The 115,343-nt window shown below is 39.8% G+C and carries 98 protein-coding genes and 1 tRNA gene (2 of these 99 running past the window's edge); 3 read left to right on the top strand and 96 right to left on the bottom strand.

Going from position 1 to position 115,343, the window contains the following annotated elements; genetic code table 11:
- The 47 genes from BMW61_RS00955 to argH all read right to left on the bottom strand — a co-directional run.
- Positions 1-1,118 carry the 5' portion of a DNA gyrase/topoisomerase IV subunit B gene (locus BMW61_RS00955; protein WP_091819436.1) on the bottom strand. Its footprint begins 805 nt before the window's first position, so only the first 1,118 of its 1,923 coding nucleotides appear in the window; the start codon lies at positions 1,116-1,118; the stop codon falls past the left edge of the window.
- Positions 1,119-1,155: 37 nt separating this feature from the next.
- Complete coding sequence (locus tag BMW61_RS00950; RefSeq protein ID WP_022759944.1) at positions 1,156-2,025, bottom strand: DegV family protein; 870 nt, start codon at positions 2,023-2,025, stop codon at positions 1,156-1,158.
- Between the two features lie 66 nt (positions 2,026-2,091).
- Complete coding sequence (gene recG / locus BMW61_RS00945; RefSeq protein ID WP_091819435.1) at positions 2,092-4,155, bottom strand: ATP-dependent DNA helicase RecG; 2,064 nt, start codon at positions 4,153-4,155, stop codon at positions 2,092-2,094.
- Positions 4,156-4,159: 4 nt separating this feature from the next.
- Positions 4,160-5,941 (bottom strand): DAK2 domain-containing protein, encoded by a 1,782-nt coding sequence (locus tag BMW61_RS00940; RefSeq protein WP_091819627.1) that lies wholly within the window; start codon positions 5,939-5,941, stop codon positions 4,160-4,162.
- Positions 5,942-5,957: 16 nt separating this feature from the next.
- Entirely contained in the window at positions 5,958-6,320 is a 363-nt protein-coding gene (locus BMW61_RS00935) for an Asp23/Gls24 family envelope stress response protein (protein WP_022759941.1), read from the bottom strand.
- Positions 6,321-6,469: 149 nt separating this feature from the next.
- Positions 6,470-6,655, bottom strand: coding sequence for a 50S ribosomal protein L28 (gene rpmB / locus BMW61_RS00930; RefSeq protein WP_022759940.1), 186 nt, complete (start codon positions 6,653-6,655; stop codon positions 6,470-6,472).
- A gap of 146 nt (positions 6,656-6,801) precedes the next feature.
- Positions 6,802-7,335, bottom strand: coding sequence for a hypothetical protein (locus BMW61_RS00925; RefSeq protein ID WP_091819434.1), 534 nt, complete (start codon positions 7,333-7,335; stop codon positions 6,802-6,804).
- A gap of 25 nt (positions 7,336-7,360) precedes the next feature.
- Entirely contained in the window at positions 7,361-7,759 is a 399-nt protein-coding gene (locus tag BMW61_RS00920) for a GerW family sporulation protein (protein WP_026497523.1), read from the bottom strand.
- 16 nt (positions 7,760-7,775) lie between these two features.
- Positions 7,776-8,774, bottom strand: coding sequence for a DUF2953 domain-containing protein (locus tag BMW61_RS00915; RefSeq protein WP_091819433.1), 999 nt, complete (start codon positions 8,772-8,774; stop codon positions 7,776-7,778).
- Positions 8,774-9,112 carry a hypothetical protein gene (locus tag BMW61_RS00910; RefSeq protein ID WP_022759936.1) on the bottom strand — a complete coding sequence of 113 codons (339 nt, stop codon included), beginning with the start codon at positions 9,110-9,112 and terminating at the stop codon, positions 8,774-8,776. Before BMW61_RS00910 ends, BMW61_RS00915 begins: the two co-directional genes overlap by 1 nt.
- Positions 9,113-9,142: 30 nt before the next feature.
- Entirely contained in the window at positions 9,143-10,561 is a 1,419-nt protein-coding gene (locus tag BMW61_RS00905; protein WP_091819432.1) for a peptidoglycan D,D-transpeptidase FtsI family protein, read from the bottom strand.
- Positions 10,545-11,900, bottom strand: a complete 1,356-nt coding sequence (locus BMW61_RS00900; RefSeq protein WP_022759934.1) for an FtsW/RodA/SpoVE family cell cycle protein — start codon at positions 11,898-11,900, stop codon at positions 10,545-10,547. Before BMW61_RS00900 ends, BMW61_RS00905 begins: the two co-directional genes overlap by 17 nt.
- A gap of 18 nt (positions 11,901-11,918) precedes the next feature.
- Positions 11,919-14,255, bottom strand: a complete 2,337-nt coding sequence (locus tag BMW61_RS00895) for a peptidase U32 family protein (RefSeq protein WP_091819431.1) — start codon at positions 14,253-14,255, stop codon at positions 11,919-11,921.
- A 50-nt stretch (positions 14,256-14,305) separates the two neighbouring features.
- A complete protein-coding gene (gene zapA, locus BMW61_RS00890; protein ID WP_022759932.1) occupies positions 14,306-14,713 on the bottom strand; it encodes a cell division protein ZapA in 408 nt (135 codons plus the stop codon).
- A gap of 106 nt (positions 14,714-14,819) precedes the next feature.
- Positions 14,820-15,857: a Holliday junction branch migration DNA helicase RuvB gene (ruvB, locus tag BMW61_RS00885; protein ID WP_044958392.1), complete on the bottom strand. Its 1,038-nt coding sequence runs from the start codon at positions 15,855-15,857 to the stop codon at positions 14,820-14,822.
- A 16-nt stretch (positions 15,858-15,873) separates the two neighbouring features.
- A complete protein-coding gene (gene ruvA, locus BMW61_RS00880) occupies positions 15,874-16,491 on the bottom strand; it encodes a Holliday junction branch migration protein RuvA (RefSeq protein WP_091819430.1) in 618 nt (205 codons plus the stop codon).
- A 40-nt stretch (positions 16,492-16,531) separates the two neighbouring features.
- The gene (locus tag BMW61_RS00875) at positions 16,532-17,920 is read right to left on the bottom strand and encodes a GGDEF domain-containing response regulator (RefSeq protein ID WP_175475061.1); all 1,389 of its coding nucleotides are present in this window, start codon (positions 17,918-17,920) and stop codon (positions 16,532-16,534) included.
- A gap of 26 nt (positions 17,921-17,946) precedes the next feature.
- Entirely contained in the window at positions 17,947-21,723 is a 3,777-nt protein-coding gene (locus BMW61_RS00870) for a response regulator (RefSeq protein ID WP_091819428.1), read from the bottom strand.
- A gap of 108 nt (positions 21,724-21,831) precedes the next feature.
- The gene (locus tag BMW61_RS00865; RefSeq protein WP_022759927.1) at positions 21,832-22,320 is read right to left on the bottom strand and encodes a Gx transporter family protein; all 489 of its coding nucleotides are present in this window, start codon (positions 22,318-22,320) and stop codon (positions 21,832-21,834) included.
- 26 nt (positions 22,321-22,346) lie between these two features.
- Positions 22,347-22,730 (bottom strand): NusG domain II-containing protein, encoded by a 384-nt coding sequence (locus tag BMW61_RS00860; RefSeq protein WP_175475060.1) that lies wholly within the window; start codon positions 22,728-22,730, stop codon positions 22,347-22,349.
- 195 nt (positions 22,731-22,925) lie between these two features.
- Positions 22,926-23,957 carry a branched-chain amino acid aminotransferase gene (locus BMW61_RS00855; protein ID WP_022759925.1) on the bottom strand — a complete coding sequence of 344 codons (1,032 nt, stop codon included), beginning with the start codon at positions 23,955-23,957 and terminating at the stop codon, positions 22,926-22,928.
- Positions 23,958-24,150: 193 nt separating this feature from the next.
- Positions 24,151-25,563 carry an AI-2E family transporter gene (locus tag BMW61_RS00850; RefSeq protein ID WP_175475059.1) on the bottom strand — a complete coding sequence of 471 codons (1,413 nt, stop codon included), beginning with the start codon at positions 25,561-25,563 and terminating at the stop codon, positions 24,151-24,153.
- A 48-nt stretch (positions 25,564-25,611) separates the two neighbouring features.
- Positions 25,612-26,430, bottom strand: a complete 819-nt coding sequence (locus tag BMW61_RS00845; protein ID WP_022759923.1) for an Mrp/NBP35 family ATP-binding protein — start codon at positions 26,428-26,430, stop codon at positions 25,612-25,614.
- Between the two features lie 27 nt (positions 26,431-26,457).
- Complete coding sequence (locus BMW61_RS00840) at positions 26,458-27,453, bottom strand: glycosyltransferase family 2 protein (protein ID WP_022759922.1); 996 nt, start codon at positions 27,451-27,453, stop codon at positions 26,458-26,460.
- The gene (leuD, locus tag BMW61_RS00835) at positions 27,443-27,931 is read right to left on the bottom strand and encodes a 3-isopropylmalate dehydratase small subunit (protein WP_022759921.1); all 489 of its coding nucleotides are present in this window, start codon (positions 27,929-27,931) and stop codon (positions 27,443-27,445) included. Before leuD ends, BMW61_RS00840 begins: the two co-directional genes overlap by 11 nt.
- Positions 27,932-27,966: 35 nt before the next feature.
- Positions 27,967-29,232, bottom strand: coding sequence for a 3-isopropylmalate dehydratase large subunit (leuC, locus tag BMW61_RS00830; protein WP_091819425.1), 1,266 nt, complete (start codon positions 29,230-29,232; stop codon positions 27,967-27,969).
- Positions 29,233-29,316: 84 nt separating this feature from the next.
- The gene (locus BMW61_RS00825; RefSeq protein ID WP_139176154.1) at positions 29,317-31,758 is read right to left on the bottom strand and encodes a YfhO family protein; all 2,442 of its coding nucleotides are present in this window, start codon (positions 31,756-31,758) and stop codon (positions 29,317-29,319) included.
- Positions 31,759-31,805: 47 nt separating this feature from the next.
- Positions 31,806-32,834 (bottom strand): ketol-acid reductoisomerase, encoded by a 1,029-nt coding sequence (gene ilvC, locus BMW61_RS00820; protein WP_022759918.1) that lies wholly within the window; start codon positions 32,832-32,834, stop codon positions 31,806-31,808.
- A 75-nt stretch (positions 32,835-32,909) separates the two neighbouring features.
- Entirely contained in the window at positions 32,910-33,425 is a 516-nt protein-coding gene (gene ilvN, locus BMW61_RS00815; protein ID WP_022759917.1) for an acetolactate synthase small subunit, read from the bottom strand.
- Between the two features lie 188 nt (positions 33,426-33,613).
- Entirely contained in the window at positions 33,614-34,102 is a 489-nt protein-coding gene (ilvN, locus tag BMW61_RS00810; protein WP_091819423.1) for an acetolactate synthase small subunit, read from the bottom strand.
- Between the two features lie 159 nt (positions 34,103-34,261).
- Positions 34,262-35,896, bottom strand: a complete 1,635-nt coding sequence (gene ilvB, locus BMW61_RS00805) for a biosynthetic-type acetolactate synthase large subunit (protein ID WP_091819422.1) — start codon at positions 35,894-35,896, stop codon at positions 34,262-34,264.
- A 65-nt stretch (positions 35,897-35,961) separates the two neighbouring features.
- Entirely contained in the window at positions 35,962-38,499 is a 2,538-nt protein-coding gene (locus tag BMW61_RS00800; RefSeq protein WP_091819421.1) for a homocysteine S-methyltransferase family protein, read from the bottom strand.
- A gap of 41 nt (positions 38,500-38,540) precedes the next feature.
- Positions 38,541-39,641 carry an acyltransferase family protein gene (locus BMW61_RS00795; RefSeq protein ID WP_091819420.1) on the bottom strand — a complete coding sequence of 367 codons (1,101 nt, stop codon included), beginning with the start codon at positions 39,639-39,641 and terminating at the stop codon, positions 38,541-38,543.
- A 12-nt stretch (positions 39,642-39,653) separates the two neighbouring features.
- Positions 39,654-40,079 (bottom strand): ATP synthase F1 subunit epsilon, encoded by a 426-nt coding sequence (atpC, locus tag BMW61_RS00790; RefSeq protein ID WP_022759912.1) that lies wholly within the window; start codon positions 40,077-40,079, stop codon positions 39,654-39,656.
- A 19-nt stretch (positions 40,080-40,098) separates the two neighbouring features.
- On the bottom strand, positions 40,099-41,505 hold the full coding sequence (atpD, locus tag BMW61_RS00785; protein WP_278295352.1) for a F0F1 ATP synthase subunit beta: 1,407 nt from the start codon (positions 41,503-41,505) through the stop codon (positions 40,099-40,101).
- A gap of 15 nt (positions 41,506-41,520) precedes the next feature.
- Positions 41,521-42,465, bottom strand: a complete 945-nt coding sequence (gene atpG / locus BMW61_RS00780; RefSeq protein ID WP_026497537.1) for an ATP synthase F1 subunit gamma — start codon at positions 42,463-42,465, stop codon at positions 41,521-41,523.
- A gap of 11 nt (positions 42,466-42,476) precedes the next feature.
- On the bottom strand, positions 42,477-44,276 hold the full coding sequence (gene atpA, locus BMW61_RS00775; RefSeq protein WP_091819419.1) for a F0F1 ATP synthase subunit alpha: 1,800 nt from the start codon (positions 44,274-44,276) through the stop codon (positions 42,477-42,479).
- A gap of 43 nt (positions 44,277-44,319) precedes the next feature.
- Positions 44,320-44,793 carry an ATP synthase F0 subunit B gene (locus BMW61_RS00770; protein ID WP_022759908.1) on the bottom strand — a complete coding sequence of 158 codons (474 nt, stop codon included), beginning with the start codon at positions 44,791-44,793 and terminating at the stop codon, positions 44,320-44,322.
- Positions 44,794-44,834: 41 nt separating this feature from the next.
- Positions 44,835-45,056, bottom strand: coding sequence for an ATP synthase F0 subunit C (gene atpE, locus BMW61_RS00765; protein ID WP_442855837.1), 222 nt, complete (start codon positions 45,054-45,056; stop codon positions 44,835-44,837).
- A 59-nt stretch (positions 45,057-45,115) separates the two neighbouring features.
- On the bottom strand, positions 45,116-45,799 hold the full coding sequence (locus BMW61_RS00760; protein WP_442857290.1) for a F0F1 ATP synthase subunit A: 684 nt from the start codon (positions 45,797-45,799) through the stop codon (positions 45,116-45,118).
- A gap of 74 nt (positions 45,800-45,873) precedes the next feature.
- A complete protein-coding gene (locus tag BMW61_RS00755; protein WP_091819417.1) occupies positions 45,874-46,728 on the bottom strand; it encodes an HAD-IIA family hydrolase in 855 nt (284 codons plus the stop codon).
- Positions 46,729-46,804: 76 nt separating this feature from the next.
- Complete coding sequence (locus BMW61_RS00750) at positions 46,805-47,008, bottom strand: DUF6465 family protein (protein ID WP_049944826.1); 204 nt, start codon at positions 47,006-47,008, stop codon at positions 46,805-46,807.
- A 72-nt stretch (positions 47,009-47,080) separates the two neighbouring features.
- Positions 47,081-47,758, bottom strand: coding sequence for an LbetaH domain-containing protein (locus tag BMW61_RS00745; protein WP_091819416.1), 678 nt, complete (start codon positions 47,756-47,758; stop codon positions 47,081-47,083).
- A gap of 66 nt (positions 47,759-47,824) precedes the next feature.
- Entirely contained in the window at positions 47,825-49,885 is a 2,061-nt protein-coding gene (locus tag BMW61_RS00740) for a DNA topoisomerase (RefSeq protein WP_091819415.1), read from the bottom strand.
- Positions 49,878-51,257 carry an ATP-binding protein gene (locus BMW61_RS00735; protein ID WP_091819414.1) on the bottom strand — a complete coding sequence of 460 codons (1,380 nt, stop codon included), beginning with the start codon at positions 51,255-51,257 and terminating at the stop codon, positions 49,878-49,880. Before BMW61_RS00735 ends, BMW61_RS00740 begins: the two co-directional genes overlap by 8 nt.
- 40 nt (positions 51,258-51,297) lie before the next feature.
- Positions 51,298-52,383 (bottom strand): aspartate-semialdehyde dehydrogenase, encoded by a 1,086-nt coding sequence (gene asd, locus BMW61_RS00730; RefSeq protein ID WP_022759900.1) that lies wholly within the window; start codon positions 52,381-52,383, stop codon positions 51,298-51,300.
- 47 nt (positions 52,384-52,430) lie between these two features.
- Positions 52,431-53,846, bottom strand: a complete 1,416-nt coding sequence (gene argH, locus BMW61_RS00725; RefSeq protein WP_091819413.1) for an argininosuccinate lyase — start codon at positions 53,844-53,846, stop codon at positions 52,431-52,433.
- A 145-nt stretch (positions 53,847-53,991) separates the two neighbouring features.
- Between argH and BMW61_RS00720 the strand changes: the two genes are divergently transcribed.
- Positions 53,992-54,064 (top strand) — tRNA-Thr (locus BMW61_RS00720).
- Positions 54,065-54,109: 45 nt separating this feature from the next.
- Here BMW61_RS00720 and BMW61_RS00715 read toward each other — a convergent pair.
- The 15 genes from BMW61_RS00715 to BMW61_RS00645 all read right to left on the bottom strand — a co-directional run bounded on the left by BMW61_RS00715 (position 54,110) and on the right by BMW61_RS00645 (position 73,600).
- Positions 54,110-55,018: a mechanosensitive ion channel family protein gene (locus BMW61_RS00715; protein ID WP_091819412.1), complete on the bottom strand. Its 909-nt coding sequence runs from the start codon at positions 55,016-55,018 to the stop codon at positions 54,110-54,112.
- A complete protein-coding gene (glgB, locus tag BMW61_RS00710; RefSeq protein WP_022759897.1) occupies positions 55,018-57,588 on the bottom strand; it encodes a 1,4-alpha-glucan branching protein GlgB in 2,571 nt (856 codons plus the stop codon). The genes BMW61_RS00715 and glgB overlap by 1 nt, the downstream gene beginning before the upstream one ends.
- 143 nt (positions 57,589-57,731) lie before the next feature.
- Positions 57,732-58,169, bottom strand: a complete 438-nt coding sequence (gene dut, locus BMW61_RS00705) for a dUTP diphosphatase (RefSeq protein WP_091819623.1) — start codon at positions 58,167-58,169, stop codon at positions 57,732-57,734.
- A gap of 51 nt (positions 58,170-58,220) precedes the next feature.
- A complete protein-coding gene (locus tag BMW61_RS00700) occupies positions 58,221-59,528 on the bottom strand; it encodes an alpha-amylase family glycosyl hydrolase (protein ID WP_091819411.1) in 1,308 nt (435 codons plus the stop codon).
- A 4-nt stretch (positions 59,529-59,532) separates the two neighbouring features.
- Positions 59,533-60,492, bottom strand: a complete 960-nt coding sequence (locus tag BMW61_RS00695; RefSeq protein ID WP_091819410.1) for an ROK family protein — start codon at positions 60,490-60,492, stop codon at positions 59,533-59,535.
- Between the two features lie 4 nt (positions 60,493-60,496).
- On the bottom strand, positions 60,497-63,616 hold the full coding sequence (locus tag BMW61_RS00690; protein WP_091819409.1) for a bifunctional diguanylate cyclase/phosphodiesterase: 3,120 nt from the start codon (positions 63,614-63,616) through the stop codon (positions 60,497-60,499).
- A gap of 177 nt (positions 63,617-63,793) precedes the next feature.
- Positions 63,794-64,447, bottom strand: coding sequence for a fructose-6-phosphate aldolase (gene fsa, locus BMW61_RS00685; RefSeq protein WP_022759892.1), 654 nt, complete (start codon positions 64,445-64,447; stop codon positions 63,794-63,796).
- Positions 64,448-64,625: 178 nt separating this feature from the next.
- Positions 64,626-65,114, bottom strand: a complete 489-nt coding sequence (gene rnhA / locus BMW61_RS00680) for a ribonuclease HI (RefSeq protein ID WP_091819408.1) — start codon at positions 65,112-65,114, stop codon at positions 64,626-64,628.
- A 35-nt stretch (positions 65,115-65,149) separates the two neighbouring features.
- On the bottom strand, positions 65,150-66,841 hold the full coding sequence (locus BMW61_RS00675) for a MutS-related protein (protein ID WP_091819407.1): 1,692 nt from the start codon (positions 66,839-66,841) through the stop codon (positions 65,150-65,152).
- A 12-nt stretch (positions 66,842-66,853) separates the two neighbouring features.
- Positions 66,854-68,161, bottom strand: a complete 1,308-nt coding sequence (locus BMW61_RS00670; protein WP_091819406.1) for an amidohydrolase family protein — start codon at positions 68,159-68,161, stop codon at positions 66,854-66,856.
- Positions 68,162-68,328: 167 nt separating this feature from the next.
- Entirely contained in the window at positions 68,329-69,153 is an 825-nt protein-coding gene (locus tag BMW61_RS00665) for a purine-nucleoside phosphorylase (protein WP_091819405.1), read from the bottom strand.
- Between the two features lie 2 nt (positions 69,154-69,155).
- Positions 69,156-71,111: a serine hydrolase domain-containing protein gene (locus tag BMW61_RS00660; protein ID WP_091819404.1), complete on the bottom strand. Its 1,956-nt coding sequence runs from the start codon at positions 71,109-71,111 to the stop codon at positions 69,156-69,158.
- Complete coding sequence (locus BMW61_RS00655) at positions 71,092-73,014, bottom strand: heavy metal translocating P-type ATPase (protein ID WP_091819403.1); 1,923 nt, start codon at positions 73,012-73,014, stop codon at positions 71,092-71,094. The genes BMW61_RS00660 and BMW61_RS00655 overlap by 20 nt, the downstream gene beginning before the upstream one ends.
- 31 nt (positions 73,015-73,045) lie before the next feature.
- Complete coding sequence (locus BMW61_RS00650; protein WP_026497553.1) at positions 73,046-73,261, bottom strand: cation transporter; 216 nt, start codon at positions 73,259-73,261, stop codon at positions 73,046-73,048.
- 21 nt (positions 73,262-73,282) lie between these two features.
- Complete coding sequence (locus BMW61_RS00645) at positions 73,283-73,600, bottom strand: ArsR/SmtB family transcription factor (RefSeq protein ID WP_022759884.1); 318 nt, start codon at positions 73,598-73,600, stop codon at positions 73,283-73,285.
- Between the two features lie 197 nt (positions 73,601-73,797).
- Between BMW61_RS00645 and BMW61_RS00640 the strand changes: the two genes are divergently transcribed.
- Positions 73,798-74,385 (top strand): hypothetical protein, encoded by a 588-nt coding sequence (locus BMW61_RS00640; RefSeq protein ID WP_091819402.1) that lies wholly within the window; start codon positions 73,798-73,800, stop codon positions 74,383-74,385.
- 12 nt (positions 74,386-74,397) lie between these two features.
- Here BMW61_RS00640 and BMW61_RS00635 read toward each other — a convergent pair whose 3' ends face one another.
- From BMW61_RS00635 to BMW61_RS00480, 32 genes are all read right to left on the bottom strand, one after another.
- Positions 74,398-75,705 carry a hypothetical protein gene (locus tag BMW61_RS00635; RefSeq protein ID WP_091819401.1) on the bottom strand — a complete coding sequence of 436 codons (1,308 nt, stop codon included), beginning with the start codon at positions 75,703-75,705 and terminating at the stop codon, positions 74,398-74,400.
- 6 nt (positions 75,706-75,711) lie between these two features.
- The gene (locus tag BMW61_RS00630; RefSeq protein WP_091819400.1) at positions 75,712-76,392 is read right to left on the bottom strand and encodes a DUF6553 family protein; all 681 of its coding nucleotides are present in this window, start codon (positions 76,390-76,392) and stop codon (positions 75,712-75,714) included.
- A gap of 156 nt (positions 76,393-76,548) precedes the next feature.
- On the bottom strand, positions 76,549-77,187 hold the full coding sequence (locus BMW61_RS00625; protein WP_022759880.1) for a type I phosphoribosyltransferase: 639 nt from the start codon (positions 77,185-77,187) through the stop codon (positions 76,549-76,551).
- A gap of 129 nt (positions 77,188-77,316) precedes the next feature.
- Positions 77,317-77,982 (bottom strand): TVP38/TMEM64 family protein, encoded by a 666-nt coding sequence (locus BMW61_RS00620; RefSeq protein WP_139176152.1) that lies wholly within the window; start codon positions 77,980-77,982, stop codon positions 77,317-77,319.
- Between the two features lie 24 nt (positions 77,983-78,006).
- Entirely contained in the window at positions 78,007-79,341 is a 1,335-nt protein-coding gene (locus tag BMW61_RS00615) for an MATE family efflux transporter (protein ID WP_242876566.1), read from the bottom strand.
- A gap of 77 nt (positions 79,342-79,418) precedes the next feature.
- The gene (gene hemZ / locus BMW61_RS00610; RefSeq protein ID WP_091819399.1) at positions 79,419-80,954 is read right to left on the bottom strand and encodes a coproporphyrinogen dehydrogenase HemZ; all 1,536 of its coding nucleotides are present in this window, start codon (positions 80,952-80,954) and stop codon (positions 79,419-79,421) included.
- Between the two features lie 15 nt (positions 80,955-80,969).
- Entirely contained in the window at positions 80,970-81,659 is a 690-nt protein-coding gene (locus tag BMW61_RS00605) for an MBL fold metallo-hydrolase (protein WP_026497560.1), read from the bottom strand.
- Positions 81,660-81,717: 58 nt separating this feature from the next.
- The gene (locus BMW61_RS00600) at positions 81,718-83,997 is read right to left on the bottom strand and encodes a RelA/SpoT family protein (RefSeq protein ID WP_026497561.1); all 2,280 of its coding nucleotides are present in this window, start codon (positions 83,995-83,997) and stop codon (positions 81,718-81,720) included.
- Between the two features lie 22 nt (positions 83,998-84,019).
- Entirely contained in the window at positions 84,020-84,544 is a 525-nt protein-coding gene (locus tag BMW61_RS00595; RefSeq protein WP_022759876.1) for an adenine phosphoribosyltransferase, read from the bottom strand.
- A 184-nt stretch (positions 84,545-84,728) separates the two neighbouring features.
- Positions 84,729-85,805: a hypothetical protein gene (locus BMW61_RS00590; RefSeq protein WP_091819398.1), complete on the bottom strand. Its 1,077-nt coding sequence runs from the start codon at positions 85,803-85,805 to the stop codon at positions 84,729-84,731.
- Between the two features lie 18 nt (positions 85,806-85,823).
- Positions 85,824-87,320, bottom strand: coding sequence for a sensor histidine kinase (locus tag BMW61_RS00585; protein ID WP_330388391.1), 1,497 nt, complete (start codon positions 87,318-87,320; stop codon positions 85,824-85,826).
- Between the two features lie 67 nt (positions 87,321-87,387).
- Entirely contained in the window at positions 87,388-88,062 is a 675-nt protein-coding gene (locus tag BMW61_RS00580; protein ID WP_026497564.1) for a response regulator transcription factor, read from the bottom strand.
- A 56-nt stretch (positions 88,063-88,118) separates the two neighbouring features.
- Complete coding sequence (locus tag BMW61_RS00575) at positions 88,119-88,784, bottom strand: hypothetical protein (RefSeq protein ID WP_091819397.1); 666 nt, start codon at positions 88,782-88,784, stop codon at positions 88,119-88,121.
- Entirely contained in the window at positions 88,774-90,945 is a 2,172-nt protein-coding gene (gene glgX, locus BMW61_RS00570) for a glycogen debranching protein GlgX (protein WP_026497566.1), read from the bottom strand. The genes BMW61_RS00575 and glgX overlap by 11 nt, the downstream gene beginning before the upstream one ends.
- Before the next feature lie 160 nt (positions 90,946-91,105).
- A complete protein-coding gene (locus BMW61_RS00565) occupies positions 91,106-92,506 on the bottom strand; it encodes an oxaloacetate decarboxylase subunit alpha (RefSeq protein ID WP_022759870.1) in 1,401 nt (466 codons plus the stop codon).
- A 21-nt stretch (positions 92,507-92,527) separates the two neighbouring features.
- Complete coding sequence (locus BMW61_RS00560) at positions 92,528-93,679, bottom strand: sodium ion-translocating decarboxylase subunit beta (RefSeq protein WP_022759869.1); 1,152 nt, start codon at positions 93,677-93,679, stop codon at positions 92,528-92,530.
- 29 nt (positions 93,680-93,708) lie between these two features.
- Positions 93,709-94,068 carry a biotin/lipoyl-containing protein gene (locus tag BMW61_RS00555; protein WP_022759868.1) on the bottom strand — a complete coding sequence of 120 codons (360 nt, stop codon included), beginning with the start codon at positions 94,066-94,068 and terminating at the stop codon, positions 93,709-93,711.
- Between the two features lie 26 nt (positions 94,069-94,094).
- The gene (locus BMW61_RS00550; protein ID WP_022759867.1) at positions 94,095-94,931 is read right to left on the bottom strand and encodes an OadG family protein; all 837 of its coding nucleotides are present in this window, start codon (positions 94,929-94,931) and stop codon (positions 94,095-94,097) included.
- Positions 94,932-94,944: 13 nt separating this feature from the next.
- Positions 94,945-96,375 (bottom strand): acyl-CoA carboxylase subunit beta, encoded by a 1,431-nt coding sequence (locus tag BMW61_RS00545; protein ID WP_091819396.1) that lies wholly within the window; start codon positions 96,373-96,375, stop codon positions 94,945-94,947.
- Between the two features lie 165 nt (positions 96,376-96,540).
- A complete protein-coding gene (gene scpB, locus BMW61_RS00540) occupies positions 96,541-97,110 on the bottom strand; it encodes an SMC-Scp complex subunit ScpB (RefSeq protein WP_022759865.1) in 570 nt (189 codons plus the stop codon).
- A 7-nt stretch (positions 97,111-97,117) separates the two neighbouring features.
- A complete protein-coding gene (locus BMW61_RS00535) occupies positions 97,118-97,867 on the bottom strand; it encodes a segregation and condensation protein A (protein ID WP_026497567.1) in 750 nt (249 codons plus the stop codon).
- A gap of 17 nt (positions 97,868-97,884) precedes the next feature.
- On the bottom strand, positions 97,885-98,754 hold the full coding sequence (locus BMW61_RS00530; RefSeq protein ID WP_091819395.1) for a metallophosphoesterase: 870 nt from the start codon (positions 98,752-98,754) through the stop codon (positions 97,885-97,887).
- A gap of 81 nt (positions 98,755-98,835) precedes the next feature.
- Entirely contained in the window at positions 98,836-99,012 is a 177-nt protein-coding gene (gene rpsU, locus BMW61_RS00525) for a 30S ribosomal protein S21 (RefSeq protein ID WP_022755619.1), read from the bottom strand.
- 146 nt (positions 99,013-99,158) lie between these two features.
- The gene (gene alaS, locus BMW61_RS00520; RefSeq protein WP_091819394.1) at positions 99,159-101,813 is read right to left on the bottom strand and encodes an alanine--tRNA ligase; all 2,655 of its coding nucleotides are present in this window, start codon (positions 101,811-101,813) and stop codon (positions 99,159-99,161) included.
- Between the two features lie 14 nt (positions 101,814-101,827).
- Entirely contained in the window at positions 101,828-103,237 is a 1,410-nt protein-coding gene (locus BMW61_RS00515) for a glycine--tRNA ligase (RefSeq protein WP_026497570.1), read from the bottom strand.
- 60 nt (positions 103,238-103,297) lie between these two features.
- Positions 103,298-103,912 (bottom strand): hypothetical protein, encoded by a 615-nt coding sequence (locus BMW61_RS00510; protein WP_091819393.1) that lies wholly within the window; start codon positions 103,910-103,912, stop codon positions 103,298-103,300.
- 131 nt (positions 103,913-104,043) lie between these two features.
- A complete protein-coding gene (gene recO / locus BMW61_RS00505) occupies positions 104,044-104,694 on the bottom strand; it encodes a DNA repair protein RecO (RefSeq protein ID WP_091819392.1) in 651 nt (216 codons plus the stop codon).
- The gene (gene era / locus BMW61_RS22335; RefSeq protein WP_242876565.1) at positions 104,694-105,761 is read right to left on the bottom strand and encodes a GTPase Era; all 1,068 of its coding nucleotides are present in this window, start codon (positions 105,759-105,761) and stop codon (positions 104,694-104,696) included. The genes recO and era overlap by 1 nt, the downstream gene beginning before the upstream one ends.
- Complete coding sequence (locus BMW61_RS00495; protein ID WP_022759857.1) at positions 105,754-108,702, bottom strand: insulinase family protein; 2,949 nt, start codon at positions 108,700-108,702, stop codon at positions 105,754-105,756. The genes era and BMW61_RS00495 overlap by 8 nt, the downstream gene beginning before the upstream one ends.
- A 16-nt stretch (positions 108,703-108,718) precedes the next feature.
- Complete coding sequence (locus tag BMW61_RS00490; protein WP_091819391.1) at positions 108,719-110,365, bottom strand: hypothetical protein; 1,647 nt, start codon at positions 110,363-110,365, stop codon at positions 108,719-108,721.
- 118 nt (positions 110,366-110,483) lie between these two features.
- On the bottom strand, positions 110,484-111,224 hold the full coding sequence (locus tag BMW61_RS00485; protein ID WP_022759855.1) for a YebC/PmpR family DNA-binding transcriptional regulator: 741 nt from the start codon (positions 111,222-111,224) through the stop codon (positions 110,484-110,486).
- 19 nt (positions 111,225-111,243) lie between these two features.
- Positions 111,244-112,650: a hemolysin family protein gene (locus tag BMW61_RS00480; protein WP_091819390.1), complete on the bottom strand. Its 1,407-nt coding sequence runs from the start codon at positions 112,648-112,650 to the stop codon at positions 111,244-111,246.
- Between the two features lie 135 nt (positions 112,651-112,785).
- On the opposite strand from BMW61_RS00480, the gene BMW61_RS00475 reads away from it, so the two are divergent.
- Positions 112,786-113,754 carry a hypothetical protein gene (locus tag BMW61_RS00475; protein WP_091819389.1) on the top strand — a complete coding sequence of 323 codons (969 nt, stop codon included), beginning with the start codon at positions 112,786-112,788 and terminating at the stop codon, positions 113,752-113,754.
- Between the two features lie 158 nt (positions 113,755-113,912).
- Here the strand turns inward: BMW61_RS00475 and alr are convergent, their stop codons facing one another.
- Together alr and BMW61_RS00465 are read right to left on the bottom strand one after the other, a co-directional pair.
- Entirely contained in the window at positions 113,913-115,118 is a 1,206-nt protein-coding gene (alr, locus tag BMW61_RS00470) for an alanine racemase (RefSeq protein WP_022759852.1), read from the bottom strand.
- 48 nt (positions 115,119-115,166) lie between these two features.
- Positions 115,167-115,343 carry the final stretch of an NAD(P)H-hydrate dehydratase gene (locus tag BMW61_RS00465; RefSeq protein WP_091819388.1) on the bottom strand. The gene runs 1,467 nt beyond the window's last position, so only the last 177 of its 1,644 coding nucleotides appear in the window; the start codon falls outside the window, past its right edge; its stop codon occupies positions 115,167-115,169.

Genomic DNA, 115,343 nt, shown 5'->3' with positions numbered 1-115,343 from the left:
AATACTTCAATATTTCTATCAAAAAATCTTGTAACTTCATCACCGGTAATCTGCGAAACAATCTTGGCCGCATCCTGATTATCAAGCTTGGTCTTTGTCTGACCCTCAAATCTTGGGTCCGGATGCTTGATACTGACAACAGCAGTCATACCGTTTCGCACATCAGTACCGTTAAAGTTGGCATCTTTTTCTTTAAGAGAACCAATCTCTCTGGCGTATTGATTGATAATATTTGTAAACATGGTTTTAAAGCCGGTGAGGTGAGTTCCACCTTCGGCATTATAAATGTTATTACAAAAGCCAAGAATGTTTTCATGGAATTCGTTGACATACTGAAAAGCCACATCAACTGAGACTCCGTCGCTCTCTCCGCTATAGAAGATTACATCTGTAACTGCTTCCTTGGACTTATTCATATCTCTGATAAAACCGGTAATGCCTTCAGGCTCATGGAATTCTATATACTCCTCTGTGCCCGGTCTGTCATCAATATAAATAATAGTTAGATTAGGATTAAGATAAGCGGTCTCATGAAGTCTGGATTTTATATCTTCTTCTCTGAATCTGGTTTTTTCGAAAATTGTAGAATCGGGTAAAAATGATATGGTTGTACCATGTTCTCTTGTTTTACCGACAGGCTCAAGAAGTCCATCCTTAAGTTTGACAGTGGGAACGCCTCTCTCATAAGCGTCTTCATATATCTGACCATCGGTTTTAACCTGAACCTTTAGCCAGGTAGATAAAGCGTTAACAACAGAAGAACCTACACCGTGAAGTCCACCACTGGTCTTGTATGCAGCGTTATCAAACTTACCACCTGCATGGAGCATAGTCAGTACAACACGTTCTGCAGTAATTCCCTTGGCATGCATACCAACAGGGATTCCACGACCATTATCTTCTACCGTAGCACTTCCGTCAGAATTGAGTGTCACTGTTATCTGTGAGCAATATCCTGCAAGATGCTCATCCACAGCATTATCCACTATTTCGTAGACAAGATGATTGAGTCCCCTTGTTGAAACACTTCCTATATACATACCGGGTCTCATTCTAACGGCTTCGAGACCCTCCAAAACTGTAATGCTTGAAGCATCATAGTTATTATTTACTGACATAAAACTTCCCAACCTTACAAAACTTTTTTCTTACTTTTTATACATGTATTTTTCTTGATGCAGCAATTGCCAAGGCTCCTGGCCCGATATGACAGGAAACCACGAGTGATAGCGGATCCATATGCATCTCATATCCTGGGAAAGCAGCTTCAACCTCACCTTTAAATTCGTTTGCCTTTTCAAGATCATATGAGTAGGCGCCGCTTAAGTGAACATCATGCGCATCAATTCCACCAAATCTGTTCTCAAAATCCGAGAGCATGGCATTAATCATAATATTCTTACCCTGAGTTGCGGTTCTTGCTTTAGCAAACGCATCAAGTTTTTCGCCCTGGATCTGCAAAACCGGTTTGAGTTTTAACAAAGTACCAAGAGCTGCTGCGGCAGGTGTTATTCTTCCGCCCTTTTTAAGGTAGTACAATGTATCAAGCATAATATAAATACTTGACTCAAATTTAACCTCTTCGAGCTTGTCCTTTATTTCCTTGCCGTTCATTCCTTTATCTCTAAGCTCTATTGCATCGAGAACAGACTGCCTCATTGTTACTGAGATTCTCTGATTATTGACAACAAATACTTTGCCCTCATAATCATCGGATGCAAGCATAATTGCTGTCTGACATGAACTGCTCAGGCCGCTGCTGAGAGGTATATATACAATCTCATCATATTCTTTAAGCATTGCATCCCATAGCTCAAGAAGAGCGCCGGGGCTGGGCTGACTGGTTGATACATCGGCTCCATCTGCAAGCTTTTTGAAGAAATCCTCCTGAGTAAGATTAATTCCTTCTAAATACTCAACACCATCAATCATAAAAGGAGTAGGAATTACTTTTATTCCAAGTGCTTCACCATCTGCAGGCATAATTCCGCTATTTGTATCTGTTATGATTGCTACTTTTGACATGTTATCCTCCGAGAAAATATACAATATATTGTATTATTCGAACACATACTCTACTAAATTTTACTTTTATAATGCCGTAAAGTCAAATGAATTCGATATAAGCCACTGTTTTAATGGGCTGTTTTCTTCCATGATAAGATCCGGATCTTCTGAAAGCAGCCTGTCGGCAAGTGCTGCTGCTTCCCTAATAAGTGCAGCATCCTGATAAATATCAGCAACGTGAAATGACATTTCTCCGCTTTGTCTTATTCCGAATAAGTCACCCGGGCCTCTTTGTTTTAAATCCTCTTCAGCTATGACAAAACCATCGTTGGAATGATTCATTATATCAAGCCTTTGTTTAGCTTCTTCGCGACCGGAAGTATTTATAAAAATACAGTATGACTGGTCCTTTCCTCTTCCAACTCTTCCGCGAAGCTGATGTAGCTGTGCAAGGCCGAAACGTTCAGAATTTTCTATCATCATCACAGTTGCATTCGGAACATTAATGCCGACTTCAATGACAGTTGTGGATACAAGAATATCTATTTCACCTCTTGCAAACTCTTCCATAATGCTTTCTTTTTCGGACGGTTTTTGTTTGCCGTGAAGCGTACGTATTCTAATATCAGACGGCATGGAATCTCTAAGCTTTTCTGTATAATCAGATACATTTTCAAGCCCATCCGTTTCGCCCTCTTCGATCATCGGACATATTACATATGCCTGATGTCCCTTTTTGACCTGATCCGCAATAAATTTATAAGCAGTGGGTCTATACTCAGTGCCAACGACACAATTCTTAATAGGAATTCTTCCTTTTGGCATTTCATCCAGTATAGAAATATGAAGGTCTCCGTAAAGAATAATTGCAAGCGTTCTGGGAATAGGCGTTGCACTCATCGCAAGAATATGCACATTTTTTCCTTTTTCAGAGAGTCTTTCTCTTTGCTGGACGCCAAATCTATGCTGCTCATCAGTAATAACAAGAGAAAGATTATTATAATTTACCTTCTCCTGTATAAGCGCATTGGTACCGATAATCAGATTATAATCACCGTTCTCGATACCTTCCTGTGCTATCCTTTTTTCCTTTACAGAAAGTGAACCTACAAGCAGAATAGGTGTAATGGGAAGATTATACCGCTCTTTCATCTCTATGAAACCTTCATAATGTTGCCTGGCAAGAACTTCTGTAGGCGCCATAATTGCACCCTGATAGCCATTTTCGGCAGTAAAAAGAAGCGATAAAAATGCAAGAATGGTCTTTCCGGATCCAACGTCGCCCTGTATCAGTCTGTTCATAACATTTTTGCCGGTCAGATCACTTTTTATATCAGCCCATATTTCGAGCTGCTTTCCGGTAAGCTTGTAAGGAAGCCTGTCAATTAATGAATCTGACTGTACACTTGATTTATAATTATAATCATTTATTGACTGTTCCTCATATCTCTTGAGAAAACGCAGTCTGAGAATAAATTCCAGTATTTCATTAAATGCTATACGTCTTCTTGCAGTAGAAAATTCTTCCATATTTGCGGGAAAATGTATTTTCCTTACTGCCTCTGAGTAGTCCATAAGCCCCAGTTGTCTTCTTATATATGAAGGTAGCATCTCTTCCAAATACGGAGTTGAAGGAATTGCCTGCTTTACGGCTTTTATTACAAGCTGATTGGAAAGCCCTTTGACAAGCGGATATCTGGGTTGCATAGAACCCATAATTTCAAGATAGTCCTCTGTTTTGAACATTTTGGGCTGTTCCATAACAAATGAATTACCTTTTTTTTGAACAAGACCTCGGAAAACATAGTATTTTCCGGGCTTTATATTATTCCTCATAAAAGGCATATTAAAATATGTAATTTGCAAGGTGCCTGTAACATCCCCTGCTTTGAATGTAAGAATGCTTAAATTTCGGACTTTCTTAAGAGCAATATTACCTACAGCGGTAAGTCTGACTGCACTAATCTCTCCTGAAGCTAAGTCTGAAACATTTTTTATTTCTTCGCAGATATCGTAATCTCTTGGAAAATATGAAAGAAGGTCTTCTACAGTCTTTATTCCGCACTTTTCAAAAAGGGCGCTGCTTTTATCGCCAACGCCCTTTAAAGAAGATACATGTTCAATTAAGGATGGATTTTTATTTACCATCTTATTACTCCGCACTCACAATGTAATAGTAAATAGGCTGACCACCATACTGAACTTCAACATCACAGCCTGAGAATTTAGCACTGATTCTATCGCTTAGAGCAGCTGCTTCTTCTTCCTTGATGTCAGAACCATAATACAGGCTGATAAGTTCGGTAGAGTCATCTACAATCTTATCGATCATCATCGCTGTAACATCTTCAATATCAGAACCGACTCCAAGAATTCCGTTGTCGCCGATTCCCATGTAGTCACCCTGTTTGATTGTGACATCATCTATCATCGTATCGCGAACAGCATATGTAACCTCACCGGTTTTTACTGTTGAAATAGCTTCTTTCATGCCCTCTTCATTCTCTTCTACAGATGTTCCGGGCATGAAGTTGATAGCAGCAGTGATACCCTGGGGTACAGTCTTAGTGGGAATAACAACAATTTTCTTATTGTCACCCTTATCTTCCATCATAATCTTTGCCTGATTAGCGGCGAGTATTATGTTCTTATTGTTGGGTAATACAAATACAGTATCAGCATTGACTCTGGATGCAGCATCGAGAATGTCCTCTGTACTGGGGTTCATAGTCTGTCCGCCTTCGATTACATAATCAACGCCAAGACCTCTGAATATCTCTGCAAGACCGTCGCCTGCACATACTGCAACAAATCCAATATCCTTGTGCTCTGAATTAACAAACTCAGGCTCAGCTTTCTTTTCAGAAACAGGAGTCTGGTCTTTCAGCGGAATATCATCATCTCTATTATAAGTGGGAGTTGACTCAGCGGCTCCATTAATCTCAGTATCTATTTCCGCATATACTCCGTTCTGTGTCTCATGGAAAAGCTTTTCACGGTGCTCCATTCTCATGTTATCAATTTTCATGTTTGATAACTGGCCATACATAAGAGCACGCTGAATAGCAAGTCCGGGATCATTACTGTGAACATGAACTTTGCAGATTTCATCATCGGCAACCATAACAATACTATCGCCAATTGATTCCAGAAATGCCTTAAAATCTATTTCCTGCTTAACATTTAAAGGTTTACTTAAAAGGACTATAAATTCTGTACAATATCCAAATTTAATATCTACTTCGGCTGTTGCCTGAGCCTTTGATGCTACAGGTGTTGCTGCTGCTTCATCTATTGTGTAATCAATCTCTTTTCCGAGATATGCATCAAGAGCTCCCTTAAGAACCTGCATAAGACCCTGTCCGCCGGAATCAACTACGCCGGCCTGCTTAAGAACAGGAAGCATCTCAGGAGTTTTATTTAATACTTCGTCGCCGTACTTTATGATTTCTTCAAAAAAAGGCTCAAGATCTTCAGCGCCTTCCTTTGATAACTCCATAGCCTTTTCCGCAGCACCCTTTGCAACGGTAAGAATTGTTCCTTCTTTAGGCTTCATTACTGCTTTATATGCAGTCTCAACTGCTTTATCAAAAGCGGTTGCAATTATTGAAGCATCCAGTTCATCATAATCACGGACACCCTTTGTAAAACCACGAAGAAGCTGTGAAAGGATAACGCCGGAGTTACCTCTGGCTCCGCGCATAGCGCCGGAATAAATACTTTTGCAAAGGCTTCCCATATCAACATCTTCCGGAAGGTTCTTTACATCCTTTGCAGCAGACATGATAGTCATTGTCATATTTGTTCCTGTATCTCCATCAGGAACAGGGAAAACGTTAAGCTCGTTTATCCACTCTTTTTTTGCATTCAAATTACTTGCGCCTGCAAGAAACATTTTCTTTACATCAGACGCTTTAATAGTGTTAGCCAAAATTCTACCCTCCTTGACCTTAATCGATGACACGAACGCCTTCGACGAAGATGTTTATCTTCTCAATTTCAAGGCCGGTGAATTCCTCAACCTTGTACTTAACATTATCTATAAGGTTATCGGTTACAGCGGAAATGCTTACGCCATAAGCTATGATTACATGAAAATCAAGTGTAAGCTTTCTGTTGGCTCCGACAGTAACATTAATTCCTCTCTTGATGTTGTCCTTCTTCAGAAGACTGACAAGTCCCTCAGCCACATTTACATTAGCCATGCCGACAATACCAAAGCATTCATTGGCAACAGCGCCTGCGTACTGAGCAATTACTTCATTATCAATTGCAATACTTCCCATATGAGTGTTCATTGAAGTAGACTTCATACTGCACCTCCATTAAAATCGCATATAACAGATTATAAACTAATTAAGCAAAAAATAGAAGTCAAAAAGAGTTTTGCTACCAAAACCCATCTGCTAAGATAAAAAAAGGACTCACTTTCGTGAATCCTTTTAATACTCATCTGCAATAATTAAGCACGCTCAACCTTTTTGGATCTGAGACAGCTTGTGCAAACGTTCATTCTCTTAGTACCGCCGTTAACCTTAACTGCAACCTTATGTACGTTAGCATTCCAGATTCTATTGCTCTTTCTATGGGAATGGCTTACGTTGTTACCGAAATGAACGCTCTTGCCGCATACTTCACACTTAGCCACTTTGACACCTCCTTATAAGCCATATTTTAATCAAATGCATCAAGCGAATAAATAACTACATAAATATATTCGCAACATCACACATGATATCAGAAATGGTAAGCAAATGCAAGCAAAAAATAATTATTTAATTAATAATCTTTTATTTAAGCCTTCATATAAGTATCAAATTGGCGAAGAAGAATATTATATTCTTCATTGATCATATCGCAGAGCTTATGATCACCGCATAGATTATCCGGATGATATATCTTCATAAGATCACGATATCTCTTCTTTAGAGCAAGAAGCGAATTGACACCCTGGAAGAAAAATTCCGCTCTGCTATACTCATCCTCTCTCAGGTACCCCTTCTCCTGTTCGAGTTTCTTCCATTCCCGCTCCAGCTTCTTCTTGTCTGCATTGAGCTTATCAAATCCGTCCTTAAGGATCTCTATCTGCTGATCAAATAGAGCCTGATCATCCTTGAATTTTTGCTTGTCATGCTCAAACTGACTTCTTTCAGACTGAAATTTTGCGCGGAATCTTTCCATTTTTGCTTCAATTTCAGCAACTTTTGAGTCGACAGCCTTCTGCTCTGCTTCAAGTCTCTGACTTTCTTTATAAATCCAGAGTCTCATCTCAAAGAGCTCTTCCTCGGTTGCTTTGTCGATTCTTTCTTCACTAATAAACTTTTCCATACGGACCCCCCCTAAAACCGTAAAACTACTCCAGGTTCTCTTCTTCAGGAAAGGCAATATCAACCGCGCTGTCATCATCCATCATGTCATTGCCGCGATTCATGAAGCGGTCAGCTATATCGGGAACAAGATCAAGGACCTTGGTTACCGCATCCTGGTTCTTTATATTAACAAGCTTTGTCTGACCATTTTTTATAACAAGAACCGCGCTTGGAGACATTTTTGCCGCAAAACCGCCGGCCCCTGAATTCTTCTTGTCTGCATTACTTGCACCCGCACCCACTCCGAAGGATACATCCACGAGAGGGACAATTATTGTATCGCCGACCTTAGTGGCTTCACCTACTACGGTCTTGGCTCCCATAATTGTATTCATGCCATTCATTAGAGAATCTACAACGGAATTAAAATTTGAATCTCCCATAAAAAACTCTCCCCAATTAAGAATTTATAATTCGTTTAAATCTTCTATATGTCTTTTTTACATCCTTATTAAAATAAAGAATTGCAGCAGCCCAGACGATTCTGAATACTGTTATCCTTCCTTTAATATGGATATCACCCTTCAATATCTGTCTCTCAAAATCCGGCACAACATATACTTTGTTAACAAGCAGCGGATAAAGCACACCATATGCCGAAAGGATATCAGCTGTGACTGTCGGATCCTCAAGTCCGATAAGAACTTCCGCCTTAAAGCGTTTCGGAATAATCATCTTCAGGACTTTGATAAGCTGCTTTTTTGTGACTTCGAAAGCACGCTTGAAAATATCGTTGGATAACGTATTTTTGACCATGTTTATCTTATCACATATTCTAGATGTTGTATATTGGATTTTTAAAAATACATCTTGTGGTACTTTTACTATTTTTATTACAGTATCCAATATTTTTTTCAGAAAATTCAGGAATTCTTTATCCTCATTATCAAAATCATCCGCATCAAAATCATCCGTTTTTGAATTTTCATTATTACTATCCTGATCATCAAAATCCTTTTCGGAATTACCTAAGGATTGTTCTTCGGCAGATGAATCGTCGGATGCTTCTTCTTTCGTCTCCTCGTTAATTAATTCGGTATCTTCAAAACCACTTTCTTTTTCCGTCGCCAATGAGTCGTCATTGTCTGCATTCTCTTCAGATAATTTCTTTTTCGGCGGAAATACCGTGAAACATAACACCTTTACCTTGAACTCCAAATCATCGGGATAGGATATCCCTCCTCTCACTAGATGCAGGAGCCAGCTGAATCTTACATCGGCAGAGACATTTTCTTTTAACTTATCTTTTTCAGTCTGAAGATCAGTTTCTTTAACAGAAGCATCCACTTTGTATCTGATGGGTACAAAAAGAACAAGGAGTAAAATCAGAAGCAATACTCCAAGTATTATAAGCAAAACTATTCCTATTATTTTAAGAATAGTAAGAAAAAGTGACATCAGTTATTCCCCAAAAGGCTGATAAGATAGCCTTTTATATCTCCTTCCATACCCTTTTTTGAAGCTTCTTCGGAAATCTTTACAACAATATCCAAAGCTTCATTATAGCTTCCTGCGATTCCATATATAAATTCAGGATGTCTCAAATAATACTTCTGTTTAAGGAAAGCACAATGCTTTATTTCAAGCTGCCCTGTCGGAATATCAGATGCGGTAATAACATATATGAAAAGCTGTCCTGCACCATGCTTTAGCTTCCACTTTACAAGGCGAGCATCCTTAATCGAATCGCCTATATACAATTTTGAGAAAAAATTACAACATCCCCTTAATCTCAAAAAAGCCTCCCAACAATCAAAAATAACATTTTACTTTTCGTTAAAATAGCAATCAAACAATCTTTTTGCGATAGGTACAGCAAATTCTCCGCCCGATCCTGCATTTTCAACAATTATAGTGACCGCAATCTCAGGATCCTCATAAGGTGCAAAGCCGGTGAACCATGCATGCGAATCTGATGTAGAATCTTTAAATTCCGCAGAGCCTGTCTTACCCGCAGCATTATATGAAAGACCTTTTAGTTTTGATGCGGTACCTTTTTCCACAACTCCAAGCATCATTTCCTTTAAAAAATCCGATTCTTCTTCAGAAACAAGTGTTTTATAGGCTTTGGGTGAAAAGGTTTCAATCTTTTTTCCATCGGCACTGACAACACTATCGATGAGATATGGTTTCATCAGGGTACCGTTATTGGCAATGGCTGCTGTAATCAGATTCATATGAAGCGGAGTGACAAGAGTTTTACCCTGACCTATGCCAAGCTGCATAGTATCGGCATCTCCCAGGTCGTTATCGCATACTGCAGAAGATACAGAGTAATTCATATCCCAGGGAAGTTCGTTATTAAACATAAGCTTATCTAAGGTTTTCCCGAAAGCATCTCTGTTCAGCTGCAAAGAAATATTAGCAAAAGACGAATTACATGATTTGGCAAATGACAAGGGAAAATCAAGGCTTCCATGATTCTCTCCATGAAAACATCTGATAACATCATCACCTGAAGCAAATTTGCCATTACAGTTAAATTTATAATTTTTATAATCTTCGCCAATTTCGCGATAGTATTCTAAAGAGGTAACAATCTTAAAAGTTGATCCCGGAGGATAGAGCCCCTGTGTTGCCCTGTTAAGTAACTGGGTGTTACTTTTATCATTTGTAATAGAATCCCAGTCTTTTAGGATGGTTGCAGGATCAAAATCCGGTTTGGAAACAAGAGCAAGTACCTTGCCTGTTTTTACTTCTGTGACTATTATTGCACCATCTCTTGCAGAAAGAGCTTCATAGGCAGTCTGTTGCAAATCAACATCAAGAGTTGTGTATACATTATCTCCGGGAAATTTTTTGTCATTTTCCTTAGCTTCTGCTTTACTTTTTAGTGCTGCATTGGAATTGATAAGGTAATAGTTGGCAAGATCTTCTATTCCGCTCCTTCCATTTACGGAAAAGCCCACAACATGAGAAAAAGTTTTACCAAAAGGATACTCTCTCGTTTCATTTCCCTCTTCATCGGTTGATGTAATTGCGAGTGCCTGACCGTCAGCAGAGTAGATTATGCCTCTGGTATTTTGCTTTTTCAGAAGCTGCTGATGCGCATTATAACTGTTATCCATCATCTCCCTGTGATTGGTAATAGCATAAATTGATATATAGGAAATCATGGATATAAAAAGGATCACTGTAAAAACACCGATTATAATTATGGGATAAGATTTATTTTTTTCCTGCATTTATCTTCTCCCTTTTTCTTTTCAAATATTCCTGATATCTCTCATCGCTTCTTACAAGACATTCCCCCTCAATTAGAGAAAACATAATGATTGTAACCATTACTGAGGTACCGCCATAGCTTACGAGAGGAAGCGTTACTCCTGTAAGCGGAATGAATTTGGAATCTCCGCCAACAGTAAGAAATACCTGAAAAATATATGTTATTCCAAGACCTGTACATAATAGTCTGCCGAAGGAATTTTTTATTTTATATGCTTCCAGAAGTATCATGACAAAAGTTGACACACAAATCGCAAGAAGGCATGATGCAAAAATAATTCCCATTTCCTCGGCAATTGCGGCAAACATAAAATCCTCTTCAACATAAGGAATAGAGGAAGGAGTTCCTCCGTAAAGGCCAAGCCCCCATAGTCCGCCGCCGCTTATCGCAAAAAGAGACTGAGTTATCTGATATCCGGTTGAATCTATAGTGGTCCACGGATCACTCCAGGCCTGCACTCTTTGCTGAACATGCGGAAAAAGCTTGTATGCCAGAACACTTGCAACAGATCCTGCAAGAATTCCTGATATCAAATAGAAATAACTGTCGGTAGCTACAAAAAGTACACATAAATACACAACAAAAAAAATCAGTGCACTGCCAAGATCCTTAAGCAGAACAAGTATGATGACATGAACAGCGGCCAGCGCTGAAGTTATTGCAACAGTCTTAAAATCCTTATTTAAAGATAGTACGGAAGCTATAAAAAAGACGTAAATAATCTTTACGAGCTCTTGCGGCTGGAATGATAAGCCGGCAATTCTAAAGCTTATTCTGGAGCCGTTAACAACAGAACCATAAATTAAAATAATCCCCAGAATTAAAATTCCGATTGCGGCAAAGACATAGCCTCTTCTTTCCAAAAACTCCAATCTGAACAACAACTCCGGTATGACAAAGGCAAGTACCAATGATGCACTTGAGATAATGAATTGTCGTATCCCTTTCCCATAAGATATTCGCGTAATCATTATCATCCCGACCATAAGCATCATGCACATGTTGTTGATAATCAGCCTGTTTCCGTCGGGATAAACCATATGAAACATCGATATTGTGCTTGCAAGCACAAGCGCCTGTATCATCAGAAGAAAGAAATAACGTTTACTTCCGGTCTGTGCAATAATCTGAATAAAGCATGCAAACTGGGTAGCAAATAGGGATATGATCTGGAGTAAGTAAATCCAGCTTCTTCTCTTTTCACCTCTGTACATGAAAACAAGGAAGCTGAAAAACGTATATGCTCCCATGCTTCCTGCAATCACATATTTAGATATTTCTGTCAGGTATAATTCCATAAGCTGTCTGATTTTCCATTAATCCGCACTGCGTTCAAAGTGGCCTGTAGTGTAGTCGTTTGCGGATAGTATTTTTTCATATTTGTTTTTGTCCGATTCTGCAGCGAAAAACAGTCCATTATATGCATAAAGCACATCTCTTACTTCTTCCGGTTTTTCGGTTGTAAAATCAAGGCGATAAGAAACATAATATTTGGAAGCAATGCTCTTTAATTTATGTATTTTCTTAAAGAGTGAAACAGGAACACTGTTCCAAATAATATTATAACAGTGAAAGCAATCACATGTAACAGGTAGTATTCTTCCGGTTCTGTCAATTAACTTGTCATTTTCATAGTTGATAGCTTTTCCTCTGTCACCGGTACAACCTTTTAGCGTATTTTTAATGCAATTGGCAGTTAGCATCATGGGAACTCTTCCGTAAATCATAGTCCCTACGCTGATTTTTTGATCAGCGTCAATGGATATCGTTTTTTCTTCACACAAACAAGACAAAAGGTCTTCCGCTTCATGATGATTAAGCTCCAGTGGAAGATTAAATCCAGCGAACGATAAGTCCTTAAGGATTTCACAATATGAAGAAAGAGCTTCATGATTCCAGATATAGAGTCCGTAATCAGTTATTATTTCTTTCTTGAACTTGTATTCTTTAATAATACTCAGTTGTTCAAGGTTTCTGACAAGCACGCCGTCATAATCTTTGCTTTCGGCAATATCAAGAAGGCTTTTTATCTCCTTCCTGCAATCAATGAAGTTTTCATCTCTTGTAATGTAAGGAAGACTAATATAATTTCTACATTTAGGTGATAAATGCAATTCATCGTTTAAAAGGACAATTCTGCTATCTATATAGATTGCATTAACGTTTTCAGATTCTTCCGAATATCTCACAGCTTCTTCTAATTGCGCTTTTGTTAATACAGAGATCAAAAATCCTTCATTTTTCTTCGGCGTCAAAGATCCTGATTTATCCGACTTAGATTCTTTCTTCTGATATTCATTTGAATACCCTCTGAATTTGCATATTTCATCTTCAAGCAAACATACGGCATTTCTTCGCAGCTCATTTAAAGCCTTGTTTGGTATAAAGATATTATCTGTGTCTATTTCTATTTTTTTATCAACAAGTTCGAAATGAGTATTTCCAAACTTTGAGAGCTGTTTTTCTATATCGGTTGCAGACATAGGTCTTTTTTGAGCTGTCTGCACAATTTCTCCAATGGCTGTTATAGATAAATTTTCATCTATTTCTGCGCATTTTTCCAGGCATAAACTAAGTTCAGCCTCTTTCCCGGCCATTAGTTTACATTTTAGAAAAACCGGTAGTTTCTTCTCTCCGGTAAGATATTTATTTCGTATATCACCAAGAACAGCATCATCAGAGCCGTTGTAGGCAGGACTGTCAAGCGTAACCATATCGGCTCCGTTATGTTTAAAGTAATATCCTTCCCCTGTCTCTGAACGAAGATATAAAGAAGCAAGGATTCTTTTATCCTCGGAGGTAGCCTTTATCCGAATTTTACCGGGTTCAAAAAGCTTGGCAGAACTTTTCTGCTCATAATAATTATCTATAAGCTTCCTGTAAATTGAAGTAACACCAGCAGCATATTCGGGCTTTTTCATTCTTCCTTCTATCTTGAATGAATCGATGCCGGCTTCTATAAGCTCGGGAATACGATCAAACATGCACATGTCTTTAAGACTGAGTGCATAACATTCAGTATTCTTAGAAGTCCTGTAAGGAAGTCTGCAGGGCTGTGCGCAACGTCCTCTGTTACCGCTCCTCTCTCCAACCATGCTGGAGAACAGGCATGCTCCGGAGTAACAGTAACACATTGCACCATGTATAAAAGCTTCAATTTCTATGCTATGTCCGTCAGGAAATTTGCAATTATCATGTATTTGTCTGATTTCATCAAGGGAAAGCTCTCTCGCGGGTACTACTCTTGAAGCTCCAAGTTCCATAAGAAGCGATGCTCCGGCATTGCCCGTAATTGTCATCTGCGTACTGACATGCAATTCTACCCAGGGGAAAGTCTCCCTTATAATCCGGAATATACCAAGATCCTGAATTATTGCACCATCGAGGCCGGCATAAGCAAATTGTGCAAAAAAATCTATAAAAGCAGGAATTTCTTTTTCCTTTAGAAGAGTATTTACAGTGAGGTAAATCTTTTTTCCAATCAAGTGGGCATAGCGAATAGCCTTAATCACTTCTTCATCTGTGAAATTGTCTGCAAAAGCTCTTGCGCCAAAGCCCTGACCACCAAGATATACAGCATCAGCACCAGCGTTAAAGGCACCAATCATGGTCTCATAATTGCCGGCGGGAGCAAGCAATTCTACTTTATCCATAGATAAACCTTTCCTTAAGATGAAAAAGGCTGCCAATCGGCAGCCTCATATTACTTTTTCAGAGTTTTAAGCTCTGTCTCCATCTGGATGATCTTTCTTGAATCCTCTGAAATGTCAGACTGAAGATTCTTAACATTTTTCTCTGTATTTTCAAGCTTTATTTGAGTAGCAATCAGCTCATGTTTAATATCGTAAAGTTCTTTTTCCTTATCACTGAGTTGACCTTCAAGCATTTCTACCTGTTTCTTTGCTTTGAAATAGTCATCTGCGATATTGAGCTGAAGCAGAACATTCTGTGTATCCACGGGCTGTCTCTTAAAGCCGTCCATCTTGTTGTAATCAGCTATCTTATTGTTGATATAAGAAGCAACCTTCTGCAGATATTCTTCACTCTCGTATCCGCTAAGTGTAAAGACCTTACCGCCTATAATTACCTCTGTATCTGTCTTAGAAGCCATAGTTTTCCTCCCCACCTTAAAACTAAATATGTATTAAATTATATAACTTAGAAGTAAGGATTAGCAATAATATTAGATGTTATTTAATAATAAATATACCACAACATCATGTATTTGTCATCCCTGCGAGCCCAAGATGTGCATATGCAAGGTCTGTAACAACTCTTCCTCTCGGGGTTCTGTTTATAAGACCGTTTTTCAAAAGATAAGGCTCGTATACATCCTCAATAGTACCGGGGTCCTCTCCTATTGAAGCCGCCAGTGTATCAAGACCGGCAGGACCTCCGCCAAATTTTTCTATAAGTGTAAGAAGAAGTGTCCTATCGTTATGGTCAAGCCCCAGTTTATCTACATCCATCAGATCCAGAGCAGTCTTTGCAACTTCTTCTGTGATCACACCATCATATCGAACCTGGGCATAGTCACGTACTCTCTTCAGAATTCTATTGGCGATTCTAGGTGTACCGCGACTTCTTCTTGCCATTTCACGTGCACCGTCTTCCATGGTTTCAACCCCAAGGACCTTTGCCGACTGCATGATTATCTGCATTAGCTCAGGTGTCTCATAGAATTCCATTTTATAGAGCATTCCAAATCTGTCGCGAAGCGGAGCTGTAAGCATACCTGCTCTTGTAGTGGCTCCTATAAGAGTAAAATGAGGAAGATCTAGTCTTATAGACCTTGCAGTCGGTCCTTTTCCGATCATAATATCTATTTTGAAATCTTCCATTGCAGGATAAAGAACCTCTTCCACCTGCCTGTTTAGTCGGTGAATCTCATCGATGAAAAGAACATCACCCTCTTTGAGATTATTAAGGATTGCAGCAATTTCACCGGGCTTCTCAATAGCCGGACCACTGGTTACCTTGCAATGAACACCCATTTCATTTGCAATAATCTCGGCAAGAGTCGTTTTACCAAGTCCGGGAGGTCCATAGAGAAGAATGTGATCAAGACTCTGATTTCTCTTTTTGGCAGCCTCAATAGATACAACAAGATTTTCCTTAATTTTTGACTGACCAATATAATCCGCAAGCCTCTTTGGTCGAAGAGACCCCTCTATTTTTTTATCTTCATCAATTACCTCTGCATTAACGGCACCGTTTCCACGCTCTGCAGAGGTTCTTATTGTTCTTTTTTCCATACCTTTTTATATCCTCTTAAATAAGCTCTTTTAATGCAAGCTTAAGAATGCCCTCAGTATCTTCTGCAGCTGCACCGCCATCTCCAATGACTTTCCTTACAGCACGAGAAGCTTCAGACAGACCATAGCCAAGACTTACAAGTGCTTCAACTGCTTCATTCGAAGGTTCATCAGTTCCGGGAACAGATATATTCTCACCGTTTCCACCGGCTTTTCCAGATAGAATATCATCATCGGAAATTTTATCCTTTAGTTCGAGGACAAGTCGTTCCGCTGTTTTTTTACCAACTCCGGGAGCCTTGCTTATTGCTTTGGAATCACCTGAAACAATTGCAAATCTCAGATCATCCGGTGTCATTACGGATAAAATTGCCTGCCCTCCTTTGGGGCCAATGCCGCTAACACTAATAAGAAGCTTGAAAAATTCAAGCTCATCTCTTGTAAGAAATCCGTACAAATTCATGGCATCCTCACGAACACTCATATATGTATAAAGTTTTATCGGTTCTCCCTTAGAAGGAAGTCTGTCTGCAGTATAAGCAGAGATATTGACATTATAGCCAATACCTCCGACATCTATAATTGCCTGCAGATCTCTTTTTTCATCCAGTATTCCGTTAACAAAAGCAATCATTATCAAAGAGCTCCAATTTAATTATTTTTTTGGGAAATATTTATTTTTTTGAAAAATCCCCGGATCTTCTCTTTCCGTCATTTTCACAATCGGAAGAGATAATCTCTGTCTCGTAGGAGACATTTATTTTTGAAGAAAAATCAAGTTTTTGCCAGGACGTAATTAATCTTCCTATAACGCTATCTATATATTGTTCATCGATATCAGGCAAAAACAGAAAAAACTCATTTATACCGTTTTGCATCATAACGTCACTCTTTCTGAGTGAATTAGATAAAAATGTACCGAATTTCTTCATGCATTCTGTAAATTCGACTTTGGTCATATCTGATGAAACGGGCGTTGCATTAAAGAGTACTTTATATGCAGTGCCGTTATAGCTTCTGATATATAGCAGCATATATCTGTAGATGTGGCTGAATGCATCCTGGCCTATCCACAATGCACTGTTATAAGTTTCGTTTTCCTTGAGCAAATTACTGATTCTTTCTATCTCGTCTTTGGAAGCAACATCATATTCAATAACCTGTTCCATGGAATCCGAGAAAATATTGTAGCCATGCTTACCATGTTGTTTAACCTGATAAAGCGCGGTATCAGCCTTTCTGAACAGAAGGTCATAGTCTCTTCCATCATTCGGTATAAAAGATACACCTATGGATACACCGGTATTAAACGGCAGCGTATCTCCTACCAACTCATGCATTTTGACTGCAAGCTGCTGATTTATTCTATCGTTTAAAGAGCTGATACCATTCTCTCCCTTAAAGTTTTTTAGGAAGATGACAAATTCGTCGCCGCCTATTCTGCCGATGATATCCTGCTCACGAGTATTAGTCTTAATAATATCGGAAAAAGCTTTAAGGACAAGGTCTCCTTTATCATGTCCGTAAAGATCGTTAACCTTCTTGAAATTATCAATATCAAGAATCATTAACGCTCCATCTGTGTCCTTGCACACTGATAATAATTTTTCATTTACGGCAGATTTATTTAAAAATCCGGTAAGGCCGTCTATTGTAGCATCATTAATAAGTTCCTTAATTTTTGAAGTGTTTTCAAGAACATTGGAAATTCTTTTTAGCAGTACCTCTTCATTAAGAGGTTTGTGAATATAATCGACCGCACCAAGCTGGAGGGCTCTGTTCTCTGAGTTTTTATCTTCGTCGGCAGTTAAGAAAATCACGGGAGTTTCCTCTTCGTCCCTGTCCTTTTCCTGTTCGCGAAGTTTCTCATAGGTCTCAAAGCCATCCATTTCAGGCATAAGAATGTCCAGAAGAATCAGATCAGGTTTATTGTTCTTTAAATGAGAAAGAAGCTTTTTTCCTGATTTGATCGCAGTGACACGTATATTATTCTGGCTAAGAATATTACCTGCTGCGAGCAGATTGGTCATGTCATCATCGACCACAAAAACCCAACCGGCCATTTTCAACTCCTCCGAAAAAAGTACCATTAAATAATTGAACTAATTTCATCTTCAATTTTATCATACCATTCAATGATTTTTTCTGTTTTTTCATCAATTATCGATAAATTATTATCTTTTCCTGCAAATTCCAGTTCTTTGGCGAGTTCGCTGAATTCATCAGCTCCAAGAAGTTTAGTTGAACTCTTAAGCGCATGCAGCTCAATTATATAATTCTTAATATCTTTTTTCTCATAGAGTTCTTTTATTCTCTTCTTTTTTACATCTGCAGTTCGTATAAACATCTGAAGAATGGTGATATAGGCATCCTCAGAACCACATAATGAAATAGCCTCATCGATATTCAGATATGAAAGCTTTCTGAGCTTTTTCATATTATCGGAAGCATTGTCCTGATCGGCTTTTGATTCAAATATAGATTGTCCCGGTATAAACTCAATAATATCATCGTCTTCAATAATCTCATCAGATGACGGTATTTTTTCAGGTTCAGCCTCTTTTTCAGAAATAACTTCTTCATAAGACATTTTGAAATCTGGAAGATATTTACCAAGCATTTTTTCAAGAGCTGCCGGGTCGACGGGTTTTGACAGATAATCATGAAAACCTGCTGCAATATATTCTTCTCTTGCTCCGACAACAGCATTGGCAGTAAGTGCAATAACTGTGGTATCTTTCCGTAATAAATTCTCTTTCTTTAATTCTTGTAAAGTCTCAATACCATCCATTTCTGGCATCATATGATCGAGAAGGATAATATCATAATGCTTTTTTCTGACCTCACTTATACACTGGGCTCCTGATGTTGCAAAGTCGGGAGAAATCTTATTTCTTTTAAGGAGACCTTTTATAACCGCAAGGTTCATTTCGTTATCATCAACAACAAGGATATCAGCATGCTCAGCAACAAGATACTTCTCGGTAGTATCCTGCTCATCGGTAACAACAGTGGAAATATCGAAATCTCCGAGATAACCCCAATCGGTTACCTTCTGATTGAGGTCAAATGAAAATTCCGAACCTTCGCCGTATACGCTCTTAACCTCAAGATGACTGCCCATCATTTTAAGAAGACTTGTAACAATAGCAATGCCAAGCCCCGTGCCCTCAATATTTCGGTTTCTCTTTTCATCAAGTCTCTGGAAAAGAGCATTCAGTTTATCAAGATCAACATCCTTAATACCTATACCGGTATCAGTAACCTTTACTTTCAGAATAGTGTGCTCTTTATCGTAATTTTCCGCAGAAACAGACAGGGTAACAGAACCCTTCTCCGTATATTTTACGGCATTGGTAAGAATGTTCAGGATAATCTGCTTTATTCTGACGTCATCACCATACATCCCTCTCGGTATATCCGGATCAATCTCAAGCTTAAGTTCAATATCTTTATTTTTAAATCTGGGACTTATCATGTTTATGACATCATTTAAAAGTGTCCTTGTTTCATAATTAACACAGATAATCTCGAGTTTTCCTTCCTCGATCTTTGAAAAATCAAGAATACTGTTAATTAAACTAAGAAGTGTCTTAGAAGCGCTTCTTATCTTGCTTGCATAACCCTTTATCTCTGATCCCGGATTTTCTCGGAGGATCATTTCGTTCATTCCGATAATGGCATTGATAGGAGTTCGAATTTCATGTGACATCATTGCAAGGAAGTCACTCTTTGCTTTTCCTGCTGCAATCGCACTGTCAGCGGCCTCCTGCAACTGGCTGTTCATCTCCTCCTGCCACGTAAACAGTCCTCCAAGCAGCCTGTACACAGCTATCACACATATAAGTGATGACAAGAATGCAATTGTACCGTATAGTATGGTCCTTCCGTAAATGCTAAGGAAATAGAACACAATATAAACCTTAAAGCCGGAATACTCATTCTCAACTGCAAGTAAAACTTTAAGATCATTATCATAATCCTTAAATATCATTATACTTTCGCCGTTTGTCTGGGCTTTTGCATAAGGCAGCTTTGCAATATTAGTAGTTTTTCCTTCCCGCATTTGATAAGATCCGTTCGGATGATTGATAATCATGCCTCTTGTATCGGTAAGGAATGCATAGTTTTTGTCATCATAGGATTTTCCGAGGATATCTATAAGCTTATCCATGTAAAAATCTATACCAAATACCCCTAGGAATTTTCCTGTTTTGTTGTCATATACAGCCCTTGAAATTGTTACACAGTAATATCCTGTTTTGGCATCTATATAAGGACTTGAAATACATGTCTCTTGATCAGAATTAATACTATCCATGTACCACTGTCTGTCTTCAACCTTAAAATTGCTGTCGGGCTTCCAACCGTTATTCATATATACCGTAGGAGTGAATTCTTTATTAGCAATATAAGTTGCTGATATCTGCTCGTATTGCGCGGTTATTCTTTCAAGATAATCTACAGTATTATCATAATTATTAAGGATATCGGGCTTTGTTGATATATCTACACAGAACATATCAAGAATACTCTCTTGTGTAACAACCCATTCCGAAACCTGGTTGTTATATTGACCAACCATTTCACGCATGCGTGCCTTACACCATCTTGAGGTCATCCAGCTGATTGAAAGGACACTGATTAACATTGTAAGAGCCATCAGTGATATTATGAGATTTCTGAACCTGCTGCTGACTTTTGTGTATCGTTTTACACTTTGAGTATTACGTTTCTGTTTTTCTTCTTTTACAAAATTGGAATAACTGATGATTTGCTGAATGCTTTCGGAAAGCTGCTTTGTTGCATCCTGAATAGCCTCAAATCTGGCTTCATAATTTTTATCTTCATCAAAAGCCTTTGAGGTTGAATTGTTAATGATTGTATTTAACGGCGATTTTAAGTCGCCTGAAACAGCCCTAAGGAATTTATCTTTTGATTCAAGTGCATCCTGAGCTTTTTGCTCATTTTTCTTACTTACATAGTAAAGGACAAAAATAATTACAAAAAGAATAGCATTAAGAATAATCGCAGCTAAAAGCCACAAATAAGAGTCATGATATAATTCCCAGTCATTGATACATACTATAAGATACCACCCAAAATCAGTACCGGTGGCAAAAAGATTATCGTTAAAAAGCCCGTTTTTTATCCTCGAAGAAACTGTATTATCCGACGTTTTTGCATGATCAAAAACCCCGGCAAGTTCAGGATATGTATCCTGGAGCTTAAAACCTACATCGTCCTTATTGCTGCAACCTGCAATAACACCATCTCCTGAAACCATTACTGCGGTATTATTGTTTGCAATCGCAATCTGTTCGATTTCTTTCTGGATTTTATTTAAAGAACAATCTATGGCAATTACGGTTCCATCTTCCAAAGTCTCTTTTGAAACCGTATAACAAATTTGGCCTGTTACAACATCAACATAGGGATCGCTTACATAAACCTTTTTATCATTGTTAACGGCACCCAGATACCAAATTCTGTCATTGGCATTGTAACCATCTGTTTCATCAAGATCCGGAATAATTTCATAGTCTTTTCCCGCAATGTATACATTAAAATCAACGCCGTCAGAATCTTTGAAAATCGCATCTTTTTTTGTATAAATGTAGGTTTCCAAAGCATCTTTATCATTTAATATAGGCAAAACTTCAATGGCTATTTCTGATGCATGATTTTTTGCGGTATTTATACCTTTATCAAGCTCTGCAACAATACTCTCCAGCTGATAAGCACCGGAATTTCTTGTTTCTTCAGCTGTCATATTAAATACAAGAAAAGTATTTATCAGGGTAACGAATATCAGAGCTATTAATACAATTATAATTATTCCGGCTGTACTTTTACTTTTCCTCACCGAAAAACCCTCATAAGTTAACCTAAAAATTAATAGATTACATCATAATTACACAAATAAATTATAAGTGTTTTTAGGTAAGCACATTATAAAGTTTTCTTAAAACGTTCATAAAATCTTGCTGTATTTAAGCATATAACCGGCTATTAAACCATTTAAAAAGCCGCACAGAGCACCTGAGATCAAAAGAAGCGGTAAATAGTAGATTATTCCGGAGGTTTTAACCACAAATGCAGCAATAAGAAGCTGACCAATGTTATGCGCAACACCGCCGCAAATACTTACTCCTCTCACATCGAAAATATCTGTCTTCTTAACAACACACATGACAATAAAGCTAATCACAGCTCCTGCAATAGAAAAAAGTATGCCAAACATATTTCCGAACAAGAAACCAGTAAGCACAATCCTTAACAGGTTTACAACTGCCCCTTCCTTATTCCCATAACTGTAGATCAAATATACGATTGCCATATTTGGAAGTCCAAGCTTCATCCCGGGAACACCTCCGAAAAACGGAATTAAACTCTCTATATATGATAAAATCATCGCGTAGGCCAAAAGAAGCCCAAGCAGTGCAAGCTTTTTTGTTTTCATAACAATCCTTCAGGCATTTAATCAGATTATTTCGACATACTGTCGAGTTCACCCTTTTCTTCACTACCCTTTATAGTAACAACAACTCTGTGCGGCAGACATATTATCGACTCCCCGATCTTTGAAATTCCCCCCTGCTTAATACACAGTTTATCAGGGCAATCAGCCTCATTTACATAACAAACTCCATCCTTGACAACAACCTTATTTTTACCACCATCAAACCCGATAACTTCCAACTCATTATCAACATCAAGGGCCAATTCCTTTACCACTTCCCCATCAACCGAAACCACCACAAGCTCGCCATTCCTCGAATTAACCCTATTAAACAACATAATCAAAAGCGCAAATCCAATCACACCGCCTAATAACACATAACTTTTTACTTTCTTATTATTTTCATTCATAATCATTGCCCAACTTATAATGTAATTAACAAAAAACGCCCTATCTCCTCAAGGAAACAGGGACATAAAATAATTATATAGAAAGTTTACATAATAGAAAAGGCCGAACGCTGCAGATTGATTGGATAAGGCGGATATATGTGATACTTATATATTCGTCGAATCTAACCAATAGGCAGTGTTCGACCTTATTTATTATTTTATAACATGAACCCAGCCTTCAGGAGCTTCGATTTCGCCCATCTGGATTCCGGTGAGAGTATCGTAGAGCTTCTGGATAACGGGACCCATCTTCTCCATGCCGGACTCGAAGCAAATCTCATTGCCATGATCGTTGATCTTACCTACGGGACTGATTACCGCAGCGGTTCCGCAAAGCCCCATCTCCTTGAAGTTGTGTACCTCGTCAAGACGTACAGGACGCTCATCTACTGTAAGTCCAAGATAATCCTTAGCTACCTGAACAATTGATCTTCTTGTGATTGAAGGAAGAATTGAATCGGTAAAGGACTTTGGAACAACAAGATTACCGTTTTCATCTACAAACAGGATATTTGCTCCACCTGTCTCTTCAATGTAAGTTCTGTTCTGAGCATCAAGATAAACGTTCTCAGCGAAGCCTTCATCATGAGCGGTTACAATTGCATGAAGACTCATCGCATAGTTGAGACCTGCCTTGATGTTACCTGTGCCATGCGGTGCGGCTCTGTCAAAATCACTGATTTTTACTACGATTGGCTTAGCGCCACCCTTGAAGTAAGGACCTACTGGTGTAACAAAAATTCTGAACTGATACTCATCAGCAGGCTTAACACCTATTACATTGCCTGTTGCAAACATTACAGGTCTGATATAGAGAGTAGCTCCGCTTCCGAAAGGAGGAACCCAATCTTCGTTAGCCTTAACAACTTCCTCGACAGCTTTTATGAATCTGTCCTCAGGAAATGCAGGCATTTCAAGTCTTTGAGCTGAATCAACCATTCTCTTTGCGTTGAGATCCGGTCTGAAACAAACGATATGACCATCCTCTGTTGTATAAGCCTTAAGTCCCTCGAATACCTCCTGTGCATAATGAAGCACTCCGGCATCCTCACTCAGAACAATCTTAGAATCTGTTGTAATGGCGCCGTCATCCCATTTACCATCTTTAAAATTTGACACATAGCGGTAATCCGTTACGTGATAATTAAATCCAATACTTGACCAGTCTAAATTCTTTTTCCCCATAATAACTATGCTCCTTTGATATTTTATAGATCAGTTCAGGGATGAAAATATCTCTAAGCCGATTAGTTTTAACGCTTTAACGCGCCAATGTTTAAAGAATATTATAGTTACATAAAATCAAGTGTCAAGGCGCAAATTTAAGCATTAATAATTTAAGGTATACATTACAAAATTAATGTTTCATTAATTTTGCTCAATCTTTCTCATCATCTTTCTCTGAATCATCAGAAATACTGAGAGGTGACGGCGGAGTAGGTACAACATTTTCTATGTTTTTCTTTGCTTTCTTGTAAAACTTGAATATTCTCCTCCAGGTTGATGCCTCATTATGAACATAATATTTTGTATTATCAGCATCTTCGAGAGTCACAATACCTTCATCGTCCATATAAGCGGTATCTATATATGTTGAAGTGTCTCTCGGCAATTTCTTTTCCCGAAGTCTCTTTAATGTAATATGACTGAAAAGTGCATAAATACATGCAAAAACAGGAACACCTATAAGCCATCCTATAGGCCCCCATATGCCGCCAAAAAACATAATGGCAAAAATAACCCAAAAGCTCGATAAGCCTGTTGAATTGCCAAGAATTAAAGGCCCGATGATATTACCGTCTATCTGCTGAAGCACAACAATTGTTATAAGGAATGCCAATGCCTTTATTGGATTGATCATGATAAGCAGGATAAGTCCAAAGCCTCCGCCTATATACGGGCCAAAGAAGGGAATCAGGTTAGTAAGTCCCACACAGAAAGCAAGAACTATCGGATATGGAACCTTTAATAACTTGATAACGATAAAGCAAATTATTCCGACAATAAGCGAATCTACAATTTTACCCATGATGAATCCGGTAAAGGTATGATGCGCATATCTAAAGGCGCCAATAACTTCATTTGCAAACTCTTTTTTTAGATATGCATAGCAAAGCTTTTTGCCCTGTCCGATAAATACTTCTTTGGAATTAAGCACATAAACAGCAACGACAATTCCTACAATCAGATACAAAAAGATCTGAACTATGTTCATCATACTTTTGGATATTGTAGAAATCATTGTAGAAAGATTAGGGACAAAGTTATCTCTGAAAAGCTTTGTCAGATTGGTGGAGTATTCCTGCAAAAGTGAATCCACCACTCTCCTGACGGAAGGATTATCATTGAGATATTTATCCATAAATCTTTGAAAATTTGAAGCATAGAAAGGGAAATTGCGAATAATGTCCCTTATGCTTCTAATAAGTTGAGGAATAAGAACCATCAGCATTGCATAAAGAATTAAAAAGAAGAACGCCATCGTTATTGTAACGCTGATTTTTCTTACTTTCTTTTTTCTTTTAAAATACTGAGGTTTTTTGAGATCAATCCCCTTAAGATTATAAAGCGGATAAATCCATCTGTGTTCAATGGTATTTAGAATAGGCGTAAGAATATAGCCTATAACACATCCTAAGATAATTGGCGTGAGAATGGAAAGAAGCCGGTTTATGCTTTTAGTGAGTGCCTTCCCGTTAAAAAGTACATAGTAGATCAGCATAATGATCAGTGCACAAATAACTACGCATGCCATTATACTAAGCTGTTTCTTCCCCGGTTTCCATTTCATAAGGTCCATCCCCCAACGATAAACTTAAAACGTCATTTTAATAATATATTATAGATTTTCAAGCTTATATACAAGACTGTCCATAAAGTCTGCATCATATTCTTCTATCTTACCTGCGTCACATTTTGTGGCAAATTCAGGATCAAGCGGAATTCTTGCAAGAACGTCAAGTCCGTTTGCTGCAGCGTAAGAATCAATCTTACTTTCGCCAAATACATAAATAGGCTTATTGCAGTGAGGGCAATTCATATAGCTCATATTTTCAATAAGGCCGATGACAGGTACATTCATCATTTTAGCCATATTTACAGCCTTCTCAACTATCATGGAAACAAGTTCCTGAGGAGTTGAGACAACAAGTATTCCATCGATGGGAAGTGACTGGAAAACAGTGAGCGGAACATCACCGGTTCCGGGCGGCATATCTACAAACATGTAGTCCACATCTCCCCAGCAGGCTTCACCCCAGAACTGTTTAACAACACCTGCTATAACAGGGCCTCTCCAGATAACGGGATCTGTATCATTTTCCATCAAAAGATTGATTGATACCATTTTTATTCCGTTTTCGGATTCAGACGGAATCATATTGCCATCATCATCTGCGTATCTGATCTGTGAAGCGCCAAACATTTTGGGAATCGAGGGACCTGTAATATCAGCATCAAGAATTGCTGTTTTATATCCTTTCTTATTCATGGCACAAGCAGAAAGTCCGGTAACAAGGCTTTTTCCAACACCGCCCTTACCACTTACTACTCCGATTACTTTTTTTACAGTTGAACCTTTTGCAAGGTCTACGCGAAAGCTCTGCTCACTCTCCTTTTTAAAATCCGCAGGAGTCTTCTTTTTCTTTTCTTCTGACATTACTAAAACCTCAAATCTATATATTTTTTATCTAATTATTTTAACATCCGTAAGATTAACCTTATCTTCTTTATCACCAAGATATTCACTTATTATGTATCTTGGCCTATTTTTTGTCTCAAGATAAATCTTACCAACATATTCTCCTATCACACCAAGTGAAATCATTGTGAGACCGCCGATAGCCCAAATTGATAAAACAGTTGTGGTCCACCCCGGTATCGTATTTCCTGAAAAATGTCGCACAAGAGAATAAATAAGTATAATTATACTTACAGAAAATATTAATACGCCTAGACCGGATATAATCCTTATTGGCTTAACACTAAGTGATGTTATCCCCTCGAATGCAAATGAAAGCATCTTCATCAGCGGATATTTACTTTCTCCCGCAAATCTCTCAGATCTCTCATAATAGACAATATCCGTCTTAAGTCCGACCATAGGTACAATTCCGCGAAGGAACAGATTTACCTCAGTGAATTCGGAAAGCATCTCCAGCGCAGTACTGCTCATAAGTCTGAAATCAGCATGATTATAAACGATATCAGCACCCAAATTATTCATGAGCTTGTAATAGCTTTGGGCTGTACCCCTTTTAAAAGCTGTATCAGTCTGTCTGCTGCTTCTTACGCCAAAAACAATCTCAGCTCCCTGCTTATATTTTTCAATCATCTCATCAATGGCACCAATATCATCCTGAAGATCGGCATCCATTGAAATTGAAATATCGCAGACATTTCTGACCGTCATAAGGCCGGCAAGAAGTGCATTCTGATGGCCTCTGTTTCTTGAAAGCTTTACCCCCTGGAAAAGTTCATTTTTTTTATGTAATTCATCTATAATTTTCCAGGTATTATCTTTTGAACCGTCATCAACAAAAACCACTCTGCTATTAGCTGATATGGTTTTACTTTCTATAAGACTGTTCAGTTTTTCCTCAAGCCTCCTGGAGGTTTCCGGTAATACCTCCTGCTCATTGTAGCAGGGGATTACCATGAATAATCTGATATCATTTTGCATTGATATAATTTACCAGTCCTTCGCTGTCGATTATTTTTTGCATAAAAGGAGGGAATGCCTGTCCCTGATAGGTCTTACCTGTTGTCTCGTCGGTAATTACACCCGTATCAAAATTGATACTTACGATATCGCCGGCTTCGATTTCATCGGCTGCCTCTTTGCATTCAACAATGGGAAGACCGATATTGATGCTGTTTCTATAAAAAATCCTGGCAAAGGTTTCTGCTATAACACAGGAAACACCGGCAGCCTTTATTGCAATGGGTGCATGCTCTCTTGAAGAGCCGCAACCAAAGTTCTTATTGGCAACAATGATGTCGCCTTTTTTTACATTCTGAATAAATGTCTTATCAATATCTTCCATACAATGAGCAGCAAGCTCTGCATGGTCGGTAGTATTTAGATATCTTGCAGGGATGATTACATCCGTATCAACATTATCCCCGAACTTAAATACGTTTCCTCTTGCTTCTTTCATAGTCATTTTCCTTTCAAAGTCTGATTATGCCCCATTTACAGTTCTGTGGGCGATGAAAGCTTGCCTGTTACCGCACTTGCAGCAGCAACCGCAGGTGAAGCAAGATAAATCTCAGAATCCGTAGCTCCCATTCTGCCGACAAAATTTCTGTTGGTTGTTGATACACATCTCTCACCTGAAGCAAGAATTCCCATGTATCCGCCAAGGCAAGGTCCGCAGGTAGGTGTTGAAACTACTGCTCCGGCTTCAATAAAGATTTTTAGAAGTCCCTCTTCCATAGCCTGCATATAAATAGCCTGAGTTGCGGGAATTATGATGCATCTGATTCCATCAGCTACTTTTCTTCCCTTAAGAATTTTCGCAGCCATTCTGATATCATCTATACGTCCATTTGTGCAGGAACCAATCACTACCTGATCGATCTTTATATCAGCAATATCATCAAAAGTGTGTGTATTTTCAGGTAAATGCGGGAATGCAACTGTTGACTTAAGAGTAGATAAATCAATAGTGTACTCCACATCATATTCAGCATCCTCATCAGCTTCAAAAGTTTTAAATTCTTTTCCGGGAGCATGCTCCTTAAGATACTCTATAGTTTTCTCATCTACCGGGAATATTCCGTTCTTACCTCCTGCTTCGATGGCCATGTTAGCAATAGTAAAACGATCATCCATAGAAAGCGCTTTAACACCTTCTCCGGTAAACTCCATTGATTTATAAAGTGCTCCGTCCACACCGATCATACCGATAATATGAAGTATTACATCTTTACCGCTTACATATTCAGGGAGCTCTCCGATAAGATTAAACTTAATAGCTGAAGGAACCTTAAACCATGCCTTACCCGTAGCCATACCGGCAGCCATATCGGTAGAACCAACGCCTGTACTGAAAGCACCAAGCGCGCCATATGTACATGTGTGTGAGTCGGCACCGATTATCAGATCGCCGGGAACCGTGAGTCCTTTTTCCGGCAAAAGTGCATGCTCGATACCCATCTGACCAACCTCAAAATAATTGGTGATGGAATTTCTTTTTGCAAATTCTCTTACACATTTGCAGTTTTCAGCGGATTTAATATCCTTATTGGGAACAAAATGATCGGGAACAAGTGCAATCTTGTCCTTATCAAAGACAGAATTCGTCTTGAATTTTTCCATTTCCTTAATTGCTACGGGGCTGGTAATATCATTACCTAAAACCAGATCAAGATCAGCTTCGATCAGCTGTCCGGGTTTAACTTCAGAAAGTCCCGCATGTGCTGCCAGAATCTTCTGGCTCATAGTCATTGAAGCCATGTACTTTTACTCCTCACCTTTCCAAAAAACTCAGATAAAATCTCATAAAACCGCTACAAATCATCTTGAATAAAGATACCATATTTAGCGGTTTTTGTAAAAACGACAAAACATAATGTATGCCGCAAATAACACTAACCCAATTACACTTAAAACAAGTCCGGGTATGAATCCTGCCGGTAAATACTGAGCTCTAATGAGATGGACACCGGCCGGAACTTTAATAGCAATCATCCCGTAGTCAGCATTTATTATCTCAGCGCTTTTATCTTCTATTTTCAATTTTAATCCCTTCATATTGGGAACCGAGAAAAACATTATCTTATCGGAACTCAAATTTGAGGTCATTGCATAGAAGCCTCTTGTATTCGTATCAAACTTCTGACATGCGCTCTGCCTTCGATCATCACAGTTTTTCTCGAAAACCTCGATTGGCATTACCTCTTTATAATATGACTCGGGCAGTTCATTTATAATTCCGTCATATTTTAAAGCTTCTTTATCCGGAAGAATCAGGGCTACACTGAGAAGTCTGTCCTTAATCTCAATATCTTCAATGCTTTCCCAAACTGACTCCTTGATGTAGTAATCATAGGTAAAGCCCATCGGAATATAGTTCATATTTCGATATACATCTATTCCGTTTTGTGAACTTGTAAACATAAAGCCCGGTATGCCATTACCGCTTTTAAACATTGCATCATCGTTTATAAGCGAATTTTCAAGATAATACTTATTGGACAATATAGCTCTTATACCAAGACAAAATTCAGGTATTCTTGTTTCGACTGTTCTTTCGATATCAAGCGTACCTTTCAGAAAATCAAAGGTTTGGGCCGGAATTGTACTGATAAAACTATGAAGTGATCCATATCCCCAGTACATATCATAATTTGTTGCAGTGTTATCGGTTTCAGTCCTGAAATAATCCTCTTCATCGTCCAATGTAGGACTGGAATTAAGCATCTGCTTTTCCCACTGCTCTTTTCCGAAATCTGTAATAAGTCCGCTGCCGTTCTTAAGCACTATATGCAAAGATACAACAGAAGAAATCGCAGTCATTATAAGCAAGATCTCAAGCCGCATGATCGGACGCTTTAATTCTATGGTTTTCCCAAAAGGATTAGGTATTTTCCTTATACATTTGGGAACCAGGAAAATCGATACAATGAGCATCAGCAAAATTATGGAAGTTCCGATGACATCTCTCCAGAATATCTTATCGTTTTCGATAAGCGCCATATATTTTATCTTATGATAATCATTGTAAGACGGAAGAATCGAAATGCCGAGAACCAGTAAAAATAATCCACAGGTTATCAGGCATCCTTTTTTCAGTTCCTTTGATGCGCCTCTCTCAACCACCTTTGCAGTCATAAGTGACATAATGAGAATAGGCATATAAAACCATCTCGCATAATAGTTCTCGTTTAAAAGAGAAAATAATGCATTCAGTCCCGGAATAAGCGCAAATATCAGACAGACAAGAATTAGTCTTTTATAAACGCTCTTTTTCTTCATGTAAAAATATGCTATTACCCCAGAAAGACCAAAAAGCGGCAAAAATACAGCAAGTGAAGCATTTTTTACGCTGGCTGTATAAAAAACGGTTCCTTTCCCAATGATGTCAGGAATCATCACCATGCTCTTTAAAATATCCCAGAGCATATTCATACTCTCATATGAAACAAGGTCGTAGCCAAGAAGTATATTTGAAATTCTGCTGTTTCCGCTGACACCAAGAACTGCCTGCAGTACATAGAATGCAGGAATAAGAACGCCAAGAAGTCCGCCTAAAAGAGCACGCATAAACATTCTTAAAACAGTTCTGATATTATTCCCGGGAATATAGCATATTACAAAATACAGTATCAGAAATAAGACTTCACCGAAAAAGAAATAGTAATTTATCACAGCCATAAGAGATGTCATTAGTACAAAGAAAATAAACTTCTTTCCTGCCGGTCTGAAAAACCAAAGATCTTTATGGTGATCCAGCTCCATAAGCCTGTCAAAACTCAGAAGAAATAACGGAAAAAAAGCCACCGCATCAGTAAAATGGTTAAAGACAATGTTACAGGCATTAAAACCGGAAAATGCATACAAAAGAGCACCTATAAATGCGGAATCATCGCGAATTACTTTGCGTCTGATATATACATAAGCAGTAACCGCGCAAACACTATATTTTAGTGCCATAAGATATGGCATCATATATGGAATAAACTTTTCGGGAAAAGGAATCGTTAGCCAGAAAAATGGACTCCCTAGAAGATAAAAAGAAAAACTACCTACAAGAGAGCTTCCGAAATCCACATTCCACAAATAAAACAAATTACCGCTTCGAATTGCTCTGTGTGCCACAGTGTAAAACGGGATTTGCTGTACATTGTAGTCTCCGTAATAGAAAAACGGCATGCCTCTTTCAATAAAAAAAGGCAAAACCGCTACCATATACATGATAAATGAAAGAAAGTAAATCTGAACCAGTCTGACTTTTAAAGGCTTTTCCCTATAATATTCCATAATCACCTAAAATGAGCTGCCGCATCAGCGGCAGCTCTCCTTAAATCTTAGTTATTGATGAGCTTGTCGCTCTCATTGTTCCAGCTGTAAAGCTTTCTGATCTCAGCACCAACCTGCTCTGCGGGATGCTCTGCAGCAAGCTTTCTCATAGCCTGGAAGTGAACCTGTCCGCCTGCGTCACTCATATCAAGAAGGAATTCTTTTGCGAAAGTACCATCCTGAATATCTGAAAGGATCTTCTTCATAGCCTTCTTAGTATCCTCTGTAACAATCTTGGGACCTGTTACATAATCACCATACTCAGCTGTATTTGAAATTGAATATCTCATTCCTGCAAAACCTGACTGATAGATAAGGTCTACGATGAGCTTCATCTCATGTACACACTCGAAGTAAGCATTTCTCGGATCATAGCCGGCTTCAACAAGTGTTTCGAAACCAGCCTGCATAAGTGCGCAAACACCGCCGCAAAGAACTGCCTGCTCACCAAAGAGGTCTGTCTCAGTCTCTGTTCTGAATGTTGTTTCAAGAATACCAGCTCTTGCTCCGCCGATTCCTGCACCATAAGCAAGTGCCTTATCAAGTGCCTTACCTGTAGCATCCTGATATACAGCTACAAGACAAGGTGTACCCTTTCCAGCCTGATACTCACTTCTTACTGTATGGCCGGGAGCCTTGGGTGCGATCATTGTAACATCGACATCCTTCGGAGGCTGGATAAGACCAAAATGAATATTGAAACCATGAGCAAACATCAGCATATTGCCTGCTTCAAGATTGGGCTCGATGTCTTCCTTATACATCTTAGCCTGCTTCTCATCGTTGATAAGAATCATAATCACGTCAGCCTTCTTAGCAGCTTCTGCTGTTGTGTAAACTTCAAGTCCCTGTGCCTCAGCCTTAGCCTTGCTCTTAGAACCCTCATAAAGACCAACGATGACCTTGCATCCGGACTCCTTAAGGTTAAGTGCATGAGCGTGTCCCTGGGAACCATAACCTATAATGGCAATTGTCTTGCCCTCTAAAAGTGAAAGATTACAATCTTCCTGATAGAAAATACGTGCATCCTGTGACATGTTTCTTACCTCCGTAAAAAATTAATTTTTATATACCAACGAAAACAGCTTATAAGCATTTTTCGAAGTTAACTGTTACATATTCTGTAATTCCTCGATAGAAATAACCTTATCAACACCTCTTCCGAGACCGGCAATTCCTGTTCTTGCAAGCTCGAGAATTTCTTTTCCCTCAAGCATCTTAAGAAGTGCATCAACCTTGGATTGGTTACCGGTTATCTCAATGATGAGCGATTCGGGAGTCACATCGATAATATTTGCTCTGAAAATATTAACTATCGAAATAAGACTATCTCGCTCCTTCTCATCAGCTCTAACCTTTATAAGAGCAAGTTCTCTGTATACACTCTCTTCAGGTTCGAGTTCATGAATATCCCTGACATCGATCAGTTTGCTTAACTGTTTCTCAATCTGATCAAGGATCACATCATCTCCGGATGTTACAATTGTTATTCTGGTATAATTGGGATCTGCTGTAGTTCCGGCCGTTATACTCTCGATATTGTATCCTCTTCTTGCAAAAAGACCTGAGATTCTTGTAAGAACGCCGGATGTATTATCTACCAGCAATTGAAAAACTTTTCTCTTCATGTCCCTCCGAAAAAACTGATAATCAGATTTTGGGTGCATTTATTTTCTTGTTTGCACCTTTAACAATGGATTATATGCGCTTTTATGCACAAAGTCAACGAAATACTTTACAAAATTAAAACTTTAAAGGACTAAATTATTGATTTATTTTAACAAATACTTTATTGATGTTTTTTAATCTAATCCCCTTACTTCTCACCCTCACTGCATTTTGTGAGAGCAACTGTTCCTGTTCGAGCAATTTCAACAATAGAAACTGTTCTAAGCATTTCTATAAAAACTTCTACTCGCTCAGGAGTATCACAAATCTGTATAATCATCATGTTTTTGCTCATATCGACAATCTGCGCTTTCATGATGTCACAGTTTTCCATGATATCTCTTCTGTTTTCGCGATTGTAACGAACCTTGACGAGGGTGAGCTCGCGGCAGATGCTCATGCTTTCCTTAAAAGTCTTAACCTTTATTACATCAAGCTTTTTATTGAGCTGTTTCTCAATCTGCTCAATTGTCCTTTCATCACCGCTTGATACAATTGTCATGCATGAGACATCCTTTGAATTAGTTTCACCCACAACAAGCGAGTCAATATTAAAATTTCTTCGTGAGAAAAGGCCCGCAACTTTACTGAGCACACCGGCATGATTCTCAACTAAAACTGAATAAATTCTTTTCATAGTTCCTCCGATAGTACGCGCGAAAAATTATATTTTTCAATGTTCGCCTCGTTACGCTTCGCGTATAATCGGCGAAATTGAAATATATAATTTCTCACGCTGTATATTGAAAAAAATATCAAATTAAAACATTTTATTCAAAGTCAAATTGCCCAAGGATTACTTTGCAAGGTCCATGGGATCGACGACTACTTCGCAGAGGACGCATTCGTCATTTTTGACGAGCTCATCGATAAGGACTTTGGCTTCGGCTTGTGATGATGCGCGAAGGTATTTCATATCGTAAGCTTCAGCAATTTTATCCAGCTTTGGTGTGTTGTGAAGTTCGACCATATTGTAGCGGTCATCGTAGCTGTAATGCTGATACTCACGAACCATGCCAAGATAGCCATTGTTGAAGACAATTATTCCTACATTCATTCCGTACTGGCGCAGGGTTGAGAGTTCCATCATAGACATTTGGAAGGCTCCATCACCCATAACGGCTACAACTTTCTTGCCTTTAGCTGCATACTTTGCACCGAATGCAGCGGGAATTGAATAGCCCATCGTACCCATTCCGCCCGAAGTAAGAAATCTTCCTTCTCTGACCAGGTGCCACCTGCAGGACCATATCTGATTTTGTCCAACGTCAGCAATATAAATAGCATCTGAAGGAAGCTTCCTTGAAAGATTTTGCAGGAACGGCATAGGATCAACGAATTTTGTTGTATCAATAACAGGTCTCTTCTCAATCATTTCCTGCTTGTATTTTTTGAGTGTATTAATCCACTCAGTTCTCTCATGTATCAGATCCTCTTTGTCTTCAAATTCATTGATTCTCTTGAAAATATGTTTGATATCACCTACAAGCGGAATTGTAGGTCCGACATTTTTACCGATTTCAGCAGGATCCACATCTATATGAATAAGTACTTTATTTTCTGTGATAAGATCAGGCCTGTTTACAGCTCTGTCTGCAACTCTTGCACCAACCATTAAAAGAAGATCCGACTCATTTAGAGCTCTGTTGGCACAAGGTCTTCCGTTATTTCCGACCATTCCGAAATAATAAGGATCTTCGGAAGCCATGACGCCTATTCCCATCATGGTTGATACTACTGGTATGCAGTTGTCCTTAACAAACTTTCTGATTTCAGAAACTGCTCCTGAAAGGTGCACACCGCCTCCAACACAGATAATCGGACGCTTTGCCTGTGCCACCTCTTTAACAACCTTTTTAATCTGGGCAGCATTACCCTCAACGGTTGGCTTATAAGTTCTCATATTGACCTTTTCGGGATATGAGAATTTATTGATTGTAGCCTGCTGTATATCAATCGGTATATCAATAAGTACCGGGCCTTTTCTTCCTGTATTGGCTATATGGAAAGCCTCTTTAAATATCCTGGGTATATCATTTACATCACGGATAAGGTAGCTGTATTTGACGAAAGATTCTGCAGCACCTGTAATATCAGCTTCCTGGAAAACATCACTACCTATAAGTTCGGAATTGACCTGTCCTGTAATGCACACAAGAGGAATACTGTCAGCATATGCAGTAGCGATACCGGTAATTAGATTTGTAGCACCGGGACCGCTGGTAACAGCACAGACGCCCACCTTTCCGCTGATTCTTGCATATCCACTAGCACAGTGTGCTGAATTCTGTTCGGTTCTTATTAGGATTTGTTTTATGTTTGTTTCTCCGAGCGCATCATAAAAAGGAGCAATTGCAACGCCCGAATATCCAAAAACAACATCAACTTTTTCTTCCAATAAACATTTTACTATGGCTTGCGCACCGTTCATAAAATATTGCCTCCATGAATATATTTAATAACAAATACTGATAAACGTCAAAATGTAATAAGCGTTTACTTCTTTTCGGCTTCGCTGAGTATATTCTTAACCACTTTGACTGCACTGGCAGCATCGGAGGAATAACCGTCAGCTCCTATTTCCCAAGCGTAATCCTCTGTAACCACTGCCCCGCCTATGATTATCTTTGCTTTACAATTTTTCTCACCGGCAAGCTTAACAACATTCTTCATTTCCTGCATGGTTGTTGTCATTAGAGCAGAAAGCGCAATAATACCTGCTTTTTCAGTAATTGCAGTATCCACTATCTTTTCGCTTGGAACGTCCTTTCCAAGATCGATAACATTAAAACCATGATTCTTAAGCATCAGAGCAACAAGATTTTTTCCGATATCGTGGATATCACCATGCACGGTTGCAATAACTATTGTTTCCTTAGCCTTTGAATCTTCGCCCTCTGCTTCTTTAAGAAGAGGTTCCAGAACGCCTATGCTAAGCTTCATAGCTTCCGCACTGGCAATCAGCTGTGGAAGGAAGTATTTTCCTTTATCGAAAAGCTCACCAACTTCATTTATTGCAGGCATAAGAACTTCGTTTAATAGTTCTTTGGGATTACAGCCTGCATTTACAGCTTCCTTGGTGTCCTTTTCTATTGTCCTCTTACTGCCCTTCATAACATCATTTTTAATGAGTTTTTTAAATGATGTTACAGGATCATCTGCGCTTTCATTATTGTTTGATCCGGCATTTGTTGCAGATGCAGAATCCTTACCGGTACTCTGCGCTGCAGCTGTCTGCACAGCCTGTCCCTTCGGAACACAGGTCACGGCAACATTCATTCCGTCGTAGCGATTCATCCTCTCAATATAGCGAATATCTGCTTCTTCCTTATGTCTTAACAGATCGGAAGCAAAAGCGCTGTTTACAAGAAGTTCCTGTGAAGGGTTGCAAATAGCCATTGTAAGGCCATTAGCTATAGCCATAGTTAAAAATGCAGTATTTATGAAAGCTCTCTGCGGAAGGCCGAAGGAAATATTTGAAAGGCCGCATATTGTTGCGAGATTTCTTTCTTTACAGTAGCTTATGGTAGCAAGTGTCTCAAGAGCTGCATTTGGATTGGCTCCGATAGTTGCTACAAGTCCGTCAACAACAATATCTTCCTTAGATAAGCCAGCATTATAGGCTTTATCACAAAGCGCCTCAATAAATTCATGCTTTTCTTCCAAATCTTTCGGAAGACCTTTAGGGCCTACCGGAAGTGCTATAAACATTGCTCCGTATTTTTTAGCAAGAGGTAAAAATCTTTCAGCTTTATCTTTTTCCAAAGATATAGAATTTATAAGAGCTCTGCCTGGATACTTCCTGAGTGCCATCTCCATAGTGGCTTCATCGCTGGTATCAATGCAAAGAGGAAGTGATGTAAGCGGAATAATCTCTTCAAGAACATCACTCATCATCTGCTTCTCATCTATACCGCTCATGCCCACATTAACATCAAGGATTGAAGCACCATCTTCTTCCTGCTGTGAGACAAAATCACAGACCATATTGAGATTTCCTTCGCGAAGTTCGGCCTGCAGTTTCTTTTTACCTGTCGGATTAATTCTCTCACCGACGATCATGAAAGGATCATCCATGCCGAAAGCTATGGATGAACGTTCACTTGTAAGATATCTCACACCGGCAGTTTTTCTGATAACCTTATCTGAGAGTTCATAATTATGGTATTTCTCATGAATACCTTTGATATATTCGGGGCTAGTTCCACAGCATCCACCAATAATAGTTGCTCCGGCTTTTATTAGCTTTTCCATTTCAGGCACAAATACGCTGCATTCCATATCATATTCAGTAGTGCCATCTTCTGTTACGACCGGAAGTCCTGCATTGGGCTTTGCTATTATCGGAATTGTCGTAACCGATGCCATATCTGCAATAAGCTCAACCATATTATCGGGGCCTGTACCGCAATTTGCTCCAACAGCAGCGGCGCCAAGTGATTCCATTACTATTGCAGCAGTTTTGGCATCTGTACCAAAGAGAGTTCTTCCATCACCCTCAAAGGTAAGCGTAACCATAACCGCAATATCCGATACTTCCTTTGCGGCTATAAGGGCAGCTCTGCATTCCTGAAGGCTCATCATGGTTTCCACAACAAGAACATCTATTCCGGCCTTGCAAAGAATTGTTATCTGTTCCTTATAAACTTCAATTAGTTCTTCAAAATCGAGATCGCCCATGGGTTTAAGCTGGCGACCGGTCATGGTTATATCGCCTGCAATAAGCGCTTTCCCCTCGGCACTTTCTTTTGCAAGTTCTACAAGCCTTGTATTAATTTCTTCAATTCTGTCTTCAAGGCCAAAATTTTTAAGCTTTATTCTGTTGCCGGTAAATGTCGGTGCGTAAATAATATCGCTTCCGGCTTCAACATAGCTTTTTTGCAATTTTTTTATAACTTCGGGATTTTCGAGAATCCATTCCTCGGTACATGCTCCTGCAGGAAGTCCTTCCTTCATGAGATTCGTTCCTGTAGCTCCGTCAAGGAATGCAATCTTTTTATTTTGAATAAATGAAATAAATTCGTCTCTTTTCATACTTACTCCGCATTTTTACTTGTGCTTTGCGCACATAGATGTTATTTTCTCAAATTATTATTGTTTTTAGTAGTGATTAATTTAACCACATAAAAACAGTACGAGATTAATATTGTAATGGTTATTACTATTATAGGCCTTAAAGTCATAAATACCAGACTACCGTAGAAATCAGGATTTATCCTGTCTACACACCAGCCCAAAAAAGAAATCACCATAACATGGAAAAAATATATATTAGCTGAGAGATTTTTACCGATAAAAGAAAGTTGTTTCGATAATATACTTTGCTTCTCCGTTATTAATTCCGCATCCTCATTATCGCTGTCTCCGAATAATAAAAGGCCAACAACAATCAAAAGAGACCCAAAGTATACTTCTGTCTGGCCCCACTTTTTATATTCAAAGAAAGTAAAAAACACACCGGTAATAACAAGAAGCATTCCGAGCGTATGCGGCCTTTTAATAAGAGATGCAGCTTTATCCTCATGCATCCAATATCCGAGTAATGTGAAGGGAACACCTACAAAAAGCCAATTCCTTATCACATACCAAACCGATACACTGATTCCGAACGGTCTGATCGGATAATATATCTTCAAAAGTTCACCGAAAAACAGTAATCCTAAAAGTAAAATCGAAATCGGTTTTGCCCCCTTTTTTAAAATCGGCGCAAAAATAAAAACAAGCAGATATACATATATAAGAGCAAATAAATACCATAAATGGTCAAAAGCATAGGTGAAGTCATAGATAAATTTGCCTGAGTTAAAAAGTAATAATCTTGAAAATTCAAACAGGTTAAATTTCTCGTTGACCCACTCCTTTATTCCGTAATTTACAGTAATGGCATAAAGAAAAGAATAAACTGTATAAATGAGCCATATCTTTAAAGTAACTATGGAGGTCTTCTTTAATTTTCGTGCCATATTTTTGCGAATACCACCGGTACTATCATCATCTTTAAGAAGGTAATACCCGGAAATAGCAAAAAACATTGGCACGCCAAAACGAGCCAATGCTTCAAATAAGTCTCCGGCAACGCCGGGGAACTTACAGTGTATAAGAATTACAAAAATACAAGCTGCAGCTTTTATATTGTCAAATGTATAATTTTCTGCATTTCTGTCAGCTTTATACAAATCGTATCTCCTTTAATCAATTCCGTAATCAGAAGAATGCTTCAGTCTGCTGAGAGCTCTTGCCATAGCGGCCTGGGCAGTGTAATACTCTTTGATAGAGTTTTTCTGTCGCATCTCTTCCTCTGCTCTCTCAAGAGCCCTTTGAGCTCTTACTCTGTCGATATCCTCCGGCTTTTCTACAGTATCGACAAGAACAATAACTCTGTTATTTGCAATCTGCGCAGAACCAACGCCTACTATTGCCTCAATCTTATCCCCGATTGCATCCCTGATGGTCATCTTACCGTTATATATGGCCAAAACAAGTTCCTCATGTTCAGGTAAAATGGCATATTCTCCATCTATGCAGGGAAGAATAATTTCGCTGGCTCTGTCATCAAAAAATATTCCGTTTATTGACATGACCTGTAAACGAAAGGTCTTTCTATCAGCTTTCAAATCAAATCATTCCTCCGGTTTATTCGGCACTGTTACCTTCAAGCGTCTTTGCTTTGGCAATTACTTCATCAATTGTGCCCACATTGAAGAATGCAACCTCTGGATACTGGTCCATCTTTCCTTCAATAATCATCTTGAAGCCTTTAATGGTCTCTTTAAGAGGAACATAAACACCCTTTACACCGGTGAAAGTCTCGGCAACATGGAAAGGCTGTGATAAAAATCGCTGGATCTTACGTGCACGATAAACAGTGAGCTTATCCTCTTCTCCAAGCTCATCCATACCGAGAATTGCGATAATATCCTGAAGTTCCTTATATTTCTGAAGCATCTCCTGAACTTTGGTAGCAACCATATAGTGTTCTTTTCCGACAACATCCTCTTCAAGGATACGGCTGCTGGATTCAAGCGGATCTACGGCGGGATAAATACCCTGTTCAACAATCTTTCTTGATAAAACTGTTGTTGCATCAAGATGCGCAAAGGTAGTTGCGGGAGCAGGATCCGTCAAGTCATCAGCAGGAACATAGACAGCCTGAACTGAAGTAACGGAACCGCTTTTAGTGGATGCGATTCTCTCCTGCAATTGTCCAAGGTCAGTTGCTAGCGTGGGCTGATAGCCAACCGCTGAAGGCATACGGCCGAGAAGTGAAGAAACCTCTGATCCCGCCTGGACAAATCTGAAAATATTATCTATGAAAAGAAGAACGTCCTGTCTTTCTCTGTCTCTGAAATATTCAGCCATTGTAAGTCCTGTCTCGGCAACACGCATACGTGCTCCCGGAGGCTCGTTCATCTGTCCGAAAACAAGTGCCGTTTTTTCAATAACACCGGACTCCTTCATTTCAGTCCAAAGGTCGTTACCCTCACGGGAACGCTCTCCTACACCTGTAAATATGGAATATCCTCCATGCTCGGTGGCAATGTTCTGGATAAGTTCCTGAATAAGAACTGTTTTTCCTACACCGGCACCTCCGAAAAGACCGATTTTACCGCCCTTTGCGTATGGTGCAAGAAGATCTATTACCTTGATACCTGTTTCAAGTATTTCTGCTACAGGGCTCATATCCTCAAGCTTTGGAGGCTCTCTGTGAATTGACCAGTGTTTTTCACTTTCAAGAGTAGGACCGCCGTCAATTGTATCGCCAAGAACATTGAATAATCTTCCAAGGTTCTTTCTTCCGACAGGAACACTGATGGAACCACCTGTCTGATATACAGGCATGTCTTTTGCAAGCCCCTCACTGGCAGTAAGCATGATGCACCTTACAACATTATCACCGATGTGCTGTGCAACCTCCATGACACCCTTTTTATCACCGACCTTAACTTTAAGAGCATCACTTATGTACGGAAGACTTCCGTTTTCAAATAATACATCCACTACAGGTCCCATAACCTGCAGGATTTTTCCTTCACTACTCACTAATCTGTCCTCTTATTATCTTGAAGATTGTTTTCTTAGTTTAGCTTCTTTAGCTGCTTTGGCTCTCTTTAACGCTTTGGCACCACTTGCAACTTCCGTTATTTCCTGAGTTATCGCAGCCTGTCGCTGCCTGTTGTACTGCTTTGTCAGTTCTCCTATCATGGAAGTAGCATTTTTATTTGCATTATCCATTGCCATCATTCTGGCGTTTTGCTCCGAACAAAAAGTTTCAACCAAAGCACCATAAATAAATCCGTTTATAAAGTTTGGAACAATATTATCAATAATAGCTTTCGGACTCGGATCGAAAATGAATTCCTCATTGTAGGCATCGATAATTCTGTAGCGATTGCGGGCGTTTTCGATGATATCCAACGGAAGAATTTTTTCAAGTTTAACCTCACTGGTTATAGAATTCTTCATTGAAGTAAAAACTACGTATACCTCATCAATAGTGCCATTTGCATAATCATCAAGAATTATGGATGTAATATCCCTGGATCTGTCCATATTGGGATTTTGCGCAGTATATCGGAAATTCTCCTCTATCTTAAGACCAAGACTTGTAAAATAATGCCTTCCAAACTCACCAACAACATATAGTTTATAGTTCAAAAGCTTATTGTTATTTCTTATATGCTCCTCTGCCGCTTTAACAACATTGTGGTTAAAAGCACCTGCAAGACCTTTATCGGAGGTAAGCACCAGATACCCTTTAGCTCTTGCTTCAAAGGGAATATCATCTGTGGTCTTTAAGAAAATATCCTCAACATCATCCGGAATATGCCTTGAAACTCTCGCTATCATAGCCTGCAGCGCATAGAAATAAGGCTCTGTATCCGTAAGCTGTTTCTTTGCTTTTCTCAGCTTATTTGAGGATATCATATACATCGCATTTGTAATTTTCATTGTGTCGCGAATACTACCGATTCTATCGCGAATTTCTTTTATGTTTGCCACTGAAAATCACCTTAATCAAGAGTAAATTTCTTTCTCTTCTTTTTAAGTTCTTCTTTTAATATCTCGTTGTTTTGCTTTTCAAATTCATCAGCTGCTTCAAGTATTTCCTTCTTCGTAAGATCAGAAAGATCCTGAGACTTATCGATATCCTCGATAATGTCCTTTCTGTTTTCTTCGAAGTATTTCAAAAGCTTATCTTTATATTCTCTTACCTGATTAACCGGAACAAAATCCATCTTTTTGCCATTTGCGCATACAAGAAGGATTACCTGTTCATGCATTGAATACGGTCTTCCGAGGGGCTGTTTTAACAGCTCCATCAGTACGCTTCCATGTCTGAGCTGATCCTTTGTAGTCTCATCAAGATCCGAAGCAAACTGCGTAAATACAGCCATCTCTCTGTACTGAGCAAGGTCAATACGTATACTACCCGCAGCCTTCTTCATAGCTTTGGTCTGCGCAGCACTACCTACACGGGAAACGGAAAGTCCGACATTTACCGCAGGTCTCATGCCCTCGAAGAATAGATCCGATTCAAGGAAAATCTGACCATCAGTGATGGATATAACGTTTGTAGGAATATAAGCAGAAACATCGCCTGCCTGTGTTTCTATAATCGGAAGTGCTGTAATCGAGCCGCCGCCAAGTTCGCTGGAAAGCTTGCTCGATCTCTCAAGAAGTCTTGAATGAAGATAGAATACATCTCCGGGATAGGCTTCTCGTCCGGGGGATCTTTCAAGAAGCAGTGACAACGCTCTGTAAGCTACCGCATGCTTAGACAGGTCATCATATACGATAAGTACATCCTTACCCATAAGCATGAAATACTCTGCCATAGCAGTTCCGGCATAAGGAGCAATATACTGAAGCGGTGCACTGTCTGCAGCCGTTGAAGCTACAATAATTGAATACTCCATTGCACCTGCTTCTTTTAATGTGTTTATCAGCTTAGCAATGGTACTTGCCTTCTGTCCGATAGCAACGTAAACGCAGATTACATCCTTTCCTTTCTGATTGAGGATTGCATCCATAGCAATAGATGTCTTACCGGTTTGTCTGTCACCAATAATAAGCTCACGCTGTCCTCTTCCGATGGGGAACATAGTATCAATTGAAAGGATTCCGGTTTCCATAGGTTCATTAACAGAACGTCTCTCAACAATACCGGGAGCAGGTTCTTCGACAGGCCTGTAAACTTCTGTCTTTATCTCTTCTCCGCCATCGATAGGATTGCCCAGAGCATCGATAACTCTTCCTATAAAGGCCTCGCCTACGGGAATACCTGCCTGCTTATAGGTTCTGACACATCTGCTTCCCTGACGGATTCCTTCGTCTCCTCCAAACAGAATAACTCCGATATGGTCATCTCTTATATCCTGAACCATACCCTTGGTTCCATCCTCAAAGCGGACAATTTCTCCGTAAAAAGCATGATCAATGCCAACAACATTGGCAATACCATCTCCAACCCAGATGGTTCTACCGACTTCTTTTCCTTCTGCCTTAAGATCAAAACTGTTAACCCTGTCTCTTATAATTGAAACAAGGTTCTCAGCACTGGTATTCTGGCGTTTTTTTGTTAGCTCTATAAGTTCTTTGAGCTGTCTTGTACGACCTTCGTCACTCCAGTCATACTCAAAATTCCCATAATTAACGATAAATCCACCGTTAACCTTTGGATCATGAATTATCTCAAGCTCAAGATCAGGTCTGTTAAACTTTTTTGCAAGAGCCTTCTTTATCTGCTCCGCCTGATGATCCAAGGGCGGAACTGAAGAATAACGAAGCCTTGCTTTGTTTTCATTTATCATATAAATGATCCTCTTCTATTAATTATTTAATGAACGAGGTATATTATTCGCTTTTCTCAATAGCCTCAAAAATAAATTTGTTGTAAAGCTCTTTATCTGACTCTTCGTCATGCTTGGAAACAGCAATCTTATTTGCTGCATGAACAACCAGATCGGTCAGCTCTGATACATAAGCATCTTTCTCGCGCTGTGCTTCGATCTGAGCGTTGTGCTTAGCCTCAACTATAATCTGTTCAGCCTTTGCTTTGGCATCATTAATAATGCGATCATACTCATCATATCCATCTTTCTTGGACTGTGCGACAAGCTCCTCGCATTCTTTGCCGGCTTCCTGAAGCTTTTTGGCATAGCTTTCCTTAAGCTCTTCTGCCTCTTGTTCCATTTTTGATGCGGAATCCTTTGCATGTTCAATTTCTTCTCGTCTTTTCTGCAAAACAGCATCAACTCTTTTAAATAAAAATAATCTGAATATTATATATAGGAGTAATAAATTTACCACCGTATAAACAATACCCATTATGCTGATATTTAACACTGCTTAATATCCTCCCAAAACAATCAGGCAAACTTAATCATGATAGCTACTACGAAGCCATAAATAGCAGTAGCCTCTGCAAGCGCACATCCAAGGATTAAAAGTTTCATGATCTTACCATCTGCCTCGGGCTGACGAGCAACCGCATCAACTGCCTTTGCTGTTGCTATACCGATACCGATACCTGCTCCAATTCCCGTAAATGCTGCAATAGCTGCGCCAAGTGCTGTTAAATCCATAATCATAACCTCCGTTTTTTATTTTTCTTTTAAATGCATTTTATCCATTAAAAGATATAATTTCTTTATTCAATAGCCTCTTTGATATATAGAGACGAAAGGAAAACAAATACATATGCCTGAATAAGTCCGTCAAAGATATCAAAATAAATACTGAAAGCTGCAGGCACAATTATCGGAACTGCCATCTTAAGAAGCTCCATAATAACGGTTGCTCCGATAATATTTCCGAAAAGTCGCATACATAATGACAACGGTTTAATCGCAATCTCAAGAATATTTATTGGAGTTATCAGCCACAAAGGAGCTGTAAATGATTTAAGCCATCCCCTTACACCTTTGTGGTGTATTCCGGCTCCTTCGACCAGTACTATACTCATTAGCGCCAGTGCCATGGTTACATTCAAATCCATTGTCGCGGGAGTCAGCCCAAATAGTCCGACCAGGTTGGATGCTCCTATAAAAACCAGAACCACCGCCATATAATCTCTGTATGCGATGCCCTCTTCACCAAGCATTCCTCCGGTTATACCACGAAGGCCGTCAACTATAGCCTCAGCAACAAGCTGCTTCGTACTAATATTATGAACCTTCATACCACTGGTAAGCCATAGAAGGAATAAAGTCAGAACTGCCATCACTCCCCACGTGACAACTACAGACTTATTGATATCAAAAAAGCCGTTCATAAAGTCAAAGTGAATCATCACCTTGTCCTCTAGTAACAGCTCATTTAAAAGTCCACCAATATCCATAAATAATCTCCAAAAAACAATTTAGCAAATTTCATACACAATTATTATTATACTTCCAGGCAGCATTTTTAACAATGAGAAAAAAGTATATCCGCAAGTTCTGCTACATTATCAATCACGTAATCAGGCTTTTTATCCATATCGGCTATTTCTGCTTCATTACATTCACCCGAAAGCACACAAACCGAAACAGAACCGGCATTTTGAGCAACGGCAATATCGGTATAAAGTCTGTCTCCAACGCAGCAGATTTTTGCATTGTCAATATTTGTCATAGCAGAAATGATATCTACCATATTACGGTTTGGTTTCCCAATATATGTAGGTTCAGAGCCACTGGAAGCTGTGAGCAGTGCACATATACTTCCGCAGTCAGGAAGTACCTCTCCGGCAGGCATAGGACATACCCAATCAGGATTCGCAGCTATAAATTCAGATCCTTTTCGCAAAAAATGAACTGCCAGATCCAGATCTCTATATACGAGTTCAGTATCAAAGCCGACACACACCACAGGAGAAACATCTCCATAATCGGAGCTGTCGTAATCCGTGGCATTAAAAACATTTAATCCGGCATTTTTAAGTTCATTGTAAAATGTACGGGTTCCTACAACATAGATATCTCTGTTGCCGTAATTTTTTTTAAGGTACTCTGCCGTAGCCATACCCGAAGTATAAACATTTTCCATCTCACAGGGAAAACCAAGTTTTTTCAGACGATCTACATAATCTATTCCGGCGCGTGATGAATTATTTGTAAGATATATATATTTCTTCCCAAGCTTTTCAAGCGTAAGAATAAAGTCAATCGCTCCATCAAACACTTCATCACCAAGGTATAAAGTTCCGTCCATATCAAGAAGAAACAATTGACAATTGCATAATTTTTCAAAGTCTTGTTCTAATGATAGTTCTTTGTTCATAAGTTCTTATTCCTTTTTGTACCAAGCAGCATACAAAAAGCCCCAGGTTAAACCTGAGGCCTTTGCTACCATAAAATTAAAGATCGATGCTACCTGTCATCTTGTTATTTACTACATAATAAGCCTTATTTTCTTCAGGCTTAACGTAAAGCTCAAGATTCTTAGCACCCTTCACACCATATTCTGCCTCATATGCAGCCTTAGCTCTCTCGATAAGATCCTCTGAAGAGATACTCTTGTCAGCATACTGAAGCTCGATCTTAGTCTTAATCTGTGCCATTTTCATTTCCCTCCTCGCAAAAATTTATCATAAACTTTCTTGATTATAATACCGTAAACGGTTTGTAGTCAATTATTCGTTAGTCTTTAATACAACATTATCCTTATCTTTATAGATATGTTTTGCGGGAACACAACCACGAACGGAAGAAAGAGGATAAATATTACTTTCTCTTCCTACTACTGTGCCGGGATTAAGAATACTTCCGCAGCCGACCTCAACATTATCACCAAGCATTGCTCCTACCTTTTTAAGACCGGTCTCCACCGTATCATCCTTACCGTTCTTGATTACAACCAGCTTCTTATCGGATTTAACATTTGATGTTATTGAGCCTGCACCCATATGCGATTTATATCCAAGTATAGAATCGCCAACGTAGTTATAATGAGGAACCTGAACCTTGTTGAAAAGGATTACATTTTTTAGTTCTGTGGAATTACCTACTACAGCTCCTTTCCCTACAATGGCGTTTCCTCTTATGAAAGCACCGGGACGAATCTCAGCCTCCTCGTCAATAATGCAGGGGCCTGCAATATAGACATTATCGGATAAAAACTTTGCGTTTTTTGCAACCCATACATTATCTCCTCTTTTTTCAAATTTCTCTGAAGGAAGTGTACTTCCAAGTTCGATAATAAAATCTTTTATCTTCGGAAGTACCTCCCAAGGGTATGTGACATTCTTAAATATGTCTGCCGCTATAGTCTCGTTTAAATCATATAAGTTTTCGATTGAGTATTCTTTCATTTTTTCCTTTCCTTCCCCTCATCCGGCACTTCGTGCCACCTTCCCCCCTAGGGGAAGGCTTATTATTTATATCTTTTTACTTGTATTTTTCTTTTTCTGTACCTTTTTATAGTACTGTGCTGAGTTCACAAAGAATTGCTGCATATGCGATCTCATATCGTTTTCTTTGACGTAGTTAGTGCGTCTTGTTATGAAATCTGAAAGCTTCTTCATGTATTCATCTTCTGATATCTCACCCTGCTCGACCTGTGTGAGCCCCTTCTCCCAGCTTGCTGTAAGTGAGGGATTGAGCATAGGCTTCATTGATACATAAACCGTATCATATATCATCTCACCCATTTGAGTTGGTGTGATTATCTGAGTCTTTTTATTAAGTTCAAGATACTTATTCTTAACAAGCTTTTCAAGAATTCCGGCTCTTGTAGCACTTGTTCCGATTCCTGATCCCTTTATCTGGGATCTAAGTTCCTCATCTTCAATAAACTGACCGGCATTTTCCATCGTAAGAATAAGCGTACCTGAATTATATCTCTTGGGCGGCGTGGTTTCCCCCTCTTTTATTGATGCCTGTTTTAGTTCAAGCGTATCACCTTTTTTCAGCTTGGAAAGAGCTTCGAAAAGTCCCTCATCCGCTGCAGAATCCTCAGCATCGTTATCAGTCTTATCCTCTGATTCCTTCTCATCCTTCTTCTTGAAAAATGAGTAATCCATAACATGTAAATAACCTTTGGATGCAAGTAATTTGAAACCTGCAAAAAAGGTTTCAGTATAGTTTTCGCTTGTATCTACCGCAAGCTCAAGCTTTATCTTCGAGTACTGGGCAGCGGGATAAAATACAGCAAGAAACCTTCTGACAATTATCTCATAGACCTTTGCCGCAGTGGAACTAAGTGAACTTATTGCTGAAAGTCCCTGCCCTGTAGGAATGATGGCATAGTGATCGGTAATAGCCTTATCATTAACATACCTTGTTTTTGCAATGCCCTTATAGGATTCATGTTGGAGAATTGCTTTAGCAAAAATTGCGGCAGGTTCATAAGAAGTAAGACCTCTTATATTCTTATCAATTTCCTTAGCTATAGCAGTGCTCAAAACTCTGGCATCCGTTCTGGGATAAGTTGTAAGTTTTTTCTCATAAAGCTCTTGCGCTATTGCAAGGGTCTGATTAGGATCAATCTTGAAAAACTTTGAACAGTCATTTTGCAGCTCGGCAAGGTTATATAAAAGAGGAGCGTTCTTAGTTTCCTTCTTCTTTTCCATTTTGGTGAGCTTTGCATTCACCGGAAGCTGCCCAAGGGATTCAATCAGAGCCTTAGCGCCCTTTTCTTCCTTAAAGCCTTTTTCGCTGTAGAGATCAAAGGATCCGTTATATTTACTTTTCTCAGTAACTCTCCATTCTGCGGATATAACCTTATCATCAACAGAAAAGTCACCAATAACTCTGTAAAACGGTGTTTTTACAAAGTTTCTTATCTCACGCTCTCTGTCAACAACAATCCCTAGTACGCAGGTCATAACACGTCCTACGGCAACAACACATTTATCAAGTCCGAGGAATTGTCTTATGGAATAACCGTATCTGAGAGTTAACGCCCTGGAGAAATTGATTCCCATGAGGTAATCCTCTTTTGCACGAAGATAGGCAGCAGCACCTATGTTGTCATATTCGCTGTCATCCTTTGCTTCTCGTATCCCTCTAAGAATTTCTTCTTCAGTCTGTGAATCGATCCAGACACGTTTTTTGATCTTTCCTGTAACATGAGCTTCCTGATCAACCAGTCTGTAGATATATTCACCCTCACGTCCGGAGTCGGTACATATATATATTTTATCCACATCCTCTCGGTTTAGCAGTCCCTTGACTATATTAAACTGCTTCGCACTCTGTGGAATAATTTCGTACTTAAATTGAGACGGAATAAATGGAATAGTATTGAGAGACCACTTAGCCATTTTCTCATCATACACCTCAGGATAACTCATCGTCACCAGGTGTCCTACACACCAGGTGACGATGGCTTCTTCGGATTCCATATATCCGTCTTTATTAGAAAAATTATATTTTAGAGCAGCGCCGAAAGCCCTTGCAACACTGGGCTTTTCGGCAATAAAAACGCTTTTAGTCATTCATCATTTCTTCCAATCCAATAAGTTTGATGGAAGGCTCTTCTTTTGCAAGGTTGACCAGACCTTCATCAAAACCAACAGCTGAGAACAAATAATAGTAATCAGGATTAAGCCTTGCTCTCTTGCAGCAGCTTCGTATATCGTCTATCGAAGAAGCATCCATCTTAGAATCCCATTTGCAGATTCCAACAAGTGTATCACCTGATTCACTTTGAGCTACGATATCAAGCGAATCAATCTTGCCAACCCATTCACCCTCATCTTCAATCTCAAAGGGAAGCTTATGATACTCTGAGAGTTTACAAACATACTCTCTGCATATGAGTTTATAAGCTGTAGAAACGAACTCTCCTAAACCGGGAGCTATGTATGTATCATAAAAATCTTCTGCATTTAATCCAACTATTTCACTTAAATGAGAATAAAAGAATCTGTAGAAAAAGTGTGGAAGCGGATCGCAAATTCTATATACACCCTTCTGCACATTCTCATGCCCCGTAGTTGCAAAGGAATATACCTTTTCAACCATGCCAAGCTCAATAAGACTCTTTAAATATACCATTATCTTAGCTCTGGAAAATCCCGTTGCATGATGTATATCATTAAGCTTATTCTTGCCATTGGCCAGTCCGTAAAGAATAGTATTATATACAGCAGTTTCACGAAGGTTTTCTTCAAGCTGATTTATTGTTGCTTTAAGTAGCACACTATTTTTAACATCAAGAAATTTCTCGCATACATTCTCTTTAAAGGTCTTATTTTGGTCAAAGTATTGCCATAGTTGACCCTTTCCTCCGAAAATAGCATACGTGGAAATGATATCCTGATTAGTCATATTAGGCATTCTCTTTTTCATTTCCTGGAAGGAATAGGGTTTTATCTTGAGGAAGCCTGAAATATTGGCAGCCTGAGCACCGATTTTATTAACCATTGAATTCTCAATCCATGCGGCATTGGATCCCAAAAGAACAATCATCATCTGGGGATGTCCTTCTCCGTAGACAATCGTACTTATCTCTTCAATGAAATCAGGAGATGCTTTTATGATGTCCTCAAAGCGGTCAATAATAAGAACAAAAGGCTTTTCCCTATCATTAGCCATCTTTTTAGCCACTTCAAATATTTCCTTGTAAGATGGATACTCAGAAATGTCATATCCCTTATTGCGTATACGCTGACCTATTATGTTCTGCTGAAGTCTCTCTGAAGCAGGAGCTGCGCAATAATAGATGGCGTCTTTGTCCTTCGCAAACTCTGTGATAACAGTTTCACTGCCTGTACTAACATGTCCATAAACAATAACTATCTGATTGGCCCCACTGTTGTAATAACCATTTAGTTCCTGCAATTCCAGACTCTTTGTTTTTTCCATACAATTTTCCTTATCTTAGATAGACGACTATAATGTTAAGTTACTTCTTGCTGATGTATCCAAGTGCCTTAAGGAGTTCTGCACACTCTACAGCGCCGCCAGCAGCTCCTCTAAGTGTATTATGTGAAAGGCCGACGAACTTCCAGTCGTAAACTGTATCCTCGCGGAGTCTGCCGATGCTTACACCCATGCCACCCTCGTAATTTACATCAAGAGCTATCTGGGGACGATTATCCTCCTCAAGATACTGGATAAACTGCTTAGGTGCACTGGGAAGACCAAGCTCCTGAGGCTTACCCTTAAAATTCACAAGACAATTAATAAGTTCATCTTTTGTAGCTTTCTTCTTAAATTTTACAAAAGCTGCGGCCGTATGTCCATACAAAACTGGAACTCTTATACACTGACATGTAATAATCGGGCTTTCTGCAGGAACAATCACGCCATTTTCAATCTTACCCCAAATTCTTAAAGGCTCTTTTTCGCTCTTTTCTTCCTCGCCTGAGATAAACGGAATGATATTGCCCTCCATTTCAGGCCACTCCTTGAAATTCTTACCTGCACCCGAAATTGCCTGATATGTTGTAGCAACTACTTCGTAGGGCTCAAAATCTCTCCATGCTGAAAGTGCGGGAGCATAACTCTGAATGGAGCAATTGGGTTTTACAGCGATAAATCCCTTTGTTGTACCGAGTCTCTTCTTCTGGAACTCAATAACATCTGCATGACCGGGGTTAACCTCCGGAATAATCATAGGAACATCGGGAGTCCATCTGTGAGCACTGTTATTTGAAACTACCGGAGTCTCAGTCTTTGCGTACTCTTCCTCAATAGCTTTTATCTCATCTTTGGACATATTAACTGCAGAAAGGACAAAATCAACATCCTTTGTTACTTCCTGAACATTTGTAACATCCTTAATTACAAGCTTTTTAACAGCCTCAGGCATGGGAACTTCCATCTTCCATCTGTCGCCTACGGACTCTTCATAGGTTTTTCCGGCACTTCTGGGGCTTGCTGCTACAACAGCAACCTCAAACCAAGGGTGATTATCAAGGATTGTAATAAACCTCTGACCAACCATACCTGTTGCACCAAGAACTGCTACTTTCAATTTCTCGCTCATTTTTTCACTCTCCTCTTATAAATAAATAAAAAAATAACTAACAACTATTAGGCGTCAAGAGTTTCAAAGCTCTTAACTTTGGTCCAGTATGCATTAAGTCTCTTATCGTTTCTTGCAATTGACTTCTTCATAACTTCCGGACCGGGAGCACCGGCAGTAAGTCTTTTTTCAACACAGGTCTTAAGACTGATTGCTTCATAGACATCTTCATCAAATTCCATTGCAAAGCCTTTAAGTTCTTCTATCTTAAGATCTGAGATTCCGCAATTTTTATCAATACAATGTAAAACTATTCTTCCTATAATACCATGTGCATCCCTAAAAGGTACACCCTTATTTACAAGATAATCGGCAGCATCGGTCGCATCGGTAAATCCTCTTATTGCACTCTTTTCCATCTGCTCTTTATTGAATTTCATGGTTCTAAGCATATCCGTAAAAAGAATCAGGCAGCTCTTTGTGGTATCTATAGCATCGAAGCTTACTTCCTTATCCTCCTGCATGTCCTTATCGTATGCAAGTGGAATGCCTTTCATGGTAACAAGAAGCGAATTTAATGCTCCATATACTCTTCCGGTTTTGCCTCTTACAAGCTCTGCAATATCAGGATTTTTTTTCTGTGGCATGATGCTGCTTCCTGTTGAATAAGCATCATCTATAGTAACAAAACCATACTCATTTGAGTTCCAGATAATAACTTCCTCTGAAAATCTGGAAAGATGCATCATTATCATAGAAAGCGCAGATAAAAACTCAATCAGATAATCTCTGTCCGACACGGAATCCATACTGTTATTGGTAGGTCCTGTAAACTTTAAAAGCTCCGCGGTAAACTCTCTGTCTAAAGGATAAGTTGTTCCTGCAAGAGCGCCGCTTCCCAAAGGACAGAAATTCAGCCTCGTAAAAACATCCATAAGGCGCTGTGAGTCACGATAAAACATCTCAAAATATGCTCCTAGATGATGGGCCAGTGTAACCGGCTGCGCTTTTTGAAGGTGTGTAAATCCGGGCATATAGGTATGAAGATTATCCTTCATGATTCCATTAAGAGTATCCAGCATGTCATAAATGACATTGGCGGTATTTCTTACTTCTTCTCTTATATACAATCTCATATCAAGAGCGACCTGATCGTTTCTTGATCTTCCGGTATGCATTTTCTTTCCTGCGTCACCGATTCTGTCTATAAGATTTGCCTCAAGAAAGCTGTGTATATCTTCATATTTGTCGGTAATGTCGAGTTTTCCGGCTTCTACATCCGCAAAAATAGCATCGAGACCGTTAACTATTTGATCACGTTCTTCATCTGATATGATTCCCTGCTTAGCAAGCATCGTTACATGTGCTTTACTTCCCTGAATATCCTGCTTTATAAGGCGTTTGTCAAAATAGATCGATGCATTAAACTTCCATGCCAGTTCATTTATTTCGCCTTCAAATCTTCCTCCCCAAAGCTGAGCCATAAATTTCTCCTTTTATACATGTATACAATCGCAATTTTCTCTTTACCATATCACAGTAATAAAGTGAAAACAAGATGTAAAAATCTCTTGTCAAATAATGCATGCACCTTTATAATCATATTTGTGCTTCTGATAGCACAAAGTTGCTGGAATAGCGCAGTCGGTAGCGCAACTGATTCGTAATCAGTAGGTCGAGGGTTCAAGTCCCTTTTCCAGCTCTTTATTCAGAAAGAGAATCGGCATAGGCCGGTTCTCTTTTTCATTTATCTCATATGTACATCCATTTGAGGGAAAGGTATCTCTACCCCCTCTTTATCAAATGCTTTTTTTATAGCCTCGTTCATAGACCATTTAGCCTTCAGATAATCTGTAGGCTTCACCCAACCTCTTATACGAAGGTTTACACTGCTGTCAGCGAGTTCATCCACAAATACATTCTTTTCTAGTTTATCCGAAATAAACTCATTGGCATCCATTGTTCGCATAGCAACAGCCCTTGCTTTGTCAATGTCCGCGTTGTAAGAGATTCCAACCATAGTATCAAGAATACGCATTGTGTTACCGTTATTATTGGTTATGGTAGATGAAGCCAGGGTCTTATTTGGCATCACAACACGTCTGTAATCAGCTGTAAGCATCCTTGTGTTTATAAGTGATATCTCTGTAACACTGCCCTCAATTCCTGTTCCGCCGACAACGATGTAATCACCGACTCTGAAAGGTTTTGCCAGCAGAATAAGAATTCCACTTGCAAAATCAGACAAAGTGCCCTGAATAGCAAGACCTATAGCAACGCCGGCCGAACCAAGCAGAGCAACAAGGCTTGCTGTATCCATGCCGAAATAGGATGCCAGTGAAAACAAAAGGACTATATCAAGGGATACCTTTACTACCTTGGCAAGAAATTTTGCGGTAGCGTCCTCTATCTTTGTCTTTCTCAAGGATTTATCAACAACATTTGATAACGCCTTAATCAGCTCCCACATGATTATGAGAATTATAATTGCAATAACAGCCTTCACCAAAAGGGCGAAAGCTTTATCCGGGAGTTCTTTAAAATATTTTTCAATAACTCCCGGTTTTAAGTTTTCGTTTCCTGTTACCTCAGCTATGGTTTCAATAGCATTTTCAGCAGTTGCAGTTGCAAGTAATATTGGTAACTTAAAGTTCATTATTTATTGTCATCCTTCTTATTAGTCTTAGTATTTGAAGTCTTTGTACCTGAAGTTTTTCGTGTTGTCTTCTTCGCAGGTGCTTTCTTTACGGCAGACTTCGAAGCCGCAGTTTTCTGTCCCTTTGCTGCAGTTTTGGGAGTTGCTGTCTTTTTAGCAGCAGTTTTCTTTCCGCCTGAAATTGATTTAAGCGCTGCTTCCGAAACTATGCTTGAAATACGCTCTTCTTCAATTTGTTCATATTTCTTTTCGATAGCCTCCTCCTGAGCTGCAAGTTCCTTTTCATAGCGCTCATGAAGTTCTTTAAGAAGCTCAGCCTCTTCCTTCTCCTGACGGTTTTTGAGCTCCCTTAAGGTCTTTTCGCGCTCTTGCATCTTATTATTTGCTTCTTCCTCACGGATCTTTCTAATCTTCTTCTCCTGTGTTGTATAAGGAGTATAAGAGAAAATCGCAAGTGAAGACGATGCAACCTTAACCGGAATGGAATAAGGTCTTCCGTCTGCTTCGCTAAAGTCTGCTTCTATTCTGCCGGGATTAACCATGCCGCTACCGCCGTAGCAGGTATCATCGGAATTAAATATCTCATAATATTTGCCATCAGCAGGAACACCGACCTCAAAGGTTCTGTCGACACCTGCCATATTAACAACTATTATGAGCATATCCTTGTCGGATTCGCCCTTTCTCATAAAGGACATCATGCATTCCTCAGCAGCCATACTGTTTATCCACTCAAAGCCGCTGTCATTCGTATCGATCTGATATAATGCCGGTCTGCTATAATAAATCTCATTTAGCGAATGGATCATGTTCTCAAGGAAAACAGCATTATCAATGCTAAGTTCATTGGGATCCATATATATCATCTTCTTACCGGGATGTGTCATAAGGTAAGATATTGCAAGACGAACTCCCGCCATTTTCTGAGCTGTATCACCAGGCATCAGATCATAAAGACCTTCAAGACCTTTTCCAATCTCTTCATGAGTAAACGCAAGTACAAATCTCTCTGTATAGCAATAAACAAGGGAGAATGTAAGCTCGTTATGATTTCCGGATCTGAATAAAGGATCATTCTGAATATAATCAAGGAAATCCTTTGTCCATCCGTTATTCCACTTGTAATCAAATCCAAGTCCGCCATCATCAAGCTCACCGGTAACTCTCGGCCAACATGATGTCTCTTTCGTAAGCGTGAGTAATCCCGGATATGCCTGCTTTAATACAGCATTAAAATTGCAGAGGAAGTCCTTAGCCTCAAGATTTTCATTGCCACCATACATATTCGGAATCCACTGACCGGGCTTTCTGTCATAGTCGAGATACAGAATCTTTGCTATATCAGCTACTCTTAGTCCGTCCAAATGGAATGTTGAAACCCAGAATAGTGCACTTGAAAGAAGGAAATTGGTAACCTGTTTTCTTCCGAAATCAAAAATCAGATCGCCTGTTCTTGGATGCACACCCATTCTCGGATCCGGATATTCATACAATGCCTGACCGTCAAATGAATTAAGTCCGCACTGAAGCTTCGGGAAAAATGTAGTAACAAAATCCATAATTACCCTGATGCCCGCTTCATGCATTATATTAACGAATTTCTTAAAGCCTACGGGATCACCGTACTTATTCTGAATAGCGAAAAATCCGGTAATATGGAATGGGTGCCCCTGAATATGTTCCATGACTGGCTTAAGCTCTATCGTATTAAAGCCATGATCCTGAACATATGAAAGAATCTCTTTTGCAAGTTCTTCATAATCCGGAATATGATTTTTATGTTTAGCAGCAAAGCTCTCGAGAGAAAGCTCACAGATTGAAAGAGGATCTGAGTCTCTGTTGAATTTTGTTCTGTTTTTGATAAATGCTGAGTCGTTCCATTTAATATCGCCAAGGGAAGTTATCTTGGAAACCTGGCTCTCCTTATCCTTGAAAGCATATCCGTAGGGATCGGGTCTTTTAAAGATAACTCCGCCTTTTGTTTTAACTTCAAACTGATAGCCGTCACCTTCTGCTGCACCCGGAATGAATATCTCAAATACACCGTCATGATCAACCCTTCGCATCTGATTTACTCTTCCGTCCCAGTCATTAAAATCACCGATGACACTTACTCTTGCAGCATCCGGAGCCCATACAGCAAAAGCACACCCCTTTACGCCATCTATTTCCATTAGATGCGCGCCGAATTTTTCATAGATATTGTAATGCATACCGCTATTGAACTTTATGAAGTCCTCACGGTCCATACGTCCGTCAAAATTATAGGCGTCATATATTTCCTTAATGTCACCATTTTCGAGCTTTATGCGATATTTGTATTTGAAGCCTTCTTTATAAGGAACAAGCGCAGCATAAAAACCTGCTTCATCAGCAAGCTCCATCTTGTATTTCTTGGTTCCGGTACTCGGAACAACTTCAATTTCTTCAGCCATAGGGTAAAAAGTCTGAATAAGAAGATTGGAACCAACCTTGTGTGCACCAAGAATACGATGCGGATCATCGCCATCGGAATAGATAATCTCTTCGATTTCAGGCCAGTTCATAAGTTTATAAAGCTTATTATTCATAAAAGTCCTCCATATATGATGATTTTCTGAAAATAAACTGATAATCGTTATAAAATTCCATCAAATTATTATAGCACGTTTATAATATGTTTCACATAAAAAAGAAGAAGGTATCACGATAAAATGATACCTTCTTCATAAAATCATTTCTTCCCAGTAGATCCAAATCCACCTGCGCCTCTCTCAGAATCAGCTAGTGATTCTGCTTCTTCGAACTCTACCGAAAGATACGGCTGAATGATAATCTGGGCTATTCTTTCAGCAGGAGTAATAGTTCTTTCCGTATCAGAATCATTGTGTACCGCAACGATAATCTCACCACGGTAATCGGAATCGACAACTCCGACACAATTCGCAGGGCGAAGCCCCTCTTTTGTCGCTATACCGCTTCTTGCGTAAATCCCCCCGAAGTATCCGTCCGGAATCTCCATAGCAAGCCCTGTTCCGATTTTAGCTGTTGTGTGAGGTGCTATCTTTGTATCCTCACTTACATTTGCATAAAGATCATAGCCTGCAGCAGCAAGGCTCCCCCTTGTCGGCATAGTTGCCGTGTCACTTAATTTCTTGATTTTTACCAGCATTTTCTCCTCCTTATGACCCCTCATCCGCCCTTCCCCCCAAGGGGAAGGCTTTCAAAATGGTCTTAATATATAAGCCGTGTACCCCGGAAGTTCCAATCCGCCTCCGAAGTCGATTTCCTCCCCCGAAATCATGTCACGCGCTCTTCCTGCTCTGAAATTGCAGTCTATATGTACGGAATTTTCATCCGCATTGACAGCTATCATAACCCTGTCATCTTCAAATTCACGTTCTATTATACAGTATTTATTCTGTAATACGAGCTGTTTCATGTCGCCATACTGCAAAGCTTTACTCTCGCCTTTTGCTTTATAAAGCTTTGCAATTACGTCAGTAAGTTCATTCCACTGAGGCTTATCAAAGGAGGCTCGAAGTGCCGGGTCTCCCTCGGATTTATGAGCTTTTGCTCCCCATTCCGATCCATAATAGACGGTAGGAATGCCCGGCATTCCAAACATCATCGCATATATAAGCGGAAGATGTTTTTCATTTGTAAGTGTACTTGCTATTCGGCTGACATCATGGTTATCAACGAAGGATAAAAGGTGCTCTCCTCTGTACAGACACCAGTTTTCCGGTCCAAACTGTCTTAATAAAGAATGAACAATCTCGAACATGTTGAGTGAATTAAAGCTGGAATAAAGCCCTTTGTAACACTCATAGTTGGTTGCCGAGTGACAAAGCTCAGGTCCCATTACTTTATGGTAATCACCGCCGATCATCTCTCCGACAAGATAAAAATCTTCCTTTTGTGAAAGAACATGATTTCTGAGCCTTTTAATAAAATTCTGCTCAAGACAATATGCAACATCAAGCCTGAGTCCATCTATATCGTAGTCTTTTATCCAGCTTGTTACTGCATCAAGAAGGTAATTAACAACATCCTCATTCCATAAATTTAATTTTACAAGATCATAATTACCTTCCCAGCCCTCATACCAGAGTCCGTCATTGTAGGCATCATTCCCGTCAAAATTTATGTGAAACCAGTCTTTATAAGAGCTGTCCCACTTCTTTTGAAGAACATCTTCAAAGCCAAAGAACCCTCTTCCTACATGATTAAAAACTCCATCCAGGACAACTTTTATGCCTTCTTTATGGAGAGCCTTACTAACTTTTTTAAAATCATCATTTGTTCCGAGTCTAACATCAATCTTTTTATAGTCTCTCGTATTGTAGCCATGTGTATCAGACTCGAAAATCGGATTAAAAAGTACCGCACCCACTCCGAGTTTTTTCAGGTGCGGTATCCAATCTATAACCTTAAGAATTCTATGCTCTAATTTACCATCATTTTCAAAAGGTGCTCCGCAAAATCCAAGCGGATATATTTGATAGAAACCTTTTTCGTAAGCCCACATAATCTCAGTTATCCTCTATCATAGCAAGAGCACCATAGATATTGGAATCATCTCCAAGTGCTGCTTTTTTAAGTTCAACAGTGCTTCTGATTGAAGGCATGCAGTAGCGATCTACCTCAGCCAGGATTTTTTCCATAAAGAAGTCACCAACTGCTTCCATAACACCGCCGCCATAAACAACTATGTCAGGGCTTATAGTGTTAATCATATTGCCGGTAGCTACAGCAAGATAATGGCATGCTCTGTCAACCGCCTCAAGTGTAACCGGATCCTTGGCAGCAATTGCTTTCTTTAAGTTTTTACTCTTAAACACACCATTCTCAATGGTCTCTGAGAGCATATTCTTACGTCCTCTTGCAGTTTGCTGCATGATATAAGCGCTCATGCCCTTTTTACTTGAAAAGGCCTCAAGGCATCCTCTCTGTCCACAACCACAAAGAGGACCTTCGGGATCAAGAATCATATGACCATATTCCGCAGCTTTATATTTATTTCCCGTAAACATCTTCCCATCAAGAATAAGCCCGCCGCCCATACCGGTTCCTACGAAGAATCCGACTACATTCTTATAGCCCTTCGCAACACCATATTTCCATTCACCGAGAACACCGACATTTACATCATTGCCGATAAAAAACGGAATATCAAACTTCTTCTCTATTGAGGATTTGATGTCATAATTTGTCCAGGGAAGATTGGGCGAAGTAAGAATTATACCGGAGCCCTGATCAATAACACCGGGAGCGCCAGCTGCAATGGCATTAAAATCCTTCTTCTTAATATCGGAATCCTTAATCATGTCTTCAACTACGCTAATGATCATTTTCTCAACATTAGCTGCATCGTCACCGGCTTCCTTGGTCTTTTTCTTAAGTCGATAAACAATCTCCTTCCTCTCATTGAAAATAGCTCCAAGAATCTTTGTTCCACCGATATCAAGACAGATATTATACTTACCAGACATCTCACTACCTCCGTTTATCGTACTTCCCATAGTTGTTTTTGCCGTTTTCCTTCACAAAGTAAAGTGCATTATCTGCGTTTCTATATAAATCATTATACGCTTTTCCGTCTTCAGGGTATACAGCATATCCAACAGACATCGTATATTTTACTTTTTCACCGTTATAATCAACTGTCTTTTCCGCTTCTGAGAAGGCTTTCAGCGCTGCATCAACCTCTTTGTCAGTATGATTTCTTATTATAACAAGGAATTCATCACCACCGATTCGCGAAGGATACACATCGCTGCCAAGGTCGTTCTGCATACGGTTTGCAGCATCCTGAAGTACCTTATCGCCACAATGATGACCATACTTATCATTTATCTGCTTGAAGAAATCAAGATCAAGCAATATCATAGCCAGACTCTTTGTCTCCGGGTCAGAGATAAACGCTTCATAAACCTTACCGATGGTCATACGATTGAACAGACCTGTCAAAGTATCTCTCTCAGCAAGGTTGCGTATAGTTTCATTTGTTCTCTTAAACTGATCAATATCATATTTAAGAATATAAATATGCACACCATCATCCTGCCTGTTTCTTCTGATCTGATAACATGCATTCTGATACCTGGGTTTTTCACTTGAACCGGTCTTTTCAAGATATACTATTCGTCCTGAGGTATTTCCGTTTTCATATTCTTTCAGAAGTCTGTCTCTGTTATAAAACTCGTACATCTTTTCATGTTCTTCGGGTTCAGCTTGTGAAAATACCATGCTCCTTGTAACTTCTCCAAAAGGAAGCTGTATATAGCCCGTCTCCCCAAAATCAGAAATAAGACCGGTCTGTCCAAGATGCATATATACCGTCTTATCTTCGGTAAGATTAGCTTCAAGGTAAAAGGTGTTCCTGATAAACTGTTCAAATGAACCATATCCAAGTGTCTCCGTAAAAGCATCACTTGCAAGCAAAAGGAATGTCGGATCGCTTGGCATGTCATAATATTCAGAACCACTCTGACTTATATCAGGAAGCTTTCTCATGCGCTCAGCGTCAAGCGTTCTTGAGCACATGATAAACATTCTGTTTCCTTCCGAGACAATTGGAATAAGCAGATACATAAGCCAGTCATATTCGCCGTCTATATCCTTTGTCCTGAAATAATCCGTTATATGATTTGTCCCGTATTCACTGATCCTCTCATCAAGGCTGTTCAGATTATAAAATTCTATAAAATCCGTTCTGTCCTCATTATAAATTGCTTCATCCGCAAATTTCTTTATTGCATCAGAGAAACTGCCTTTCTTCATCTTCTGGCTGTATCTGGCAGTATTTTCATAAACAGTTTCAAAGGTATCATCAACGACAGATACAATATCCACACGGTTATAAATCATATAGAGGAACTTAAGATACGAGTTGAGTTGCATTACTCTTGTGCCCGCATCATTTTCTGTCATGATCTCTGCAGTTGCCAAAATAGCTGTCTTGCCAAGTGACTTACTCTGCGTGATTTTCCTTAGCATTATCCTGTTAAAACCGTTACTGGTAACAAATTCCATGGAATGTATTTCATCATCCTGCACACACTGTGATGCAAGCATTTTTATATCTTTTGAGAAAATTATTGCAGGCGTATTAAACAGCTCCTGAATCGTTTTTACATCATTTGTAAACAAGAGCTTGAAAATATCATAAAAGTCATTATTGCACATGAGTGGCTTAAGGATTTTGCCGTCAAATTCAAATATCGCGATAGGTCTGTGATTGTAGTAAGCATTGTCCGGATCAAATCTGCCTATATCCTGCATAGGTGTCTGTGATAGCACATTCACTTTTCCTATGGCATCATAAAAAACAGTCTCCTCATCCGATTCGAACTGATGAGGGAATTGTTCAATCGGATAATCAAACATTTTAAGAGCTTCACTATATAGATGTCCCTGAGACTGTTCGCATCCGGACTGCTTAAGGAAATCAAGAATCTTTTCGTCCTCAACACTGCCCATTATCGTTTGGATGCCAAGTTCCTTCGACATATTGATGATATTCTTAAGCATAACTCTTGGCTTAACATCATCTTTATATCCAGATAAGAAATTACTGTTTATTTTGACAGCATTAAAAGGCATATCATTAAGAATATGCAAGGAAGAATACTCACTTCCGAAATCATCGAATATCACGCTAAAGCCATGATCCTTAAGTCTTTCAAGTTCAGCCTTTATACCATCTTTATCATTGGTTATTTCCGCCTCGCTGATTTCAATTCTTATTAAAGATTTAGGAAGCTTATATTTTGCAAGCTCTGTTTCTAAAAGATCCGCAATATCCGCAAGTGCAAAATCAAGCCTTGTAAGATTAATTGAAGCAGGAAGCGGATCCATGCCGATTTTTTTGATTTTACTTTGGTCTTTACAAACCTGTTTTATTACAAAGCTGTCCAGAAGGTATATCTTTTTCGAATGCTCCAATACTGAGATGAAATCTTTTGGCATCAAAACACCGTATTCTGTTGTATTCCACCTTGCCAAAGCTTCATTACCGCACACTTTACCTGACAGTGTATGGAAAACAGGTTGATAAGCAATTGATATTTCGCCATTCTCTATTGCATCTTCGATATGATGAACCACATAATGCTTCATCAATATCTCATCGTCTATATTCTCACTATTATACTTAAAGATGCCATTTCCAACAGAATCGCCGGATGAGCACGCAAGCACTGCTTTTTCAATTATCTCCTCAGCTATATTATCCTCAGCAGTAATGTAATAAATTCCTGCATGAAGATCCATTCCTGTATGTATATAAACCTCATCGAAATCTCGCTGAATTCTGGAAATAAATCTCTCAATATCATCAATATCGGTTACAACAACAAACTCACCATCATCTAGTTTGCATGCAATGTCCAAAGGAAATGAATCTCTTATCTTATTCTTCAGAAATACAAGAACCTGATAGCCTTCATCAAAGCCATTATTCATATAATATGATCTAAAGCCTTTGATATCGAAAAATACACAGCAAAAAGAAGCCGAAAGCTCATCGTTTTCCGCTTTTGAATTAATGATATTTAAAAATTCATCTTTCTGGTATAGGTCTGATGGAAGCCCCTCGCCTTCAATTTTTGCCATACTAATACCAGTTCCTTTTCAGTATTCTACTATTTTATGTTAACAAACAGGGGTGGACAAAACTATTAATCGCTTATAAAAAAATGTTAAAAAAATAAAAATAAAAATAAAACGCTTTGGATACTACTATGAATATCCAAAGCGCTATTATTAAGGCATTTTAAAGCATATTATAGATTATTCACCAAATACAGCCTTGTAATCCTTTTGGAATTTCTCAATTCCGGCTGTTGTAAGAGGATGGTTAACCATCTGTGCGATAACACCATAAGGTACTGTAGCGATGTGAGCACCTGCAAGTGCGCAATCTGTAACGTGCATAGGATGACGAACAGATGCAGCGATGATCTCAGTATCAATACCGTGAAGGTCGAATATCTGAGCAACCTCAGAAATAAGGTCTGTACCTCTTGTGCTTATATCATCAAGTCTTCCAAGGAAAGGACTTACGAAAGCAGCTCCTGCTCTTGCTGCAAGAAGAGCCTGGTTAGCTGTAAAGATAAGAGTCATGTTAATCTTGATGCCTTCAGCTGCAAGTGTATGGCAAGCCTTAAGACCCTCTTCTGTCATAGGAATCTTAACTACCATATTCTTGTGAATCTTAGCGATCTCGCGGCCCTCTTTGATCATGCCCTCGGCATCAACTGTTGTAGCCTTAACTTCGCCGCTGATAGGTCCGTCTACGATAGATGCGATCTCTGCAACAACCTGATTAAAGTCTCTGCCTTCTTTGGCAATAAGAGAAGGGTTGGTTGTAACACCGCAGATAACACCCATGTCATTTGCTTTTTTAATGTCCTCAACATTAGCAGTATCCAAGAAGAATTTCATAATACACTCCATTCCGCTTAAGATTATTCTTAAGCATTTGATTAAATATATTTTTCAACCGTTAAAAATCATAACACATCTTATAAATTTTACAAAGCAGATTATGCTCACTTATTTTCAATTATTGCCATAAAAGCCTTCCCCTTGGGGGGAAGGTGCCCGGAGGGCGGATGAGGGGTTACCTTAATGCTCCTCCATCATCATGAAGCAAGGCCCCGGGTTCCTGGTCGGCCGCCGTGGTAGCAAGTGTATCACATCGCTCATTCTCAGGATGCCCGTCATGTCCCTTTACCCAATGCCAGGTGACATTATGTTTATTTACCGCATCAAGAAGGCGTTTCCATAGTTCTACGTTCTTAACCTGCTTTCCGTCAGATTTTTTCCAGTTCTTTTTCAACCATCCGGATATCCAGTTTTCATTGAAAGCGCTGATAACATACTTTGAATCCGAATAAAGGTCAACCTCACAGGGGCGGTTAAGCGCTTCAAGTCCCATGATTGCACCCATCAACTCCATTCGATTGTTGGTTGTCTTATCATAGCCGGCACTTAACTCCTTTTCATGTAGTACACCTTTACCGTCAATATATTGAATTACTGTTCCGTAGCCCCCCGGTCCGTCAGGATTACCTCTTGCTGAACCGTCTGAATAAATAGTAACTTTCATTTCTTAAATCTCCGCATTGCTTATTATTTTATACTTTAAAGAGTCCATAAACCATGCTCTTCGAATCGCTTAGCCATTGACTCTGCCTCACAAACAATATCATCATTATACCCTATGGACTTAAGAAGGCTTATTGCATTTCTTTTTGTGGCAGGACCTGCCTTTAGTTTGTAATCAAATGTAACATCGCCATTCTCCATGTCACCCTCAAAATGATGTACTTCAAAGTGATCATGTAAAACCTCTGCCAGTTCTCTGTCGTGGGTGGCAGCAAAACACAAAACCCTTTCCTTGTGTGAAGCAAAATATTCTAATATTTTTGAGGACGCAGCAATTCTCTCAATTGTGTTTGTTCCTCTTAAAACCTCATCAATAAAGCACAAAACCGGATCCCCATCATACGCTGCAGAATCAAGGATTCTCTTTAATGACTTAATTTCAACCATATAGTAGCTGTCTCCCAGAGTAAGGTCATCCCTAAGCGCCATTGAGGTAAATACTCTGTAAAACGGAGCTTTATATGAAGTACATGTACAGGTATGAATGGTCTGAGCCATTATGCTGTTTATTGCACACATCTTAAGAAAAGTTGATTTGCCCGAAGCATTGGAACCGGTTATCAAAAATCCCTTTTTAGCAGCAAAGGAATTAGGAACAGGGTTATCCATAAGCAGATGCCTGCCGTTTTCGATCTGATACTCGCCGTGATTTTCCATCAGTTCCGGCACAGTATATTCGGAAACAGACGCTCTAAAATATGCAATAGATATGACAGAGTCGATATATCCGATAATTTCGGTCAGTTTCTGGACACTTGGTATCTCCTGCTTAAGTTTCTTATACATGCTGTTGAATTTGATTAGATCAATATGGGTAAGCATTCTGACATAATCCATTATTATGTCAAAAGGATTTCCGCTGCCGGTTGCTCCATACCCCTTGGACAAAATCCAGGAGCCTCTTGAAAAGCCTTTAAGCTTTGAGACACATTCCTTTATTTTATTGATATCATCTTTGAAAATATCACTTTCCGTCAGAGCTAAAGCCTCTCCACCCTTCATGAGTCTAAGGACATAAGAAAAAGTCATAAGATAAGGTGCAAGCGCTGATTTAATCTTAAAATAGGTGACCATATTTACTGCAAATGCAATAATTAGAATCAAAAATCCTAGAGTGAAATTAAAGAAGCTCATCAAAAGTACAGAAAGAACCATTAATATAAGCATCAACACATGGACAAGATTGGATCCTGCAGAATTTTTATCAATAAGCGGCAGATAATCATAGATTGAATACTTACCGCTTTTTCCAATGCAATGCAGGGTTTCCTTCAAATGAATTCTTTCGCTTTCATCCTTCGATAAAGCCGCAAGTTCATTTTCAAGCTTATTAAAAGTGCCATTATCGAAGGTTTGCGGGCATCTTAGTAAGTAATAAAGATACTCTTCTCCTGATGAAGTCTCGCAATAGCTTATTCTGTCGTAAACCTCATTCATGGAAAGATCATTCCAGGTAATATCATCTATACTGAATTTCTTTTCGGCCGACTTATAATATCCGCTAACATCAGCTCTTTGTCTCTTTATACGAGACGAAGGCGCAGCACCATATTCGTCTGCGCACTTCTTTTTAAATGATCTCTCTTCATTTTTTCTGTTTTGCAATCCAATGAGAAAAACAGCCGCAATAAATGAAGCTATTATCCCCAATATATAAGCTCCGGTCATAGAGTCCTCATCTTATAATTCTTTATCTATTCTTACTTTTATCTCAGAAGCCTTTTTATATATTTCTTCAGGACTTACTCCTATATTGAATTCATCTTTTTCATAGCGAATGATACCGCCAATCATAGTCAGAATAACATTTGAATCAGACCCGCTGTAGACGATATTCTTGCAAATATTATTTATAGGCTGCATATTAGGCTTGTTCAAATCAAGCATAATGATATCAGCAAGCTTTCCGGCATCAAGAACATCTGCATCATTAAGTCCCATAGCATGAGCGCCGTTTACTGTAGCCATCTTTAAAACGTCCATGGCATCAATGCATGCAGCATCATTTTCGCGAAGCTTTCCAAGACCGGTAACAAGGAACATCTCCCTGAACATGCTAAGGGCATTGTTGCTTGCGGGTCCGTCCGTTCCGATAGCCACCGGAATTCCCTTCTTCAAATAGTCGTTTATCGGAGCGATTCCACTAGCAAGCTTGGTATTTGAACCGGGATTTGTTACCACAAACATTCCGCGCTTTTTCAAAATATCCATATCCTTCTCATCGGTATGTACAAGGTGGTATCCGCCTCCGCCATAGTCAAACATTCCCAGGCTGTCCAGGAATTCAACAGGACTCATATTGTATCTCTCTCTGCATTCAGCAACCTCATGTGCAGTTTCCGAAATATGAGTGAAAACAGGCGCCTTATACTTATGCGCAAGATCTGCAATTTTTTGAAGTAATTCTTTGGTACATGTATACTCAGCATGGAATCCAAGAATATATGAATTATATTCATCACGTCCGTTAAGCTTGTTGTACATTTCCTCAACAAGCTCAGGAGACTGGCTGAAATTATTAACAGCGCCAACCTGAACGCAACGCATTCCGGTGTCTCTGCAGGCATCAGCTATGGATTCGGGCGTAAGGTACATATCAAATATACCGGTGACTCCGCCGCTTACATATTCAAGCACTGCAAGCTTAGTAAGATAATAGATATCTTCTGCTGTAAGCTTTGCCTCCACAGGAAAAATCGCATTATTAAGCCAATCCGCAAGCGGCAAATCATCCGCTCTCGACCTTAAAAGAGTCATGGCTGAATGCGTATGTGCATTCTTAAAGCCAGGCATGAGAAGATTTCCCTTGCAATCAATCTCTCTGTCAAAAACCAGCATTGCACCGGGATTTTCCTTGTAATATTCTTCAATCTGATCAGTGGTATCACAGTAAATAATTCTGTCACCGCTTGTCCACAATTCACCCTCAAAGATTTCCTGTCCTTCTCTCATAGTAAGAATTCTGGCATTATAAAATCTAATCCTCATTTATTCACCCCATTAACCCTCATCCGCCTGCTTTGCAGGCACCTTCCCCCAGAGGGGGAAGGCTATATCATCCGCCTGCTTTGCAGGCACCTTCCCCCAGAGGGGGAAGGCTATATCATCTGCCTTCCCCTTTAGGGGAAGGTGGCACGAAGTGCCGGATGAGGTCCTTAAAATTTCTTCACACACTCTGTTACAAGTTTCTCAAACAGCGGTCCTGTTTTATCAGCAGCTTCCTGTACATCCTCATGAGAAAGAGGCTTCTCTCTCATTCCGGCTGCAAGGTTGCTGATACATGAAATACCGCATACACGCATACCCATATAGTGAGCTACAAGGGCTTCCACAACAGTACTCATACCGACAGCATCAGCTCCGAGAACTCTAAGCATTCTGATCTCGGCAGGTGTTTCAAAAGATGGTCCTGTGAGCTGAGCATAAATACCCTGTTTAAGAGGAATGGCATTTTCCAGAGCAGTCTGCTGTATTATATCCCTAAGCTGCTTATCATAAACACAGGACATATCCGGGAATCTGGTTCCAAATTCCTCAATATTGGGACCGATAAGCGGATTTGGTACGAAAACAGAAATGTGATCAGCTATAAGCATGAGATCACCACAATCAAAGGTATAGTTTATTCCACCTGCTGCATTTGTAAGGAAAAGAATCTCGGCACCGAGAAGTCTCATAACCCTAGCGGGAAGAACTACATCGTTGATATCATATCCTTCGTAGTAATGAACTCTTCCCTTCATACATACAACCGGAACATCTCCCACATATCCGAAAATAAATTTTCCTGCATGCCCGGGAACGGTAGAAATAGGAAAACCGGGAATATCGGAATAAGATATCTCACATTTTATATCAATCTGCTCTGCATAATTACCAAGTCCGGAACCAAGCGTAATTGCAACCCTGGGCTTAAAATCAGTAACCTTTCTGATTGCCTCAACGCAGTTGTTTACTTTTTCGTAAATTGCATTTGCCATATTTAATCATCCTCCATTATTGCATCATCTTCATCGGCGAAAGCTTCTGTATCTGTCAAAGTTCTACCATTACTATCATACTCCAGGGGTTCCTGTTTGTCATGTATTCTGCCGTGCAGTTTCGGTCTTACCGTATCTCTTATGGCAAGTATAAGCGCATCAATCGCTCCGTAATCAGAAAGTCTGTTTATCACAAAACCACTCATGCCTTTACCAACATCAAGATGACCGAATTGGTTAAGAATATCAACAAGCATTCCACTACCAGGAATTTCATCAAACCTTATGCCTATATTTTTAGGTGGTTTCACTTTTCCGAATGCAAAACATGTATCATGCTGAAGCGGTTCTCTCTTACCAAGATATATATTCATAACTCTCGCAGTAGAATCCTCCATCAGATAAAACTCATTCCTGAGAACAGGTCTGCCATATTCATCTATAGAGAATTCTGACACAACAGAAATAGTATAGATTTCACCATGCTCATCTATATCTGTTACTGCCCTGTATCCATCAAAACCGCATTTTATCTCATGCGTTGTATCGCCTTCTTTAATAAGCAGGAAAAATGCACCTGTTCGACCATCCAGCTTAAAACCAACTGATTTTATACCGTCAGTGTAATTGTTATGCATAACCTGAACGAGAAGCGGCATAAAACCGACACCTTCATCGTCCATATCGTATGAAACTCCATCAAGGCATTTCATTAGAAGATATCTGAATTTAGGGCTCATACCATAAGTGCTGCGCTTTTTCTTCTTGTTCCAACCGCCACCCGCGATACTTGTCCTGCATTCGGGATGATCCTCTGCACTTCTTATGAATTCTTTAAGGCTGTTCTGCTTTGCCAGAACCTCTTTTGTAACAGGTATTGGTTCATCAGAAACTTCAGCTTCAGACATGAGTTTATGAACTGTACCGGACATATTACCCTTCTGAAACAGATCTTCATTTCCTGCATTTGTTACCACCATCATGTTGATGTCCGGGAATACATATACGTTCTGTCCCAGCATTCCGTTAAAGGTATAGGCACCAAGTCTGGAACTGCTGTTCCAGAGCTGGAATCCGTAACCGGGAGAAGTCACCTCGCCTGTTGCTATCTGCATAGAAGTTGCGTCTCTAACCCACTCTTCAGGTAAAATTTCCTTACCGTCATATTTTCCATTATTCAAATATAGCTGTCCAAGTTTGGCCATATCCTCAATACGAAGATATAATCCCCATCCGCCTTTTGTGATATTCTGCGGACAGCTTTCCCAGAATACTCTCTTAATTCCAAGAGGTTCAAAAAGTCTCGGTTTTAGATAATCAAACATGCTCTCGCCTGTAACCTCGGTCACAATTGCTGAGAGCATGTATGAATTCATTGAATTATACTCAAAAGCAGAACCGGGAGTGAATTTTGTCTGAGATTCGAGAAATTGCTTTCTCCAGTCATTTGAATATACAGAACCTGCCTCATTAAATTCAACGCCGCTACTCATGGTGAGGAGATGTCTTACAGTAAGTCCTTTTGAAAAGAAATACTGAAGAGGCCCCGTTCTGCCGAATATATCTTCAACTTTGTCGTCTAATTTAATTTTTCCTTCGTAGATAAGAAGGCCTATTGCCATTCCCGTTACGCTTTTACACATAGAATGAGTAACATGCCAATAGTCCATATCAAATGGCTTAAAAGCACATTCTCCGATAACATGTCCGTTTCGAACTGCCATTATTTTGTGCATATGGCAGCTGTTGTTTTCATAGAGACTATTAAAAAGCTTCTCTATAAAAGCACTGTCTACACCCTGCTCCTCAGGTGTGGATCTTGGAAGATGAGTCTCTCCCTCCGAATCCATAGGGAAAGCCATCTTCTGAGGAGTATAAGTAACCTTGCTGATCTCACCGGTCTTATGCCCGATAAGTTTCATTAAAAGCTGGATAACTTCAAGCTCTGACTTTGCCATTCATGTCCTCTTTCGTCCATTTCATGGCTCTCATGGAATTGAGAATCGCTAGAACTGCTACACCGACATCTCCGAATACAGCCATCCACATGGTTGCGAATCCAAGAGCTCCAAGAAACAGTATCAATATTTTTACGAAAAGAGCAAAGACAATATTCTCCTTGACGATTCTGAGTGTTTTTCTGGCTATCTGTATAACTGCGGAAATTTTACCTATATCATCATCCATAAGGACAATATCCGCCGCTTCGATAGCTGCATCTGACCCCATGCTTCCCATGGCGATTCCGACATCCGCTCTCATAAGAACAGGAGCATCATTTATACCATCCCCGACAAAGGCTACCTTTCCGTTCTTGTTTTCATCAAGAAGGCTCTCAACTCTTTCCACTTTATCTGCGGGCAAAAGCTGTGCAAATACCTTATCTATTCCAACCTTATCGGCAACAATCATAGCTGTATCTTCATTGTCACCTGTCAGCATAATCACCTGTGATACACCGGCTCTTTTAGCTTTGGATATAGACTCTGCCGCGCCTTCTTTTATTGTATCAGATATTATGATTGTTCCAACAAAAAGTTTTCCTTTAGCCACATAAATAATGGTTCCCGGCAAGTCTGATTCCTTAAATTCAATATTATTGCTCTTAAGAAGTTTTGCATTTCCTACATAAATATCTTCAGCGCCAAGCTTTGCAGTAATGCCATGTCCTGGAACTTCTTTAATATCAGTGAGCTCAGTATTGTCGTCAGTAAGAGAACTATTATTTCTATGAAGTTCTTCATGATACTCAATTACTGATCTGGCAATAGGATGGTTTGAAAATTTCTCAGCACCTGCAGCGAGGCAAACAATCTCTTCTTTTGAAAGATTTGCAGCAGGAATTATCTCAGAAACCTTGAATTCCCCCTTTGTAATGGTTCCTGTCTTATCAAGAACCAGAGTACTTGCCTCCGCAATTGCTTCAAGATAGTTACTGCCCTTTACAAGTATTCCCATCTTAGAGCTTGCACCAATGCCTCCAAAGAAGCCAAGCGGCACAGAAATCACAAGCGCGCAAGGACAGGATACAATAAGGAAAATGCATGCTCTTTTTATTGAATCAGAAAAAGGCATGATTCCGAGAAGTGGCGGTATTACTGCAAGAAGAACCGCTCCGATTGTAACAACAGGTGTGTAATATTTCGCAAAACGAGTGATGAAGTTTTCCATCCTTGATTTTTTGTTACTTGCATTTTCAACAAGCTCCAAAATCTTAGAAACTGTTGAATCCTCATAATTCTTAGTTGTGCGTATTTTCAGAACACTGTCCTTATTAACACATCCGCTTATTACTTCTTCGCCCTCTGAAACTCTTCTTGGAACTGACTCACCTGTTATTGCAGAAGTATCTACAAAAGATTCTCCCTCAGTAACAACACCATCTATCGGAATCTTCTCACCGGGCTTTATCAGAAGCATTGTTCCGATCCCAACTTCCTCTGGATCAGTTTCTACAGCCTCTCCATCATCCTGAATTACATTTGCATACTCAGGAGCAATACTCATGAGCTCTGTAATAGATGCTCTTGATTTTCCGACTGCATAGCTCTGGAAAAGCTCACCAATCTGATAGAACAGCATAACCGCAAGAGCTTCTGTATATTCACTGATGGCGAATGCTCCAAAGGTGGCGATCATCATAAGAAAATTCTCATCGAAAACCTGTCCGTGGGATATATTTATAAATGCCTTTCGGAGGACATCATATCCGATTACAAGATATGGAATAAGGAATATCACAAAGCTGACATACCATGGAAATGTTTCAAAGGCTCCCATATGCTCTACTATAAGGAGTATTATAAAAGCAATAAGTACTCCTATTATTCTATTTCTGGTTTTCTTCATCTTCTTAGTCATAATGATCACGCTTTCATATTATGTAGTATTTTCAGATTTCGATTTCACAATCAGGCTCAACCTTTTTACATGCCTTAACTGCTGCATCAAGAATCTCTGCATATTTGTCATCATCGGCTTCAAGTGTAAGCTTCTGGGTCATGAAATTAACTCTGGCACTCTTTACACCATCAATCTTATTAATTGCTTCTTCCATCTTTGCAGCACAGTTAGCACAGTCAACTTCACATTTGTAGGTTTTTTTCATGATTTTTTTCCTCTTTTCTTTTTATTTTTCTTCTATATGTTCACGTCCCATTGAAATAATAGTTCTAACGTGATCATCTGCCAGGTAATAGTACATCTGCTTGCCTTCACGTCTGCTCTTTACAAGGCTGTTCATCTTAAGAATCTTCAGCTGGTGTGATACAGCCGATTGCGTCATTCCAAGATTTTCAGCAAGATCATTCACACAGAATTCAGACACAAATAAGGCAAACAATATTCTGATTCTGGTTGAATCGCCAAAAACTTTGAACAGTTCAGCGAGATCGTACATTTCTTCCTCATCCGGCAATTCATCCAGATTACATGATAGTTTTGTCATCGGTTCCGGTCTCCTTTCTGTATATTTTATAATGTATTCCAAAAATTTATTATATATTACATATGAGCATTTGTTCATATGTCGATTTAAATATACCCCCATCGAATTTATATGTCAACACTACTTTTAAATATTTTTCAAAAAAACATGATAAAATTTATTAAATAGATTTTTGAAGGAATTATGGGACTTGTTTTATGAATGAAACTTCAAATAGATATGAATATCTTACGAATAAAGCACGTTTAATCTTAGATTCAGGAAAGGGCTATCGTGACAATACACTCTTTCCCGAAATAAGTGCGCTTTCTACAGACAAACGTGATCCTATAGATGTTGTCACCACCGAGATAATGCGCTGCGGCAAATATGAAGTGTGTGACTTTATTATCAACCACTATTCATCATCTTTGTCACATCGTGATTACAGACTTCTGGCTAACCTTGTCTATGAAATTAAAACTACGGGTTTTCCTATAATAGATTCAATAAAAAACGATCAGCTAAGACGCGTTGTAAATAAACTTACCTCTCGATTTAACTACTGCTTATGGCTCTGCGCATCTCCTGATGATATCTATAATCATTACATAAAAGAATATATCCCCAAAGCCGATAAGCTAAAACCGGGATATGCTGACTCCTGCCCTGATTTCAGTATAAAAAGCTCCCTTTCCTTGGAAGAATACAAAAACAGGTATGTTGAAGAAACAAACATACCTGCAGATAATATAATTCTATGCGATTTAGGAATAGAAGGAGTTCTGATAGCATACTCCAATTAAGCTTTATACAGCTTATGCTCCGGGCTTTGTCATTACAAATTGCTGAGCCTGTTCACTTCCATATAAAGCCGCTTCATTTATTTCGAATCCGGCAGGATCTGTCTCTTCTCCCTTAAGCAATTTGATAAAAGGAATCTCATATTCGATTTCTTTTGCCAGATACATCATACCTGCCAGTTTTTGAGCATCTCCGGAATCATAAGCATTCTTTGAGTAAATTTCAAGCTTTTCTTCCAATGACTTTCTAGGATATTTTTTTAAAAGTTCTATGGCCATAGTAAAATATGCCTCATCTACATCACAGAGGCAGTCAAATAAAAAGTCTATACCCTCACTACTGTTTAAATAATGGAGATTGTCCAATAATTCAACTGCGTTGCAAACACAGTATTCGTTCTTATAAACCTTAAAATCCAGATAAAACGAAAGATCAACCTTCTTATTTCTGACCGCTGTTGCAGTTCTTTCGATTTCTTTATCAGAAAGCACTCGTTCAAATATTGTAGTATCGATTCCTTTTTCCTTGGAAACAGGTCTGTATTTATGTGCTTTTGAGTTATTTTTCCAATAGCTGTCCTCTCTGCTGACCATCGCTTTTTCCCACAAATAGCGGGCTCTGCCCCAATCGGCTTTTGAAAGCTCTGACCTGTCTCTTCTGATAGCAGTATTAAATTCAGTACCGGCTCTGGGCGGTACCTGCGTATAATAACTCCCTCTTTCTTCGAAGAAGGTCTCTATCTCACTACTAATAGTATCTTTTCTTGCTTTCTCCGGAAGTATTATAGCTATTCCATCCATCGTGTAGAGAGCATTATGTGACTTGTTATATCCACAAATAAGGTCAACAGGGAGATATCCCCCTAAAATGCATATCCATTTATCGCTGTCACTTATCTTGATATGTTTTAATTTGGTTCCGTTTCTAGTTGTATAATTATGGAACTTCTCATTTTTAAGGACTTTAACTATATGAGATCTTCCAAGCATTTTATCAAAATGAGGAAGTTTTCCAAATTCTTCGGTAAATACCTCTTGTCCGTTAGAGGATAAAATGTCATTTCTCTTTGTATAAGAAGGACCTATGTCCTGTAATTGGTAGACATAAAATGGCCCAAACACCATTAAAGGTATAAGTATTGTTCCCAGCACAATCATCGGAAATGCTGCATCTATATAATCAGCCACTTTTTGTAAAATAAACATAGTTAATGAAAACCAGACTCTTACCCATATGATGTAATATGCGATGATTCCAATAGCTGAAAATAGCTTGTGAACTAATTTGCCGGTTTTAAAAATATCAACCAGACGGTGTATCATTATAAATCAGTGATCCTTTCCATTCATATATTCCTGCCACAAGGATGTACCGCTTTCCAATAGTCTGCAGTAAGTTTCCTTGAAAATCTTATATAGTGGCTTCGCTTCTTCAGTCAGTTCATAATCCATAGGAATTTCATATAATGCTGTATCTATATCAGATATAACCTTCATAGCCGCATCCTTATCCTGCATGTGGATCATACCACCAAAAGCAGAGCCATAGGTTTTATCATTTATGCAGACTTTAATGTAACTTGCCGCAAAGTCAACCCATTCCTCAAGCTGCAATGAAAGATAATCTTCCTCTTTTGCCGCTGCATTATCAACCAATCCAAGCTCTGACAGGTAACCGGCGCATTGAGCTTTTCTTTTCTTGTTAAAAAGGCTTATTCCCGATGCTCTGTTCATAGTCAGAAGCATCATAAATGCATGCATATATCTGTCAATCCACTGGCCACCTTTATTTTCATATCTGTGGTCAAGCACCTGAATTCGCATAGCAGCCTCGTCTGCTGATGCCGGCGGATTTAAACAGTTATACTTTATTGCTGCTTCATGGATTTCATCTGTCCCTGCAATTACAGACAGAAGGTAATCTCTCCTCTCTGCAATATCCTCAATCTCATGATAATTATTTATATCTCTTTGATGACTGTCATTATATATATCTGTATTCCTAAGCATATATGTCCTCTACCAATTAGCACGTGATCAAAAAATGTTATTCATCATTTTTGACATGTCTTATATTCTAACATATTTGACGTAATTTACTATCTATCATGACATAAAAAATCCCCGGACACTAATCCGGGGATTACGTATATTATCAATTTGTTTTTATAAAGTAGAATAACCAAAGCCGTTACATATAGCATCAACGGGATGGCCTTCCTTACAAAGCGGGCATCCATCCGGAGGATAGCAAGCATAATCAGGAAGCTCTCTTGATGAGAAAAGCGACCTTATCGGATAATTCTCTATCTGAGTAGCTACAGAGAAGAAAGCGGCAATTCCGACAACCTCACCTTGGTAGAACCTTACGGAATCAAGAGCACTCTTAAGCATACCACCGGTGGTTACTGAATCAGACAAAATGAGAACCTTTTTGTCAGTGATCATGTGCTTATTATTATCTCTGAACATGATCTGTCCGTTTACGTTATACTCGGGACCTGTGATATACATCGTCTTATGTGCATTCTTGGAAATAACCCCGGCTCTTGTAAGTGAATCAGCAAGGTAAGATCCAACAACTTCCATACCGTTCAGGCAAAGAATTGTATCAATCACTTCTGACGCAATATAGAACTCAGCGAGCGACTCACCGGCAGCTCTTGCTTCCTTCATTCTGGCCTTGGTATCACACAGGTCAATGAAGTAATTAACATGTGCATTAGGGGTAATAAAATGTCCCTTGGTGTTACGAAGAATTACATCAGTATTTCTCGAATACTCAATCTTGGTATAGCCTTGCATAATTCCTCCTCCTTGAAAATTTTTCAATATGTTTAGCGATCCTAAAGGAAAGATTCACATAAACATAATAACATAACAAAGAAGATAATATTCTTAAATTAGTGAATTATTTATACAAATTTTAGATTATTAGTCACCTTTTCTTGCCTTATGCATCTTTAGAAAAATTACGGCATAAACAATCACTGCAATGGTTACTCCAAGAATAAGAACACCATATTGCTTCTCCTGAATCTTATTACCGCCAAAGGAATATATAAAAATATGAGTAAATCTCGCTATAAAAGTAAGAGGGATCCATAGAAATACACTTTCCTCGGAATAATACCCAAACCAGGCATAGGTGTCTTTAGGAAGCGGAAGAAGCATAAACATTATATGTATAAGCTTAGGGTTCCCTTTTTTTATATACTTCTCCACAGATTCTATCTTCTTTTCTGAAAACAGATTCTCCAGTAACTTTCTGCCAAATTTTCTTCCGATTAAAAAAGCAATTGTATTTCCTGCCGTTGCTGAGGCATCACATAATAGTGCTCCTTTAAAACCACCAAGGACATAACCTGCTCCCATATAGAACGGTGTCCCGGGAATACAAGTTGACATTGTCTGTATCATCACAAGAAAGCAAAATACCAAAAGTCCTTTTATTCCTTTAGACTCTATATATTGCTTTAGTTCATCCGGATTACCGACAAAATCAATCATTGGTCTGCCCACAAAGAAATAAACTGCGAGCAAAAACAATACTATGAAGGTAATGATCAAAATTCTTCGAACTAAATCTTTTCTTTTCAAATCAGAAAAATCCTTACAAATAGTTTACTCTTTAAAATGTCTTATCTCTGAATAGGCCATGGGAATCGACACTAAAATCGAAAAAATATCAGCAACTGCCTGTGTTATTTCTACTCCGAAAAGGCCAAACAGTTGTGGTAGTAATAAAATCATGGGAATAAAGAAAATTCCATTTCTGCAAGAGGCCATAATTGAAGCTTTAACGCCTCGTCCAATTGACTGAAGCATCATATTTGTCATTACTATACATCCGCTAAGTGGTATTGTCGCCGAAGTCCATTTTAGGGCCACAGAACCTACTGCTATAACTTCGGGATCATCCCTGAAAACAGCTATAATCTGCGGAGCAAAATAAAAGCAGACAGCTCCGACTATACATAAAAAGATTGTGGAATACTTCACGCAGAAAAAATACCCTTCCTTAACACGCTTTTTTAGCCCTGCTCCATAATTAAATGAGCATACAGGCTGGTAACCCTGTCCAAATCCAATAAGCGCTGAGGACATCATCATCATAACTCTTGTATTCACTGACATTCCTGCAATAGCTGCATCCCCGCCGAAGGTTCCTGCCGCCTTGTTCATCAACAGAGACGCAATTGCCGCCAGAGCCTGTCTGAAAAGCGATGGCGCACCACCATTGGTTATCTCTTTAATGTAATAGCTGTTAATATGTATATTTTTAAAGCTTAGTCTTATATTTTCGCCCTTGCTGCTTCCGACAAGTAGAACTATAAAGCTGGTAATCTGTCCCATAATTGTTGCAACCGCCGCACCGGTCACTCCCATGTTAAATACAAAAATAAGAAGGGGATCCAGTACCATATTCATAGCGGCGCCGCACATCAGTCCTACCATGGCATACACAGCACTACCCTGAAACCTGAGCTGATTGTTTATAACAAACTGTCCTGTCATAAAAGGAGCACCGATAAGAATGATTCTCATATACTTTCTGGTGTCCTCAAGGGTTGTCGGTGTAGAACCAATCATCATTGCTATATCATCAACAAAAATATTACCAACAATGGCAATTATAATTCCGAGAATTATAGCAAGAGCAAATCCTGTTGATGCCATTTCATTTGCTTCCTTGGTCTTCCCTGCACCAAGCATTCTGGATAGAAAATTTCCTGAACCATGTCCGCAGAAAAAGCCTGTAGCCTGAACAAGGGCCATAACCGTGAAAACTATTCCCACGGCAGCAGTCGCCTGTGTTGATATTTTTCCTACAAAAAAGGTATCAGCAGTGTTATATATACCGGTTACCAACATGCTTATAATGGTCGGAACAGCCATTTTCAGAATAAGCTTTGGAACCGGTGTTGTTGTCATCATGTCGTATCTGTTCTGTTGCACTTTAATGAAACGCTCCTTTTCTTATACCCCCTCATCCGGCACTTCATGCCACCTTCCCCCATAGGGGGAAGGCATTACTATGTAAACAAACTCTTTTTTCTCTCAATCATGTCATCAATATTATTCATGTAGAGTGTGACGTCCTTGACGTTGTCACAACGCTCAATTCTACCATCACCGTAAACTCTCTTGGTTACGGTTCCAGCCCCCAATGCTACTATTGACTGGACTTCCTCCATCATAAGAATATTGTAAATACCGGCCTTGCCTTCACGAGCATATCCGGTATTTTCAAGATTACCGGATATATTTTTCTGCCTATAGAGATAGTAAGGTGTAAGCCCCATCTTTGCAGCACCTTTTTTTGCTATCTCCATCATTCTTCCTGTATCGCCTGCAACAAAGAAACCATTGTTTCTTATATGCTCCGCAAGTCTTGATCCTCTTTTTACGGATAGACTGTGTACGGTAAGATCATCCGGATTAAGCTTTATGATTTCCTGCATTGTATGTTCAACGTCAGCTTCAGTTTCACCCGGAAGACCAAGTATGATATCCATATTTATATTGTCGAAGCCTTCTTCTCTGGCCATGTTATATGCATTTATGAACTGCTCAACGGTATGCTTTCTTCCGATACGTTTAAGAGTCTCATCGCTCATCGTTTGGGGATTAACGGATATTCTGTCAACTCCGCACTCTTTCATTGCACGAAGCTTCTCTCTGGTAATGGAATCAGGTCTGCCGGATTCAACGGTAAACTCTCTGCACTCGGATAGGTCTAACTTTTCTCTGAGATAAGTGATTAGTCTTGTCATCTCATCAGGTTCAAGAGTTGTAGGTGTACCGCCTCCGATATAGACGGAATTAACAACCTTTCCTTGAAAGGTCTCTGCCACATAATCAATCTCTTTTTCGAGACAACTTATATAATCACTTACCTTCTTTTTCCATGTAACTATAGGAAAAGAAGTAAATGAACAGTAAAGACAAGTGGTAGGGCAAAAGGGAATTCCAAGATATATGCTGTATCCATTTTCATAGTTGATATCATCAAGGATTTTCTTTTCTCTGAGTGCAATATTATAGGCCAGATCAGTCTTTTCATCAGATACAAAGAATGTCTCCTGCATATATTTTCTAATCTCAGCTTCATTCTTTCCGGATTCAAGCATCTGCATCGGAATTCTTGTAGGTCTTATTCCGGTAAGTGATCCCCAGGGAAGCTCATGACCTATTTCATGGGAAAGCTCCCTATACATCATCTGCTTTAATGAATTCTTGGGTGTTGATAGAGAAGCCGTGCTTCCGTTTGTAGAGCTTTCACTGCTAACCTCAGCGCTTTCTTCGTTGCCGCTTACACCATTCGAAGCAATATCGCATACTGTTTCTGCTTCCTTACAAACTCCATCACTATGAATAATCTTCATCGAGATTTTTCCGGCTTCCTCTTCCAGAATAATCTCAATTTTGAAAAGAATATTTTCATTATCACCCTTAGAACTCAGCTCATCAAAAGTAAGAACACTCACATCCTCTTTTGGATAGAAAGCCTTAACCAGTGAATGTATATCGTATTTAAATTTATCTTTATTTATCAAAACCTGAATCATAACTAACCTAAAACCTTATAAATACATATTATTCATTTTTTCATAACCTATTGTTGTTGAAGGTCCATGTCCGGGGAACACTTCTGTATCATCCGGAAGCCCCCATAACCTTTCATGACATGAACGGACAAGTGTAGACATAGATCCTCCGGGAAAATCCGTTCTTCCGACAGAGCCTTCAAATAGCGTATCACCGCTAATCAGAATATGGTCTTCTTCAAAATAATAGCAGCAACTGCCTTCTGTATGTCCGGGCGTAGCAATAAGTTTAAATCGTAAACCGGCAGCCTCACACTCATCCCCGTCACATAGATACTTGTCAGGTTTAACAGTTAAATTTTCTCCGAATTGACTGGAAAGATTATAATCAGGATCCTCGCAAAGTCTCTTTTCTTTTTCATAGATAAAAACTTTAGCTCCAGAAAGCTTTCTTAGTTCATCAACACCGCCTATATGGTCAAAATGTGCATGAGTAAGGTAGATAGCATCTACCTTAAATCCATGATTTTTTAACTTTTCGTATATCAGTTTTCCGAGATCGGCAGGATCAAAAAAAACTACCGGCGTAAGATCATTTTCATCTGTAACCGGAGCATTTTCACTATGATCTTTACCATCTTCCTTATAAACAAAATAGCAGTTAGTCTGTACCATTCCAAGGCACATTGATCCAACTGCCGCAGTTCCTATTTCTTTATTTGACATCTTTTTACCTTTCTGAACTCATCCGGCACTTCGTACACCTTCCCCAATGGGGGAAGGCTTAGCCGGTGGTTCTCTCGATATCAATAACACTGTCAATATTTCTTATCTTATCAACAATCTCACCCAGCTCTTCTCTGCTTGATACCTGGAATGAAGTCTCCATTGTAGCTAGTCCCTGCTTACTTGTCCTGGTATTCATTGAGAGAATATCTACATTCTTCTCAGTGAGAGCTCGGGATACATCAGCAAGAAGTCCTGATCTGTTATTGGCAAATATGTTGATAGTAGCTACATACTTTTCGCCGAGAGCATGGCTTTCCCACTTAGCTTCAATGAGTCTTGTTCTGTCCTCATTCTGCATAGCGCGGACATTGATACAATCCTTTCTGTGGATTGATACTCCTCGTCCTCTGGTAACAAATCCTACAATCGGATCTCCCGGAACAGGATTACAGCACTTTGAAAACCTGACAGCTACATCATGGATTCCCTTAACAATAATGGCACTTCCTGAGCTGCTGATTCTTGGTGTGACACTGGACTCAGCAACAGCCGCAAGAACTTCTTCGTCGGTCATGTTCTGTTTGTGATCCTTCTCATACAGCTCGAGGATCTTATTGACAACCTGACCTTCCTTAAGACCACCATGTCCGATAGCAGCCATTACAGCATCCCAGCTGTGGAAACCGTACTTTCTCACTATAAGATTCTGGTACTCAGGCTTCATGATATTGTAAATATCAATACCTTTGGATTTACAATATTCAACAAGAAGTTCCTTACCTTTATTGATATTCTCTTCTTTAAACTCGTGTCTGAACCACTGATTTATTTTATTTTTTGTCGAAGTACTGCCGACAATGCTGAGCCAGTCTCTGCTTGGTCCTTTGGAATTCTGGCTGGTAAGGATCTCTATTCTGTCACCATTCTGAATTCTGTAATCAATGGGCACAAGCTTTCCGTTAACTTTGGCTCCGATCATCTTATTACCGACAGCGCTGTGAATGCTGTAGGCAAAATCGATAGGAGTTGAACCTGCAGGAAGATTCTTTACTTCACCATTCGGCGTGAAGCAATATACATCCTCTGAAAACAGGTTTAGATCACTCTTTAAGAGGTTCATGAACTCCTGATTATCTGACATGTCCTGTTGCCACTCAAGAATCTGGCGAAGCCAGGTGAGCTTCTCTTCTTCCTGGCCCTCAACATGTTTTCCGTCAGAAGCCTCTTTATATTTCCAATGTGCAGCGATACCGTATTCAGCGGCGCGATGCATTTCATATGTTCTGATCTGAATCTCGAAGGGCTGGCCGGTAGCGCCAATAAGTGTCGTATGCAATGACTGATACATATTGGGTTTAGGCATGGCGATATAATCCTTGAATCTTCCCGGAATTGGTTTATACATCTCGTGGATAACACCAAGTGCCGCATAACAATCCTTTACGGATCCTACGATGATTCTTACAGCAAACAGATCATAGAGCTGCTCAAGCGATTTGCCCTGGTTATGCATCTTTTTGTATATGCTGAAAAAGTGCTTAACTCTTCCGTTTACTTCTCCGGGAATTCCTGCGTCGGCTATGTGCTGTCTAACCTCAGCACAAATTTCATCCACATACTTTTCTCGCTCGATTTTTCTTTGAGCAACACGTTTTACGAGATCATAGTAGATGTCCGGCTCGAGATATTTTAATGAAAGATCATCCAGTTCAATCTTGATCTTACTTATACCGAGTCGTCCGGCAATCGGGCTGTAAATGTCCAGCGTCTCCTGTGCGATTCTTTGCTGCTTAACTTCCGGCATGTGCTTTAAGGTACGCATGTTATGAAGTCTGTCTGCAAGCTTAATAAGGATTACTCGGATATCCTTTGCCATAGCAAGGAACATTTTTCTGAGATTTTGAGCCTGGAGCTCCATCTGATCCGGAGTTTTGGTCGCATAGTCACCGGAAAGTTCCAATCCCTGCAACTTTGTAACACCATCAACAAGAAGTGCTACATCAGCGCCGAATTGCTCTTCTACCTGTTCCTTGGTATAAATGGTATCCTCTACGACATCATGAAGAAGTCCTGCAGCAATTGTCTCCTTATCCATTTCGAGATCGGCAAGGATAATTGATACACAAAGAGGATGAATAATATAAGGCTCACCAGACTTGCGTCGCTGCTCCTTGTGAGCCTCGAACGCTGCCTGATAAGCCTTCTCAATCAAAGTTATATCATCAGATGGATGATATCTGCGGACACGGGAAATAAGCCCTTTGTAGAGGGCTTCGGGAGACTGAAATTCGTCTATCGCTTCAATTTTGCCATCATCAAATTCTGTCTGTCCCATATTTACATCCCATTAAAAAATATTATTTTCCTTCGTACGCAAGTGCTGAATAAAGCTTGTAATCGCCAAGAGCTTCTCTTCCATTAAGGCCCTTGAGTTCCAACAATACCAGGACGCCGGCAACTTCACCGCCAAGTCTTTCGATCATTTTGATCATAGCCTTAACAGTACCACCTGTTGCAATAAGGTCATCAACAATAATAACCTTTTGTCCGGGTTTGATAGCATCCTTATGTATCTCAAGTGTAGCTGTGCCATACTCAAGTTCATAATCCTCGGAAATTGTCTCGCAAGGAAGTTTACCCTTTTTGCGAATCATGACAAATCCCTTTTTAAGATTATATGCAAGAGCTGTTCCGAAAATAAATCCTCTGGATTCAGCACCTACAACAACATCAAAATCAAGGTCCTTTACAAGATCCTGCATCTCATTTATTGCAAGCTGAAGTCCGTCAGGATCCTGAATTACTGTGGTAATATCGCGAAACATAATTCCCGGTTCAGGGAAATCAGGTATAGTTCTAACATAATCATTTAACTGTTTCATATTTTCACCTCATCGTAATGAAAATTATAAATTATTATAACTAAATAAGTATATCACGAAATGTGGGGTAATGAAGAAAAATTTATACAATATTCATAAAATTTTAAGCTCTGTTTTGTATAAAAAGAACCCCAAATATCAGAATATAATATTTCGGGGTTCATTACTCTTTAAAATTATAAAATTATTCAAGATTAAACTGAATCGTCTCTGTTCCCATATCACCTATAAGCCCAATAGATTCAACATTTTTTAGCTTTGATGCATCCATCTGCTTTATAAGCACCATACTGAGCTTAGCGCCGGAAGGGATTGTTCCCTTGTAGGAACTAAGATCATTATCAAGCATAGTAACATTGGTATATCCGACATTTGTACCATTCAAAATGACCTGGAAATGGGGATTTGCCTTTTCCATATCCACGGAAACATCCATACCGCTCGTATTTGCAAGTCTAAAATTGAGAATAAGAAGTTTCTTACCCTGTGTAGCATTTATAACAAAAATATCATCATTATCAGGATAAGTCCCAGCTACACTATAGCCTGAATAGGTAAGGAAAATTCCCTTTGACAGTTCCTGTCTCATACCATCAACAGTCTTATCGGCTTCTGTGGAAGGAGCATCATTTTCGCTACTTTGTTCAGTTGTAATTTCGGTATTACTACTATCTTCAGGCAAAGGTTCCGCGGTATCCTGAGTCTCTTCCTCCGGCTTTGTTTCTGTTTCAAGTCCGGCGTTTTCTATTCCCGCATCAAGATCATCTCCGAACTTTTCAAGAAGAGAGTCAATATCATCTTTATTTTCAGTGTTACCGTCATCAGTTTCGGGAGCAGTATCATTATTTAATTGTTCACCCTCATCATCTACCTCGGGATTTTGCAATGGTTCCTCAGTTTGTGCAAGCTCAGTCGCAGTCTGACTTTCATCTACTGTCAGTGCCTCTCCGGAATCATCATTACCTTCTTCCTCTTCCGGATCCTCAGGCATATTGGCAATCTTTTCAGCATTCTCAGCATCTCGCGCTGCCTTTTTAGCCTCTCTATCCTCTTTTTGCATTTGCTTTTCGAGTTCAAGAGAGCTTAAAGATGAAAGCTTTTCAACTCCGTTATTGGAATTTTTCATTAAAACGCTTACCGCATACTGAACAATCTGATCATGTTCCTCATCAGTCATTTCAGGGAATCCCGAGCCGCATCCCGTAAGAAGCATTCCAATTATGCAACCGGCTATTAAAGCTTTTAAACCACGTTTTTTCATAAACGCCTCCATAAGGTATTACCTTGTTTCAAGCTCAAACCAGAATTCAACACCATTGTCGTAATTGTTTACACCATACTCCTGATGCATGGATTCCATAATAGCTTTTACAATAGAAAGACCCACACCGCTTCCGCCATACTCGCGGGTTCTGGCCTTATCAACCTTATAAAATTTCTCCCAGATATGATCTATACTATCAGCCGGAATCGGTTCTCCGGTATTGAATACAGAAATCCTTACCTTATCGTCTTTTTGGGTAAGCTTTATTTCGATTATGCAATCACCGCTGATATGATTAAGAGCATTGCTGTAATAATTCATCAAAACTTCTTCTGTCTTAAACTCATCAGCCCATACATATATCGGTGGATAATCCGACATTTGCACCGTCGCATTTTTCTGCTTCGTTAATATATCGGCAGATTTAACGTAATTCTTAATAGTTTCGGTGATATCAAAGCGCTCCATCTGTGTTACATCATTACCGAATTCAAGCTGATTAAGAGTAAGAAGCTTTTTGACAAGTACGTCCATCTTGGAAGCTTCATCTCTTATTACCTCGCAGTAGAAAGCCATACTTTCCGGATCATCCGTTATTCCTTCATCAAGTCCCTCCGCATAGCCCTGTATAAGAGCGATCGGAGTCTTAAGTTCATGTGATACGTTCGATAAGAATTCTCTTCTCATCTCATCGATTTCTTCCTTGCGGGCAATATCCTGTTTTAGCTCGTTATTGGCGGTCTTCAGTTCTTTTATGGTTGCTTCAAGTGTCTCGGACAATTCGTTTATGTTATCACCGAGGATATCTATTTCGTTTGTATTTTTCTTGCCACTCTTTGATTGATACTTAGCCTCAAAATTGAGGTTTTTCATCTCATCTGAAATTCGTGTAAGCTGAAGAATAGGCTTAGTAATTCTGTTACTCAAATACAAAATACTGATTGAGCCAATAACAATTGCTATGAGGCCAACATACAGCATGAATCTGTTGGATATTCCTACGCTCTCCCTTATTCCTGCGAGCGCACTTCGTACCATGACAATATATCCGGTATCAATTACGCCCCAGATTTCAAGATATTCCGTATTAAGCCTTTTATCAGTCTCTATTTGAATAGTATAGGACTCAGTCTTCTCAATGATTCTCTTTTGCCCTACGACATCCGATGCCATAAAGCTGTCACCGATAAGGTTGTCCCATAATATTCGAGCCATATAATCCGCATCACTCGATGAAGACTTAAGCATCTGCGAATCTGCATCGAGAACAACAAGCTCAATACCGTAGGTATCGTATATGGATTGCAGCTCAATATCATATTCTTCTGTTGCAAAACTACCATCCGATGATGCCGCATTTATGCTGTCATAAGCCTTCTTTACAACTCCGAGCTGATGAGAAAGATATACTCTCTCAAGAAAGACCTGATTGATAATTATTAGAAAAACTATCATACCGGTCATAACCAGCAGGAATAATATATTAAGCTCTGTTCTTAAGGAAAGTTTCACTTTCCTCTCATTTTCATTTGTCAATTCTTATATCTCGTTTCTTGTCGTTCTTAGTACCTTGAAAGCATTACACTTCAAACTTATATCCCATGCCCCAGATAGTCTTAATAAGATCGCCCTTATCGCCCATTTTTCCGCGAAGTTTTTTAACATGGGTATCTATAGTTCTGGCATCCCCGAAATAATCATAGTTCCAGACATTATTAAGAATTTTCTCTCTTGATAATGCTATGCCCTTATTTTCGATAAAGAATGTAAGAAGCTCAAATTCCTTAAACGAAAGCTCAATTTCCTTTCCATCAATCGAAACACTATGTGCTGCTTTATTTATCACAATTCCGCCTGCCTCGATAATGTCTTCGGCACTGCCTTGAGAGGTTCTTCTGAGTATTGCTTCCACTCTTGCCACAAGAATTTTGGGACTGAAGGGTTTTCCGATATACTCATCAACACCAAGTTCAAAGCCCTGAAGTTCATCTCTCTCCTCAGTCTTTGCGGTGAGCATAATTATCGGAACCTTAGAATATTCCCTGACTTCCCTGCATACCTGCCAGCCATCCATCTTAGGCATCATGACATCAAGAATAATAAGCGCTATATCTTTTTGTTCATAAAAAATATCCAGCGCTTTCTGTCCGTCTTCAGCCTCTACAACATCAAAATTATTTTTAACAAGAAAGTCTCTTACGAGCTTCCTCATTCTTGCTTCATCATCTACTACTAATATTTTCAGCTTATCCATTTTTTAGCCCTCCGGAAATAATGATATACGCATATTGTGTCCATTTTGTTTCCGTTTTATTCGGATTCATCAATATCTATATCTTTTCCGTAATCTGTATCATCCTGAATTTTAAGATCGCGTTCCTTTATCCTTACAGCTTTCTCACGTTCCTTTAACGAATCCTCCCATTCGGCATAGCGGTTGGTAACATTCTGCTTGTAGTTGATAATATTGTCGCTTTCAGCTGATAACGCGATAAAAAACATTGCAATAACCATAGCAAGCAAAATGAGGTTCATAACACCCATTACAAAAACTACAGCTTTTACATTCTTTTTCTTTTTGGGCGGTGGCGGTGTGATATACTGACGCGGATGATATTCATCCTTCAAATCAACCTTGGTTATTTTTAAATTGATCGGAATGGGTATCAGATCTTCTTCCTTTACTCCTGCACCAATCAATTTGTCGCGCAATTTTGCAAGGTAATACCACCCAACAGGTGTTGAAAAAATCTTATTGGTTATAGCTTTTTCGTAAACAGCTTCAAGATCTGATACCTTTGTCGAATGAATCTTTTTCCCGATAATTTCTATCTTCTGTTTATCAAGTTCAGCCTTTTTTACATCCTCAGCAGATAGAAACTCGTAACCATCCACAACAAGATTTTCCGGTTCCTTTTTAGGAACGTCTGCATTCTCCGCTTCGCTTTTTACTTCGTCAACTTTTTCATCTGCCATAGCCTTCTCCATACGCAGCTATAAAAACGCTAACACTTCTTGCCTTTAACCGCCAATTCGGTACCGGCAGCGGCTTAGGTCTATTGTTAAAATATCTCTTATCCTCGGCTGCCGTATCAACAACAAGTGTCCAATAAGCTCCTTCCGGCGGTTCCGGAAGCGTAATCTGTATATCTTCCCAAAATACATTTACAGACATAAGAACTACGTCGTCATGGCCTTTTTTTCTGATAAATCCGGCAAACATAATGCTTATTACTTTTGTATTATCATTTATATCCGTGTGATAAGGATGATCCGTAAATACTGAAATATGCGGAAGTCCTGACATTGCCGGCTTCAGATCTTTACGTATACAGGGGTGTTTTCTTCTAAACTGAATCATATCCCTGTAAAAGTCAAAATACTGTCTGTTTTTAGTAAAAAGATCCCAGTTAAGCCATGAAACTTCATTATCCTGGCAATACGCATTATTATTTCCGAACTGAGTATTGCCGAATTCATCACCGGCAAGAATCATCGGGGTGCCGCGGCTGCACATAAGTACTGTTATTGCATTTCTCATCATTTTAAAACGAAGGTCATTTATTGCAGGATCATCTGTTTCACCTTCAGCTCCGCAGTTCCAGCTTCTGTTATCATTGGCACCGTCAGAATTATTCCAGCCGTTCGCTTCGTTATGTTTTTCGTTGTAAGCGAACATGTCATATAAAGTAAATCCGTCATGACAGGTTATAAAGTTTACAGAAGAATCATATCCAGCATAATTTCTGCCATACATATCCATAGAGCCTGTTATTCTGCAAACAGCCTCCGGAGCAGCCCAGTATTCACCTTTAAGGAATGATCTGATACTGTCCCTGTATCTTCCATTCCACTCAGCCCATCTGCCCCAGGAAGGGAACGAACCAACCTGGTACATACCTCCTGCATCCCAGGCCTCGGCTATAAGCTTTACGTCACCGAGAATCGGATCGAATGCAAGGCGCTGCAATAGCGGAGGCGCCTCCATAGGTGCTCCGTTTTGATCTCTTCCGAGAATACTTGCAAGGTCAAATCTAAAACCATCAACCTTATATTCCTCGACCCAATAATGCAGGCACTCAACTATCATCTGCTGTACCATAGGGTGATTACAGTTCAAGGTATTTCCGCATCCACTGAAATTATAATAATCACCGTCGGGAGTAAGCATGTAATAGATATTATTGTCAAATCCTTTAAAGGAAATGAATGGACCGTTCTTATTGCCCTCTGCGGTATGATTGAAAACAACATCAAGTATTACTTCAATGCCGTTTTCCTTAAGGAGCTTTATCATCTCCCTTAATTCAAAGCCTTCCTTGTTATATTCCTCTGTCGAAGCATAGCTTGTGTTGGGAGCAAAAAAACTTACGGTATTATATCCCCAGTAATCAAGCAAAGTCCTTCCATTTACAACTCTCTTATCTCTTGTTTCATCAAATTCAAAAATAGGCATAAGCTCAAGGGCTGTTACCCCAAGTCTTTTCAGGTAATCAACCTTTTCCATGATACCGGCAAATGAACCTCTGCACTTAATGCCCGAAGATTCGTCCATGGTGAATCCTCTTACATGCATCTCATATATAATAGAATCACTCATTGGAGTCTTAAGCCAGCTTGTTTCGCCCCAATCAAAGTCATTTCTTACAACTCTCGCTCTGTAGGCCTCCTCAAATTTTATTGTCTGTCCCCATACTCTTTGCCCGGCAACAGCTTTCGCATAGGGATCAAGAAGAACATGGTTGTAATCAAATAATAGCCCTTTTTCCTCATCCCAGGGTCCATCTATACGGTACGCATATTCCATATTTTCAACCTGAAGGCCGAAAACAAGCATTGAATGAACCTTTCCTATTCTGTAATTGTCCGGAAAATTAAGAGAAACGAAGGGTCTTTCTTCGCCTCTGTGATAAAGAAGGAGCGTTACCTTAGTAGCTCCGTTTGAGTATACAGTAAAATTAACGCCATCAGGCATAATTGTGGCGCCATTAATATCATAATATCCGGGACGAACCCTGAAACCGTTAATAGTATCAGAAGCTACTAACTGTCTGTTCTCACTGGATTTTCTATTGTCCCTGATATGAACATATCCAAAATTATTCTGTTTTGGTCTTTGTCTTCTAAATTCAGCCATATAAAATTGTATGAAGCAAAAGCTCCGAACCCCTCATTTTCATAGAATCTAAAAAATCCCAATAAAATACTATCTTAATTTTACCATAAAAAACAAAAAAATGGACAGATATTCGATAATGAATATCTGTCCATTAATAACCTCGCTAAGTATTTAAGGTTTATGCAGGATATGCACCGTTCTTAGTGTCGGCAGCTGAAAGGTCAACCTTTTCCTGCTGTGCAAGACGATACTTGAAGAAATCAGTAGCAACCTGAGGGAACAGAGCATAGGACAGAACGTCCTCATCCTGCTGCTTCCACTGCTTAACATCCTCTTCGAACTTAGGAAGTCCGGGAGCAAGCTTATCTGCAGGTCTGCATGTGATAACTTCTCTGTCGCCGATGATCTTCTTCTGAACTTCAGGATTGAAAGGCTTGATTGTCTTACCATACTCACCTGCAAGAAGGTCTTTAGTCTGGTCAGTAGCAACCTTATATCTCTCACCCATAAGCACATTCATAACAGCCTGAGTACCAACGATCTGTGAAGAAGGTGTAACAAGCGGAGGCTCACCGAAGTCCTTACGAACCTGAGGAATCTCCTCAAGCACAGTATTGTACTTATCGCTTGCATTCTGCTCTTTAAGCTGGCTAACCATGTTGGAAAGCATACCGCCGGGAACCTGATACATAAGAGTCTTAATGTTTACACCGAGAACCTTAGCATCCATAAGTCCGCTCTGGAGGCACTCTTCTCTGTAAGGTCTGAAGTAATCAGCAACCTCAGCAAGAAGCTTCTGATCAAGACCTGTGTCGAATTCCTGACCCTTGAAGGCCTCAACCATAACCTCTGTTGCAGGCTGTGATGTACCAAGTGCGAAAGGTGAAATAGCGCAGTCGATGATATCAACTCCTGCCTCTGCAGCCTTCATATATGTCATACTTGCAACACCGGAAGTGTAATGAGTATGAAGATCGATAGGAAGGCTTGTAGCGCTCTTGAGAGCCTTAACAAGCTTCTCTGCCTCGTAAGGAAGAAGAAGTCCTGCCATATCCTTGATACAGATGGAATCTGCACCCATTGACTCGATTTCTTTAGCGATGTTCATCCAGTACTCTTCTGTATAAGCATCACCAAGTGTATAAGCAAGAGCGATCTGAGCGTGGCCGCCCTCTTTCTTTGTAGCCTTAACTGATGTCTCAAGGTTACGAAGGTCATTCAGACAGTCAAAAATACGGATAATATCAATACCGTTAGCGATTGACTTTTGTACGAAATATTCAACTACGTCATCAGGATAATGCTTGTAACCAAGGATATTCTGACCACGAAGAAGCATCTGAAGCTTTGTGTTCTTGAAACCATCTCTGAGTTTACGAAGTCTCTCCCACGGATCCTCTTTAAGGAATCTCATGGAAGCATCAAATGTTGCGCCTCCCCAGCACTCAACTGAGTTATAACCAATCTTATCCATCGTAGGGATAATGGGAAGCATAAGCTCTGTAGGCATTCTGGTTGCAATCAGTGACTGATGTGCATCACGCAGAACTGTCTCTGTAATCTTAATTGGCTTTGCCATAATTAGTTCTCCTTTTCCGAATTAGAATACTCCAAATACCGCCATAAATGTTCCGGCAACGACTGCGGTACCTACGACACCTGCAACGTTGGGACCCATAGCATGCATGAGAAGGAAGTTGCTGGGATCATACTCTGCACCAACCTTCTGTGAAACTCTGGCTGCCATCGGAACAGCTGAAACTCCGGCAGAACCTACAAGAGGATTAACCTTACCACCTGTAAGAACGCACATCAGCTTACCAAACAGACATCCTGCGGCAGTACCGATAACGAATGCAATAAGACCAAGAACAACGATCTTAATTGTTGTGATATTAAGGAATGCCTCAGCACTTGTTGTAGCACCTACTGAAGTACCCAGCATAATAACTACGATATACATAAGAGCATTGGAAGCCGTCTCCTGGAGCTGACGAACAACGCCACTCTCGCGGAAAAGGTTACCAAGCATAAGCATACCGATAAGGGGTGCTGTTGTAGGAAGAATCATACTTACAACTATTGTAACGATGATAGGGAAGAGAATCTTCTCAAGCTTTGATACCGGACGCAGCTGCTGCATGCGGATCTTTCTCTCCTTCTCAGTTGTAAGAAGCTTCATAACAGGGGGCTGAATAATCGGCACAAGTGACATGTACGAATATGCAGCCACGGCAATCGGACCAAGGATTGTGGTCTGATTAAGCTTTGTAGCAAGGAAGATAGATGTAGGGCCATCAGCTCCTCCGATGATTGAAATAGCTGCAGCCTGCTGATCGTTAAAGCCCATAGCAATAGCCATAAAGTAAGCTGAAAAGATACCAAACTGAGCAGCTGCTCCCATAAGGAAGCTCTTAGGGTTGGCAATGAGGGGACCGAAGTCTGTCATCGCACCAACACCCATGAAGATAAGTGACGGCATGATTGCCCACTCATCAAGCAGGTAGAAATAATACAAAAGTCCGCCTACACCATTGGATGACTTATCAATAGAAAGCATAATATCCGGATAGATATTAACCAAAAGCATACCGAAGGAGATAGGCACCAAAAGAAGTGGTTCGAAGTCTTTGGCAATTGCAAGATACATAAAAATCAATGCTACAACAACCATTATATAGTTACCGGGAGTCATTGTTGTAAATGCAGTTTGCTGCCAGAGATTCGATAATGTGTTTACAATGTAATCCATTTAACGACCTCCGTGAGTCTCTCCTAAAATTAGTTCATTGTTGCAACAACGCCGCCGGCCTCAACTGCATCGCCTACTGCAACGTCGATACTTGCGATAGTTCCATCCTGAGGAGCTACCATAGGAATCTCCATCTTCATAGATTCCATAACAACAACAGCATCACCCTTCTTAACAGCCTGGCCTACAGATGCCTCAATCTTAAGAACCTTACCTGCTGCACCGGCAGTTACCTTAACGCCGCCTGCGCCAGCGCTTGCCTTCTTTGCAGGTGCTGCGGGAGCCTTGGGAGCTGCTACGGGAGCTGCTGCAGGAGCAGCACCGCCTGCGCCTTCTTCTACGGTTACATCATATACGTTTCCGTTAACGGTAATTGTATAATTTTTCATTATCTATATCCTCCTAAATATTAGCCTTAAGCCTTTTTCCAATTACTTGCCTTGCCGACTTTACGAACAGATCTCACAACAAATCCGTCTCCGCCTGCACTGCTACTGCCTTCATATGCAGCAATTGCAGCAGAAATAACTGCTATAAGCTCTGCATCATCTGAAAGCTCTTCTTTTTCAGCAATCTGAGATGTCACATTATCCATTGACTTCTGAGCTATTTCTTTAGCGCTCTCGGGCTTCTTCTCAGTAATCTTGTTAATAAGCGGGAAAGCTGAAATAACAAGAGCAATGATAATAAGTACGGTGAATGCCATACCCATTCCGAGAAGAGTATTAAGTCCGGCACTTCTAAGCTTCTCTCCGAGTGTATGATTTACATTTACAGAGATAAGTGTCGGTACGCCCTTTCTGTCAAGGCTGTACTCAAGGACTGCAGTATGAGCATTGCTTCCTGTTCCCTGTATGGTAGCGTCTACCATAAGTTCACCATCTTTATTGACATAATATGTAAGGTCCTTAACACTTATGTCTTCAGCAATAGTCTCTTTGCTCTGGAAGCCAAGCTCATCAATGGCATCATACCAGTTTTTATATCCGGCATAGAAAACATCATAAGTAGACTCATCAAAGCTGTCCTCTAATTGCTCTTCAAAATTTTCAGGTGTAATACCCTGTAAATACATGGTCTCAAAATAAGAATCTTCAATAGTCTGTGCGTACTGCATCAAACCATCTTTTGAAAATACATTCTCGTCATACCTGCTACCGGCAACTGTATTATATTGAATACTATTACCACAGGCTGCAAGAGACAGCATGCAGATCAGCGTAACACCTAAAGCTAAAATCTTATGCTTCACTGTCCGCTCCTCCTTATACTGTAGTGTGCTTCCTTACAGGGCGTTCCTCACGCTTGCTGTAAAGCATTTCGAAAGCTCCTATTACGTATTTTCTTGTATCTGCAGCATTGATAATTGTGTCAACATATCCTCTTGCTGCAGCACTTTCAACATTATTCTGGAGTTTCTCATATGCAGCAGCTGTGTCTGCAACTGTGCTTGAATCCTTGCCGTCAGCAATGATCTTAGCTGCATGCTCAGCGTTCATGGTACCGATCTCGGCATCAGGCCAAGCAAATGTCATATCAGCACCAACTGCCTTAGAGTTCATGATTACATAAGCGCTTCCGAAAGCCTTACCTGTTACTACGTTTACTTTCGGAACTGTAGCAGCGGCAAGAGCAGCCACAAGCTTAGCAGCAGCCTTAGCTACATGTTTCTCATCACACTTTGTTGCACCGAATCCATTTACATTTGTAAGAGAAAGAACCGGAATCTCAAAAGCATCACAGAAGCTTACAAGGTCAGCAGCCTTATCACAAGCATGAGCAGTAAGAACATTATCAAACTTCTCAGCTACTTCACCCTTTTCATCGTAGAGTTCACTTCTGTTACCGATAACGCCAACAGTAGCGCCATTGAGCTTGATGAATCCTGTAACCATCTCTTTAGCAAAATCTCTCTTTGTCTCAAAGAAGATTCCGTTATCGGAAATCTGTCTGAACATAAGAGCAGGATCATTAACAGAACCTTCAAGGTTCTCACATGCGCGGTTAAGATCATCTGCGCACTCATCAAAATTCTCTGTGTCTTCATTATTGGAAGGAAGAATTGAAACGAGTTCTCTAATCTGAGCATAAAGTGTCTGTTCGTCACCTATTACATCAACGTTTCCTACTTCACTGCCCTGCCATGCAGCTGCTGAAGTATCACACTTCTCCTTGCTGTTACCTTCAAGTACATTGGGAGAATTAACAAAGAGCTTTCCACTCTTTTCTTCCATAAATGTGAAATCTGTCATTGTAGGGAAAAGTGCAAGACCGCCACCGCATGATCCAAGAATAGCTGTGATCTGCGGAACCACTCCTGAAGCGCTAACCTGTCTGCGATAGATCTCGCCGAATGCATTAAGCGCATCAGTTGCCTCCTGAAGACGAAGACCTGCAGAATCAATAAGGCCGATTACAGGTGCTCCCATCTTAAGAGCCATATCATAGAGACCAGCTATTTTCTTAGCATGCATCTCTCCTACAGAGCCACCAAGAACTGATGCATCCTGAGCATATACGTATACAAGCTTACCGCCGATAACGCCATAGCCGGTTACTACACCATCAGAGGGTGTCTCTGTCTGCTTCAGATTGAAATCTGTGCTTCTGGCCTTAACCTGAGCGCCGATTTCAACGAAACTGTTTTCATCAAGCAGAGAAAAGATTCTCTGGCTTGCCTGAGAAGAACTACTCATTTCTTCACCTCCGTAATTTATTATTAAGTGTATAAAACCACAACTTAAGTCATGTTAAAGTATAACACAAAATAAGGGCATGGAGAATACTCCATACCCTTATTTTCTGCGCTTTTTATACATTTTTTATCAGCGGGCAAAAATTGCAAATTAAACCTGCCATTTTTAGATATCAAGCTTGACACTGATTTCCTGTTCAGCCTCCTGTTTGAACTCCTCAACTCTAACCGCATCAAGAGAAGGAAGTTCCTCCAGAGACTTAACACCAAAGCTTCTAAGAAACTGCTCAGTTGTGCCAAAAAGCAGCGGCCTTCCCGGTGCATCAAGTCTTCCAAGTTCCTGAACAAGGTTGAATTCAACAAGACGATTCACAGCATGATCGCTGTTTACGCCTCTTATTCTTTCCACATCAAGTCTTGTAATAGGCTGTTTGTACGCTATTATTGAAAGCGTTTCCATAAGTGCATCCGTAAGTGTTATCTTCTTAGGTGTTTTAGCCACCTTTATCAGATACTCATACATCTCACTTTTCGTACAAAGCTGAATAGAATCTTCAAGTTCAATAAGGCCTATTCCACTGTCGCTCTTTTCATATTTTTCTTTCAGATAGCTTATTTCATCCCTTACATCCTTAAGGTCCTGATCAGTAGCATTGCATATAGATGCTACGCTTACTGAATCTCCCATTGTAAAAAGGATTGCTTCGATAGCTGCCGCTCCCTCTTCTCTTGTCATCTCATCCTCACTTTGCTCTTTTGGAAGTAATCATAATATCGCCGAAAGTCTCATCCTGCTCAATCTGAATGTCCCCGACTTTCATAGCTTCCAGAATAACCAGAAATGTAACAATAATCTCAACCTTGCTTCCCTGCTTTTCAAGAAGCTGCTTAAAACTGAATCTGTCATGTTCTCTGATATAAGCCTTCACATACAGTGTCTTCTGATCAAGATCAACCGATTCCTTTTCAATCTTTCCGAATTTACTTCTTATCGGATCAACCTTATCCTCCTGTCTCCTAAGAAGTGCCTGGAATATTTCGTTAAGTTTCGAAAGATTCGCATCTCCCAAAAGCGCATCATAATCTATAGGCTCTTCATAAGACATTACTTCATCCGGAACATTCTTTTTGCGATACATATGAGTATCAGCATCCATCTGGCGGTCTCTGAGTTCATCCGCCATATATTTATACATCTTGTATTCCAAAAGCTTTTCAACAAGTTCAGCTCTGGGATCTTCCTCTTCTCCCTCTTCGTTTACTTCCTTAGGAAGAAGCATTTTGCATTTTATATCCACAAGAGTTGCTGCCATTACCAAAAACTCGCTGGTAACTTCCATGTCATCCTTCTGCATGGCTCTAATGTAATCCATATATTGCTCAGTGATCACAGCAATCGGAATATCATAAATATCTATTTTATTTTTATCTATAAGGTGAAGAAGCAGATCCAGAGGCCCCTCAAAAACCTGCAGTTTAACTTCAAGCGCCATTATTATTCCTCGTGTGTTTAGTTTTTGTCTGAGATAAGATGTATCACGCACAATTCCCCGGGATTATTGAATCTCACTCTTATGGAATGAGTTGAAAGCCCTCTGCTGAGAATCATCTTTGAGCCTTCAATCTCATAGAGACCGCCATCATATTTCGGAAATGGAACCAGTGCGGGAGATATTACGCCTCCAAGCAACGGAAGTCGAATAATTCCGCCATGAACATGTCCTGATACGGTAAGATCAGCTCCCCATGCCTTATATCTGTCAAAATATATAGGATTATGAGCTATTAAAAGCTGAAATCTTTCTGCGCAGGGTACACCGAAGAAATCCTCAATGTATCCATCAGGCAACTCGCGTCTGATAAACTTTCTGAAAAATTCACGCCCAATCTCGAGTCCATGAATCTCCATATTGTAGTCTTCAAGATACGTCCCCTGATTTCGGAGTACAACACATCCTGCATCTCTGATTTTTTTATCATATTTATCATACGCCTGCTTCCTGTCGCCTCCGAGAATATCCATTTTATTCTCATGATTACCATTTGCGGCATACACAGGGTATCTTGAGCACAACCGCGATATGAAGTCAGCTATCTCATCGTATCGCTCTTTCCCCAGTTCCTGATAAGCAGTCAGCATATCACCTGCAAGAAGAATTGCGTCAGGAGATATATCATCTATAGCTTGTATCAGTCTGCTGTTTCCTTCCCCAAAACTATTCTCATGAAGATCCGAAAGCAAGCAGAAAACACCATCTTTTTTTAGTTTGTCCGAATGTATCTCATAGTTTCTTATAACAAAGTTATTCATATCATGATGAATAACCAATACTATAGGAATTATTATCAAAATAGCGGCTACTACCAAGAAAATATGCATATCTTATCCCATTTTTTATCTCATAGTTTTTCTATGAAATAAAAATAGTCCTTGATTTATAAAACCAAGGACCTGTTTTTATTAATTATATTTACGTTTTCTAGCTGCTTCAGACTTTTTCTTACGCTTTACGCTTGGCTTCTCGTAATGTTCTCTTTTACGAATCTCCTGCTGGATGCCAGCCTTGGCACAGCTTCTCTTGAAGCGACGAAGCGCGCTGTCTAAAGTTTCATTTTCTTTTACAATAACTGTTGACATTCTTTACTCTCACCCTCCCTTCAGACCCTTCCTTAACGGGTGACCAGGGTTATTTGTTATGTCTCTAGGCTTTCACCCACATAACATCTATAGATTATACCATATATTTCCACACCGTCAAGCAAAAATTTTAAAGGTTTATATTTTTATTTTATTTGTGACTCCAAAGCCTTTGCTGCTTCAGCAATAGCATCAGGAATTCCGGCAGGATTCTTTCCGCCTGCCTGAGCCATGTTGGGACGACCACCGCCGCCGCCACCGACTTTACCTGCAATAGCTTTTACAAGATTACCTGCATGAGCACCGGATGCGATAGCACCATCAGTAGCCATGGCCATAAGATTAACTTTACCGTCATTCTCCGAAACAAGAACAACTACGCCCTCACCGAGCTTAGCTTTAAGCTGATCACCAAGATCTCTAAGGCCGTTCATATCAACGCCCTTAACACTCTGAGCAATAAGCTTAACGCCTTTGACATCTAAAACGCTGTCCATAACATCACCGAGAGCTGCCTGAGCTTCTTTACTCTTTAAGGACTCATTCTCGCTCTTAAGAGCCTTGAGCTCTTCCTGGAGTTTCTTGATATGCTCAACGATATCAGAAGGATTTGTCTTAAGAGCCTTTGCAGCCTCTCCAAGATTTGTCTCTACATTTTTATAATATGCTCTTGCATTGTTTCCTGTAAGAGCCTCAATACGGCGAACACCTGCAGCCACACCGCTCTCTGAAAGGATCTTGAATACTCCGATGTGACTTGTGTTTGCAACATGAGTACCGCCGCAAAGCTCGATTGAGAAGTCTCCCATATTAACGACTCTTACTGTCTCGCCGTATTTCTCACCAAAAAGAGCCATTGCTCCGGTCTTCTTAGCTTCTTCAATAGACATTTCCTTAGTAACAACAGGAAGTGCTTCTAAAATCTTAGCATTAACAATCTCTTCAACCTTCTGAATCTCCTCAGCAGTCATAGCCTGATGATAACTAAAGTCAAATCTGGTCTTATCGGGATCCTGATATGAACCTGCCTGCTCTACGCCATCTCCAAGAACTTCCTGCAGTGCCTTCTGAAGAAGGTGTGTAGCTGAGTGGTTACGGCATGTCTTAGCACGATTCTCAGCATCAACATTAAGAGTAACCTTATCTGAAGTCTTGAAGTTTCCGCTTACAACCTTACCGACATGAGCTGTTCTGCCGCCTGAAACCTTAATAGCTTCAGAAACAACAAACTTAGAGCCCTCAGAACCAACGATTTCACCGATATCGCCTACCTGGCCACCCATTGTGCCATAGAAAGTAGTTTTATCTGTGATGATTGTTCCCTGCTCACCTTCCTTAAGCTCATCTGTAAGAGCCTCTGCATCTGCCATTGCAACAACAGTGCCATCGCAGTTAATCGCGTCATAGCCAAGGAACTCTGTGTTTACAGATTCATCAAGGCTGTCAAATACTCCGGCGCCTGTGGTGAGGTTAGCTGAGAAATTCTGGTTCTCCCTTGCCTTCTGCTTCTGCTCTTCCATTGAAGCCTTGAAGCCTTCCTCATCAACACTAAAGCCTTCTTCTTCTGCAAGCTCAATTGTAAGCTCAAAAGGGAAACCGAATGTATCATAAAGGAAGAATGCATCCTTACCTTCAATCTGCTTCTTACCGTCTGAAGAAGTCTTATCAAGAATCTTCTTGAACTCCTTCATTCCATTTTCAAGTGTAGACTCAAAACGGACTATTTCTCTTTCGAGCTCAGTAAGTACAAACTTCTGGTTTTTGTTAAGATGCTCATAGCTCTCTTTGTACTCATCAATGTAAATCTTAGCAACGCCAAGTATCTGATCCTTGTTTAGGCCAAGTGTTCTCGCATGTCTTACTGCACGGCGGATAAGTCTTCTGAGAATATATCCGGCACCTGTATTAGAGGGAAGAAGCTTAGCCTCGTCACCGATCAGCATAACGGCTGTACGTGTGTGATCAGCAAGAATACGCATTGATCTTGTGGTCTTGTCATCTGCTTCGTACTTTATTCCGCTTTCTTTCTCAATATATGCAATAACCGGTGCATGAAGATCAATCTTATAGACATCATCTACGCCATTAAGGAAAGCAAGAATACGCTCAAGACCCCAGCCTGTATCAACGTTCTTCTGAGAAAGAGGTGTAAGACTGCCATCATGATGCTTCTCATACTGCATAAATACATCGTTACCGATCTCGGTATACTTACCGCAATGGCATCCGGGGCCGCAATCAGGACCACAATCCGGGATATCCTTCACATAGAACATCTCACTGTCAGGACCACAGGGGCCATATTCAAGTCCCCACCAGTTATCCTCGGCAGGAAGATAGAATATGTTTTCGGGCTTAAAGCCGGATTCTATACGATATTTTGCACCCTCTTCGTCTCTTGGTGCGTTTTCGTCACCTGCAAAAACAGTAGCTGCAAGATGATCTGCGTCAAATCCGAAAAGCTCTGTCAAAAGCTCAAAGCTCCACTGGCAACGTTCTTTCTTGAAATAATCCCCAAGAGACCAGCTTCCCATCATCTCAAAAAATGTTCCGTGGCTCTTATCTCCGACTGAATCGATATCATTTGTACGAACACATCCCTGAACATTGCAAAGTCTTGTTCCCATAGGATGCTTCTTACCAAGAAGATACGGCATAAGCGGCTGCATACCTGCAACGTTGAACATAACACCGGTTGAACCGTCTGATACCAGTGATACTGCGCCACAATCCACATGGCCTCTGTCTATATAGAACTGCTTCCACGCTTTACGCAGTTCATTAGCTGTAAACTGTTTCATAATTAAAACTCCTCTTAAAATTCAAACTTATCAGCGAAGAATGCCTCAAGCTCGTCGATAGCGATTCTCTCCTGTTCCATGCTGTCACGGAAGCGAACCGTAACCTTTCCGTCTGTCTCTGAATCAAAGTCATAAGTTACGCAGAAAGGAGTACCGATTTCATCCTGTCTTCTGTATCTCTTACCGATATTACCTCTGTCATCGAACTCACAGTTATACTTCTTTGAAAGAGTTGCATAAATCTTCTCTGCGCCCTCGTTAAGCTTCTTGGAAAGAGGGAGAACACCAATCTTAATAGGTGCAAGTGCAGGATGGAAACGAAGTACTGTACGCATATCAGGTGCCTCTTCGGTACCAAGATTCTCCTCATCATATGCTTCACAAAGGAATGCAAGAACTACACGGTCAGCACCGAGTGAAGGCTCAACAACGTAAGGAATATATTTTTCCTTAGTCTCATCGTCAAAGTATTCCATAGGCTCGCCGGAAGTCTCCTGATGCCTTGTAAGGTCGTAGTCAGTTCTTGAAGCGATACCCCAGAGCTCACCCCACTCTGTGAAGGGGAATGCATACTCAATATCAGTTGTATGATCACTGTAGAATGAAAGTTCTTCAGGATCATGATCACGAAGGCGGAGATTCTCTTCGTTTATGCCAAGAGAAAGAAGCCATTCATAGCAGAATTTTCTCCAGTATGTGAACCACTCAGTCTGTGTTCCGGGTTTGCAGAAGAACTCAAGCTCCATCTGCTCAAACTCTCTTGTACGGAATGTAAAGTTTCCGGGAGTTATCTCATTTCGGAAGCTCTTACCGATCTGGCAGATACCGAAAGGAAGCTTTTTACGTGAAGTTCTCTGTACGTTCTTGAAATTAACAAAGATACCCTGCGCTGTCTCAGGTCTGAGATATACAGTGTCCTTTGCATCCTCGGTAACACCCTGGAAGGTCTTAAACATCAGGTTGAATTCTCTGATTCCTGTAAAGTTGTGTTTACCACAGGAAGGACAAGGAACATTGTGATCATTTATAAATTTCTCCATCTCTTCATGAGACCAACCATCGACTGAAGACTCAAGAGTGATTCCATTCTCAGCCGCAAAATCCTCAATAATCTTATCTGCGCGGAATCTCTCATGACATTCCTTACAATCCATAAGCGGATCTGAAAAGCTTCCAAGATGTCCTGATGCAACCCATGTCTGAGGATTCATAAGAATTGCACAGTCAACGCCGACATTGTGCGGGCACTCCTGAACAAACTTCTGCCACCAAGCCTTTTTTACATTATTCTTAAACTCAACACCGAGATTTCCGTAATCCCATGTGTTGGCAAGACCGCCGTAAATCTCACTTCCGGGATAGATAAAGCCTCTTCCCTTCGCAAGAGCAATTATTTTGTCCATTGTCTTCTCTCTAGCTTTCATAATACAAAACCTCTTTCCGAGCATTACGCCCAAATATTTTTAAGAGCAAATGCTCATTTTTTACTTACTTAATACTATACAAGCCATACTATCATCTGCTATTTCAGATAAATCCGCGAGATAATTATCGATAATCTTTACTCCCCTGGATACATATTTTATCTTATACGGAGCTGCTACAATATTCTTCATAGCCGTAACTACAATATGTTCATCCGACAGATCTGACGCTTTGTCACTCTCTATCGGATTGCCGTCTGCATCAACAAGCAAACCTGTTTCGATATGGCCGTTCAATTTTGCATCTGCAACAGTCTCATAAATGAACTTCTCACTGTTAAAATCCGAAAAATTATCGGAATTGCCAAAACTCATGACCATCTTTATTTTCCCGGACTCTGTATCAACAGACTTAAGTTCTGCAGTGCCTTCACCGTTCTTCACAACAAAAGCATTAACTTCATTCTCAGTCATTTCTCGCAGTTCATCAACGCTGTAGTAGCTCTCGGAAAAATCCTCAATCATAGTACTTACTACAGATCCATCCTTATTCACCTGAACAGATGACTTATCAAGCTTTGACACATCACTTTTTTTGCCGCATCCGGAAAAAGCAAAAAGTATAACAGTCGCAAGCGATAAAATAAGGATTTTTCTACACATCACTTTATTCACTTATTTTTCCCCTTATAAATATGAAACTTTGTATGCGCACGATATATGTGCGCATACTTTTTAGATTATATACCGCATTTTCTTGTTTTTCAATTTCTATAATTAATTCTTTTCATGAAGCCTGTTCGTATTTATGTAATCATATTTATCATTTCAAGACTGTTTAGTTTTCTGTCTATAAATCGCTTCCTGTAAATATCGCATATATGCTCAAGTTCATGCAATACCTCATCGGTTACCGCAAAAGAAAACAGCTTCTCAACGTTCGTATTCCTAATGTACTCCAGAGTATATGCAGTTGATTGCACATAATCTCTGTCTGTGGGTATTCCGGGGAACTCTCCGTTAACTACCAGCGCCTTTATTTCATAGACACATTTGACGAGTCTGTTATCAAGTTTATCTGATTCAAGCGCACGAAGAGACTGATATAGAAGTTTTAATACCTCTCGCTCGTCATTATTCTCTCTTGTGTAATAGTCCGCCAGCTCCATGAAATACATACCATAAAGAGAAGCATTAAAATCCTGTCTGAAGTATTCAAAATAGTTTCTGATATTTGCTTCCTGTATGTTGTATGAGGTTCGCCCTTCATATAACTTAAATTCGCCAAAGGAAAAAGGTTCAACCTCGCCCGAAAGTGGATTTCCCGGACGTCTTGAACCTTTTGCAAAAGCAGAAATCTTACCACGTTCGGAAGTTAAAATTGTTACCACCCAGTCGTATTCTCCGACAGGCGACCTCTTAATAATAATTCCGTTCACAGTGGTTAATTCTACCATTATTTCTTTGAATCCTTATAACCAAAATTTTTCATCTGTACTGTATCGTTTCTCCAGTCCTTCCTCACCTTTACAAATAACTGAAGATTAACTCTGCAGCCCACCATCTTCTCGATATCGGTTCTTGCCTGAGAGCCGATTTTTTTCAGCATAGAACCGCCTTTACCAATAATTATTCCTTTGTGCGAATCACGCTCGCAAATGATGGAGGCTTCTATATCCATGATTTCTGTTTCATTTGACACATCGGCAGCATCAGTTTCTCCGCCCTTTAATGCCGCTAACATAGCTTCGAGATCAGGCGCACCATCCGCAGTGTCCTGTACATTCTCGGCAGCTTTATTCTTCTTTGGCGGATGCACATACTTTGACTTCTTCTTTTTTAATGGAGATGCAGCTTTTCTTGTCTTCATAGTCTCGACAGTTACCGCTATGCCATGAGGAACTTCATCCGATAGAAGTCTAAGTGCTTTTTCTCTAATAATTTCTCCTACAATATCTCTTTCTGACTGATCCGTAAGTGTCTCCTCATCATAAAAAGGATCTCCGTAGGGAAGTCTGTCAAAAATCGTCTGCATAAGCTCATCAAGATTATCGCTCTTTAAAGCTGAGACGGTAATTATATCCGCATAATCCATCTCCTTTTTATAAGCATCGATAAAGCTTTGAAGCTCATTAGCAGATACAGTATCAATCTTGTTAATAACAAGGATAACCTGTTTACTGCACTCCCTGAGCTGATCAATTATCATATGCTCCCCTGCACCGATAAAAGTACTCGGTTCCACAAGCCACAAAATAAGATCAACTTCTTCTATAGTCTTGGTCGCGACCTTGACCATATATTCCCCAAGCTTATTCTTGGATTCATGAATACCGGGAGTATCAAGAAAAACTATCTGTCCGCGGTCATCAGTATAAACCGTCTGTATCCTTCCTCTTGTTGTCTGGGGCTTATGCGAAGTTATGGCTATCTTCTGTCCTATGAGATGATTCATAAGTGTAGACTTTCCAACATTCGGTCTTCCTATAAGAGTTACATAGCCACACTTCATACTATTATTCATTTGATTTTCCTGCATAAATAAGCTGCTCCACTTTCCCGAATAAATCCTTATTCTGCATAAGCTTATTGCCGTCACCGACTACACATAAGCAGTCATCAGCCACAAAGGCATCGATATATGCCGCAAGCTTTCTTATTTTTTCCTGATCGGTAGCAAGAAGCGCATCTCTGTCCTTCTGAATATCTTCATAATCAGCATTACACATATAAGCAGTAAGACCATAGGCTCCCTTTGTCGCAGGGGTCTTGGGCGTATCAAGATCACTTATTGCTCCGATTACAAACTGTGTAATTGTTCTCTCATCAGCTTCGAAATTTTTAAGATAATCGGAAGCCTTTTTGAAAACATCTATACTTCTTGAAAGATGCGGATCTCTGTAGGTTACAAAATAAGAATCTCCGTTCTTGGCAAAACCGCTCATACAGCCGTATGCACCGCCAAGAACTCTGATATTTTTCCAAAGATAATCATAACCGAGCATAACCTTAAGTACGCGCAGCGAACCGTCATATTTCAGGCCCTTGGATGCGAAATTACCGCCAAGACAAACGTATTGAACCTGTCCTGCTGTCTGAAATGCTTCGTTCTTCTTTTCACACGTAATCTCAAATCCTTTTGTGCTAATCTCTTCGGAGTGTAGTCCTTTTGCAAAATCTTCCACCTTCTGTTCAAGTCCGGCATATTCTTTCTCACTTGCCGTATAATCAACCAGAAGATTCTCCGGTCGGAAGATAATCTTACATAGCTCAAGCATTTTTGAAATGAAGTTATCTGCCGCCTTACCATCCTCCAGTATGCTCTCTCTGACTTCTTCCATGAATCTGTATCCACCGATTCCTGATACCATGTCGGAAATCATAGCCGGTTTTGACACGTAAGAAAGAGCTCTTAACGCAGCGCTGTGATGGCCCGCCCCTGAAAGGTCTGAACGCGCTCTGCTGCATGCTTCATCAAGAATTTCAAGAATTCTCTTTTTATTATCAAACTTCGTCTTTAATATAATCTCATTTACCAGCGCAAAGGCTTTATCAAGCTGCGGGTAAAGAGCTTTTGCTGTTATTTCAAAAGTAGTCTTAAACTCAGAAACGTTTTGTGCATCAGTATATGTGCTTATGGAAGCATTTATTCCGCCTGTCTGAAGATTAATCTCATTGTACAGATCCGTGTAACTGTAATTCTCTGTATCCATAAGACCGAGTAATGTCTTCAGCATTGGTGCATAAGGAAGAAGCTCATTCGGAACTTTTCCCATATCAAAAACAAAATTCAGATATCCTATACCATTTGTAAACACATCATGGAACAGTATCTTCTGATCGCCAACTTTTCTTAATTCGTTAAAATATTTATCAGCTTCTTTACGTATATCCTCTCTGGTAAGAAGCGGAATTTTAGCAAGATCTTCAGGACTGTCGGGTTCTTCCTGGTAAGCTTTAAGCTCTGCTGTATCCTTTACAATTTTTTTGATTTCTTCAGCGCTCAAACTATCGCGATACTCTTTAAGCTTATTTTTAAGTGCTTCCTCTTTTTCTTCTGTAAGTCCTCTTTTAGGTTCCATGGTAAGAACTGTGCTGTGCGTATTGTTTAAGAGGTATTCTTCAGCAAGTTTTTCAAAATAACCTGTATCCACTTCTTTTTTCAAAAGTGCAAAGGTATTGTTTGCTTCAATATTTATCCAGGGCTTTGAGTCATCATAAAGCCAGCTGTCAAGTACCTGCAGACCATACAGAAGTCCTTTTGGAAATCTTCCGAAATCAGCTTCTCTGTATTTGAACTCATCGGCATTGATGCCTGCAAGAAGAGCTTTTTTATCAATACCGTTTTTTACCTGCTCTTTTATAACCTGTTCGATAGTTGAAACAAATTCTTCTTTCTGCTCAGGATTAGCATTTTTCGCAACAATAGAGAATACGGGTTGAATTATGCCATTATCGTATTCACTGAAAACTTCGCTTCCTATACCTTTGTCGATAAGTGCTTTTTTAACTGGAGCTCCGGGAGCAGAACACAGCGCATAATCAAGTACATCGAAAGCCACATAGAACTTTGGATCGAGACTGCTTCCAACAGAAAAATTAAGCGAGAGATATGTATTATCTTCCAGAGAATCTTCCTTCAATATCGGATAAAAATCCCTTATGTCCTTTCTCGCATCAAAAGGCTTCTGCAATTTAATCTCGGAATCAACCTCAAGACTGTCAAATGCAGATAAATAGTTTTCGTCAATATATTTAAGTTTTTCAGCCATATCCATGTTCCCGTACAAATAGATATAACTATTTGAAGGATGATAATACTTTCTGTGAAAATCAAGATAATCCTCATATGTAAGATTATAGATTTCATCAGGATCTCCCCCTGATTCAATGCCATAGGTGGTGTCAGGGAAAAGTGATTTCCTTATAACCCTGGCAACCACTTCATCTGCTGATGAGAAGGCACCCTTCATCTCATTATAAACAACACCGTTAATTCCAAGTTCATCATCGGCACTGTTCATCTCATAGTGCCAACCCTCCTGCATAAATATCTTGCTTGTTTTATATATGTTCGGATAAAAAACGGCATCAAGATATACATGCATAAGATTCTGGAAATCGGCATCGTTACAACTTGCAATCGGATAAACTGTCTTATCCGGATACGTCATAGCATTCAAAAAAGTGTTGAGCGACCCCTTGACCAGTTCTACAAAAGGATCCTTTATTGGGAATTCTTTGGAGCCGCACAAAACAGTGTGCTCAATTATATGAGCAACACCTGTGGAATCCTTGGGCGGAGTTCTGAAACCGATATAGAAAACCTTGTTATCGTCATCGTTTGATAACAGTGCAACCCTCGCCCCCGTCTTTTTATGACGAAGAATGAAGCTGTCCGAATTTAGATCCTCTATTCTTCTATGCTCTAATACTTCGTAAGTACTAAGTTCTTCAACTTTCATAAATTATCCTCACAAATTAAATATCAAAATCATCGTCCGGTGCGATGTTAAGGTCAAAATCATCTTTTCTTTCAGCAGAAGGCTCTTCAGTAGATGCTTCTACAGATTCATTTGCCGGTTCTTCTACAGAATCTTCTTCAATTTCAGTCAGAGGCTGCGAAACATTTTCTTCTGTTTTTGAAGCCATCTTATCTGCGGCGACCGCAGTTCCAACCGAAAGAATTCCGATAGCTGCCATTTCAGGGCGATTCATATTGAAGTGCGGAGCGATATCTTCTTCATCCTCTTCTCCAACCGGTAAAACCATCCCCTCAGGAACATATCTGGGAGTCTTCTCTTTGCTGTCATTCATTTTTTCAATATTTTCTATGGTCTCCGGCTCTTCCGTCTTCTCCGTCTTCTCCGTCTTCTCGACAGGCTCAAATTCCCTTACATGTATGATAGCAGAAATCCCGCATGATATCATGATAACCACGAAAGCAACGATCATAACCTCACTGTTTGCTATCGTATCACCAAGGAATACCGAGCAAACAATCCCCAGTACCGAAAGCATGAGTAATGGACAAATTTTTGTATCTCGCTTTATAAGATATAAAACAGCCGGTATCAGAGCGAGTGTAAGGAGTCCAAAAGCCAGGTAAGTATTATATGCAGAGCTCTTTACCATAAGAAGCCATGCATTTTCATTATAGCCGAAAAATCTCCAAGTCCAGTGAAAATAAGTATCGGGTATATTATCATATCCGCCCTCCAGAATAAGCATTCCTCCAAAAGAAAGCACTCCGGAAACCAAAAGAATAATTTCATTCAGACAAATATTGAAAGTCTCGCAGTACATATCAGAAAGCACCCATGCCGCTACAAGGAATACTATAATGGCAGCACTGGACGCCTCCAGATAGATCATGAGACCAAAAAATGCTCCGAGCAGGATACTAAAAATCTTATAGTACCACCTATTGCAGGAGTTCTTTGTAAAGCCTTTCACATAAAATACAGTGAGCATCAAAAGCAAGAAAAATGTCATGCCTATAAGATGCATAGAATCAATGGTTTTCAGAGAATACCCAAAAGTCGGAATAGCAACAACAGAAGCTGCTCCAAGGAAAGCCGGGATCAATCCAAGAGCCTTTCTCAAGCTTATATATAAAAATATAACCATAAAGATTCTCAGGACTAAATTGAGCATATACGCGGAATTGAGAGAATTTCCCAAAAATCCCATAAACACCTTAAGACAACCAACATACGCTCTGTCAGCCATTCCACCAGATAATGTCTCCTGCCCTGACGCTGCTACAACAGCACTGTTATACAGATTCATATTACCCGTATAATCATTTATCAATGCCGATGTATATCCAAATATAATTATTCCGGCAATAATTATTGCCAATGGAAGAAATATTTCGAGCCACAAAGGCTTTTTATATTCACTTATAGCGGTCGATGAAATTACCTTCGAAACTGCAAGATTTGCAAGAAATCCAATTAGAGCAGACGCTGCCAAACACGCAATAATAAAGCCGCCTGCCACATAATATCTGCCATAATATGGAAAAAGCCCCGAAACAAAGCCGGTAACTCCTATGGCAAACAACATTCCCACAAAATAAATTACCCAGACACAAATCCCCATCCATGTCTTTTCCAGCTTCATCTCAAGGCCTCCCCATGTTTTATTTTCCCCTCATCCGGCACTTCGTGCCACCTTCTCCCCTAGGAGAAGGCAGGGATAATTTTTCCCACTTCGTCATTTAAAGTAGGGTTATTTCAAATCATTCAGCTGCGCTGTCGTCCCAGTTGTGATAAACTGCCTGAACATCATCATCCTCTTCAAGAATATCAAGAATTCTCTGGATGCACTTGATGTTGTTCTCGTCAGTAACCTCAACATAGTTCTGAGGAATCATTGTAATCTCTGCGGAAGCAGACACAATCTTTTCCTTATCAAGAGCCTCTACAACTCCCTGGAAAGCTTCGGGTGTTGTAAGAATCTCGTAGCTGTCATCTTCCTCATTAAAATCATCAGCCCCTGCATCAAGGACAAGCATCATAAGGTCGTCTGACTCCATAGAGCACTCTTCCTTATCGATAAGGATCTGACCTTTTTTATCGAACATGTAAGATACACATCCGGGTGTACCTACATTACCGTTGCCCTTTGAAAATGCAGCTCTTACATTTGCAGCTGTACGATTGATATTATCTGTAAGTGTATCAACGATGATTGCTGTGCCGCCCGGGCCATAGCCTTCATATGTAAGTGTCTGATAGTTAACACTTCCGTCAGCTCCTGCAGCCTTCTTAATTCCACGCTCAATAGTGTCATTAGGCATGTTGTTTGCCTTTGCCTTAGCAATAACCTGTGCAAGCTTGAAATTGTTTGACGGATCGGGACCGCCTTCCTTAACTGCTACGGCAATCTCACGTCCGATGACTGTAAAGATCTTACCTTTTGCAGCGTCGTTCTTCTCCTTTTTATGCTTAATATTAGCGAATTTTGAATGTCCTGACATTGTATCCTCCTAAAAGTCATTAATTTTCTTTATTTTCCTGATCGTCTTCGGCTTCCTCGGATTTTTCTTCTTTAATCCTCTTAACCAAAACGCTTTGGATCATGTGATTCTTAACCGAAAGAATTTTAAATGAATATCCTTCGATTTCCGCGGTAAAGTCCTCACCCTCCTCAGGGATTCTATCCAGTTTTGAGATAAGAAGCCCATTTACGGTTTCAAAATTGGCATCCTCAAATTCAATTCCAAACCTATCCTCAAGATCCTCGAGAGGAGTTTTACCCTCAATTATAAATTCATCTTCATTGGATGTAGCCTCAATATAGTCTTCATCCTCGTCATATTCGTCCATTATATTACCGACTATTTCCTCGATAATATCCTCCATAGACACAAGCCCTGCGGTCTGACCATACTCGTCAATAACAATGACCATCTGCGTCTTGGACTTTTGCATGTCATGGAAAAGGCTGTCAATATTCCTGGTCTCAGGCACGTTTCTGGGAGACCTCAAAAGTCCTCTCGTTTTTCTTAAGGGTGTATCATCATCAGTGTGCTCCGAAAGCTTTTTCATCGCATCTCTAATGTGAAGAATTCCAATGATATGATCTATATTATCAAGATAAACAGGAAATCGGCTGTTATTCATATCAAGCATAAAGTTTACAGCTTCCTTCAGCGTGGTATTTCCATCTATACATACCATCGCTTTCCTGTTAGTCATAATATCCTGAGCCTGCTTATCTGAAAACTCAAAAATATTTGAGATCATATCAGCCTCGGAATCCTGAAGAACTCCCTGCTCCTGCCCCTCGGATACCATCGATTTTATTTCTTCCTCTGTTACATCATTATCATCAGCATCCCAATGAAAACCGAACAATCTAAGAATTCCCATCGCCGTAAGTCTTACAAGACCTGTGAACGGACTAAAGACGGTAATTATCATTGAAATGGCACCAACGCCGAAATACGCCCATTTCTCAGGATATCTGGCACCAAGTTTTCTCGGAATAAGAACACCTATCGTTAAGATGATGTACATCAGCAATACAAAGGCTATGCCGTATGAAATAATATGCAAAAGTGTGATATTACTAATATGACGGCTTAAGAGACCGTATGTGATACTGCTTAATTCTCTGATATAAATTACACCGAATATCATGTTTATAAGAAGAGTAAGCAGCTGTATCGTGTTTATATATCTCCCGGGAAACTCAAGTATTTGTTCGAGCTTCTTAGCTGTTTTCTTTTCTCTTTCACGTAAAGGACTTGGATTATCCTCATCCTTATCACCATTTTTATTTAGATCATCCGGTTTCAGATTCTCAATTGCTGCTCCAAAACCATAACAGAGCACATCCATGAGAATCATGACAATAAATATCAGTAAAAAAGCAGTGGCAGTAGGCCCACCATCGTCCATCTATTTTCATCTCCTTTGCTATCAAAATCGCAAAATGCGTCAAAATAAAATATAGCATTTTGCGTATTTACAGTCAAGAAAACGAGAATTTCTTACCCACTTGTCATCGTTTTTTCGTTAAAGTAAAATAAGCATATGATTTCAGCATTTTTTGAGTTCCTTACAAAAGGACTTATATGGATAATTAAAAACATTTTCGATATGATAGGTTTTTTCCTTCGCTTATTATTCTGGCTACTGCGACTGTTCTTACTTATACTGCCTGTTACAGGAATTGTTTACAGTCTTTTTTTTATTGCCTTGATAATAGAAGTTTTTGCAGGTGAAAACGTCCTGTCTTCTATACTTCCCATCAATTTTGATTCCACAAGCACGAAAAATCTTATCCTTGAAACGCTTCAGGGATATCTTACACTTCTGTCCCAGTACAGTGGAACTCTTATGTATTTTATACTGTTTTTGTTTCTGCTCATACTTGCGGTTCCGATATTTCTTGTATTTATCGGTGCAGGGACCTTTGTCTATGCGGGAAGAATTTTGCTCATCCCAGTACTGATAGATCTATTCGGATATCTTGTCGGAAGCGTAATTATAGGAAAATCGTCTTCTGATGTATTCAAAGCCAGATATCGCAGACTTTTCCCTTCAGTAGGACGAAAGCTTAACGAAAAGAGCTATGACAGATGGCTTCAAAGACACCACGATGAGTTTGAAAATGATACTTTCGGTCAGACAAAAAGACAGAAAGCTCTTGATGATTTTTATGAAGAGGACTACGAAGATGAATATGAGGATGATTACAATAATGAATATGAAGAAGATTTTGAGGAATATGAAAATGGATCAGACCTCTATTATGAGGAAGACTTTGATGATACAGAATATGATGAAGAACCAATAAAAAGCCGCTTTAATAAACCATTTAAGCACAGCTCTGCTGCTGAGCACTTTGACTTCTTTGCCGGATGCACAACCCTTGATTCAGCAAATAAAAAATATAAATCTCTTGTAAAGCTCTATCACCCGGATAATATGGATGGTGATACTTCCGCTTTGCAAGAGATAAACCATCAATACAGCGAGGCAAAAAAAAGGCTGGGGTAACCCCTCATCCGTCAGCTTCGCTTACACCTGTCTTCGCTCCGCTTCGGTCCGCGCTGAACCGACGGTCTACGTTCCACTCCGGTCGTTGCTAAGCACTCGTCCCCCGGACGAGTAGCAACCCCGGACGTCGAGCGCCCCCAAGGGAAAGGCTTTTTTTATTAAATCTCAAAATCCTTTAATATTTTTCCATCTTTGACATAAAGTCTTGGAACGCGGTGATTTAAATCGCAGGTAAATTCATAGTTAAATCTTCCGCTGATCTCACCAAGCTCCTCGACAGTTATTCTAGCGGGTTCTCCTTCTCCGAAAGAGCTTTCGGCAGTGCCTATAAGGATAACCTCATCTCCCTCTTTTGCATTGGGAATACCGGATATATCCACCATAAACTGATCCATGCATACTCTTCCGAGAATTCTGGCTTTTTCACCATGAATAAGAACATATCCCTTGCCGCCTGAAAGGCTTCTGGGATAACCATCACCATAACCTACCGGAATGGTCGCAATTCTCATTCTCCTATCGGACACAAATGTTCCGCCATAGCTCACGGGAGTGTTCTCCGGGATATCCTTTATGTATGATATATGGCTGTATAACGACATTACGGGCTTAATGTCTATCTTATTTCTGCTCACCTCTTCCGAAGGCCACATGCCGTACATGGTTACACCACACCTGACCATATCCATATGAGCTTCGGGCATATCGATTATGCTTGCACTATTTGAGCAATGCACTATCGGTATCTTGTATCCGTTATATTCTTCAACTTTTGAAACAAAATCACCGAACTCCTTAAGTCTTGTGTGGGCATCGGTAAGATCAGCCTCATCAGCTCTTGCAAAATGGGTAAAAATACCCTCAACCTCTATTCCGTCTGTAGCAAGAGCAGTTTTTACAAAGTTCTCGCCATCAGCATCAGGGCGAATTCCAATCCTGCTCATTCCACAGTCCACTGCAATATGCACATGAAAAACCTCTTTTCCGCCCTGAGCTCGTCTCTTTTTTACACGCTCTGACAAATGATTCAACATGTCATATCTGAAAACCGCAGGCCTTATATTCTCTCTGAGCATTCTCTCGTATGCATAAGGGAAAGTGTAGCCTAAAACAAGAATAGGCTTACTTACGCCTGCTTCTCTTAATTCAAAGGCTTCCTCTGCAGTTGCTGTTGCGAATCCCCATATATAAACATCATTTTGGAGCATCCTTGCGATCGGAACCGCACCAAATCCATAGCCGTCTGTCTTAACTACAGCCAGCATTTTTGTATTTCTCGGAAGCGAATTATACATACAATCCACATTGTGGGATATCGCATCCAAGTCTACCTTTGCATATACTCTTGAATATTCATCAAGCATTTCTCATATTGCCTCTGATTTCATAATATTTGTTTTTTAACTCAAAGCTTAACAGCTCATATTCCCGGAAAAAATATCTCGAAGACTTCCTGAGATATCTCTTGCCGTCATACCCTGCCTTCCGTGCTTTACTGCCGCCATATCTCCTGCTACACCATGCAGATAAGCACCGGCCACAGCAGCTTCAAAGACATCACTGTATCCTGAAAGAACGAGCGCACCCAA

The organism is Butyrivibrio sp. ob235, assembly GCF_900109475.1.
In the GTDB taxonomy this organism is placed as follows: Bacteria; Bacillota; Clostridia; order Lachnospirales; family Lachnospiraceae; genus Butyrivibrio.
The sequence above is the reverse complement of the archived record's forward strand: the minus strand, read 5'-3'. Positions and strand labels throughout refer to the sequence as shown.

Coding starts and splice junctions, on each gene's coding strand:
- BMW61_RS00950 (WP_022759944.1), bottom strand. CDS start 2,025: ATGTCAAAAGTAGCAATCATAACAGATACAAATAGCGGAATTATGCCT.
- recG (WP_091819435.1), bottom strand. CDS start 4,155: ATGGTAAATAAAAATCCATCCTTAATTGAACATGTATCTTCTTTAAAG.
- BMW61_RS00935 (WP_022759941.1), bottom strand. CDS start 6,320: ATGAAGTCTACTTCAATGAACACTCATATGGGAAGTATTGCAATTGAT.
- BMW61_RS00925 (WP_091819434.1), bottom strand. CDS start 7,335: ATGGAAAAGTTTATTAGTGAAGAAAGAATCGACAAAGCAACCGAGGAA.
- BMW61_RS00920 (WP_026497523.1), bottom strand. CDS start 7,759: ATGGGAGATTCAAATTTTAATTCCGTTGTAGATTCTCTAATGAATGGC.
- BMW61_RS00915 (WP_091819433.1), bottom strand. CDS start 8,774: ATGTCACTTTTTCTTACTATTCTTAAAATAATAGGAATAGTTTTGCTT.
- BMW61_RS00905 (WP_091819432.1), bottom strand. CDS start 10,561: ATGCAGGAAAAAAATAAATCTTATCCCATAATTATAATCGGTGTTTTT.
- BMW61_RS00900 (WP_022759934.1), bottom strand. CDS start 11,900: ATGGAATTATACCTGACAGAAATATCTAAATATGTGATTGCAGGAAGC.
- BMW61_RS00895 (WP_091819431.1), bottom strand. CDS start 14,255: ATGGATAAAGTAGAATTGCTTGCTCCCGCCGGCAATTATGAGACCATG.
- zapA (WP_022759932.1), bottom strand. CDS start 14,713: ATGGCTTCTAAGACAGATACAGAGGTAATTATAGGCGGTAAGGTCTTT.
- ruvB (WP_044958392.1), bottom strand. CDS start 15,857: ATGGAAAAAAGAACAATAAGAACCTCTGCAGAGCGTGGAAACGGTGCC.
- ruvA (WP_091819430.1), bottom strand. CDS start 16,491: ATGATTGCTTTTGTTAACGGAATACTGGATGAAAAAAGAGATCTGCAG.
- BMW61_RS00875 (WP_175475061.1), bottom strand. CDS start 17,920: ATGGCCGGTTGGGTTTTTGTGGTCGATGATGACATGACCAATCTGCTC.
- BMW61_RS00865 (WP_022759927.1), bottom strand. CDS start 22,320: ATGAAAACAAAAAAGCTTGCACTGCTTGGGCTTCTTTTGGCCTACGCG.
- BMW61_RS00860 (WP_175475060.1), bottom strand. CDS start 22,730: ATGAATGAAAATAATAAGAAAGTAAAAAGTTATGTGTTATTAGGCGGT.
- BMW61_RS00855 (WP_022759925.1), bottom strand. CDS start 23,957: ATGGGGAAAAAGAATTTAGACTGGTCAAGTATTGGATTTAATTATCAC.
- BMW61_RS00850 (WP_175475059.1), bottom strand. CDS start 25,563: ATGAAATGGAAACCGGGGAAGAAACAGCTTAGTATAATGGCATGCGTA.
- BMW61_RS00845 (WP_022759923.1), bottom strand. CDS start 26,430: ATGTCAGAAGAAAAGAAAAAGAAGACTCCTGCGGATTTTAAAAAGGAG.
- BMW61_RS00840 (WP_022759922.1), bottom strand. CDS start 27,453: ATGCAAAATGATATCAGATTATTCATGGTAATCCCCTGCTACAATGAG.
- leuD (WP_022759921.1), bottom strand. CDS start 27,931: ATGAAAGAAGCAAGAGGAAACGTATTTAAGTTCGGGGATAATGTTGAT.
- leuC (WP_091819425.1), bottom strand. CDS start 29,232: ATGGCTTCAATGACTATGAGCCAGAAGATTCTGGCAGCACATGCGGGA.
- BMW61_RS00825 (WP_139176154.1), bottom strand. CDS start 31,758: ATGGAATATTATAGGGAAAAGCCTTTAAAAGTCAGACTGGTTCAGATT.
- ilvC (WP_022759918.1), bottom strand. CDS start 32,834: ATGTCACAGGATGCACGTATTTTCTATCAGGAAGATTGTAATCTTTCA.
- ilvN (WP_022759917.1), bottom strand. CDS start 33,425: ATGAAGAGAAAAGTTTTTCAATTGCTGGTAGATAATACATCCGGCGTT.
- ilvN (WP_091819423.1), bottom strand. CDS start 34,102: ATGAAAAGAATTTATTCAGTTTTAGTTGAGAATCATGCCGGTGTGCTC.
- ilvB (WP_091819422.1), bottom strand. CDS start 35,896: ATGAACGGTGCGCAAGCCATAGTAAAATGTTTATTGGAAGAAAAAGTT.
- BMW61_RS00800 (WP_091819421.1), bottom strand. CDS start 38,499: ATGAAAAGAGACGAATTTATTTCATTTATTCAAAATAAAAAGATTGCA.
- atpA (WP_091819419.1), bottom strand. CDS start 44,276: ATGATAAATGAAAACAAAGCAAGGCTTCGTTATTCTTCAGTTCCGCCC.
- BMW61_RS00770 (WP_022759908.1), bottom strand. CDS start 44,793: ATGGGTATTGTTTATACGGTGGTAAATTTATTACTCCTATATATAATA.
- atpE (WP_442855837.1), bottom strand. CDS start 45,056: ATGATTATGGATTTAACAGCACTTGGCGCAGCTATTGCAGCATTTACG.
- BMW61_RS00755 (WP_091819417.1), bottom strand. CDS start 46,728: ATGAACAAAGAACTATCATTAGAACAAGACTTTGAAAAATTATGCAAT.
- BMW61_RS00750 (WP_049944826.1), bottom strand. CDS start 47,008: ATGGCACAGATTAAGACTAAGATCGAGCTTCAGTATGCTGACAAGAGT.
- BMW61_RS00745 (WP_091819416.1), bottom strand. CDS start 47,758: ATGAAAGAATACTCAATCGAAAACTTATATGATTTAAACGAGACTATA.
- BMW61_RS00740 (WP_091819415.1), bottom strand. CDS start 49,885: ATGACTAAAAGCGTTTTTATTGCCGAAAAGCCCAGTGTTGCAAGGGCT.
- BMW61_RS00735 (WP_091819414.1), bottom strand. CDS start 51,257: ATGGAAAAAACAAAGAGTCTGGAATTGCAGGAACTAAATGGTTATTAC.
- asd (WP_022759900.1), bottom strand. CDS start 52,383: ATGAGCGAGAAATTGAAAGTAGCAGTTCTTGGTGCAACAGGTATGGTT.
- argH (WP_091819413.1), bottom strand. CDS start 53,846: ATGGCTCAGCTTTGGGGAGGAAGATTTGAAGGCGAAATAAATGAACTG.
- BMW61_RS00715 (WP_091819412.1), bottom strand. CDS start 55,018: ATGAACTTTAAGTTACCAATATTACTTGCAACTGCAACTGCTGAAAAT.
- glgB (WP_022759897.1), bottom strand. CDS start 57,588: ATGAATAATAAGCTTTATAAACTTATGAACTGGCCTGAAATCGAAGAG.
- dut (WP_091819623.1), bottom strand. CDS start 58,169: ATGCTGGTAAAAATCAAGAAATTAAGTGACACGGCAACTATGCCGACA.
- BMW61_RS00700 (WP_091819411.1), bottom strand. CDS start 59,528: ATGTGGGCTTACGAAAAAGGTTTCTATCAAATATATCCGCTTGGATTT.
- BMW61_RS00695 (WP_091819410.1), bottom strand. CDS start 60,492: ATGTCTGGTAAGTATAATATCTGTCTTGATATCGGTGGAACAAAGATT.
- BMW61_RS00690 (WP_091819409.1), bottom strand. CDS start 63,616: ATGGCAAAAATTGAAGGCGAGGGGCTTCCATCAGACCTATACCAGAAA.
- fsa (WP_022759892.1), bottom strand. CDS start 64,447: ATGAAATTCTTCTTGGATACTGCTAATGTTGAGGACATTAAAAAAGCA.
- rnhA (WP_091819408.1), bottom strand. CDS start 65,114: ATGAAAGTTACTATTTATTCAGACGGTTCAGCAAGAGGTAATCCTGAC.
- BMW61_RS00675 (WP_091819407.1), bottom strand. CDS start 66,841: ATGACCGGAGCTTATATATTGGGGATAATAGCTTCATTTATTGCGGCT.
- BMW61_RS00670 (WP_091819406.1), bottom strand. CDS start 68,161: ATGAGGATTAGATTTTATAATGCCAGAATTCTTACTATGAGAGAAGGA.
- BMW61_RS00665 (WP_091819405.1), bottom strand. CDS start 69,153: ATGGCAAATGCAATTTACGAAAAAGTAAACAACTGCGTTGAGGCAATC.
- BMW61_RS00660 (WP_091819404.1), bottom strand. CDS start 71,111: ATGGCAAAGTCAGAGCTTGAAGTTATCCAGCTTTTAATGAAACTTATC.
- BMW61_RS00655 (WP_091819403.1), bottom strand. CDS start 73,014: ATGACTAAGAAGATGAAGAAAACCAGAAATAGAATAATAGGAGTACTT.
- BMW61_RS00650 (WP_026497553.1), bottom strand. CDS start 73,261: ATGAAAAAAACCTACAAATGTGAAGTTGACTGTGCTAACTGTGCTGCA.
- BMW61_RS00645 (WP_022759884.1), bottom strand. CDS start 73,600: ATGACAAAACTATCATGTAATCTGGATGAATTGCCGGATGAGGAAGAA.
- BMW61_RS00640 (WP_091819402.1), top strand. CDS start 73,798: ATGAATGAAACTTCAAATAGATATGAATATCTTACGAATAAAGCACGT.
- BMW61_RS00635 (WP_091819401.1), bottom strand. CDS start 75,705: ATGATACACCGTCTGGTTGATATTTTTAAAACCGGCAAATTAGTTCAC.
- BMW61_RS00630 (WP_091819400.1), bottom strand. CDS start 76,392: ATGCTTAGGAATACAGATATATATAATGACAGTCATCAAAGAGATATA.
- BMW61_RS00625 (WP_022759880.1), bottom strand. CDS start 77,187: ATGCAAGGCTATACCAAGATTGAGTATTCGAGAAATACTGATGTAATT.
- hemZ (WP_091819399.1), bottom strand. CDS start 80,954: ATGATTCAGGTTTTGATAAATAAAGATAAATTTAAATACGATATACAT.
- BMW61_RS00605 (WP_026497560.1), bottom strand. CDS start 81,659: ATGTCAAATAAAGAAATAGGAACTGCGGCAGTTGGATCAATGTGCCTT.
- BMW61_RS00600 (WP_026497561.1), bottom strand. CDS start 83,997: ATGGGACAGACAGAATTTGATGATGGCAAAATTGAAGCGATAGACGAA.
- BMW61_RS00595 (WP_022759876.1), bottom strand. CDS start 84,544: ATGAAACAGTTAAATGATTATGTTAGAACTATACCTGATTTCCCTGAA.
- BMW61_RS00590 (WP_091819398.1), bottom strand. CDS start 85,805: ATGAAAAAACGTGGTTTAAAAGCTTTAATAGCCGGTTGCATAATTGGA.
- BMW61_RS00580 (WP_026497564.1), bottom strand. CDS start 88,062: ATGGATAAGCTGAAAATATTAGTAGTAGATGATGAAGCAAGAATGAGG.
- BMW61_RS00575 (WP_091819397.1), bottom strand. CDS start 88,784: ATGGCAGATGAAAAAGTTGACGAAGTAAAAAGCGAAGCGGAGAATGCA.
- glgX (WP_026497566.1), bottom strand. CDS start 90,945: ATGGCTGAATTTAGAAGACAAAGACCAAAACAGAATAATTTTGGATAT.
- BMW61_RS00565 (WP_022759870.1), bottom strand. CDS start 92,506: ATGGCAAAGCCAATTAAGATTACAGAGACAGTTCTGCGTGATGCACAT.
- BMW61_RS00560 (WP_022759869.1), bottom strand. CDS start 93,679: ATGGATTACATTGTAAACACATTATCGAATCTCTGGCAGCAAACTGCA.
- BMW61_RS00555 (WP_022759868.1), bottom strand. CDS start 94,068: ATGAAAAATTATACAATTACCGTTAACGGAAACGTATATGATGTAACC.
- BMW61_RS00545 (WP_091819396.1), bottom strand. CDS start 96,375: ATGAGTAGTTCTTCTCAGGCAAGCCAGAGAATCTTTTCTCTGCTTGAT.
- scpB (WP_022759865.1), bottom strand. CDS start 97,110: ATGACAAGAGAAGAGGGAGCGGCAGCTATCGAAGCAATCCTTTTTACA.
- BMW61_RS00535 (WP_026497567.1), bottom strand. CDS start 97,867: ATGGCGCTTGAAGTTAAACTGCAGGTTTTTGAGGGGCCTCTGGATCTG.
- BMW61_RS00530 (WP_091819395.1), bottom strand. CDS start 98,754: ATGCATATTTTCTTGGTAGTAGCCGCTATTTTGATAATAATTCCTATA.
- rpsU (WP_022755619.1), bottom strand. CDS start 99,012: ATGTCAACAGTTATTGTAAAAGAAAATGAAACTTTAGACAGCGCGCTT.
- alaS (WP_091819394.1), bottom strand. CDS start 101,813: ATGAAACAGTTTACAGCTAATGAACTGCGTAAAGCGTGGAAGCAGTTC.
- BMW61_RS00515 (WP_026497570.1), bottom strand. CDS start 103,237: ATGAAAGCTAGAGAGAAGACAATGGACAAAATAATTGCTCTTGCGAAG.
- recO (WP_091819392.1), bottom strand. CDS start 104,694: ATGGTAGAATTAACCACTGTGAACGGAATTATTATTAAGAGGTCGCCT.
- era (WP_242876565.1), bottom strand. CDS start 105,761: ATGAATAATAGTATGAAGTGTGGCTATGTAACTCTTATAGGAAGACCG.
- BMW61_RS00495 (WP_022759857.1), bottom strand. CDS start 108,702: ATGAAAGTTGAAGAACTTAGTACTTACGAAGTATTAGAGCATAGAAGA.
- BMW61_RS00490 (WP_091819391.1), bottom strand. CDS start 110,365: ATGAAGCTGGAAAAGACATGGATGGGGATTTGTGTCTGGGTAATTTAT.
- BMW61_RS00485 (WP_022759855.1), bottom strand. CDS start 111,224: ATGTCAGGACATTCAAAATTCGCTAATATTAAGCATAAAAAGGAGAAG.
- BMW61_RS00480 (WP_091819390.1), bottom strand. CDS start 112,650: ATGGACGATGGTGGGCCTACTGCCACTGCTTTTTTACTGATATTTATT.
- BMW61_RS00475 (WP_091819389.1), top strand. CDS start 112,786: ATGATTTCAGCATTTTTTGAGTTCCTTACAAAAGGACTTATATGGATA.
- alr (WP_022759852.1), bottom strand. CDS start 115,118: ATGCTTGATGAATATTCAAGAGTATATGCAAAGGTAGACTTGGATGCG.